Annotated in this window: 107 protein-coding genes, 2 tRNA genes and 4 pseudogenes (1 of these 113 only partly in view); 70 read left to right on the forward strand and 43 right to left on the reverse strand. The window is 71.2% G+C overall.

Features of this window, described 5'->3' with window-relative positions:
* Positions 1-320 (reverse strand): annotated as a pseudogene (locus ACFCZ1_RS16145) (ATP-dependent helicase); the annotation flags it as partial.
* Positions 321-625: 305 nt separating this feature from the next.
* Positions 626-829 (reverse strand): cold-shock protein, encoded by a 204-nt coding sequence (locus ACFCZ1_RS16150; protein WP_376678910.1) that lies wholly within the window; start codon positions 827-829, stop codon positions 626-628.
* A 763-nt stretch (positions 830-1,592) separates the two neighbouring features.
* Here ACFCZ1_RS16150 and ACFCZ1_RS16155 point away from each other — a divergent pair.
* Positions 1,593-2,093: a Scr1 family TA system antitoxin-like transcriptional regulator gene (locus tag ACFCZ1_RS16155; protein ID WP_376678911.1), complete on the forward strand. Its 501-nt coding sequence runs from the start codon at positions 1,593-1,595 to the stop codon at positions 2,091-2,093.
* A 102-nt stretch (positions 2,094-2,195) separates the two neighbouring features.
* Here the strand turns inward: ACFCZ1_RS16155 and ACFCZ1_RS16160 are convergent, their stop codons facing one another.
* Entirely contained in the window at positions 2,196-3,914 is a 1,719-nt protein-coding gene (locus ACFCZ1_RS16160; protein ID WP_376678912.1) for an ice-binding family protein, read from the reverse strand.
* Positions 3,915-4,267: 353 nt separating this feature from the next.
* Between ACFCZ1_RS16160 and ACFCZ1_RS16165 the strand changes: the two genes are divergently transcribed.
* Both ACFCZ1_RS16165 and ACFCZ1_RS16170 read left to right on the forward strand, forming a co-directional pair.
* Positions 4,268-4,516, forward strand: a complete 249-nt coding sequence (locus ACFCZ1_RS16165) for a hypothetical protein (RefSeq protein WP_376678913.1) — start codon at positions 4,268-4,270, stop codon at positions 4,514-4,516.
* Positions 4,513-4,689 carry a hypothetical protein gene (locus ACFCZ1_RS16170; protein WP_376678914.1) on the forward strand — a complete coding sequence of 59 codons (177 nt, stop codon included), beginning with the start codon at positions 4,513-4,515 and terminating at the stop codon, positions 4,687-4,689. Before ACFCZ1_RS16165 ends, ACFCZ1_RS16170 begins: the two co-directional genes overlap by 4 nt.
* A 194-nt stretch (positions 4,690-4,883) precedes the next feature.
* On the opposite strand, the gene ACFCZ1_RS16175 is transcribed toward ACFCZ1_RS16170, so the two are convergent.
* The 5 genes from ACFCZ1_RS16175 to ACFCZ1_RS16195 all read right to left on the reverse strand — a co-directional run bounded on the left by ACFCZ1_RS16175 (position 4,884) and on the right by ACFCZ1_RS16195 (position 7,091).
* Entirely contained in the window at positions 4,884-5,156 is a 273-nt protein-coding gene (locus ACFCZ1_RS16175) for a hypothetical protein (protein ID WP_376678915.1), read from the reverse strand.
* Between the two features lie 50 nt (positions 5,157-5,206).
* Complete coding sequence (locus ACFCZ1_RS16180; protein WP_376678916.1) at positions 5,207-5,473, reverse strand: hypothetical protein; 267 nt, start codon at positions 5,471-5,473, stop codon at positions 5,207-5,209.
* A 94-nt stretch (positions 5,474-5,567) separates the two neighbouring features.
* Complete coding sequence (locus ACFCZ1_RS16185) at positions 5,568-5,756, reverse strand: hypothetical protein (protein WP_376678917.1); 189 nt, start codon at positions 5,754-5,756, stop codon at positions 5,568-5,570.
* A 4-nt stretch (positions 5,757-5,760) separates the two neighbouring features.
* Positions 5,761-6,336 carry a DUF5994 family protein gene (locus ACFCZ1_RS16190; RefSeq protein ID WP_376678918.1) on the reverse strand — a complete coding sequence of 192 codons (576 nt, stop codon included), beginning with the start codon at positions 6,334-6,336 and terminating at the stop codon, positions 5,761-5,763.
* Between the two features lie 542 nt (positions 6,337-6,878).
* A complete protein-coding gene (locus tag ACFCZ1_RS16195) occupies positions 6,879-7,091 on the reverse strand; it encodes a hypothetical protein (RefSeq protein ID WP_376678919.1) in 213 nt (70 codons plus the stop codon).
* 314 nt (positions 7,092-7,405) lie between these two features.
* Between ACFCZ1_RS16195 and ACFCZ1_RS16200 the strand changes: the two genes are divergently transcribed.
* Positions 7,406-7,531 (forward strand): hypothetical protein, encoded by a 126-nt coding sequence (locus ACFCZ1_RS16200; RefSeq protein ID WP_376678920.1) that lies wholly within the window; start codon positions 7,406-7,408, stop codon positions 7,529-7,531.
* 1,012 nt (positions 7,532-8,543) lie between these two features.
* Entirely contained in the window at positions 8,544-10,547 is a 2,004-nt protein-coding gene (locus ACFCZ1_RS16205) for a multicopper oxidase family protein (RefSeq protein WP_376678921.1), read from the forward strand.
* A 301-nt stretch (positions 10,548-10,848) separates the two neighbouring features.
* Here the strand turns inward: ACFCZ1_RS16205 and ACFCZ1_RS16210 are convergent, their stop codons facing one another.
* Entirely contained in the window at positions 10,849-11,511 is a 663-nt protein-coding gene (locus ACFCZ1_RS16210; RefSeq protein ID WP_376678922.1) for a M15 family metallopeptidase, read from the reverse strand.
* Positions 11,508-12,071, reverse strand: a complete 564-nt coding sequence (locus ACFCZ1_RS16215) for a GNAT family N-acetyltransferase (protein WP_376678923.1) — start codon at positions 12,069-12,071, stop codon at positions 11,508-11,510. Before ACFCZ1_RS16215 ends, ACFCZ1_RS16210 begins: the two co-directional genes overlap by 4 nt.
* A gap of 248 nt (positions 12,072-12,319) precedes the next feature.
* Between ACFCZ1_RS16215 and ACFCZ1_RS16220 the strand changes: the two genes are divergently transcribed.
* Positions 12,320-12,988 (forward strand): maleylpyruvate isomerase family mycothiol-dependent enzyme, encoded by a 669-nt coding sequence (locus ACFCZ1_RS16220; protein WP_376678924.1) that lies wholly within the window; start codon positions 12,320-12,322, stop codon positions 12,986-12,988.
* Between the two features lie 418 nt (positions 12,989-13,406).
* Here ACFCZ1_RS16220 and ACFCZ1_RS16225 read toward each other — a convergent pair.
* Positions 13,407-13,552 (reverse strand): annotated as a pseudogene (locus ACFCZ1_RS16225) (alpha/beta hydrolase); the annotation flags it as partial.
* 31 nt (positions 13,553-13,583) lie between these two features.
* Here ACFCZ1_RS16225 and ACFCZ1_RS16230 point away from each other — a divergent pair.
* From ACFCZ1_RS16230 to ACFCZ1_RS16260, 7 genes are all read left to right on the forward strand, one after another.
* Positions 13,584-14,036, forward strand: a complete 453-nt coding sequence (locus ACFCZ1_RS16230) for a DUF6153 family protein (protein WP_376678925.1) — start codon at positions 13,584-13,586, stop codon at positions 14,034-14,036.
* An 87-nt stretch (positions 14,037-14,123) separates the two neighbouring features.
* A complete protein-coding gene (locus tag ACFCZ1_RS16235) occupies positions 14,124-14,765 on the forward strand; it encodes a DUF305 domain-containing protein (RefSeq protein ID WP_376678926.1) in 642 nt (213 codons plus the stop codon).
* A gap of 516 nt (positions 14,766-15,281) precedes the next feature.
* Positions 15,282-15,548 (forward strand): hypothetical protein, encoded by a 267-nt coding sequence (locus ACFCZ1_RS16240; protein ID WP_376678927.1) that lies wholly within the window; start codon positions 15,282-15,284, stop codon positions 15,546-15,548.
* Between the two features lie 187 nt (positions 15,549-15,735).
* Positions 15,736-15,909: a hypothetical protein gene (locus ACFCZ1_RS16245; protein ID WP_376678928.1), complete on the forward strand. Its 174-nt coding sequence runs from the start codon at positions 15,736-15,738 to the stop codon at positions 15,907-15,909.
* On the forward strand, positions 15,906-16,196 hold the full coding sequence (locus tag ACFCZ1_RS16250) for a hypothetical protein (RefSeq protein ID WP_376678929.1): 291 nt from the start codon (positions 15,906-15,908) through the stop codon (positions 16,194-16,196). Before ACFCZ1_RS16245 ends, ACFCZ1_RS16250 begins: the two co-directional genes overlap by 4 nt.
* A gap of 366 nt (positions 16,197-16,562) precedes the next feature.
* On the forward strand, positions 16,563-17,393 hold the full coding sequence (locus tag ACFCZ1_RS16255) for a hypothetical protein (RefSeq protein ID WP_376678930.1): 831 nt from the start codon (positions 16,563-16,565) through the stop codon (positions 17,391-17,393).
* On the forward strand, positions 17,390-17,917 hold the full coding sequence (locus tag ACFCZ1_RS16260; protein ID WP_376678931.1) for a histidine phosphatase family protein: 528 nt from the start codon (positions 17,390-17,392) through the stop codon (positions 17,915-17,917). Before ACFCZ1_RS16255 ends, ACFCZ1_RS16260 begins: the two co-directional genes overlap by 4 nt.
* Before the next feature lie 472 nt (positions 17,918-18,389).
* On the opposite strand, the gene ACFCZ1_RS16265 is transcribed toward ACFCZ1_RS16260, so the two are convergent.
* Entirely contained in the window at positions 18,390-19,376 is a 987-nt protein-coding gene (locus tag ACFCZ1_RS16265; protein ID WP_376678932.1) for a LuxR C-terminal-related transcriptional regulator, read from the reverse strand.
* 262 nt (positions 19,377-19,638) lie between these two features.
* Here ACFCZ1_RS16265 and ACFCZ1_RS16270 point away from each other — a divergent pair, with 262 nt between their 5' ends.
* The 9 genes from ACFCZ1_RS16270 to ACFCZ1_RS16310 all read left to right on the forward strand — a co-directional run bounded on the left by ACFCZ1_RS16270 (position 19,639) and on the right by ACFCZ1_RS16310 (position 30,176).
* Entirely contained in the window at positions 19,639-19,818 is a 180-nt protein-coding gene (locus ACFCZ1_RS16270; protein WP_376678933.1) for a hypothetical protein, read from the forward strand.
* Positions 19,819-19,823: 5 nt separating this feature from the next.
* Positions 19,824-20,099, forward strand: coding sequence for a hypothetical protein (locus tag ACFCZ1_RS16275; protein ID WP_376678934.1), 276 nt, complete (start codon positions 19,824-19,826; stop codon positions 20,097-20,099).
* Positions 20,100-20,173: 74 nt separating this feature from the next.
* Positions 20,174-21,046 (forward strand): hypothetical protein, encoded by an 873-nt coding sequence (locus ACFCZ1_RS16280; RefSeq protein ID WP_376678935.1) that lies wholly within the window; start codon positions 20,174-20,176, stop codon positions 21,044-21,046.
* Between the two features lie 81 nt (positions 21,047-21,127).
* Complete coding sequence (locus ACFCZ1_RS16285) at positions 21,128-22,345, forward strand: hypothetical protein (protein ID WP_376678936.1); 1,218 nt, start codon at positions 21,128-21,130, stop codon at positions 22,343-22,345.
* Positions 22,346-22,494: 149 nt separating this feature from the next.
* Positions 22,495-23,544, forward strand: coding sequence for a transglycosylase family protein (locus tag ACFCZ1_RS16290; RefSeq protein WP_376678937.1), 1,050 nt, complete (start codon positions 22,495-22,497; stop codon positions 23,542-23,544).
* Between the two features lie 771 nt (positions 23,545-24,315).
* Complete coding sequence (locus ACFCZ1_RS16295) at positions 24,316-24,666, forward strand: SseB family protein (RefSeq protein ID WP_376678938.1); 351 nt, start codon at positions 24,316-24,318, stop codon at positions 24,664-24,666.
* Positions 24,653-25,204, forward strand: a complete 552-nt coding sequence (locus tag ACFCZ1_RS16300; protein WP_376678939.1) for a hypothetical protein — start codon at positions 24,653-24,655, stop codon at positions 25,202-25,204. Before ACFCZ1_RS16295 ends, ACFCZ1_RS16300 begins: the two co-directional genes overlap by 14 nt.
* Positions 25,201-29,730, forward strand: coding sequence for an RHS repeat-associated core domain-containing protein (locus ACFCZ1_RS16305; protein ID WP_376678940.1), 4,530 nt, complete (start codon positions 25,201-25,203; stop codon positions 29,728-29,730). Before ACFCZ1_RS16300 ends, ACFCZ1_RS16305 begins: the two co-directional genes overlap by 4 nt.
* Complete coding sequence (locus ACFCZ1_RS16310; RefSeq protein ID WP_376678941.1) at positions 29,727-30,176, forward strand: hypothetical protein; 450 nt, start codon at positions 29,727-29,729, stop codon at positions 30,174-30,176. Before ACFCZ1_RS16305 ends, ACFCZ1_RS16310 begins: the two co-directional genes overlap by 4 nt.
* A 319-nt stretch (positions 30,177-30,495) precedes the next feature.
* On the opposite strand, the gene ACFCZ1_RS16315 is transcribed toward ACFCZ1_RS16310, so the two are convergent.
* Positions 30,496-30,566 (reverse strand) — tRNA-Gly (locus tag ACFCZ1_RS16315).
* 178 nt (positions 30,567-30,744) lie between these two features.
* Between ACFCZ1_RS16315 and ACFCZ1_RS16320 the strand changes: the two genes are divergently transcribed.
* The 3 genes from ACFCZ1_RS16320 to ACFCZ1_RS16330 all read left to right on the forward strand — a co-directional run bounded on the left by ACFCZ1_RS16320 (position 30,745) and on the right by ACFCZ1_RS16330 (position 32,108).
* On the forward strand, positions 30,745-30,957 hold the full coding sequence (locus tag ACFCZ1_RS16320; protein ID WP_328926770.1) for a hypothetical protein: 213 nt from the start codon (positions 30,745-30,747) through the stop codon (positions 30,955-30,957).
* 66 nt (positions 30,958-31,023) lie between these two features.
* Positions 31,024-31,611, forward strand: coding sequence for a dCTP deaminase (dcd, locus tag ACFCZ1_RS16325; protein WP_362389302.1), 588 nt, complete (start codon positions 31,024-31,026; stop codon positions 31,609-31,611).
* A complete protein-coding gene (locus ACFCZ1_RS16330) occupies positions 31,608-32,108 on the forward strand; it encodes a phosphoribosyltransferase (RefSeq protein ID WP_328926772.1) in 501 nt (166 codons plus the stop codon). Before dcd ends, ACFCZ1_RS16330 begins: the two co-directional genes overlap by 4 nt.
* Before the next feature lie 81 nt (positions 32,109-32,189).
* On the opposite strand, the gene ACFCZ1_RS16335 is transcribed toward ACFCZ1_RS16330, so the two are convergent.
* The 3 genes from ACFCZ1_RS16335 to ACFCZ1_RS16345 all read right to left on the reverse strand — a co-directional run bounded on the left by ACFCZ1_RS16335 (position 32,190) and on the right by ACFCZ1_RS16345 (position 36,617).
* Positions 32,190-33,113, reverse strand: a complete 924-nt coding sequence (locus tag ACFCZ1_RS16335) for a Yip1 family protein (protein ID WP_376678942.1) — start codon at positions 33,111-33,113, stop codon at positions 32,190-32,192.
* 388 nt (positions 33,114-33,501) lie between these two features.
* On the reverse strand, positions 33,502-35,970 hold the full coding sequence (locus ACFCZ1_RS16340) for a (Fe-S)-binding protein (RefSeq protein WP_376678943.1): 2,469 nt from the start codon (positions 35,968-35,970) through the stop codon (positions 33,502-33,504).
* Between the two features lie 110 nt (positions 35,971-36,080).
* Positions 36,081-36,617 (reverse strand): sugar transferase, encoded by a 537-nt coding sequence (locus ACFCZ1_RS16345; RefSeq protein WP_376678944.1) that lies wholly within the window; start codon positions 36,615-36,617, stop codon positions 36,081-36,083.
* A 241-nt stretch (positions 36,618-36,858) separates the two neighbouring features.
* Here ACFCZ1_RS16345 and dnaK point away from each other — a divergent pair, with 241 nt between their 5' ends.
* Genes dnaK through ACFCZ1_RS16365 form a run of 4 tightly spaced genes read left to right on the forward strand, consistent with a single transcriptional unit; the run spans position 36,859 to position 41,049 of the window.
* Positions 36,859-38,709, forward strand: a complete 1,851-nt coding sequence (gene dnaK, locus ACFCZ1_RS16350; protein ID WP_376678945.1) for a molecular chaperone DnaK — start codon at positions 36,859-36,861, stop codon at positions 38,707-38,709.
* On the forward strand, positions 38,709-39,356 hold the full coding sequence (gene grpE / locus ACFCZ1_RS16355) for a nucleotide exchange factor GrpE (RefSeq protein ID WP_376678946.1): 648 nt from the start codon (positions 38,709-38,711) through the stop codon (positions 39,354-39,356). The genes dnaK and grpE overlap by 1 nt, the downstream gene beginning before the upstream one ends.
* Before the next feature lie 39 nt (positions 39,357-39,395).
* Positions 39,396-40,583: a molecular chaperone DnaJ gene (gene dnaJ, locus ACFCZ1_RS16360; protein WP_376678947.1), complete on the forward strand. Its 1,188-nt coding sequence runs from the start codon at positions 39,396-39,398 to the stop codon at positions 40,581-40,583.
* Position 40,584: 1 nt separating this feature from the next.
* Entirely contained in the window at positions 40,585-41,049 is a 465-nt protein-coding gene (locus tag ACFCZ1_RS16365) for a heat shock protein transcriptional repressor HspR (RefSeq protein ID WP_376678948.1), read from the forward strand.
* A gap of 59 nt (positions 41,050-41,108) precedes the next feature.
* Here ACFCZ1_RS16365 and ACFCZ1_RS16370 read toward each other — a convergent pair whose 3' ends face one another.
* Positions 41,109-42,101 carry a helix-turn-helix transcriptional regulator gene (locus ACFCZ1_RS16370; RefSeq protein ID WP_376678949.1) on the reverse strand — a complete coding sequence of 331 codons (993 nt, stop codon included), beginning with the start codon at positions 42,099-42,101 and terminating at the stop codon, positions 41,109-41,111.
* A 371-nt stretch (positions 42,102-42,472) separates the two neighbouring features.
* On the opposite strand from ACFCZ1_RS16370, the gene ACFCZ1_RS16375 reads away from it, so the two are divergent.
* Entirely contained in the window at positions 42,473-42,787 is a 315-nt protein-coding gene (locus ACFCZ1_RS16375; RefSeq protein ID WP_073917230.1) for a (2Fe-2S)-binding protein, read from the forward strand.
* A 183-nt stretch (positions 42,788-42,970) separates the two neighbouring features.
* Here the strand turns inward: ACFCZ1_RS16375 and ACFCZ1_RS16380 are convergent, their stop codons facing one another.
* The gene (locus ACFCZ1_RS16380) at positions 42,971-43,384 is read right to left on the reverse strand and encodes a pyridoxamine 5'-phosphate oxidase family protein (RefSeq protein WP_376678950.1); all 414 of its coding nucleotides are present in this window, start codon (positions 43,382-43,384) and stop codon (positions 42,971-42,973) included.
* A gap of 128 nt (positions 43,385-43,512) precedes the next feature.
* On the opposite strand from ACFCZ1_RS16380, the gene clpB reads away from it, so the two are divergent.
* A complete protein-coding gene (gene clpB, locus ACFCZ1_RS16385) occupies positions 43,513-46,098 on the forward strand; it encodes an ATP-dependent chaperone ClpB (RefSeq protein ID WP_376678951.1) in 2,586 nt (861 codons plus the stop codon).
* A 43-nt stretch (positions 46,099-46,141) separates the two neighbouring features.
* On the opposite strand, the gene ACFCZ1_RS16390 is transcribed toward clpB, so the two are convergent.
* Positions 46,142-46,342 (reverse strand): hypothetical protein, encoded by a 201-nt coding sequence (locus ACFCZ1_RS16390; RefSeq protein WP_376678952.1) that lies wholly within the window; start codon positions 46,340-46,342, stop codon positions 46,142-46,144.
* Between the two features lie 116 nt (positions 46,343-46,458).
* Between ACFCZ1_RS16390 and ACFCZ1_RS16395 the strand changes: the two genes are divergently transcribed.
* On the forward strand, positions 46,459-47,004 hold the full coding sequence (locus ACFCZ1_RS16395) for a YbjN domain-containing protein (protein ID WP_376679057.1): 546 nt from the start codon (positions 46,459-46,461) through the stop codon (positions 47,002-47,004).
* Positions 47,005-47,017: 13 nt separating this feature from the next.
* On the opposite strand, the gene ACFCZ1_RS16400 is transcribed toward ACFCZ1_RS16395, so the two are convergent.
* Entirely contained in the window at positions 47,018-48,196 is a 1,179-nt protein-coding gene (locus tag ACFCZ1_RS16400; RefSeq protein WP_376678953.1) for a hypothetical protein, read from the reverse strand.
* Between the two features lie 43 nt (positions 48,197-48,239).
* Between ACFCZ1_RS16400 and ACFCZ1_RS16405 the strand changes: the two genes are divergently transcribed.
* The 3 genes from ACFCZ1_RS16405 (at position 48,240) to ACFCZ1_RS16415 (ending at position 49,651) form a co-directional block, all read left to right on the forward strand.
* Positions 48,240-48,662 (forward strand): DUF3224 domain-containing protein, encoded by a 423-nt coding sequence (locus tag ACFCZ1_RS16405; protein WP_376679058.1) that lies wholly within the window; start codon positions 48,240-48,242, stop codon positions 48,660-48,662.
* A gap of 155 nt (positions 48,663-48,817) precedes the next feature.
* The gene (locus ACFCZ1_RS16410) at positions 48,818-49,303 is read left to right on the forward strand and encodes a prevent-host-death family protein (protein WP_376678954.1); all 486 of its coding nucleotides are present in this window, start codon (positions 48,818-48,820) and stop codon (positions 49,301-49,303) included.
* A 159-nt stretch (positions 49,304-49,462) separates the two neighbouring features.
* Complete coding sequence (locus ACFCZ1_RS16415) at positions 49,463-49,651, forward strand: hypothetical protein (protein ID WP_376678955.1); 189 nt, start codon at positions 49,463-49,465, stop codon at positions 49,649-49,651.
* 76 nt (positions 49,652-49,727) lie between these two features.
* Here ACFCZ1_RS16415 and ACFCZ1_RS16420 read toward each other — a convergent pair whose 3' ends face one another.
* Positions 49,728-50,924 carry a pyridoxal phosphate-dependent aminotransferase gene (locus ACFCZ1_RS16420; RefSeq protein ID WP_376678956.1) on the reverse strand — a complete coding sequence of 399 codons (1,197 nt, stop codon included), beginning with the start codon at positions 50,922-50,924 and terminating at the stop codon, positions 49,728-49,730.
* A 793-nt stretch (positions 50,925-51,717) separates the two neighbouring features.
* Between ACFCZ1_RS16420 and ACFCZ1_RS16425 the strand changes: the two genes are divergently transcribed.
* The 10 genes from ACFCZ1_RS16425 to ACFCZ1_RS16470 all read left to right on the forward strand — a co-directional run bounded on the left by ACFCZ1_RS16425 (position 51,718) and on the right by ACFCZ1_RS16470 (position 62,269).
* Positions 51,718-52,266: a DUF2617 family protein gene (locus tag ACFCZ1_RS16425; RefSeq protein ID WP_376678957.1), complete on the forward strand. Its 549-nt coding sequence runs from the start codon at positions 51,718-51,720 to the stop codon at positions 52,264-52,266.
* Positions 52,267-52,420: 154 nt separating this feature from the next.
* The gene (locus tag ACFCZ1_RS16430) at positions 52,421-54,064 is read left to right on the forward strand and encodes a polyamine aminopropyltransferase (RefSeq protein ID WP_376678958.1); all 1,644 of its coding nucleotides are present in this window, start codon (positions 52,421-52,423) and stop codon (positions 54,062-54,064) included.
* A 33-nt stretch (positions 54,065-54,097) separates the two neighbouring features.
* Positions 54,098-55,027, forward strand: a complete 930-nt coding sequence (locus ACFCZ1_RS16435; protein ID WP_376678959.1) for an SRPBCC domain-containing protein — start codon at positions 54,098-54,100, stop codon at positions 55,025-55,027.
* 36 nt (positions 55,028-55,063) lie between these two features.
* Entirely contained in the window at positions 55,064-55,852 is a 789-nt protein-coding gene (locus ACFCZ1_RS16440; RefSeq protein ID WP_376678960.1) for an aldose 1-epimerase, read from the forward strand.
* Between the two features lie 21 nt (positions 55,853-55,873).
* Complete coding sequence (pyrE, locus tag ACFCZ1_RS16445; protein WP_376678961.1) at positions 55,874-56,437, forward strand: orotate phosphoribosyltransferase; 564 nt, start codon at positions 55,874-55,876, stop codon at positions 56,435-56,437.
* A gap of 341 nt (positions 56,438-56,778) precedes the next feature.
* Complete coding sequence (gene fbaA / locus ACFCZ1_RS16450; protein ID WP_376678962.1) at positions 56,779-57,801, forward strand: class II fructose-bisphosphate aldolase; 1,023 nt, start codon at positions 56,779-56,781, stop codon at positions 57,799-57,801.
* 203 nt (positions 57,802-58,004) lie between these two features.
* Complete coding sequence (locus ACFCZ1_RS16455) at positions 58,005-58,679, forward strand: ScbR family autoregulator-binding transcription factor (RefSeq protein WP_376678963.1); 675 nt, start codon at positions 58,005-58,007, stop codon at positions 58,677-58,679.
* A 159-nt stretch (positions 58,680-58,838) separates the two neighbouring features.
* Positions 58,839-59,576, forward strand: coding sequence for a BTAD domain-containing putative transcriptional regulator (locus ACFCZ1_RS16460; protein WP_376678964.1), 738 nt, complete (start codon positions 58,839-58,841; stop codon positions 59,574-59,576).
* Between the two features lie 33 nt (positions 59,577-59,609).
* Entirely contained in the window at positions 59,610-60,287 is a 678-nt protein-coding gene (locus ACFCZ1_RS16465) for a hypothetical protein (RefSeq protein ID WP_376678965.1), read from the forward strand.
* Positions 60,288-60,322: 35 nt separating this feature from the next.
* Positions 60,323-62,269 carry a GAF domain-containing protein gene (locus ACFCZ1_RS16470; protein WP_376678966.1) on the forward strand — a complete coding sequence of 649 codons (1,947 nt, stop codon included), beginning with the start codon at positions 60,323-60,325 and terminating at the stop codon, positions 62,267-62,269.
* A gap of 12 nt (positions 62,270-62,281) precedes the next feature.
* On the opposite strand, the gene ACFCZ1_RS16475 is transcribed toward ACFCZ1_RS16470, so the two are convergent.
* Positions 62,282-63,442 (reverse strand): IS701 family transposase, encoded by a 1,161-nt coding sequence (locus tag ACFCZ1_RS16475; RefSeq protein ID WP_376678967.1) that lies wholly within the window; start codon positions 63,440-63,442, stop codon positions 62,282-62,284.
* A 128-nt stretch (positions 63,443-63,570) separates the two neighbouring features.
* On the opposite strand from ACFCZ1_RS16475, the gene ACFCZ1_RS16480 reads away from it, so the two are divergent.
* From ACFCZ1_RS16480 to ACFCZ1_RS16500, 5 genes are all read left to right on the forward strand, one after another.
* Complete coding sequence (locus ACFCZ1_RS16480) at positions 63,571-63,984, forward strand: DUF3151 domain-containing protein (RefSeq protein ID WP_376678968.1); 414 nt, start codon at positions 63,571-63,573, stop codon at positions 63,982-63,984.
* A 247-nt stretch (positions 63,985-64,231) separates the two neighbouring features.
* Positions 64,232-65,077: a tryptophan 2,3-dioxygenase family protein gene (locus ACFCZ1_RS16485; protein ID WP_376678969.1), complete on the forward strand. Its 846-nt coding sequence runs from the start codon at positions 64,232-64,234 to the stop codon at positions 65,075-65,077.
* Complete coding sequence (gene kynU, locus ACFCZ1_RS16490; protein WP_376678970.1) at positions 65,070-66,296, forward strand: kynureninase; 1,227 nt, start codon at positions 65,070-65,072, stop codon at positions 66,294-66,296. The genes ACFCZ1_RS16485 and kynU overlap by 8 nt, the downstream gene beginning before the upstream one ends.
* A gap of 171 nt (positions 66,297-66,467) precedes the next feature.
* Entirely contained in the window at positions 66,468-67,346 is an 879-nt protein-coding gene (locus ACFCZ1_RS16495; RefSeq protein WP_376678971.1) for an alpha/beta hydrolase, read from the forward strand.
* A gap of 219 nt (positions 67,347-67,565) precedes the next feature.
* A complete protein-coding gene (locus tag ACFCZ1_RS16500; RefSeq protein ID WP_376678972.1) occupies positions 67,566-69,173 on the forward strand; it encodes a PKD domain-containing protein in 1,608 nt (535 codons plus the stop codon).
* 161 nt (positions 69,174-69,334) lie between these two features.
* Here the strand turns inward: ACFCZ1_RS16500 and ACFCZ1_RS16505 are convergent, their stop codons facing one another.
* On the reverse strand, positions 69,335-70,618 hold the full coding sequence (locus tag ACFCZ1_RS16505) for an adenylosuccinate synthase (RefSeq protein WP_376678973.1): 1,284 nt from the start codon (positions 70,616-70,618) through the stop codon (positions 69,335-69,337).
* Between the two features lie 184 nt (positions 70,619-70,802).
* On the opposite strand from ACFCZ1_RS16505, the gene ACFCZ1_RS16510 reads away from it, so the two are divergent.
* Positions 70,803-71,624: a diacylglycerol kinase gene (locus ACFCZ1_RS16510; RefSeq protein WP_376679059.1), complete on the forward strand. Its 822-nt coding sequence runs from the start codon at positions 70,803-70,805 to the stop codon at positions 71,622-71,624.
* Between the two features lie 59 nt (positions 71,625-71,683).
* Positions 71,684-71,953: a hypothetical protein gene (locus tag ACFCZ1_RS16515; RefSeq protein ID WP_376678974.1), complete on the forward strand. Its 270-nt coding sequence runs from the start codon at positions 71,684-71,686 to the stop codon at positions 71,951-71,953.
* Positions 71,954-72,194: 241 nt separating this feature from the next.
* Here ACFCZ1_RS16515 and ACFCZ1_RS16520 read toward each other — a convergent pair whose 3' ends face one another.
* The gene (locus tag ACFCZ1_RS16520) at positions 72,195-72,692 is read right to left on the reverse strand and encodes a GbsR/MarR family transcriptional regulator (RefSeq protein WP_376678975.1); all 498 of its coding nucleotides are present in this window, start codon (positions 72,690-72,692) and stop codon (positions 72,195-72,197) included.
* Positions 72,693-72,767: 75 nt separating this feature from the next.
* Here ACFCZ1_RS16520 and ACFCZ1_RS16525 point away from each other — a divergent pair, with 75 nt between their 5' ends.
* Both ACFCZ1_RS16525 and ACFCZ1_RS16530 read left to right on the forward strand, forming a co-directional pair.
* Positions 72,768-73,661, forward strand: a complete 894-nt coding sequence (locus ACFCZ1_RS16525; protein WP_376678976.1) for an ATP-binding cassette domain-containing protein — start codon at positions 72,768-72,770, stop codon at positions 73,659-73,661.
* Entirely contained in the window at positions 73,658-75,232 is a 1,575-nt protein-coding gene (locus tag ACFCZ1_RS16530) for an ABC transporter permease (RefSeq protein WP_376678977.1), read from the forward strand. The genes ACFCZ1_RS16525 and ACFCZ1_RS16530 overlap by 4 nt, the downstream gene beginning before the upstream one ends.
* Before the next feature lie 50 nt (positions 75,233-75,282).
* Here ACFCZ1_RS16530 and ACFCZ1_RS16535 read toward each other — a convergent pair whose 3' ends face one another.
* From ACFCZ1_RS16535 to ACFCZ1_RS16565, 7 genes are all read right to left on the reverse strand, one after another.
* On the reverse strand, positions 75,283-76,491 hold the full coding sequence (locus ACFCZ1_RS16535) for a cytochrome P450 (RefSeq protein ID WP_376678978.1): 1,209 nt from the start codon (positions 76,489-76,491) through the stop codon (positions 75,283-75,285).
* A gap of 9 nt (positions 76,492-76,500) precedes the next feature.
* Complete coding sequence (locus ACFCZ1_RS16540; protein WP_376678979.1) at positions 76,501-77,160, reverse strand: response regulator; 660 nt, start codon at positions 77,158-77,160, stop codon at positions 76,501-76,503.
* Positions 77,157-78,512, reverse strand: coding sequence for a sensor histidine kinase (locus tag ACFCZ1_RS16545; protein ID WP_376678980.1), 1,356 nt, complete (start codon positions 78,510-78,512; stop codon positions 77,157-77,159). The genes ACFCZ1_RS16540 and ACFCZ1_RS16545 overlap by 4 nt, the downstream gene beginning before the upstream one ends.
* 88 nt (positions 78,513-78,600) lie before the next feature.
* Positions 78,601-79,272: a response regulator gene (locus ACFCZ1_RS16550; protein WP_376678981.1), complete on the reverse strand. Its 672-nt coding sequence runs from the start codon at positions 79,270-79,272 to the stop codon at positions 78,601-78,603.
* A 6-nt stretch (positions 79,273-79,278) separates the two neighbouring features.
* On the reverse strand, positions 79,279-80,604 hold the full coding sequence (locus ACFCZ1_RS16555) for a sensor histidine kinase (protein WP_376678982.1): 1,326 nt from the start codon (positions 80,602-80,604) through the stop codon (positions 79,279-79,281).
* A 10-nt stretch (positions 80,605-80,614) separates the two neighbouring features.
* The gene (locus tag ACFCZ1_RS16560) at positions 80,615-81,817 is read right to left on the reverse strand and encodes an acyltransferase (protein ID WP_376678983.1); all 1,203 of its coding nucleotides are present in this window, start codon (positions 81,815-81,817) and stop codon (positions 80,615-80,617) included.
* Positions 81,810-82,901: an alpha/beta hydrolase gene (locus ACFCZ1_RS16565; RefSeq protein WP_376678984.1), complete on the reverse strand. Its 1,092-nt coding sequence runs from the start codon at positions 82,899-82,901 to the stop codon at positions 81,810-81,812. Before ACFCZ1_RS16565 ends, ACFCZ1_RS16560 begins: the two co-directional genes overlap by 8 nt.
* A 185-nt stretch (positions 82,902-83,086) precedes the next feature.
* On the opposite strand from ACFCZ1_RS16565, the gene ACFCZ1_RS16570 reads away from it, so the two are divergent.
* Positions 83,087-83,581 carry an HIT family protein gene (locus tag ACFCZ1_RS16570; protein ID WP_376678985.1) on the forward strand — a complete coding sequence of 165 codons (495 nt, stop codon included), beginning with the start codon at positions 83,087-83,089 and terminating at the stop codon, positions 83,579-83,581.
* 13 nt (positions 83,582-83,594) lie between these two features.
* Here ACFCZ1_RS16570 and ACFCZ1_RS16575 read toward each other — a convergent pair whose 3' ends face one another.
* The 4 genes and pseudogenes from ACFCZ1_RS16575 to ACFCZ1_RS16590 form a co-directional block, all read right to left on the reverse strand.
* On the reverse strand, positions 83,595-84,260 hold the full coding sequence (locus tag ACFCZ1_RS16575; RefSeq protein ID WP_376678986.1) for a LysE family translocator: 666 nt from the start codon (positions 84,258-84,260) through the stop codon (positions 83,595-83,597).
* Positions 84,261-84,265: 5 nt separating this feature from the next.
* On the reverse strand, positions 84,266-84,655 hold the full coding sequence (locus tag ACFCZ1_RS16580) for a nuclear transport factor 2 family protein (RefSeq protein WP_376678987.1): 390 nt from the start codon (positions 84,653-84,655) through the stop codon (positions 84,266-84,268).
* Between the two features lie 740 nt (positions 84,656-85,395).
* A pseudogene (locus tag ACFCZ1_RS16585) lies at positions 85,396-85,845 on the reverse strand (MarR family winged helix-turn-helix transcriptional regulator); the annotation flags it as partial.
* Positions 85,838-86,467 carry a DJ-1/PfpI family protein gene (locus ACFCZ1_RS16590; protein ID WP_376678988.1) on the reverse strand — a complete coding sequence of 210 codons (630 nt, stop codon included), beginning with the start codon at positions 86,465-86,467 and terminating at the stop codon, positions 85,838-85,840. The pseudogene ACFCZ1_RS16585 and the gene ACFCZ1_RS16590, both read right to left, overlap by 8 nt.
* A gap of 220 nt (positions 86,468-86,687) precedes the next feature.
* On the opposite strand from ACFCZ1_RS16590, the gene ACFCZ1_RS16595 reads away from it, so the two are divergent.
* From ACFCZ1_RS16595 to ACFCZ1_RS16605, 3 genes are all read left to right on the forward strand, one after another.
* Positions 86,688-88,055, forward strand: a complete 1,368-nt coding sequence (locus ACFCZ1_RS16595) for an aspartate aminotransferase family protein (protein WP_376678989.1) — start codon at positions 86,688-86,690, stop codon at positions 88,053-88,055.
* A gap of 146 nt (positions 88,056-88,201) precedes the next feature.
* Positions 88,202-88,870, forward strand: coding sequence for a GntR family transcriptional regulator (locus ACFCZ1_RS16600; protein ID WP_376678990.1), 669 nt, complete (start codon positions 88,202-88,204; stop codon positions 88,868-88,870).
* A gap of 144 nt (positions 88,871-89,014) precedes the next feature.
* Positions 89,015-89,665, forward strand: coding sequence for a hypothetical protein (locus tag ACFCZ1_RS16605; protein WP_376678991.1), 651 nt, complete (start codon positions 89,015-89,017; stop codon positions 89,663-89,665).
* A 101-nt stretch (positions 89,666-89,766) separates the two neighbouring features.
* Here ACFCZ1_RS16605 and ACFCZ1_RS16610 read toward each other — a convergent pair whose 3' ends face one another.
* Positions 89,767-90,513 (reverse strand): SLATT domain-containing protein, encoded by a 747-nt coding sequence (locus ACFCZ1_RS16610; protein ID WP_376678992.1) that lies wholly within the window; start codon positions 90,511-90,513, stop codon positions 89,767-89,769.
* A gap of 268 nt (positions 90,514-90,781) precedes the next feature.
* On the opposite strand from ACFCZ1_RS16610, the gene ACFCZ1_RS16615 reads away from it, so the two are divergent.
* The 7 genes from ACFCZ1_RS16615 to ACFCZ1_RS16645 all read left to right on the forward strand — a co-directional run bounded on the left by ACFCZ1_RS16615 (position 90,782) and on the right by ACFCZ1_RS16645 (position 96,918).
* Positions 90,782-91,126: a YbaB/EbfC family nucleoid-associated protein gene (locus ACFCZ1_RS16615; protein ID WP_078892798.1), complete on the forward strand. Its 345-nt coding sequence runs from the start codon at positions 90,782-90,784 to the stop codon at positions 91,124-91,126.
* Positions 91,127-91,169: 43 nt separating this feature from the next.
* Positions 91,170-91,769 (forward strand): recombination mediator RecR, encoded by a 600-nt coding sequence (gene recR, locus ACFCZ1_RS16620; RefSeq protein WP_030010802.1) that lies wholly within the window; start codon positions 91,170-91,172, stop codon positions 91,767-91,769.
* On the forward strand, positions 91,762-92,409 hold the full coding sequence (locus tag ACFCZ1_RS16625) for a DUF5063 domain-containing protein (protein ID WP_376678993.1): 648 nt from the start codon (positions 91,762-91,764) through the stop codon (positions 92,407-92,409). The genes recR and ACFCZ1_RS16625 overlap by 8 nt, the downstream gene beginning before the upstream one ends.
* 121 nt (positions 92,410-92,530) lie before the next feature.
* Positions 92,531-93,805, forward strand: coding sequence for an aspartate kinase (locus ACFCZ1_RS16630; RefSeq protein ID WP_376678994.1), 1,275 nt, complete (start codon positions 92,531-92,533; stop codon positions 93,803-93,805).
* Entirely contained in the window at positions 93,802-94,875 is a 1,074-nt protein-coding gene (locus ACFCZ1_RS16635; RefSeq protein WP_376678995.1) for an aspartate-semialdehyde dehydrogenase, read from the forward strand. The genes ACFCZ1_RS16630 and ACFCZ1_RS16635 overlap by 4 nt, the downstream gene beginning before the upstream one ends.
* 169 nt (positions 94,876-95,044) lie before the next feature.
* Positions 95,045-95,848: a SigE family RNA polymerase sigma factor gene (locus ACFCZ1_RS16640; protein ID WP_376678996.1), complete on the forward strand. Its 804-nt coding sequence runs from the start codon at positions 95,045-95,047 to the stop codon at positions 95,846-95,848.
* Complete coding sequence (locus ACFCZ1_RS16645) at positions 95,845-96,918, forward strand: hypothetical protein (protein WP_376678997.1); 1,074 nt, start codon at positions 95,845-95,847, stop codon at positions 96,916-96,918. The genes ACFCZ1_RS16640 and ACFCZ1_RS16645 overlap by 4 nt, the downstream gene beginning before the upstream one ends.
* Before the next feature lie 37 nt (positions 96,919-96,955).
* Here the strand turns inward: ACFCZ1_RS16645 and ACFCZ1_RS16650 are convergent, their stop codons facing one another.
* Complete coding sequence (locus ACFCZ1_RS16650) at positions 96,956-97,768, reverse strand: SURF1 family protein (protein WP_376678998.1); 813 nt, start codon at positions 97,766-97,768, stop codon at positions 96,956-96,958.
* Positions 97,769-97,810: 42 nt separating this feature from the next.
* The gene (locus ACFCZ1_RS16655; protein WP_376678999.1) at positions 97,811-99,616 is read right to left on the reverse strand and encodes a prolyl oligopeptidase family serine peptidase; all 1,806 of its coding nucleotides are present in this window, start codon (positions 99,614-99,616) and stop codon (positions 97,811-97,813) included.
* A gap of 86 nt (positions 99,617-99,702) precedes the next feature.
* Here ACFCZ1_RS16655 and ACFCZ1_RS16660 point away from each other — a divergent pair, with 86 nt between their 5' ends.
* From ACFCZ1_RS16660 to ACFCZ1_RS16675, 4 genes are all read left to right on the forward strand, one after another.
* Positions 99,703-99,879, forward strand: a complete 177-nt coding sequence (locus tag ACFCZ1_RS16660) for a hypothetical protein (RefSeq protein ID WP_376679000.1) — start codon at positions 99,703-99,705, stop codon at positions 99,877-99,879.
* 47 nt (positions 99,880-99,926) lie between these two features.
* Positions 99,927-101,408 (forward strand): cytosine deaminase, encoded by a 1,482-nt coding sequence (gene codA / locus ACFCZ1_RS16665; RefSeq protein WP_376679001.1) that lies wholly within the window; start codon positions 99,927-99,929, stop codon positions 101,406-101,408.
* The gene (locus ACFCZ1_RS16670; RefSeq protein WP_376679002.1) at positions 101,353-101,829 is read left to right on the forward strand and encodes a cyanamide hydratase; all 477 of its coding nucleotides are present in this window, start codon (positions 101,353-101,355) and stop codon (positions 101,827-101,829) included. The genes codA and ACFCZ1_RS16670 overlap by 56 nt, the downstream gene beginning before the upstream one ends.
* Positions 101,830-102,299: 470 nt before the next feature.
* Positions 102,300-102,845 carry a DUF5956 family protein gene (locus tag ACFCZ1_RS16675; protein ID WP_376679003.1) on the forward strand — a complete coding sequence of 182 codons (546 nt, stop codon included), beginning with the start codon at positions 102,300-102,302 and terminating at the stop codon, positions 102,843-102,845.
* On the opposite strand, the gene ACFCZ1_RS16680 is transcribed toward ACFCZ1_RS16675, so the two are convergent.
* The 4 genes from ACFCZ1_RS16680 to ACFCZ1_RS16695 form a co-directional block, all read right to left on the reverse strand.
* Positions 102,842-104,083, reverse strand: a complete 1,242-nt coding sequence (locus ACFCZ1_RS16680) for a cation:proton antiporter (protein WP_376679004.1) — start codon at positions 104,081-104,083, stop codon at positions 102,842-102,844. The genes ACFCZ1_RS16675 and ACFCZ1_RS16680 overlap by 4 nt on opposite strands.
* A 110-nt stretch (positions 104,084-104,193) precedes the next feature.
* Positions 104,194-105,702 carry a SulP family inorganic anion transporter gene (locus ACFCZ1_RS16685; RefSeq protein ID WP_376679005.1) on the reverse strand — a complete coding sequence of 503 codons (1,509 nt, stop codon included), beginning with the start codon at positions 105,700-105,702 and terminating at the stop codon, positions 104,194-104,196.
* Between the two features lie 190 nt (positions 105,703-105,892).
* Positions 105,893-105,966, reverse strand: a tRNA-Pro gene (locus ACFCZ1_RS16690).
* A gap of 424 nt (positions 105,967-106,390) precedes the next feature.
* Positions 106,391-107,335 carry a metallophosphoesterase gene (locus ACFCZ1_RS16695; RefSeq protein WP_376679006.1) on the reverse strand — a complete coding sequence of 315 codons (945 nt, stop codon included), beginning with the start codon at positions 107,333-107,335 and terminating at the stop codon, positions 106,391-106,393.
* Positions 107,336-107,403: 68 nt separating this feature from the next.
* Between ACFCZ1_RS16695 and ACFCZ1_RS16700 the strand changes: the two genes are divergently transcribed.
* Entirely contained in the window at positions 107,404-107,865 is a 462-nt protein-coding gene (locus ACFCZ1_RS16700) for a GatB/YqeY domain-containing protein (protein ID WP_376679060.1), read from the forward strand.
* 117 nt (positions 107,866-107,982) lie between these two features.
* Here the strand turns inward: ACFCZ1_RS16700 and ACFCZ1_RS16705 are convergent.
* Positions 107,983-110,199, reverse strand: a pseudogene (locus ACFCZ1_RS16705) (transglycosylase domain-containing protein); its annotated part runs 15 nt beyond the window's last position; the annotation flags it as partial.

A 110,199-nucleotide genomic window follows, 5' to 3' on the forward strand; every position in this document is an offset into this window, starting at 1 on the left:
GGGAAGGGCACGCTCACGCCCTCGGAGCCGAGCGCGGCCAGCAGTTCCGCAGGCATGTCGAGATCCGCGAAGGCATCGACGGCGGGCAGCCCGGGAGTGATCGTCTTCGGCAGGGCGAACTCACCCTGCAGCGCGGCGGGGCGCCGGCCGTAGCCGCCCGAACGGCTCGGAGCTGCCGAACGGCTCGGGGCTCCCGAACGGCTCGGGGTGGATGAACCGAAGCGGCTGGCTCGGCCCGCACCGGATCCGGAGCCGAAAGCGGGGCCGCCGGTGCGGCTGCGGGTACGCGAGGAGCGGTTGTTCGTACGTGTGGGGTTCATTCAGAACCTTCCTTGATACGGCGCGCATCAAGGAATTCCCGCAACAGAAGAACAGTGCGGGGAATCACAAGAACGGGCCGAATGAATTGCGCAAGCGGCCTTGGCGAACGAGAAATCGTGTCGGCGCAAGCGCTGAAATGGGTGATGTCGCACGGAGTGAATCCGGCACATCGACGGTTCCGGCTCCGAGGAGGCGGCACCTCTGAAGATCTTGTTCCCGAAGGTGAAATCACTGCGGGAAACGCGTGCAGCTGGGGCCCGCACCCCGAGGGATGCGGGCCCCAGCTACGGACTGTGCGTCAGCGTCAGGCGGGAAGGATGTTCTCGGCCGTCGGGCCCTTCTGGCCCTGCGCGATGTCGAAGGTGACCTTCTGGCCTTCCTGGAGCTCACGGAAGCCCTGGGCGGCGATGTTCGAGAAGTGGGCGAACACGTCAGCGCCGCCATCCTCCTGCTCGATGAAGCCGAAACCCTTCGCCGCGTTGAACCACTTCACGGTGCCAGCAGCCATGTCATATCTCCTTTGGGGCAGTACACCGGCATCCGTACTGTACGGACACCGTGTCGCCGCGATGATGCCCCGCCCGGAAAATGACCCGGAAATATTAAGCGCTCCCATGTGGTGGTGGAAAACCGACCGGAGGCGCCTGAAGTTTTTGGGTACCAAAACTGCAACCGGGATCGACAGTAGCACGGTGCAGTGGCTCGTGTGCGTTGAAAATTTCCACCCTGTGCGTTGCGGCGAAAACTCTCTATGCGGGGTCCATTAAACTCTCAGACCGCGGGCACAGATATTGATTCACCCCGAGTGCAGCGTTTCGGAAGCGAGGCTGTCCACCACCCGCGACGCGTGCGGCTCGCCGGAACGTCAGCCTGCGGGCCGGGTGAGGAGCGCCCGGCCGAACTGGTCGGCAGCGCGCCAGGACTCCGCGGTGGTCGCGTGGGTCCCCCGGCAAGGAGGCCGCGACAGCCCCGCGCGCGAACGGCACGACCATCCGTGTCGGGTGGGCGAGCCGACTCGTTCCAGCCGCACTCGTCGACGGCCGCGATCGATGTCTTAAGCGCGTATTCATTGAAACCGGAAAATGTGGTCAGCCGGGGATGTGTAATCAGGGAGTTCAGGCCGCCCCTGTGTCCGGCGCGAATCATCGTGCATGACGCGGGGCAGGGAATCGGGTCAGCAGGGCTGGTGGAACGCCTACGCCGACATCCCGTACGGCGCCTACATCGGTCTGGAGGCCGAGGCGGCAGCGATCCGGTGCTAAGAGCCCCTGGTGATTCCCGGTCTGCTGCAGACCCCCGCCTATGCCCGGGCGGTCATCGCAGGAACGATCCCTCACGCCACTGCCGAACAGGCCGCCACGCGCCTCGAGGTGCGGATGCGGCGCCAGGACCGGCTGCGCGCCCAGAGGAACCCGCTGCGCTTATGGGTCGTGCTGGACGAATCGGCGCTTTGGCGCGTCGTGGGCAGCCGCGAGGCCATGCGCGAGCAGCTGGACCATCTGACCCGCAGCAGCGAGAACTGCCCCGAGACACCCGGGTGCGCACCACGACACGTACGCGCACTTGCAGGCCCGGGCGCTGGAGCCGGACGATACCCGGAGTCTCATCGGGGGAGCCATCAAGGCGTACGGCGCCGGAACCGTGGCCGGATGCCCGCGCACTGTCCCTGCCGGGCCCGTGAGCGCCGTGCGATACGAGCCCGTCCGGGTGCCGAGCCGACTGCCCCGGTGCGAGCCGGGCCCGCCGGCGAGTGCGTATGTGACCACTGGTGAGCGCCACTGAGCCCCCGGACGATGTGTCCAGGGGCTCAGGCATCGAACGGCGGACCGGACGGCCTGTGTGGTTGCTCGAGCGGCAGTCCCGCCTGCGACGGGCTAGTCCTGTCGGGTTGCCGTACCTCGGCGCGTCCGCTTCATGGCGAAGAGGGCCGAGCCTCCGACGAATGCCAGCGCGGCTGCAGCGGCGGCCATGATGCCGGCCTCGCTGCTTGAGCCGGTCGTGGCGAGGTCTGGCGACGCCGCCTTCGCCTGGCGGCCGGTGGCGGCGCTCACGGGGGCGAAGTTGACGCTCTTGGCCGTGTGGCCAGGACCGATGTGGCCCAGAGCGTCGTCGAGGCCGCCCGGCAGGAAGTCGGCCCACGGGGGCTTGCCCTGGTCGGGGCCGTCGTGACCGTGACCGGGCCTGCCGTGGTCGTGGTCGTGGTGACCGTGGCCGGGCTTGCCGTGGTCGTCGTCTCGACCGTGCTCGCCCTCGTCGCCCTCGTCGCCCTCGTCGCCCTCGTCGCCCTCGTCGTCGTGACCGTGACCGTGGTCGTGGTCGTGATCGCCCGAGTCACCCTGTTCGCCCTTGTCGCCGGGAGGCCCCTTGGGCCCTGCGGGTCCGGCGGGCCCTGCGGGTCCGGCAGGTCCGGCGGGTCCGGCAGGTCCGGCGGGTCCGGCGGGTCCGGCGGGTCCTACGGGTCCTACGGGTCCGGCGGAACCGGTGGGGCCGGGGGCGCCGGGGCTACCGTCGGGGCCGGGGGCACCCGTCGGGCCGGGGGCGCCGGGGCTGCCGCTGGGGCCGGGAGCGCCGGTCGGGCCGGGGGCGCCGGGGCTACCGTCGGGGCCGGGGGCACCCGTCGGGCCGGGGGCGCCGGGGCTACCGTCGGGGCCGGGGGCACCCGTCGGGCCGGGGGCGCCGGGGCTACCGTCGGGGCCGGGGGCACCGGTCGGGCCGGGGGCGCCGGGGCTGCCGGTGGGGCCGGGGCTACCGTCGGGGCCGGGGGCACCCGTCGGGCCGGGGGGGCCGGTGGGGCCGGTGGGGCCGGGAGAGCCCGTCGGTCCGGGAGGTCCAGGCGGGCCAACGGCACAGGCCGCCCTCGTAATGGTGTTGTTGTCCATCGTCACCGCGCCGTTGCGCGCCAGGGCGCGGCCCTCGAGCACCGCGCTGTTGTTCAGCGTGATGGACGCCAGGGCCAGGATGTTGCCCTTGAACTGGGAGGTCGTGTCGATGGTGGCGGAGCTGCCCACCTGCCAGAACACGTTGCAGGCATTTGCTCCGTTGATGAAGGCCACGACGCTCCCCGGCGCCGTGATCAGGGTCTCGGGGATCTGGAAGATGAAGACGGCGTCGGGGTTGTTCTGGCCGTCGAGAGTCACCGTTCCGGTGAGGTTCAGTGTCGACGAGGCCGTGTAGACGCCGGGCGCCAGCGTTAGTCCGCCGATGTCGGGCGGAGTTGCGGTGCCGGGTCCCCGGCTTGCCGCGTCGTTGTAGGCGATGACGAGGTCGGACTTCGCCTGAGCGGCGGCGGCGTCGGTGATGTGCTGCGTTCCGTTGACGATGCCGGGCGGAAAGCCGGTCACCGATGTGCCCGGATGGAGTCCCAGGTCTCCGTTGATGACGGTGTTGTTCGTGTTGGTGATCGTTGAACCGGCCAGGACCGCGTAGTTGGTGGCGGTGCCCAGTCCCACGGGTGCTTCCAGGGCGTGGGCGAGGTTCGGGACCAGGGTTGCCGCCAGGACCGCTGCGGGGATCAGGGCGAGGGCTCCCCGTTTGAACAGACTGCGTCTATGCCTTCTGTCGGGTGGATCCGACCGGATGACATCCGATGCCATAGCAGGACCTTTCTTGTTGCTTCGGGCCTCAGTCCTCCCGAACGGAGATCCCAAGAGCCCGCGACGATGGCGGCTCGGGGCCGCAAACCCTCTACGTGCGCCGACGTACAAGTCCCCCTGAGAGGGGACCGAGAGCGATCCCCTCCCCGAGCTAGTGATACGCCGTCACACGGGAGTAGTCACTCATATTTCACAGAAATAGACCGTAAATCGGAAAAAATGGTCTATGCGAGTGACGTGACGTCAGGAGTCGGCTGTACGTCCGTGCGAAACCGTCGTGCCGTCACAGTGGGGGCGCCGGCGTCCCCCACCGCGGCTGCGGGCCCTTCGCTCCGGCTCCTGCTCCATGCCCGGTGCCACGCCGTCTCGGGCAGGCGGCCGGTGACGGTGTCGGCACGGATGGGGGTGCGGCCGAAGGCATCGCCGAGGCACTTCACGGCGAACTGGCACCGCTCGGCGTCCGCGTCACGATCGTGGAGCCGGGCGGGTTGCGCACCGACTTCCTCAGCGGCTCCAGCAGGCAGGTCGAACCGGCCGCCATCGCCGACTACGTCGCCGGCGCGGGACCGGTTCGCGAGGCGCTGGCCCGCAACGACGGGTGAAGGCGGCCAAGGCCATCGTCGACGTCACCGAGACCGCCGAGCCCCCGCTGCGCCTGCAGTTGGGCGAGGACGCGGTGGCACGCGTCGAGGCGAAACTGGAGCTCGTACGACGTGAACTCGACGCATGGCGGCACGTAGCGCTCTCCACCGCCGTCCGAGTCTCGACGAGGTGAAAGGGGTCGTCACCGGGGCTCGGAGTCCGCGGGTGCGGACGAGGGCCCGGTGCGTATGGCCAAGCCCCTGGTGCGGCACGCATCAACGGCCGACCGGGGCCGGATGCCGGCCAAGTACACATCGGAATGGCCAACTAACGGCCGACGTCACACCAGTCAGGCCCCTCGCAAGATCGCGAAGTCGTACTGGAGTACTAGGAGGTCCCTTCCTCCTCGGCCTCCATGCGCCGGATTCCCTCATGGGTGAGGGTGACCATCGCGGGGGTGTTGCCCGGTTCCCAGTCGACAGTGATCAGGCCCTCGCCCGCCAGGTAGGTGCAGGCCGCGGCCAGGTCCTGTTCCGGTATCCGGAGGTCGCGCCGCAGCTGTGTTCCGGTGATGCCGAGGAGGCGGTTGCCCTCGACGGCTTCGTACAGGACCTGGAGCACCTGATCGCGGTAGGTCTTGCGTTCGCGCAGTGTGGCCATGACCGCGTCCTTTCGGGTGAGGGGTGGGCTCCGGGGACCGTCGGGGCTTCTCAGACCTCGTCGGCATGGGCGCCGGTGCCGAGGGGGGCCAGGCTGGCGGCCAGCCACGAGCGGGCGGGGCCGGCGGGTGTTGCCGTGTCCACGGTGAGGTGGAGGCGGGTGTCCCCGTGGAGGCCGGGATAGCTGCGCTGTTCCGCTCCGGCGAAGCAATGGCGGAGCACCTCGGCGACCGCCCGGGCGGCTTCGGGCGTTTGCGCGATGATCCGCACCTCGGCGTGTCCGGGTGAGGGCGGTGTCCGGGTCTCTGTGGACTTCACGTGGGCGTGCTTCCCTTCGGGGTGGGCGAGAGGCCGGCAGGTCGGGGCGCCGTGGCGCCCCGACCGCTGCCCCCGGTCGGAGGAAGGTCCGTTCTCACCCGTCGGCGTCCGCCCGGTGGGCTCGACGACGGGTGTCGTCCGGCAGGCCCGGGGGCCTCGGCAGGGGGTCGCTGAAGTGGTGGGCCGCGATCCGCGCGTCGTGCTGCGCGTTCAGCAGGTGGATCCAGCGCATTGCGATGGCGATCGCGAGGACGATCACCGCGATGAGGACGATGGTCTCCACGAACTCACCTCCAGCCGTTTCCGGGCGGCGGGAGGGCGTTTCGTCCCATGGGGCTCCCGAACGGGGACATGCAGGCCCCGCCTTCGCTCTCCCAAGCGGCTTCCCGGCGGCGGGCGTCGTGAATGCCGCGCCCGATGGCGGTTTCGTTGGCCATGAGGACGCCCGCGGTGAGGATGCTGCCCGGAATCGAGGCGGCGGCCATCAGCCGGGCCGCGGCTGCTGGTGCGGTCTCGGGCGGGATGACGAGGAGGTCCCAGCGGCCGACGGTGTAGGAGAGCAGGATCAGCTTGTCGGGGTCCTGTTCGGTGAACCAGCCCACGTGCAGCGTCCGCCCGTCCACGGCAACCATGTGCGGTACGACGGGCCAGCGGGTGGGATTCACGGTGACGCGGGTGACGCGCCCCCAGGGTTCCTCCAGGGCGGCGGCGAGCGGTGGGAGCTCGGCCCGGAGGTCGCGGGAGTAGGGCCACCAGGCCCCGTCCAGCTGGCCTGCGAGAGTGGTCTTGGGGGTGAGGGACAAGCGGGCCGGGAACTCTGCGGCGAGGTCGCGGGGCGCGGTCCGGTGGAGGGTGGTGGTCATGATGGGGACCTGCCCCCGGGCTGCCCGTCGGCAGCCCGGTTTTTAGGCGATCGCCGGAAACGACACCCGCGTGAAAGCCGGTGTGCGAAGTACTCCCGGTGCATTCACTGTACGCCTGTTCCGCGGGCTCTGACGGGGTTGACCAGGTATTTTCCGGCGGGCGGTGGAGCGCGCTGCAGGGGTGTCGTGAAACGACGGCGGGCTCGCGCGTGTCGCCGCCGACCGGGCACCGGCGTCCGTATCGGTGCCGACCTGGGACGAGGCACTGCCGAACCCCGTAGACGGGCGGATCCGCACGGCCGACTGCCCCATTCCCCGCGATGCGATCCACCGGGCGGTCAGACCGTGTACGGCCGTCCTGAGGCTTGAGACCCCGCGCTCCCGGGAGGGGCTGTCGGACGGCGCGTGATGGCCGCGCACGCGTGACATCGGGACCGGGCGGGCCTCACGGCGCGGCGTCGGGCGGGACGTGACGGAACCCGGCCGGCCGGGGTGCCTGTGGACCGGCCGGGCTCCCGGTGGGCGGGCGGGTGATGCGCTGGTCAGAGGTTCTCGTCGTGCAGGTCCTCTTCGCGCATCAGGTCGTCCTCGAGGCGGCGCGGGGTCTCCTTCTGGCCCTGCTTCTCGCCCTGCTTCTGCCCCTGCTCGCGGGACGGCTTGCCCGGCTGGGGGTGCGCGGGGTCCCCGGGGCGATGGTGAGCCTGCGCCTCGCGGCTCTTGCCCGGCTCGTGGCGCTTGTCCTGCTTACCCTCCATGACGGCGACTCCTCTTCGTGCGTGGGGTACGGATTCCTCTCGGATCACGCTGACACGCACGGTGACCCTCTGCATCATGTCGCCTGCGAACTCGGGCGCACGGGTGACGCCCGGCGCCGATGGGGCGACGCCGGACTGCGGGCCGTCCCTTCGGTGCCGAGGACGGGCGCCGATCCCCACCCCCGCCTGCCGTCAGGAGCCAGCCCGTCTCTGCCGGAGCGCATGGAGGTCACCTGGACATCCGGTTCGACGGCGAGGGCGCCGGTGATCAGGGTGGCCACCACAGCCCTCTGCGCAGTGGTGGACCCACCGGCGTGACCGGGGTACCGGCCCTGGCGCGGCACGTCGGCGCCACCGTGACGGCGACCGGCGGCAACCACTCGACGTCGAGTGGCGCCCCGGGGCTCAACCTGCCGCTCCACGAGGGCACTTGTGGCTAGCGAAGGGCGCGCGAGTTCCCCTGCGCACCCCGCCGTCCGGCGGCAACGCCGGCGCCCTGTTGTGGTGAGCGGCGACCGGGCCCCGGTCCGACGCACCTCGAAGCACCTTGTGACCCTAGGAGCCGGTCGGCCGGTCACGTTGCTGTGAGGGGACGAGCATGACCTCACCCGGCTCCTGGCATCTGCGGCGCCACCAGGGCCAACTCCTCGGTGCTCGCGGGTTGGGCAAGGTGCGTGTCAGGAAGGCGCTGTCCGGGTCCTTGACGAGTGACGCGACCTCCCGGGCAGCTCGCCGGTCGAGAGCGCCGATGGCTCGCTCGATCAGGAGGCGGTCATCCCAGATGTCATGACCGGGCAGGTGAGGGCTGGGCAGGTAGAGCGGCTTACCGGGACGACGCGCGAAGGCCCGCCAACGGCGGATGGCGCCTTCGAGCTGTCGGCTGGGCAGGCCGCGCTCGGCCTCGAAGCGGGCGGCCTTGCGGCGCGTGTGCGGTGAAAGCGCAGAGGGCCGGCGCCGACAGTCCCGGAGATGGGAACGGCAGAGGGCGTCCAGACGCAGAGCAGCCGCCGTCTTGCGGGGCATGGCTCTTCTTCCGCAGGTGGTGCTTCTTCGTCGAGCACTTTACCTACGGGCCTCCGGGCGGCCTCCGGGCCTCCGGGTCTGCGGGGCCTGCGGGGCCTGCGGGGCCTGCGGGTCTGCGGAAGATCCCGCCCGCCGTGGACGGCTCCCGGGCCCACGTCCCCGTACCCCAGGCGCGGCCCTCGAACGGCTCGGATTCTCCAGAGGCGGCATGTCGCCGCCGGGCAACCTGCTGCACCGCTACCGGCCCGGTGTCGAGTCCCGGCGGCTGGTGGTGGATCTGTCGGCGCCCGACGAATTCGGCCCCCGCGCAGACCTCTCCCGACGGTCCGGCGACACACCGACCGGCCAGCAATTGATTACATATTGTACATGCGCCGTAACATTCAGTGAGCAGTGGTCGACGCCCTCGGGCTGCAGAAGGCGAGAGAAATGATCGCACGAAGAGACCTGCTCGTAGCCGGGGCCGTCGGTGGGGTGGCCCTGGCCCTTCCGGGGCCTGCCGGGGCGGTGGCACTCCCGAACGGGACCGCAGTGGCTCCGGGGGCCGGGGCCGCCCGTACCTTCCCGGTGCCCACCCTGGACCCCACGGCCATCCCGAAATACGTCACCGACCTGGTGATCCCGCCGGTGATGCCGCAGGTCCGGCACACGCAGCGACACGGCGTCGACACGTACGTCATCGGCGTCCGGCAATTCAGCCAGCAGGTATTGCCGTCCACACTGCCGTCCACCACCGTGTGGGGATACGGCTCGCTCGAGGACAGCAGCACGTTCAATTACCCGTCGTTCACCGTCGAGGCCAGGGCCGACCGGCCCGTCCGCGTCACCTGGGTGAACGATCTCGTCGACAGCCAGGGCCGTTTCCTCCCGCACTTGCTGACGGTCGACCCCACCCTGCACTGGGCGAACCCGCCGGGCGGAAAGGCCGGGCGCGACTCCCGGCCGACGTTCACATCGACGCCGGGTCCGTATACCGGACCCGTGCCGATCGTCACTCACCTGCACGGTGGGCATTCCACCGAGGAGAGCGACGGCTACACCGAAGCGTGGTACCTGCCATGCGCGAACAACATTCCGCCCGGATTCGCCGCCGTGGGCTCGTTCTACGACGAGTTCCAGGACAAGTTCGCCGATGCGCACGGCCTGAAGTGGGACCCGGGTACCGCGAGCTTCCAGTACGCCAACGACCAGCGGGCGTCGACCCTCTGGTTCCACGACCACACCCTGGGTCTGACCAGGCTCAACGTCTACGCCGGACCCGCCGGGTTCTATCTGCTGCGCGGCGGCCCCTCCGACCTGCCCGAGGGGGTTCTGCCCGGACCGGCGCCCGCCTTCGGGGATCCGCCGGGCACCCGGTACCACGAGATCCCCCTGGCCATCCAGGACCGCTCGTTCAACTCGGACGGTTCGCTGTTCTACCCCACGAGCCGGGAATTCTTCGACGGGTTCGCGGGTCCGTACGTTCCCACCACCGATGTACCCCCCTTCTGGAACCCGGAATTCTTCGCCAACACCATGGTGGTCAACGGCCGTACATGGCCGAAGCTCGAAGTCGAACCGCGGCGCTACAGGCTGCGCTTCCTCAACGGATGCAATGCCCGGTTCCTCATCCTGAAGATTGCGAGCGATCCGGCCGCCCGGCCGGCCCAGTCGGCCGTACCGTTCTGGCAGATCGGCAACGAAGGCGGATTCCTGCCCGCACCGGTGCAGTTGGAACGGTTGCTGTTGGCCAACGCGGAGCGGGCCGACGTCATCGTCGACTTCACCGGGATCCCGGACGGCACCGAGCTGTACCTCATCAACGAGGGCGCGGACGAACCCTTCGGCCGGGGCGAACCGGGCGTGGCCTTCCCCGTGGCGGATCCGGCCACCACCGGCCAGGTGATGAAATTCGTCGTCTGCCCGCTGGCGAGCAAGGACACCAGCGTCCCGCCGGACCGGCTCAGGCTGCCCGGGATCAGGCCACTCGGCTCGGCGAGCGTCACGCGTCGGCTCTCCCTCAACGAGGCGAACTCCAGCAACTCCCTGGTGCCACCGGGAACGCCGGTCCAGAACCTGCTCGGGACGGTCGACTCCGCCGGCCATCCGGTGTTGCTCGGCTGGGCCGACCCGGTCACGGAGAACCCGAGGCTGAACGCGACCGAAACATGGGAGCTGCACAACTTCACCGTGGACGCCCACCCGATCCACATCCACGAGGTGGCGTTCGAGGTGGTGAACCGGCAGCCGTTCAACGGGGCGCCCATTCCGCCGGAGAGCTGGGAGCTCGGCTTCAAGGACACCGTGATCGCCTATCCGGGAGAAATCACCCGGGTGAAGGCACGGTTCGACCACCCTGGCCGCTTCGTCTGGCACTGCCACATCGTCGAGCACGAGGACAACGAGATGATGCGGCCGCTCCACATCGGAGGCAGCCGCAGGAAGGACCACTGACAGGTCGGCGACCCGTCTGGCGGCCGCCCCGGCCCCGCACCGGCGACTGCGGACCGACCCCTCGGCCGGTCCGCGCCCGGCACCGCATTCCTCCCCGGTTGAACGGACGCCCCGTTACGGCACTCAGAGCACGTGAAGGGCAGCGCGAGCCCCGAGGGGTCTAGACAACAAACGAGCCCCAGGTCGCTGAACTGGAGCTTTGTCATGGAGCGGATGACGGGAACCGAACCCGCGTCTAAGGACCAGGGCGGACGCGCCGCCGTCAGTTCACTGGTCGGTCCGGATGGGAAGGGCTGGTCGGTCAACTGGGCGAGGGGCTCTTCTTCGGACCGTAGAGAGCGGCGGTCGCTCCTGTGAGCAAGGCCCAGTAGCGGTCCCCGAAGGACCAGTGCCACCACTCCGTGGGGTAGTTCACGAGCCCCGCAGCCGTGAGGGCCGTACCCAGCAGCTTGCGGTTGGCGCGGGCCTCCTCGCTGATGTCGGCGGCATGGGTGTAGCAGGCCCCCGCGCTTTCCTCCGGGTCGGCGTTCACGCGTGTGCCGAGGTCCAGTTCGTTCCCGTCGGCGTCGGCCAGGGTGAGGTCGACGGCCGCGCCGGCGCTGTGCGGAGCGATGTCGGGGGGTGACACGTACCGGCTCGCCGCCGAATGGAGCTGCTCGGCGGACCAGTCGGGGTGGGCGGTTCGCAGCTGACCGGCGTACTCCTCGAAGTACTCCCGCTGCAGGGAAGGAGGCCGGTACCCCTCGACGAACAGCAGCCGCAAGCCCGCCGGAAGCATCGCCTGGGCCGTGACCAGCCGTTCCAGCACGCCTTCGCGCAGGTACGCGTAGGCATCCGCCGGGTCCTGCTTGCGCGTGTCGACGAGCAGACAGTCGCCGTGGCGGACGTCCACAAGGCGCTCACCGGACTCGACGACAGGTATGGCAGCGACCTTCGGATCCGACATCAACACGATCTCGGTCATGACGCCGAGCCTCGATCGGACGGCGTGGGCGGGGAACACACGCCGAACCAGTGCTCGGCGCCCCACTCCTCGAACCGCTCCACCTCGGTGAACCCCAGCTTCGCCGCGAGGCGCATCGCGCGGTCGTTGGTGCTCTGGGTCGTGAGCACCACCGGCTCGCCGGGAAGCACGTCGGCGAACCAGTCGAGTGCCGCCGCGCACGCCTCGGCGGCGTACCCGCGTCCCCATGCCTCCGGTAGGAACAGGTAGCCGAGCTCGGCCTCCCCGCCCTCCGGACGGACGTGACCCCGACGCTCCGCGTCGCGCGGGTCGAGCGTGACCATGCCGATCATCGCCCCGTCGAGCTCGACCACGAAACAGCGAGGACGCCGACCGGGCACCTCGGGCACCGCGCGTTCGAGCTCGTCACGCGGTCGGGCACCACCGATGTAGGTGCCCACCTCCGGCGAGGCGAACAGCTCGATGAACGCCGAACGGTCCCGGGCCCCGGACTCGCGCAGGACGAGCCGTTCGGTCCGTAGCAGGGCAGGTGGCCAGGCGTCAGATCCGAGTTCGGTCATGACGGGCAACCTATCGCACGGCCGTGAGAGCGATCGGATGCGGATGGGCCGGTCCTGTCCAGACGGTCTCTTCCGGGCGAGTGCAACCGGGGCCGCTTCGGAATGCGTGTCGATGATCTGAGAAGCGAGAAGCGAGAAGCGAGAAGCCGTCGCCCGCCACGGGGTTCGACTGACTCGTTGAGCGCATCCGCACGGCCAACAGGGGCCCGACTGAGGATGGGTGGCAACGCAGCGTGAATCAAGGCCGGGTGCTCGAAGCGTTTCGTCGGGAATCTGAGGCTCTCACCGATGCCGTATCAGGACTCTCCGAGGCCGAGTGGAACCTCACGACACGCTGCACTCCCTGGAACGTTCTCGACCTGCTCGGGCATGTATGCGTGGTGATCGACTGGCTTCCGGCCATGCTGGACGCGCCGGCACCCGGTAAGGCGGAGATCTCCGCGGCGGAGTACTACCGCCCGGACGACCGCTTTTCACCACAGGCCAACGGGACGCGGATCGCACTGGCTCAGGACCGTGCAGCGCGGTCGGCTGACGGTGCCGCCTTCGCCGAGGATTTCGCCGCGACCTGGCGGCGAGTCGAGCGGTTGTGCCGGATCCAACCGGTCAGTCGGACCGTGCGGACGCGTCATGGTGATGCCATGCTCTTGTCGGACTTTCTCCTCACCCGAGTCGTGGAAGTCGCCGTCCACGGCCTTGACCTGGCTGATGCGCTCGGGCGCGAACCCTGGCTGACTTCGGTCGCCGGTGAAGCCGTGACGGAGTTGCTTCTCGGTGCAGAGCACGTCGCGGCCGCTGACACGCTGGGGTGGAGTCAGCCCCGTTTCCTGCGCAAAGCCAGCGGCCGGGAGCCGCTGGATGAAGAAGAGGCCACGCAGATCGAACAGCTCGGCATTCGCTGGCTCGCCCTGGGATGACAGCCGCCGACTCCGTGGCGAATCTGACCGGCTGAACTTCTGGGTCTGTCCCGGCCGTTCGTCGCCCGCTTGCTTGACGCCGACGACATCCCCTCGGCGTCCTATGGGCACCTTGGGATCAGCTGAGCACCTAGGGATCAGCGATAACTCGGCTGCGTGGAGCCGAGGGGCTTCCGACGTGCTGCCCGGGCCGGCTCCGGCCACCCGTGGACCGGCACGGGGGCCGGGTGACGGCCTCGGCGATGGCCGTCACCCGAGAGCGGCGTCCGATCTCAGTGCTGGGGCGGTCGTGGGCGCGCCCCGCACGGGCGCGTCGTTCCTCGTCCCACCACCCCGATCGGCTCACACCAGTCCGATCACGCCGGAGCGGACGGGTCCGGGCGTGGCGAGTTCGCCCGGGCTGCGGGGCTGCGGGGCTGCGGGCCGCCGGCGCCGGGTCGACGAGCCACTTCAGGTGGCTGCCCTCCAGCGTGCGGACGCGTACGGGTGCATGGCGAGAGGCAGACTCGTGTCGTCGGCCAGACGGATGCAGGTGTTGGGGATGCGGCCCCGGGCCGCGCTGCGTCGGGTACGGGTGCGTCATACGGTGGGAAATGTGACCGGCCACGAGCCCCGCAAGCAGCCGCAGCCGCAGCCGCAGCCGCAGCCCCGGCCGGTGCCGCGGCTCGTACTGCTGCTCGTTCTCGGACTCGTCATCGGGCTGCTCGGTATGCACGGCCTCGGCACTGCCGCTGCGCTGTCATCGACGGGCGCCACCGAGCAGCACCTGTCCCGCCACGCGGCGGCAGCGCAGGCCGACCCTCGTCATCAGTGCCCCGACGACGAGGACCAGGGCCCGGTCCGGGACGCCGGGCACGCGGACCAGATGTGCGCATCTGCGGCCCTGCCCGGATCCCCCGGCATCTCCGCGCCGGATACCGCGCCCCTCACCGGCGTGCCGAGCGCCAGTACTCACGCTCCGGCTGCGCTGTCGCTCGCGCTGGCTTACGAGCCCGCCGGAGGGCGGGCACCGCCCTTGCTCGCCGACCTCCAGATCCTGCGGATATAGGGGCTCCTCCTGTGGCACGCGCCCGAAGGTGCCGGCCACGGACGGACCAGCCCCCTTCTCCCGTATCGATCACTGGAGCTCAGCGAAATGAACACGAACCGATCCCTGCCGCGCCGCGCGGCCCTGGCGGCCACCGCGGTCGCCGCCGGCCTGGTCCTGGCCGCGTGCGGCAGCGACGACAGCACGAACACGGCGGGTACCGTTCCCGCCACCACGACCGCCCCGGCGTCGCCGGAGGCAGACCGGCACAACCAGGCGGACGTCACCTTCGCGCAGGGCATGATCCCCCACCACCGTCAGGCCATCCTGATGTCCGACATGGTCGCCGCCCACGGCGCCTCCGCCGACGTCAAGGCACTCGCAGAAAAGATCAAGAAGGCGCAGGCCCCGGAGATCGAGACCATGTCCGGCTGGCTCAAGGCGTGGGGCGAGAAGGTCCCCACCGGCCACAGCATGGACGGCATGGGCCACGGCGATGACGACTCCGGCATGCCCGGGATGATGGACGACCAGGACATGAACCGCCTCGGCAACACCCGGGGCAACGCCTTCGACACCATGTTCCTGACCATGATGATCGAGCACCACGAAGGCGCGATCGACATGGCCAAGACGGAGAAGCAACAGGGCGCCTACGGCCCGGCCAAGGCCCTGGCCGACGACATCATCACCTCCCAGACCGCCGAGATCGCCCAGATGCGGCAGATGCTCAACGCCGAACGATCGTAGGGAACCACGGCCGGGACCAGGCCACCGCGGCGCCCGAAGCCTGCAACGTGATGTCCTCTGCCCGCCTGTCGCCCCGCTACCCCGCCTCCGGAGGTACCTACGTCTACGGGCGTGAGCGCACGCGGAGGGCTCGGCAAGAGGCAAGAGGTCTAGACAATGGCGAAGGCCCAGGTCGCTGACCTGGGCCTTCTCTCAAGAGCGGATGACGAGAATCGAACCCGCGCTATAAGGTCGGGAATCACCCGGCACTCGGGGTGGGCGTGGCTGCTGACCTGCGGAAACAGCTGTGAAGGTCAATGGTCGGGCTGTCGCGTCTGATCCTCTACAGACCGCTGTTTACCGCCCCTACTGGCACGTTGTGGCACGGCCGCCGGTCCCACTCGGATCCTGTCTGGAGTGAGGGACCCCTGGTATCCGGTGCCCGCGTGCCTCACGGATGGCGCAGTGCTCCTCCGGCTTGAGCGCGGAGAGAGGAGTCCATAGCGTCAATGACGGGTGACGGTTTATGCTCGGACTGTGCGAGCCACGAGTGACCCTCTGACCGACGACGAGAAGACCGATCTGGATGACGCCCTCAAGGCCGTCCGCCGGGCGGAGCAGGCCCTTGCCCGGGCGCAGGCGCACCTGAATCGCGCGGTGGGCCGCATCGGCTCCGCTGACCTCTACGGGCAGAAGGCCGCGGTGGGCCGCCGCGTCGGCTGGTCCCGCCAGCACGTCACCACCCTCGCCAACGCCTACCGGGCGGGTGAACTGGACCAGGAGGAGAGGGCCGAAGCCGCATGAGTACCGCGCCCCAGCCGTCTGCAATCTCGCAGCCGCCCATCCAGCCCGAGGCGATTCGCGCCGCCCTCACTCAGGTCGCCCCGCACCTGGTTGCCGCCTTCGACCGCGACCGCGCGGCCAGCACCGCTCGCGCGCCGAGGTATCCGCCGTTCCTCTCCGCACCTTCACCGAGGCATGGGCCGTCGAGGTGGCCATCGCCCGGCACCCTGAGGTCGCCGCCCGGCTCCGCGCGCTCGAGGCCGGCGCCGGCGAAGTCACCGACCTCAGCGAGGCCAGAGGCATCGCCGCCGAGATCAGCCGCATCCGCAACGCCGCCGCCGCCGAGGCAGGTATCCGTACCGCCGGCGAGGCCGCCAAGTGATCGACGAACGATGGGCGTGGGAGTACGCCTTCCATGCCGAGGACGAGGTCAGCTACCCGAAGACCGTCCGCGACGAGGTGAAGGCCGTCGCCGACCAGATCGTCGAACTTGCCGACCTAGGCATCGACCCGGCCGAACTCGGCGAACCGACGCCCGGTACGGCTCGCCGCCACACGCTCCCGTCCGGCGGGTGGTTCGAGACCCAGGCGCTCCCCCGGATGAGGCCACGGCTCCTCGCCGTGGTCCTGGTCGTACCGCCGACCTGGGTCGTTGCCCGCACCCAGTGACGGCCGCTTGGCGATCTTCTCCCCATGGATCATGCCCTGCTCCCTGCGGCGCGACGAGGGTGCCACAACGGCCCCGGCACATTCACACGCCGGGGCCGCCCTTCCGGGCGCTGCACGTGAGAGTGCACCGACCCATTCATCATGGTATGCCCCTGGCGCTTCTCCGGCACCAGTGATGTTTCGCGGCGGTACAGGCCACCTATCGCCGTGAGAATCCTGGCAGCAGCGCGCCCGAGCGACGCTTCCGCCCAAGGGCGCGGATGGGGCCCGCGCCCTACGACCGTGCGACGCGCGTTATTCCACAACGTTGGCGTCCTGGTCAGGTCCTCCCCCGTACCGGAGGTTTCCACGACTAGCCTCCGCATCATGCTGCGTATCGCCGACACTCGCACCGGCCGCCTCGTGGAGATCCCCTCCGCACACCGCCACCTGCTGCGCATCTGCGTCCACCTGCCGGTCATCGACACCGGGATCGGCGCGGTGCACCTGCGGGCGCCCCTGGTCGGCGACGTACTGGCGCGCACCGCGGAGCTGCATGGGCTGCAGTCCGTCACGGTCCTCGCTACGCCGGACCTGCCGCCTGAGCCGGCCCAGACGCTCGAACGGGCCATGTCGGTTCTCGGCATCCACCCGCCCGCCACCGTCGGCGTTCACCATCTGACCGAGACGATGTGCGCCGCTGCCGACGTGCACGTGCTCGCGTACGGCACCTCCGTGCAGGACGCCGTCGGCGGGGTCCGGATCGACGTGGGCCAGGTCAGCCCGGCACCCCCGGACGGGGGCGTCCCAGGCCGTGGCCACCTCCTCGCCTCGGATCTCCCGGACGCATTCGCCCCGGAGGGGACCGACCCGCTGGCTGTGAGGATGCTGTTGCTCGGCCACGCCCACAGCACGCCGGTCACGGTCACCAGCGCCGCGCTCGACGAGGCTCGGCGGATGCTGAGGCACTGGCGGCAGCAGGTGGCCGACTGGGCACAGGAGCCGTCCAGGCCGATCCCCGCCGACGTGCTGCGACAGGCCCATGCCGCGCTCGCCGATGATCTCGGCGTCCCAGCTGTCCTGGACATGCTGGTCAGCGTGGCGAAGCGCGCCGATGTGCCGGCCGGTGCCAAGTTCGAGACGTTCGCCTTTCTCGACCGCGTACTCGGGCTGGACCTCGCGCGCCAGGTCGGCCACCAGCACCCGGCGACGCCATGACTTCGGGCACCTTGCGGCGGCTGGTCGTCCTGCGGCACGCCAAGTCGGCCTGGCCGCCGGACGTGGCCGACTCCGAGCGGCCACTCGCCCCGCGCGGCTGCCGTGACGCCCCGGCGGCCGGCCGCTGGCTGCGCGAAGCCGACTGTGTTCCCGACCTCGTCGTGTGTTCCCCTGCCCGTCGAACCCGCCAGACGTGGGACCTCGTCGCGGCCGAGTTCGACGCCGGCACTGCGGTGATCCACGAGGAACGCATCTACCGGGCGAGCGCCGGGGAGTTGCTCGACGTCGTACGAGAGATCCCCGCGCAAGTGCGGACGCTGATGCTGATCGGGCACAACCCCGGCGTGCAGGAGCTGGTCCTGCTGCTTGCCAGTGAGACGGACGGCTACGCGCTGGAGCAGACCCGTACGAAGTTCCCGACATCCGCGATCGCCGTGCTGCGCGTGCCGGGGCCCTGGTCGTCCCTTGAACCTGGTGCCGCCCGGCTGACCGACATGGTCGTGCCCCGCGGTGCGAACCCCTGACGGGGCGGTCCCGACCGGTGCCGAAGGAGAGGTGCCGCGGAACTCGCCGAGCGTCTCGCGGAGTTGGCGCAAACAGAGGGCAGGCATGCCCTGAGAGGTCTGAACAATTAAGAAGGCCCAGGTCGCTGACCTGGGCCTTCTCTCAAGAGCGGATGACGGGAATCGAACCCGCGCTATAAGCTTGGGAATCACTCGGCACTTGGCCATGTGCCCTGTGCCTGACCTGCGAGAACGGCCATCGAAGACTTCGTGTGGGCCGACTTCGCGAAGCCGCTGTTGACCGCCGTTTACCGCCCCTTCTGGCACGTTGTGGCACGGGCAGCGCCGCCCGGACGCCTGTGTGTGGCGATGCCCAGAAGCACGCAGCCGGTGACGGAGAGGACCCCGCCGACCGCCGTGCAGGCGAGCGTGGTGTCGGGGAGGGCGCCGGCCAGGCGGGGGATCGCGTTGGCGGGGGCGGTGGCTTAGCGGCTCAGAGCCAGCCCTGCCGGGCCGCCTTCAGGCCGGCCTCGAAGCGGCTGCTGGCGTGGAGGCGTTCCATCAGTGCGGACATCTGGCGGCGGACGGTCCGCAGGGACACCCCGAGGCGCTTGCCGGCCGCTTCGTCCGTGAGCCCCGAGGCCAGGAGCTTGAGGAGTTCGAGTTCGCCCGTGGTGGGCTTCGAGTCGGTGGGGCGCGGGCGATCGGCGCCGAGGGGGACGGCGGAGTCCCAGGTCTGGTCGAACAAGGTCTGGAGTGACGCCACGATGCCGGGCGCCCGGGTGCACAGGGCGCCCAGGCGGGAGTTGGCGGGATCGATCGGGACGACCGCCACCCTGCGGTCGAAGATCAGCAGGCGGGGCGGCAGCAGCGGACTGGTGCGTACCTGGCCGCCCTCCTCCGTGAGCCACCGGGCGTAGGCCAGCGTCGTTGGATCATTGCGGGCGCTGTCCTGGTACACCGAGCGGATGTCGATGCCGCGGCCCAGGGCGCGCCGGTCGAGCGGTCGCGAGGCGTCCAGGCTCGCCTCGGACAGGGCGCCGCCGGGCAGGATCGCCGCGCACTCGTGCGTCAACTCGTGGGCGAGTTTCTCCAGTCGGCTCTGGATGGCGTCCATGCCCACGAGTCGTTCCGCTCCGTCGACCTCGGTGTTCGGGTGGAGGCCCGCGAATTCGGAGACGACCCGCGCGGCGGCCGCCTTGCTGCGGGACAACTCCTCCTGGCGACGGGCGAGTTCCTCTTCCTGTCGGCGCAGCAGCAGCTCCAGGCCCAGATCGGGACTCACCGCGCGCAGTGCACCCGGACTGTCCCGTGACGGTCTCAGCAGGTCGAGATCCACGAGCTGGTCCAGACCGTCCCGTACCTGTGTCTCGGTGAGTCCGAGGCTCGCGGACAGCTCCGCCACGCCCCCCGACGGGTCGGCCAACATCCCCCGATACACGGCCTCGACGTTCGGTCCCAAACCCAAAGATTGCAGCATTCTCAGTCCCCCAACTGATCGTCAGCCGCTCACGCGGGCGGCCGGTTCCGTGATCGTAATCCACAGGTGGCACCAAGGGGACAGGCGTCTTGGTGCCACCCGAAACCCCTTTTCCGCAGGTCAGGCGGGCAGCAACATAGTGATCACCGGAACGGCGGGGGCGAAGTCCCCGACTCAAGGCCAGAGCCGCAAGGGCGGTCCGGAGCAGCGCGCAGCAGCAGTCACCGAATCCGCTTTACGACCTTCGATCCAGGGGGATCCCATGTCCCGCACCGCCCGCATCGCCGCTGCCGCCACCCTCTCCGCCCTGCTCTGCGCCGGAGCCGCCACGACCGCCTCTGCCGTCACCAACGGGAGTACCAAGATCAGCGCCGCCGGTCCGGGCAGCATCAACTGGGACACCGCCCCGACGGCCGGCACCAACAGCATCAACTGGGACTAAGCCCGATGCGCGTCATCCGTGCCTCGCTCGCCGGGACTCCCCAAGGTCCCACGCAGGACAGTGCGCTCGCCCTCGTCTCCGATCTGATCTGGGCGCACACCGCACCGTCCGACAGGCTGGAGCACCTGCGGGCCAAGGCGACCGACGCGGGCATGGACATCTACCTCTTCCTGCGTGCCGCATCCGAGGGCGCAGCCCTCGACCAGGCGGACGCCATCCTCGCCCGGGCCCACTCGCCTCTCGTCTCGCACGGCTACCGCGCCACCGTGACGTACTGCTGACGCCTTCTCTGCTCAGCGCCCCGACTTCCCTACATCGAGGCCCCTTCGGCCTGCCCCTTTCTAGGAGACCCGCCATGTCCCGCACCGCCGCGCCCCGTCGCGTCCGTACCGCCGTGCTCGCCAGTGCGGGCGTCCTCGCCGCAGCCACCGTCTACGGGTTGGTCCAGCACGCCGAGGCCTCGGACGCCCCGCCGAGCCCGACGGCGGGCGGCGCGGCCAGCGCCGAAGCCGCACCTGCCGCCACCCCCGCAGGACAGACGCCGTCGGAGCAGCCCGTCACCGGCGCAGCCGCCAGTCCGTCCGCCACGGCTGGAAAGGGCCCGGCCAAGAGCCCGGACAAGAGTCCGGACAGGAGCAAGGACAAGGGCTCGAAGGCGGCCAAGGGCGGCGGCGGTGTCGTCGTCGCGGCCCTGGAGGCCGAGCGGGTGGAGCCCGCCCAGCTCCCGGACAACGCCCAGCAGAAGTGGAAGGAGCTGGCGCCGGCCATCACCCAGCCACTGGCCCAGGACTTCCAGCTCAACGAGTGCGTATCGGTGCCGGGCGCCACCAACTGGCGGCAGCAGGGCTTCATCAGCTCGCACAAGACCCCGGCCATCCAGAACTCCCTGTCGTTCAAGGACGAGGCGGCGGCGAAGACCGCGTACCAGAGGGTCCTCGACGGCATGAACTCCTGCGCCCAGACCAGCCAGGCACTCCAGAAGCAGTACAAGCTGTCCCCCGACGCGGCGGTCCAGCAGACGGCCACCATCGACAACGGCCGTGGATGGTCCCGCCGTTGGAACGGTGTCCAAGGCATCTCGGCGCCCGGCGCCCAGACCAACCACATCTACGTAGTCCAGCGCGGCGCCGTACTGACGCTTCTCACCTTCGACGAGTGGGACTCCGCCGCGCCGTCGTCCTACGACCCCCGCTCGGACGCCTCCGTGCTGGCCATGCTCGCCGGCTGACGTCCGCCCACCGACTCAGCACCACCACCGCATCACCGCACCCCACCACTTACTTGCCGACGCACCTGCCAGGAGACACCCATGTCCCGCATCGCCCGCTCCACCGTTCTGCGCTGCACCTCCGCCCTGGTCTCCGCCGGCCTCGCCGCGACCGCGCTGACGGCCGTGGCCGCCGCTCCCGCCCAGGCCGCCTCTTCCAAGGGCGGAAAGATCACCCGCAGCGAGGTGATGGCCAGAGCCCAGTACTGGGTGGACCAGGGCGTCCCGTACAACCAGTCCGGCTACCACACCGACGGATCCGGGACCAACTACCGGGAGGACTGCTCGGGTTACGTGTCCATGGCCTGGCACGCCACCCAGTCGTACAACACCTGGACCCTGCCCAGCATCTCGTCCGAGGTCAGCAAGTCCTCGCTGCTTCCGGGTGACGCCCTGAACTACACCGAGGCCCACGTCATCCTCTTCGGCGGCTGGAAGGACAAGTCGGCGGGCACCTTCACGTACTACGCCGAGCAGAACAGCAGCGTCCTGACCAACAAGTACACGGCGAACATCAACAGCAGCTCGGTCGCGGGCTGGCCGACCAGCCTCTACAAGGGCCTGCGCTACGACAACATCGTCGACGACACGCGTCCGACCAACGCGGGTGTTTACCGTCCGTCGACGCAGACGTTCTTCGAGCGGGATGGTGCGGGCAACACGTTGGGTTCGGCGATGTTCGGGAACCCGGGATGGACTCCGCTGATCGGTGACTTCAACGGTGACGGTGTGGACTCGGTGGGTGTGTACGACCCGGAGACGGGTGACTTCCACCTGTCGAACGACAACGGCACGGCGGCGATCTCGGTCCGGTTCGGCAACCCGCACTGGATCCCGGTGATCGGTGACTGGAACGGGGACGGCAAGGACACGGTCGGTGTGTACGAGCCGGCGACGCAGCGGTTCTCGGTGTCGAACGACAACGCGACGGTGGCTGCGACCTTCGTCTACGGCAACCCGGGCGATGTTCCGCTGGCGGGTGACTGGGACGGGGACGGCAAGGACTCGGTGGCGGTCTACCGCCCCGGCAACGCGACCTTCTACCAGAGTGACCTGGCGGGCAACACGCTCGGCAACGCGATGTTCGGCAACCCGAACTGGACCCCGCTGATCGGTGACTGGAACGGCGACGGCGTGGACTCCATCGGTGTCTACGAGCCGGCCACGCAGAAGTTCTCCCTGTCGAACGACAACGGGTCAGTCGCTTCGAGCTTCGTCTACGGCAACCCGGGCGACATCCCGATCACCGGCGCCTGGTAGGTCGACCGGCCTGGGTGCGAGAGGTCAACGGGTGGGCGCCGCCGCGTAGTCGGCGCCCACCTGGCACCCCGCACCCGAGGTCGCAGCCTCGCCGCCATCCCCGCACGTCGCAGCCGCGCCCGCCCGTACCGCCCAAGGAGTCACACCCCATGCGTCACACCCTGTCGACCGCCATCCGCGCCGCCGGCTCGCTCGCCCTTGCCGCGGCCTGCCTCACGGCCGTCGCCGCCCAGCCCGCCCAGGCCGCCTCGGTGGCCACCTGGGACAAGGTCGCCCAGTGCGAGTCCACCGGGAACTGGAGCATCAACACCGGCAACGGCTACTACGGCGGGCTGCAGTTCAGCCTGAGCACGTGGAAGGCGTACGGCGGCACCCAGTACGCCGCGTACCCGCACCAGGCCACCAAGCAGCAGCAGATCCTGATAGGCGAGAAGGTCCTGGCCGGCCAGGGACAGGGCGCCTGGCCCAGCTGTGGCCCGGCGGCCGGTCTCGGGGCGGACCACGCCGACCCGTACCCGGCGCCCAGCCACCGGAAGAGCTACGCGGGTGTTTACCGTCCGTCGACGCAGACGTTCTTCGAGCGGGATGGTGCGGGCAGCACGTTGGGTTCGGCGATGTTCGGGAACCCGGGATGGACTCCGCTGATCGGTGACTTCAACGGTGACGGTGTGGACTCGGTGGGTGTGTACGACCCGGAGACGGGTGACTTCCACCTGTCGAACGACAACGGCACGGCGGCGATCTCGGTCCGGTTCGGCAACCCGCACTGGATCCCGGTGATCGGTGACTGGAACGGGGACGGCAAGGACACGGTCGGTGTGTACGAGCCGGCGACGCAGCGGTTCTCGGTGTCGAACGACAACGCGACGGTGGCTGCGACCTTCGTCTACGGCAACCCGGGCGATGTTCCGCTGGCGGGTGACTGGGACGGGGACGGCAAGGACTCGGTGGCGGTCTACCGCCCCGGCAACGCGACCTTCTACCAGAGTGACCTGGCGGGCAACACGCTCGGCAACGCGATGTTCGGCAACCCGAACTGGACCCCGCTGATCGGTGACTGGAACGGCGACGGCGTGGACTCCATCGGTGTCTACGAGCCGGCCACGCAGAAGTTCTCCCTGTCGAACGACAACGGGTCAGTCGCTTCGAGCTTCGTCTACGGCAACCCGGGCGACATCCCGATCACCGGCGCCTGGTAATGGCCCGCTGGTAGGGAACACAAAAGCCCCAGGTCGCTGACCTGGGGCTTTGTCATGGAGCGGATGACGGGAATCGAACCCGCGCTATAAGCTTGGGAATCACTCGGCGCTCGAAGCTGCGTGTGGTCGCTGACCTGCGAAAACGTGTCCCTTGGATCGGCCTGCGCGGGGCTTGGGTGCACCCGTGTTGACCGTTGATTACCGCCCTGACTGGCACGTAATGGCACGCCGGTCCGGGGTTCTGTCGGGGAATGTCCAGGGAGCCGAGCGGGCGGAGGAGGCGCGGGCTCCCTAGCGGTCATGATGTCCGGGTCGCGCAGGGCGTTGGCCGGCAGCGACATGCCCTGATGGTCGGAGACGAGGCTGACGGCGAGGTCGTCCGGATCGGGCAGGCCAAGGGCGCGGAATTGGTGTCCCGCCCAGTCCAGCAGTCGCCGGATCACCACTCCGGCCTCTGCCCCGGATTCCCTCATCGGCGAGGGCGACCAACGCCGGGGTGCTGCTCGGATCCCCGTCGACGGCGATCAGGCCTTCGCTCGCCAGAAAGGTGCAGGCGGTGGCTAGATCCTGTTCCGGCATGTGGAGGTCGCGGCCAGCTTCGCGCCGCCCGGCGGTCATGCCCGTACGGTCTCCCCCAACCCGTCCACACTCCCCCAGCGGCACCGACACGGTGTGCCAACCTCGAATAAAATCAATGGAGATGGCACACATGTACGATCATTTGTGGTGGGCTGTCATCCAGTGATGATGCGAGCGGACTGAGGGGGAGACGTGTCGCTGCGTGATCTGGCACGTGCCGAAATGGTCGCGTCGATGTCTCCTTCCGAGCGGCAGGCGGCGATGCGCTCTGCGCGCCTGTACTTCCAACGCCCTGACGAGCCCGGGTTCTTGGTCTGCGAGACGGAAGAAGGGCCGGTGGTGCCGGTCTTCACCTCCTGTGAAGCACTCGGGCTGTTCGCCGGGCCCTGCGGGTGGGCGTCCACGACCGTCGCGGACTTGGTGGAACTGCTGCCCGAGGGGGTGCGCGCGTTGGTGGATCCGCTGGGTCCACGGACGTTCGTGCTGGACGCGGAAGCACTAGAGACCACGGACACGCAGGGGGAGCGTAATGGCGGAGCCTGACACGGGAGAGCCGGGTTTGGCCCCGGGTGACGGCTACAAGATCGAGATCGCCTCGGTGCGCAAGGTGCTGACGCCGCTGGAGGAGTCCGTGGTGGCCGCGCACCAGATCAAGCGTGACTGGAGCGAGATGTCGGCGCAGATCGCGAACTCGGCCGATTTCGAAATCCGATCTGCGACCGAGAAGATGCTCTCGGCATGGGGCTTCGGCATGGGGCGAGTGGCTGAGCACACGGACACGGTGGTGGCGACGCTCCGGCAGGTCCTCGCCTCCTACGTGCTGGCCGATCTGCTGCGTATCAAGGACTTCTCGCCGACCGCGGCCAACATTGCCAAGCTGCCGTTCGGCGAACAAGGCATGAAGGCGTGGCAGGAAGGGTCCAGGCCGAAGTTCGATCCGCCGCCAGAGATCTATCAGGAGCCGTGGCTGGACGACGGCGACACCGGCAATTACCAGGACGTGCCCCAGCGCCCCCGCCTGCGGGTCGACGGCGGCTGGGAGGTCGACGGCGGGTCGAAGTCGAAGGGGCCGGTCATATGACGAGCCGCGATGCGATGGAGGGCGGCGGAGTCGAGCGCATACCTCCCCATGCCAAGCCCAGCGACGTCATTTACGGCAACTCGATGGACGTCGATGATCTCGCCCTCAAACTCCTGGCCTATGCAGGCGCGTTCCAGGACGGAATGGACAAGCTGGTCGACCTGTCCTTGATGGACTGGACCGGGGCCGGCGCGGAGGGGTTCAAGGACGCGACGAAGAAGCTTCCCCAGGAACTGGAGTCCGCGCAAAAGTACTTCGAGGCCTCCGGGAAGGCGCTGGACTCCTACGCCTACAAACTGCGCTCGGTTCACACGCGTCTCAGGCCGATCATCGACGACGCGGACGAGGCACGGGCGACCTCCAAGAACTACTGGAACCGTGTCACGGACTACAACGCCGCCTTGGATCGTAAAGATGATCCGCTGCCGGAGCGTCCGCCGGACGACGATCCCGGCCTCACTGCGTTGAAGGACTGCTACGACCGCTTGGACAAGCTGGAGAGCGAACTCCAGACCGTCATCGACTCGGCCAAGCGGCAACTTGACACAGCGGCGGAGAAAGCCCCCGACAAGCCCCCGCCCCGCAAGGGGTGGGACAAGTTCGAGAAGGGGCTCGGTGACTTCTTCGGCGGCGCGGGCGACACCATGCGCGGCTGGTACGAGGGTTTCGACGACCTCGTCAGAGACGGGCCTGATGGCGTCGGCCTGCACCTGGCGGGCATGGTGGACGGGGCCTCCTACGCTGTCCAGCACCCCCAGGAGTTCGCCAAAGCCGTCGTCAACTGGGACGAATGGCAGCGAAACCCTGTCCGCGCGGCTGGCCAGCTCACCCCCGAACTCCTCCTCGCCCTCGCCAGCGGCGGCGCCGGCGCGATGCGGCGCGGCGCCTCCGTGGCCAAGAACGCTGCGCAGCGTCTGAGTAGCCGTGTGGACGGCTTGCGCCGGGACGGCAGCGCCCGCGCGCGGACGGACAGTGATCCGGACAGGAACACCACGCCCAACGAGGAGCGTCCCACGGCCGGCGAGCCGATCGACGTGGCGACCGGCGAGATGGTCATGTCCGCCATCGACGTCACCCTGCCCGGCGCCCTGCCGGTGGTCCTGGAGCGGCACTACGTGTCGGGGCATCCGTGCGGGGGGTGGTTCGGCCCCACCTGGGCGGGCACGCTGGACCAGCGTCTGGAGATCGACGGGGCGGGCGTCGTCTACATCACGGACGGCGGCATGCTGCTGACGTATCCGGTGCCGAAGCCCGATGTGGCGACGTTGCCCACCTCCGGTCCCCGTTGGCCGCTGTACTGGGACGGCAAGCACGACAGTGCCATCCGCATCGTCATCCCGGAACGGAATCGCACACTCCACTTCACCCCGCTGCCCGTGGGCGGCCGCGAGCTGGCTCTGACGGCGATCACCGACCGGACAAGTGACGGCGACCGCATCGACATCACCTACGACGCCCAGGGCGCACCGAAGGAGATCACGCACTCCGGCGGCTACCGTATCGCCGTCGACACCGACCCCCAGCTGCTGCGGGTCACAGCCCTGCGTCTCCTGCACGGCGCACAGCGCGAGCACAGCACCACTCTCACCGCCTACGCCTACGACGCCGCGGGCAACCTGGCCGAGGTCTTCAACTCGACCGGCAAGTCGCTGCGTTATCGGTACGACGAGCAACATCGTGTGACGTCGTGGACGGACCGCAACGGCACGTCGTACGGCTATGTCTACGACCACCGGGGCCGCGTCCTGCGCGGCATCGGCCCAGACGGCATCCTGTCGGGCCGAATGCACTACGACACGGCCGCCCGCACCTCCCGCTACACCGACTCGCAGGGCAACACCAGCGTGTACGTCTGCAACGAGGCGTACAAGATCACCGCTTACACGGACCCGCTGGGGAACACGACCCGCACGGAATGGGACGAGTCCAACCGGCATCCCATCGCCGTCACCGACCCCCTGGGCCGCGCCACGCGCTACCGCTACGACGACCAGGGGCGGTTGATCGCTGTCGAGCGGCCCGACGGCACCGTGGCCGAGACCGTCTACGACGACTGCGGCCTGCCGTTGGAGACGTGCGAGCCGGGCGGCGCGGTGTGGCGCCACACTTATGACGCCCGTGGGTCCCACACGTCCACCACCGACCCTAGCGGCGCCGTCACGCACTACGGCTACAACAGTTCGGGCCACCTCACCTCCGTCACGGACGCTCTGGGCCACACCACCCGGATCACCACGGACGCGACGGGTCTCCCGGTAGAGACAACCGACCCTCTGGGCCGTACCAGTCGCATGCGCCGCGGCCCGCACGGCCAGGTCACCGCCGTCACCGACGCCCTGGGCCGGACCACGCGTCACGGCTGGACGATCGAGGGCATGCCCGCCTGGCGCGAGGGGCCGGACGGCGCCCGCGAGGTGTGGCAGTGGGATACCGAAGGAAATCTCGTCCTCCACACCGACGAGGCCGGGCACACCACCACGTACACCTACACCTACTTCGACCAGCCCGCCACGAGGACCGATCCCGACGGCGCGCACTATGCCTTCGCCTACGACACCGAGTTGCGCCTGACCGACGTAACCAACCCCCAGGGTAGGCAGTGGCATTACACATACGATGCGGCAGGTCGACTGGTCGCGGAAACCGACTTCAACGGCGCCACACGCACCTACGAACGGGATGCGGCGGGCCGCCTCACAGCCCAGACGAACGCGCTGGGCCAAACGCTGCGCTTCACACTCGACGCCGTCGGGCGCATGGTCACCCAGCACGACGAGACCACCGGTGACGTCACAACCTACGCATACGGCGCGAGCGGCGCCCTGCTCCACGCTGCGAACGCGGATACGGAACTGACCCGGGAACACGACGCGGTCGGTCGCGTCATCTCGGAAACAATCAACGGCCGCATCAGCGCCTACACGTACGACGCCATGGGCCGCCGCACCCAGCGCACCACTCCCTCCGGCCTGTGTTCGGAGTGGACCCACGACCCCGCCGGCCGCCCTACCCGGCTGAGCAGCGGCGACGAAACCATTGCTTTCGCCTACGACGCCGTCGGCCGCGAGACCGAACGACGCGTCGGTGACGACACCACCCTCACTCAGACCTGGGACAGGGGTGACCGCCTCACCACGCAAACCCTCGCCACCCGCCACCAGTCCGAAGCGGACCGCATCCTCCAGCACCGCACCTACGCTTACCGCCCCGACGGCTACCTCACCGAAATCCGGGAGCTGACGACCGGAACACGGCGCTTCACCCTGGATCCTGCGGGCCGGGTGACGGGCGTCCAGGCACACGGCTGGAGTGAGAAGTACGCCTATGACTCCACAGGCAACCAGACCCACGCCGCAGCACCGCACCACCCCACGACCGGAGACCGGGCCTACGAGGGCGCCCTCATCCGCCGGGCGGGTCGCACCACCTACGAACACGACGCCGCTGGCCGTCTGATCCGCAAGACCCGCAAGCTCCTCAACGGCCAGACCCGCACCTGGTCCTACACCTGGAACGCGGAGAACCGCCTCACCAAGGCCACCACCCCGGACGGCGAGGAATGGACCTACGCCTACGACCCCCTGGGCCGCCGCATATCCAAAACCAGCCCGGACGGCGCCCCCCTCACCTTCACCTGGGACAGCACCCAGCTGGCCGAGCAGTTCGCCTCGGACGGCACGGCGACGACGTGGGACTACGCGCCGGGTACCCACCGCCCGATATCCCAATCCACACGCCAGACGATCGAGGCTGGGCCCGAGACCTCCAATTCGATACTCGACCTCGCCGACACCACCCCCCAGTCCGGGTTCGACGCCCGCTTCCTCGCGATCGTCACGGACTTGGTCGGCACGCCCATCGAACTTGTCACTTCCGACGGCGCCCTCGCCTGGCAATCCCGCACCACCCTGTGGGGCACCCCCCTCCCCGATGCAGAGGGTGGGGTGGACTGCCCGCTCCGCTTCCCCGGTCAGTACGCGGACGAGGAAACCGGCCTCAACTACAATTACTTTCGGTACTACGACCCGGAAACCGCCCGTTACACCACACCGGACCCGCTCGGGTTGGTTCCAGCACCCAACGCGGTGGCGTATGTTCGTAATCCCCACAGCTGGACTGACCACCTAGGGCTGGCTGGGGAGCCGGAATGGGCCAATCCCGAGGATCTGAACTTCTCCCAACGCACCGTTTCCCCGAACGACTACGTGGAGAAGATGCGCTCCGGGGAGTGGGATTGGCAACGTCCTGGAACAGCCTTGAAGGTCATGGAAGTAGACGGCCAGCTGGTGTCATACGACAACCGAAGGCTTGATGCAGCCCGCGAAGTGGGGAGGCCGGTAGTGATCGAGCGAGTCGATCCGAACGCGGTTCACCCCGATTCGACAACCGGACGAACATGGGCGGAGCAATTCAGAAGGCGCATGAATTCCGGGCGGAACAGAAATGAACTAGGCGAGCCGGTCCCCCCGACTGGACTTCAGGAGAGGCCACAGCACGTGCGCAACGGGAAGTGCAAGCCAAAATGACCACGATCGAACGCCTATGGGAAGATTTTCAGCTTCCCATCAGAGATGCCCTGCACTTTGCAGACGGGAACTCCTGTGATGTTGACCTCGACTCCGACGTGCCGAGCGGTTTGAGGGTGCTCGCCCCGTTCGACCTGGATGAAATGCTGGAGAGCGATCCGTCTTGGGTCTCTTCGGTCGATGGGCTGGTCGCAGTAGACCTGGGGAGTAAGGGGCTGTTGTGGGGCGGCGAGGGTTCATACGGGTCGGAGGGGTTCATCGCACGGTTGACTGTTGACCGTGCGCTCATCTGGGCAATTTTCTTCACGGAATCCAATCCATTTGATCGGATCCAGCTGTCCGGAAACGTGGCCACTTTTAGCTCAACCTCGGGGTTCGAGATCACAGTTGACATCGACGATCCACGAACTCAGGTCTCTGGACAGCTTGGTTCCAGGAGCGGGTGACGAGGACGTCGACGAAGGGGTCGACCCACCGCGCGAGAGTGGCGTGCGGTGTCGGGCCGGCCACCGACAGAACCGGTCCGGCCTCGGAGCCCCCAACGCCCCTTCTCTGTGTGTGGGGGGAGAGAGGTGCCGCAGGCAGGCACCCGGCCGCGTGATCTTCCTCGTGAGAGGCGCGCCTGCGCTCGTGTGGTGCAAGTGGTGCGCGGAGAGCCCTCTTGCCGAGGCGTACCGCGAGTTAGGTACGCGGAGGGCACGGCATGGGCTGAGAGGTCTAGACAATGATGAAGGCCCAGGTCTGTGACCTGGGCCTTCTTTCAAGAGCGGATGACGGGAATCGAACCCGCGCTATAAGCTTGGGAAGCTCATGTTCTACCATTAAACTACATCCGCGCAGCGTTCCAGTTGCCTGGATCTGTATCTTCGCCCACTCTACCCCATGATCGACCCCCGGTGAATTGGCCGCGGGGTCGTTGTCGTGTGTGGTGTGCACGGAGACGTGTGGGTGCGGGAGTTGGGGCGTACCGTGTGCAGCGGAGCGGCAGCTGGAGCAGGTCCCGATCATCCCCTAATGTGGCGATTCATCGCAGTACGGCTCGTTGGGGAAAGGGACTCGATGGAGCACACCGTCGTCCGTTGTGCCGAAGGGCACGTTTTCAGTACCGCCTCCTTCCCGCTGCAGCACCTCGGTGCCGGCCGGATCGGGCCGGGGCGGCTGCTGCGGTGTCCGCGCTGCGCGCGGCTGAGGCAGGCCGTGCCCGTGGGGCCGGCGGTCAAGCGATAGCGGACGGGCGCGCGTGCCGCCCCTCTCGATTGGGGGTGGCCCGCGCGCTCTGCGTATCCTCGGGACGTGCTTCTCTCTGACAAAGACATCCGGGCCGAGATCGACAGCGGACGGGTTCGCATCGACCCGTTCGAGGAATCGATGGTGCAGCCCTCCAGCATCGATGTGCGTCTCGACCGGTTCTTCCGGGTGTTCGAGAATCACCGCTACGCGCACATCGATCCCGCCGTCGAGCAGACCGACCTGACCAGGATGGTCGAGCCGGAGGGCGACGAGGCGTTCATTCTGCATCCGGGTGAGTTCGTGCTCGCCTCGACGTACGAGGTCATCTCGCTGCCGGACGACATCGCCTCCAGGCTGGAGGGGAAGTCCAGCCTGGGCCGCCTCGGTCTGGTGACGCATTCGACCGCCGGGTTCATCGACCCCGGGTTCTCGGGCCACGTGACCCTGGAGCTGTCGAACCTCGCCACCCTGCCGATCAAGCTCTGGCCGGGCATGAAGATCGGGCAGCTGTGCATGTTCCGGCTGAGCTCGCCGGCCGAGTTCCCGTACGGCAGTGAGCGCTACGGATCCAGGTACCAGGGGCAGCGCGGGCCGACCGCCTCGCGCTCCTTCCAGAATTTCCACCGCACCCAGGTGAGGCACGAGGCATGAGTGACGGAGTACGCGAGAACCTCGACTACGAGGGATTCGGCCGGGCTGTGCGGGAGCTCGCGCAGACCATCGCAGACGACGGCTTCGAGCCCGACATCATCCTGAGCATCGCCCGGGGCGGGGTGTTCGTCGCGGGCGGCCTGGCGTACGCGCTCGACTGCAAGAACATCCACCTGGTGAACGTGGAGTTCTACACCGGTGTCGGGACCACGCTGGAGATGCCGGTCATGCTGGCGCCCGTGCCCGAGGCGATCGACTTCACCGACAAGAAGGTCCTCATCGCCGATGACGTGGCCGACACCGGCAAGACGCTCAAGCTCGTCCACGACTTCTGCCTCGGGCACGTCGCCGAGGTGCGGTCCGCGGTCATCTACGAGAAGTCGCACTCGCTCGTGAAGTGCGAGTACGTCTGGAAGAAGACCGACGAGTGGATCAACTTCCCCTGGTCGGTCGAGCCGCCCGTCGTGAAGCGTGAGGGCCAGGTCCTCGACGCGTAGCCGTACGCCTGGAAATACGCGGGCACACGTGAAGGGGCCCGCCGCGCAGACACTGCGCGGCGGGCCCCTTCGCCCGTTCCGTCAGATCGTGCCGAGCTTGATGATCGACAGCAGGGCGATCAGCTGGATCGCGGACGCGCCCAGCGCCTTCGGCCACGGCAGGTCGTGCGATTTGGCGACGAGGGACGTGAAGAGGAAGCCCGCCGCCACCCAGGTGGCCCAGCCCAGGACCTGGACCACACCGTTGTCACCGCCCAGGAACACGGCGAAGAGCAGGCGCGGGGCGTCCGTCAGCGACATGACCAGCATCGACAGGCCCACGGTGGGCTGCCAGGAGCCGTCGCCGCCCATCTGGCGGGCCAGCGTGTGCGTGACCGCGCCCAGGAGCAGTCCGCAGATGACGAAGGCCGCACCGGCGGAGAGGACGATCGGGACGGCCTTGGGGAGGGTCGCGTTGATCACGTCCTCGCGGGCGTCGTCGAGGCCGAAGACCGCGAGGAGCCCGTAGAGGAACGTCACGGTCAGCGCCGGCCCCCAGACCGCGTAGTCGCGCATCTGCAGGAAGGTCTGCCCCGGCCGCATCACGATGCCGCGGAGCAGTTCCTTCCACGGCAGCCGCGGACCCGCCGGAGCGGCCGCCGCCGCGCCCGCCTGGTACGTCGCGCCCTGGTTGTACGGGTCCTCGCCGACGGCGAAGACCTGGGTATGCCCGGGGTTGTCGTTCGTGTAGCCCCCGTGGCCCCCGTGGCCCCCGTGCCCTCCGTGGCCGTACGGGGGCTGCTGCGCCTGCGGCGGCTGCTGCTGTCCGTACGGGTCGAAGTACTCGGGCTCGCCGTGTCCCCCGGGACCCGGCTGCGGCCACTGCTGCTGCGGCGGCGCGCCTGCGGGAGGGTAGGGCTGCTGGCCGTACGGCGGCGGTTGCTGCTGTCCGTACGGCTGCTGCCGCGGGGGTTGTTGCGGGGTGCGGTTGTTGTCCCGGCCGCGTCCGATCCTGAATCCAGCCACGTGATCGAAAGTACCCGGTCCCGCGGCCCCCCGTGGACGGGCGGCCGGAACCCGTGGCCTTTGCGGCTGACCTGTGACATCCCCTAGGGGAACCCCGGGGGGTTGTCCTCACCCCGACGCGACGTCCGATGTGCGCACCTGTGTTGGCTTCTGTGGCTCTTCGTGGCCTTCCCTACGGATCGCCCACCCGAACGAAGGGCGGCGCGGAGGCCGACGCGGAGGCCGACGCGGAGGGGGTCAGCGCGTCGAACGGCCATCGCCCGAGCTCGTCCCCGCGGGCGGCAGGGTGAGGGCTGAGACGAGGGCGGGACGGGGGCCGAGGCGGGGGCTGACATGCCGGAACGGCCGGTCCCCGGGTGGGGGACCGGCCGTTCCGTGTTGCCAGGTATTACTTGGCGTCCTCGGCCTTCGCCGTGTCCTCGGTCTCCGCCTTCGGCTCGGCCGCCTCGGCCTTCGCCTCAGCGGCGGCCTCGGGCTTGGCCTTGGCCTTCGCCGTGTCCTCGGCCTCGGCCTCAGCCTTGGCCTCGACGACGGCCTCGGCCTTCGTCTCGACGACGGGCTCGGCCTTGGCCTCTGCGACGGGCTCCGCCGCGGCGACGGGCTCGGGCTCCGGCTCCGGCTCGGGCTCCGGCTCGACCACCGGCGGTTCCGGGGTCTTGACCGAGTCCAGCAGCAGCTGGGCCACGTCCACGACCTGCACGGACTCCTTGGCCTGTCCCTCGTTCTTCTTGCCGTTCACCGAGTCGGTCAGCATCACCAGGCAGAACGGGCACGCCGTCGACACGATGTCCGGGTTCAGGGACAGCGCCTCGTCGACACGCTCGTTGTTGATGCGCTTGCCGATCCGCTCCTCCATCCACATCCGCGCGCCACCGGCGCCACAGCAGAAGCCCCGCTCCTTGTGGCGGTGCATCTCCTGCTGCCGCAGGCCCGGCACGGCCGACATGATCTCGCGCGGCGGCGTGTAGACCTTGTTGTGCCGGCCCAGGTAGCACGGGTCGTGGTACGTGATCAGGCCGTCGACCGGCGTCACCGGCGTCAGCCGGCCCTCGTCGATCAGGTGCTGGAGCAGCTGCGTGTGGTGGATGACCTCGTACTCGCCGCCCAGCTGCGGGTACTCGTTCGCGATGGTGTTGAAGCAGTGCGGGCAGGTCGAGACGATCCGCTTCGCGGACTTCGGCTTCTTCGTCGCCGGGTCCTCGTCGTCCTCGCCGAAGGCCATGTTCAGCATGGCCACGTTCTCCTGGCCCAGCTGCTGGAACAGCGGCTCGTTGCCCAGGCGGCGCGGCGAGTCACCGGTGCACTTCTCGTCGCCGCCCATGATCGCGAACTTGACGCCCGCGATGTTCAGCAGCTCCGCGAAGGCCTTCGTCGTCTTCTTGGCCCGGTCCTCCAGGGCGCCCGCACAGCCGACCCAGTACAGGTAGTCGAACTCCGAGAGGTCCTCCGCGTCCTTCCCGATGATCGGGACCTCGAAGTCGACCTCCTTCGTCCACTCGACGCGCTGCTTCTTCGCCAGGCCCCAGGGGTTGCCCTTCTTCTCCAGGTTCTTGAGCATCGTGCCCGCCTCCGACGGGAACGCGCTCTCGATCATCACCTGGTAGCGGCGCATGTCGACGATGTGGTCGATGTGCTCGATGTCGACCGGGCACTGCTCGACGCACGCGCCGCAGGTCGTGCACGACCACAGCACGTCCGGGTCGATGACGCCGTTCTCCTCGGCCGTCCCGATCAGCGGGCGCTCGGCCTCCGCCAGAGCGGCCGCCGGGACGTCCTTGAGCTGCTCCGCCGTCGCCTTCTCGTTGCCCTCCATGTCCTTGCCGCCACCGGCGAGCAGGTACGGGGCCTTGGCGTGCGCGTGGTCGCGCAGCGACATGATCAGGAGCTTCGGGGACAGCGGCTTGCCGGTGTTCCAGGCCGGGCACTGCGACTGGCAGCGACCGCACTCCGTACACGTGGAGAAGTCGAGGATGCCCTTCCAGGAGAACTGCTCGACCTGGGAGACGCCGAAGACGTCGTCCTCGCCCGGCTCCTCGAAGTCGATCTCCTTGCCACCGCTGGCCATCGGCTGCAGCGCGCCCAGCGCGGTGGCGCCGTCCGCGTTCCGCTTGAACCAGATGTTCGGGAAGCCGAGGAAGCGGTGCCAGGCGACACCCATGTTGGTGTTGAGCGAGACCGTGATCATCCAGGTGAAGGACGTGACGATCTTGAGCGCCGCGAAGAAGTAGGTGAGGTACTGCAGCGTGCTCAGGCTCAGCCCGTCGAAGGCGGCGATCAGCGGGTACGAGGCGAAGAAGCCCGGCTCCCAGCCCTCGACCCCGTGCTGGGCCCCCTCCAGCGCGCGCAGCGTCATGATGCAGACGCCGACGATCAGGATGACGGCCTCGACGAAGTACGCCTGGCCCGTCTTGGAGCCCGCGAAGCGGGACTTGCGGCCCGCCCTGCCCGGTCGGCTCAGCTGCCGGATCACGATCAGGGTGACGATGCCGAGCACGGTCATCAGGCCGAGGAACTCGGTGAAGATCTCGTACGGCAGCCAGTCACCGATGATCGGGATCAGCCAGTCGGCCTGGAAGAGCTGGCCGAAGGCGTTGACGATCGTCAGCAGCAGCGAGAAGAAGCCCACCGCCACGAACCAGTGCGCGAACCCGACGATGCCCCAGCGGTTCATGCGGGTGTGGCCGAGGAATTCCTTGACCAGCGTGATGGTGCGCTGTGTGGGGTCGCCGGTGCGCGTGCCCGCGGGCACTGGCTGGCCGAGGCGCACGAAGCGGTAGATCTGCGCGATGGCACGGCCGAACAGCGCGACGGCTACCACCGTGATGACCAGCGACACGATGATCGCGGCGAGTTGCATGGGAGGGCTCCTCGGGCGGTACTTACTAAGCGGTAACTTATTGAGTCAAGGCATGAGGTTACCCACTCCCGACGCCGCAATGTAGCCGAGCGCGCGGTGATCTGTGTCGCTCAGGCATGCCTTTGCCGGTAGGCGGCCCGCGGGGTCTGCGCAAGGATCGCCAGGTCCATGCCCAGCCAGTGGTTCTCCACATAGTGCCGGTCGAGCAGGGCCATTTCTTCCCAGGGTAGGTCGGAGCGTGCGCTGACCTGCCACAGCCCGGTCATTCCGGGCCGTACGAAGAGCCGCTCGGGCCGGTCCGTACGGGGCTCCGGGCGCGGCCCGACCAGGGACATCTCACCGCGCAGCACGTTCAGGAGCTGGGGCGCCGAGTCGAGCGCGCAGCGCTCCAGGGCCGCACCGAGGCGGCCGGCGCCGTCGGTGCGCAGCCGCCAGGTGCGGAACGGCCGGCCGGCCAGGCCGACCGCCGGCTCCCGGACGAACGCCCGGCCGCCCTGGGTCGCGTAGAGCAGCCCCGCCGCCGCCGCGAGGGGGGCGGCGAGGGCGACGAGCAGGATCGCCGCTCCGGCGACGTCGAGCACCCGCTTGGCCGAAGGCCTGGCCGGCCGGAGCCCTGGCCGGGTGGGGAGGGGCAGCAGCAGAGGCATGCCAGCACCGTGCCGTAAGCCTGCGGCGGTCCTGGGGTGGCGCGCGGCCGGGTGCCCCGTTCGGGTGCGGCGCCCGCCGCCGGGATTTCGCCCCCGCACCCCGTGCCGACAGGGCCGATGGCACAGGTTGCGCGTAAGGGCGGCCTAAAGGTTGAGTCGTGTCGACTCAGTTCTGTTGACGTCCTCGCGGCGATGCGGCATGGTTGAGTCTGTTGCACTCAAGTCAGCTGGAGGAATCAAAATGGCACGTGCGGTCGGCATCGACCTGGGCACCACTAACTCCGTCGTCAGCGTTCTGGAAGGCGGCGAGCCCACCGTCATCACCAACGCCGAGGGCGCCAGGACCACGCCGTCCGTCGTCGCCTTCGCCAAGAACGGCGAGGTCCTCGTCGGCGAAGTGGCCAAGCGCCAGGCGGTCACGAACGTGGACCGGACCATCCGCTCCGTCAAGCGCCACATGGGCACTGACTGGAAGATCAACCTGGATGGCAAGGACTTCAACCCGCAGCAGATGAGCGCCTTCATCCTGCAGAAGCTGAAGCGCGACGCCGAGGCCTACCTGGGTGAGAAGGTCACGGACGCGGTCATCACCGTCCCGGCCTACTTCAACGACTCCGAGCGTCAGGCGACGAAGGAGGCCGGTGAGATCGCGGGTCTGAACGTCCTGCGCATCGTCAACGAGCCGACCGCGGCCGCCCTGGCCTACGGCCTCGACAAGGACGACCAGACCATTCTCGTCTTCGACCTCGGTGGCGGCACCTTCGACGTGTCGCTCCTGGAGATCGGCGACGGTGTCGTCGAGGTCAAGGCCACCAACGGTGACAACCACCTCGGTGGCGACGACTGGGACCAGCGCGTCGTCGACTACCTCGTGAAGCAGTTCCAGAACGGCCACGGCGTCGACCTGTCCAAGGACAAGATGGCGCTCCAGCGTCTGCGCGAGGCCGCCGAGAAGGCGAAGATCGAGCTGTCCTCCTCCACGGAGACCTCGATCAACCTGCCGTACATCACGGCGTCCGCCGAGGGCCCGCTGCACCTGGACGAGAAGCTCACGCGCTCGCAGTTCCAGCAGCTGACCGCGGACCTGCTCGACCGCTGCAAGACCCCGTTCCACAACGTCATCAAGGACGCGGGCATCAACCTGTCCGAGATCGACCACGTGGTCCTGGTCGGCGGCTCCACCCGCATGCCGGCCGTCGCCGAGCTCGTCAAGGAGCTCACCGGCGGTCAGGACGCCAACAAGGGCGTCAACCCGGACGAGGTCGTCGCCATCGGCGCCACCCTCCAGGCCGGTGTGCTCAAGGGTGAGGTCAAGGACGTCCTGCTCCTCGACGTGACCCCGCTGTCCCTGGGCATCGAGACCAAGGGCGGCATCATGACCAAGCTGATCGAGCGCAACACGACCATCCCGACCAAGCGCTCCGAGATCTTCACGACGGCCGAGGACAACCAGCCGTCCGTGCAGATCCAGGTCTACCAGGGCGAGCGCGAGATCGCGGCGTACAACAAGAAGCTCGGCATGTTCGAGCTGACCGGCCTGCCCCCGGCCCCGCGTGGCGTCCCGCAGATCGAGGTCTCCTTCGACATCGACGCGAACGGCATCATGCACGTCACGGCCAAGGACCTCGGCACGGGCAAGGAGCAGAAGATGACCGTCACCGGCGGCTCTTCGCTCGGCAAGGACGAGGTCGACCGCATGCGCCAGGAGGCGGAGCAGTACGCGGACGAGGACCTGCGCCGCAAGGAGGCGGCCGAGTCCCGCAACCAGGGCGAGCAGCTCGTCTACCAGACGGAGAAGTTCGTCAAGGACAACGAGGACAAGGTCCCGGCCGAGGTCAAGACCGAGGTCGAGGCCGCCGTCGCCGAGCTGAAGGAGAAGCTCAAGGGCGAGGACACCGCCGAGATCCGCACCGCGACCGAGAAGCTCGCCGCGGTCAGCCAGAAGCTCGGCCAGGCGATCTACGCCGACGCGCAGGCCGCGCAGGGCGCCGCCGGCGCCGCTGCCGGTGACGCGGGCCAGGCGAAGGCCGACGACGACGTCGTCGACGCCGAGATCGTCGACGACGAGAAGCCGAAGGGCGGCGCTGCCTGATGTCGGAGGAGACCCCGGGCTTCGAGGAGAAGCCCGACGTCCCCGTCGACGGCACGCCCGACGAGCCGAAGGCCGCCGACTCCGCCAAGGAGGCGGCGGCCCCGGCCGGGGACTCTGCAGCGGATGTGGCCCTGCTGGCGCAGCTGGACCAGGCCCGTACGGCGCTCGGTGAGCGCACCACGGACCTCCAGCGGCTCCAGGCGGAGTACCAGAACTACCGCCGCCGGGTGGAGCGGGACCGGATCACCGTCAAGGAGATCGCGGTCGCGTCCCTCCTGACGGAACTCCTCCCGACCCTGGACGACATCGGCCGGGCGCGGGAGCATGGCGAGCTGGTCGGCGGTTTCAAGTCGGTGGCCGAATCGCTAGAGACGGTCGCCGCCAAGATGGGTCTGCAGCAGTTCGGCAAGGAGGGCGAGCCCTTCGACCCGACGATCCACGAGGCCCTGATGCACTCGTACGCGCCGGACGTCACCGAGACGACCTGCGTGGCGATCCTGCAGCCGGGGTACCGAATCGGCGAGCGTACGATCCGTCCCGCGCGGGTCGCGGTGGCCGAGCCCCAGCCGGGCGCGGCCCCCAAGTCCGAGTCGGCCGAGGCCGACGCGCCGTCGGACAAGGACACGGATGCCCCCGACAAGGGCTGATGTTGAACCTGTAGGAGCACGAGAGGAGGGACACCGGGGATGAGCACGAAGGACTTCGTCGAGAAGGACTACTACAAGGTCCTCGGTGTCCCGAAGGACGCCACCGAGGCCGAGATCAAGAAGGCGTACCGGAAGCTCGCACGCGAGTTCCACCCGGACGCCAACAAGGGCGACGCCTCCGCCGAGGAGCGCTTCAAGGAGATCTCCGAGGCGAACGACATCCTCGGCGACGCCAAGAAGCGCAAGGAGTACGACGAGGCGCGCGCCCTGTTCGGCAACGGTGGCTTCCGCCCCGGGCCGGGCGGGGCCGGCGGGTCGTTCAACTTCGACCTCGGCGACCTGTTCGGCGGCGCCCAGCCGGGTCCCGGCGGCGCGGGCGGCGGCTTCGGCGGCGGCCTGGGCGATGTCTTCGGCGGCCTGTTCAACCGCGGCGCCGGGCCGGGTGCGGGAACCCGCACCCAGCCGCGCCGCGGCCAGGACATCGAGTCGGAGGTCACCCTCTCCTTCACGGAGGCGGTGGACGGGGCCACGGTCCCGCTCCGGATGTCCTCGCAGGCCCCGTGCAAGGCGTGTTCGGGCACCGGCGACAAGAACGGCACCCCCCGGGTGTGCCCGACCTGTGTCGGCACCGGCCAGGTCTCGCGGGGCAGCGGCGGCGGCTTCTCGCTGACCGACCCCTGCGCGGACTGCAAGGGCCGCGGCCTGATCGCCGAAACCCCCTGTGACGTCTGCAAGGGCAGCGGGCGCGCCCGCAGCTCGCGCACCATGCAGGTCCGGATCCCGGCGGGCGTCTCCGACGGCCAGCGGATCCGGCTGCGCGGCAAGGGCGCGCCGGGCGAGCGCGGCGGTCCGGGCGGTGACCTCTACGTCGTCGTGCACGTCGACTCCCACCCGGTGTTCGGCCGCAAGGACGACAACCTGACGGTGACCGTCCCGGTGACGTTCGCGGAGGCGGCGCTGGGCGCCGACATCAAGGTGCCGACCCTGAACGGCCCCGCGGTGACGCTCAAGCTGCCGCCGGGCACCCCGAACGGCCGTACGATGCGGGCCCGCGGCAAGGGAGCGGTCCGCAAGGACGGCACCCGCGGAGACCTGCTGGTGACGGTGGAGGTCGCGGTCCCGGCCGAGCTGTCGGACAAGGCGCGCGAGGCGCTGGAGATGTACCGCGAGGCGACGGAGTCGCAGGACCCCCGCTCCGCGCTGTTCGAGTCCGCGAAGGGAGCATGACATGGACGGCCGCCGACGACAGTCCTCCCGCTTGGGCGGGGGCTACCAGCTCACCGACGAGACCCCGGTCTACGTGATCTCGGTGGCCGCCCAGCTCTCGGGCCTGCATCCGCAGACCCTGCGCCAGTACGACCGTCTCGGCCTGGTCTCCCCGGACCGTACGGCCGGGCGCGGCCGGCGCTACTCGGCCCGTGACATCGAGCTGCTGCGCACGGTGCAGGCGCTGTCCCAGGACGAGGGCATCAACCTGGCGGGCATCAAGCGGATCATCGAACTGGAGAACCAGGTCGCGGCGCTCCAGCAGCGCGTGGCCGAGCTCTCCGCCGCGGTGGACGGCGCGGCGGCCACGCTCCAGGCCCGCGAGGCCCAGGTGCACGCCTCCTACCGGCGCGACCTGGTCCCGTACCAGCCGCCGGTGCCGGGCAGCGCCCTGGTCGTCTGGCGGCCCAAGCGCCCGACGGACTGACAGCGCGTGCGAAGGCCCCTCCCGGACGGGAGGGGCCTTCGGCGTCTCCCCGGGGCCGGTCAGAGCCGCGGACCGCGCGTGGGCCCCGAGACCTGGCCCAGGATCCCCGACTGGGCGATGAGGAAGCCGAGCTGGGCCCGGCTGCCGCTGCCCAGGGCGGAGGCCAGCTTGGCGATGTGCGCGCGGCAGGTCCGTACGTTCATGCCCAGGCGGCGAGCGATGGCCTCGTCCACGTGCCCCTCGACGAGGAGCTGGGCGATGGAGCGCTGCACGCCCGAGATCCCCGAGGGTGTCGGATCGTAGGGGATCTGCTCGTTGAGCGGCGTGGCCCGGCGCCACAGCTGCTCGAAGACCCGGGCCAGGTAGCGGACGAGCGCCGGGTGCCGCAGTTCCAGGGCGATCTGCTGGTCGTCGCTGGCGGGGATGAAGGCGACCGACTCGTCGCAGATGATGAGCCGTTCGACCAGCTCTTCCAACGTCCGGATCTCGACCTTTCCGCTGGCCATCCGGTCGACGTAGGCCATCGTCCCGCGGCTGTGGCGCACGGTGTGCTGGTAGAGGGTGCGCATGCTCACGCCCCGCCGGATGAGCGGCTGGTCCCGTTCTATCGCCTGGTTCAGAATGTTCTCGGAACGCCCGCCTCCCGGCTGGATGGTGAGCATTTCCGCCTGGCACTCGGCGGTGGCGACATTGAGGGCCGCGTTGATCCTGTTGAATCCCTCCAGCACGGTGATCGCGTGCGTGGGTGCGGGAGTCAGGGCGCTGATGGCCATGAATGGCTCAAACGCTTCGGTGAGCTCGATGGAGGAGCGCCGGCGTTGCAGGATCTCCCGTTCCAGCGGGTGCAGCCGCTGCGCGAGGGCCACCGAAGGCGGAACCGGACGGAGCCAGTTGTCGTCGTCCGGGTCAGGGTGCAGCAGGGCGAATTCCAGCAGGCAGGGCGTCTGCTCGACCTCTTCGCGGGCTATGCGGCCGGAGCTGAGCGCGCTCGCGTACAACTCGGCCCCCAGGTCGCACAGGTCCGTCACCGCATGGGGATGTGTCTGGTTCATCCGCATAATCGGCAAATCTCCCACCCCCAGGGTCCTGCATGTACAGGAACATGATGCATCGCCACGGTGGCAATGGCGTGGCTCGATAAGTCATCGTCTGAGATGCGGGGGAGAGGAATCCATCAAGTGAGGACAACGTCGACCATGTACAAGAAATTGCTTCGCTCGGTGGCTGCCATTGCTCTCTCTACGGCCGCTGCTGTCGGTGGAATCTCGCTCGCGCAGACCAGCTGGGGCGGCGCGCCCGCCGACAGCGGTTGGGGGGCCGGTGCCACCACCGGTGAGAGCGACAGTGGTTGGGGCAAGGTCTTGGCCGACAGCGGCTGGGGCCCCGCACCCAAGCCGGTTATGGGTGGGAAGTCTTCGGACGCATGACCCCCGACGACCGCGGCTTCCGCCGCGAAATGGCCTCCGCTTACCGGTCGGGATGGCAGTTCATCGACCTGGCCACGGCGATCCCGTACCCCGGGGACTCGCTGATGGTCACCCTGTTCGGTCAACCGATCGTCGTCGTGCGCGAGGAGGACGAGGACGTACGTGCCTACCGGTGCCTGCGCCGCCCGCGGGGCGCGCCGCAGCCCGTCCGCTGCGAGGTGCGCTACGGAATGGTCTTCGTCAATCTTGATCAGCGCGATCACCAGCTCTTCGAACCCGATATCACCACCGCCACCCCCCGCAGTGCCTGAAGCGATTCCCCCTTCGTTCCAGATCGCTCAGGCGCTACCCCCACACAACGGCGCCATCGTGGACCTGACCACGATGGCGCCGTTGTGATGTCCGCGTCCAGTCGCTGACCGGACAAGATGCGGGCGGATGAGCGGATGAGCGGATCGGCGGACGACCGGATGAGCGGATAGGGAGTCAGCGGTTCACGCGCGGCCCATGGCCCGGTCCAGCGTGATCTCCATGACGACCCGGTCGGGATTGGGCGAGGGCGTCCGCCCGTAGCGCTCCGCGTAGCGCGCCACCGCCTCGGCGACCGAGGCCTCGTCCGTGCGGATCACCGCGCGGCCCTCCAGGGTGGCCCAGCGGCGCCCTTCCATCTGGCACACCGCGACCCGCGCCCCGCCCGGCTGCCCGGCCTGGGCCGCCAGGATGTTGCGGACCTTCTTGCTGTGCTTGTTGCTGATCACCCGGGCCAGGCCGGCCTCCGGGTCGTAGGTCACCCCCACCGGCACCACGTGGGGCGTGCCGTCGGGGCGCGGCGTGGTCAGCGTGCAGACGTGCCGTTCCCGCCAGAAGGCGAGGTACTCGGGCGTCGGGTGGAGTACGTCATGGGACATGGCCCGAAGAGTACGACTCTCTGCCTTGAGTGGAATAGACTCAACTTTGCATAGGTTGTTTATGTCAGAGTTAGGCAGAGTGAGTCGTCGGGGTGTCGTCACCCCTTCCGGAGAGGAGAAGCCGCCCCGTGGACGCCGAGCTGACCAACAAGAGCCGAGCCGCGCTGAACGCGGCCACCAGCAGGGCCGTCAAGGACGGCCACGCCGATCTGACCCCCGCCCACCTGTTGCTGGCGCTCCTCGCCGGCGAGGACAACGAGAACATCACCGACCTGCTCGCCGCCTCGGATGCCGACCAGGCCGCCGTGCGCGGCGGCGCCGAGCGGCTGCTGGCTGCCCTGCCCAGCGTCACCGGCTCCACGGTCGCGCCCCCGCAGCCCACCCGCGAGCTGCTCGCCGTACTCGCCGAGGCCGACGCCCGGGCGGGCGGGCTGGGCGACGACTACCTGTCCACCGAGCACCTGCTCATCGCCCTCGCCGCCAAGGGCGGCGCGGTCGGCGAGATCCTGTCCACCCAGGGGGCGAGCGCGAAGAAGCTGCTGGACGCCTTCGAGAACGCGAGAGGAGGGCGGCGGGTGACCACCCCCGACCCCGAGGGCCAGTACAAGGCGCTGGAGAAGTTCGGCACCGACTTCACGGCGGCCGCCCGCGACGGCAAGCTCGACCCGGTCATCGGCCGCGACCACGAGATCCGCCGCGTCGTGCAGGTGCTCTCGCGCCGCACGAAGAACAACCCGGTGCTCATCGGCGAGCCCGGCGTCGGCAAGACGGCCGTCGTCGAGGGCCTGGCCCAGCGCATCGTCAAGGGCGACGTCCCCGAGTCCCTGAAGAACAAGCGGCTCGTGGCCCTGGACCTCGGAGCCATGGTCGCGGGCGCCAAGTACCGCGGTGAGTTCGAGGAACGGCTCAAGACCGTCCTCGCCGAGATCAAGTCCAGCGACGGCCAGATCATCACCTTCATCGACGAGCTGCACACGGTCGTCGGCGCCGGCGCCGGCGGCGATTCCGCCATGGACGCCGGCAACATGCTCAAGCCCATGCTGGCCCGCGGCGAGCTGCGCATGGTCGGCGCGACCACCCTCGACGAGTACCGCGAGCGCATCGAGAAGGACCCGGCGCTGGAGCGGCGCTTCCAGCAGGTGCTGGTCGCCGAACCGTCCGTCGAGGACACCATCGCGATCCTGCGCGGGCTCAAGGGCCGCTACGAGGCCCACCACAAGGTCGTCATCAACGACAGCGCGCTCGTTGCCGCCGCGACCCTCTCCGACCGGTACATCACCTCCCGCTTCCTCCCCGACAAGGCCATCGACCTCGTCGACGAGGCCGCGTCCCGGCTGCGCATGGAGATCGACTCCTCCCCCCTGGAGATCGACGAGCTCCAGCGCGCGGTGGACCGGCTGCGGATGGAGGAGCTGGCGCTGAAGAACGAGTCCGACCCGGCCTCGCTGGAGCGCCTCGACAAGCTCCGCAAGGACCTCGCGGACAAGGAGGAGGAGCTGCGCGGCCTGACCGCCCGCTGGGAGAAGGAGAAGCAGTCCCTCAACCGCGTCGGCGAGCTCAAGGAGCGCCTGGACGACCTGCGCGGCCAGGCCGAGCGTGCCCAGCGCGACGGGGACTTCGACACCGCCTCCAAGCTGCTCTACGGGGAGATCCCGACCCTGGAGCGCGAGCTGGCGGAGGCCACCGAGGCCGAGGCCGAGGTGTCCAGGGACACCATGGTCAAGGACGAGGTCGGCCCGGACGACATCGCGGACGTGGTGGGCGCCTGGACCGGCATCCCGGCGGGCCGGCTGCTGGAGGGCGAGACCCAGAAGCTGCTCCGCATGGAGGACGAACTGGGCCGCCGCCTGATCGGCCAGAAGGAGGCCGTCCGGGCGGTGTCCGACGCCGTACGCCGCACCCGCGCCGGGATCGCCGACCCCGACCGCCCGACCGGCTCCTTCCTCTTCCTGGGGCCGACGGGCGTCGGCAAGACGGAGCTGGCCAAGGCGCTCGCGGACTTCCTGTTCGACGACGAGCGGGCCATGGTCCGCATCGACATGTCCGAGTACGGCGAGAAGCACAGCGTGGCCCGCCTCGTCGGCGCCCCGCCCGGCTACGTCGGCTACGAGGAGGGCGGGCAGCTCACCGAGGCCGTGCGCCGCCGCCCGTACAGCGTGGTGCTCCTGGACGAGGTCGAGAAGGCCCATCCCGAGGTCTTCGACATCCTGCTCCAGGTCCTGGACGACGGCCGCCTCACGGACGGCCAGGGCCGCACCGTGGACTTCCGCAACACGATCCTGATCCTCACGTCGAACCTGGGAAGCCAGTTCCTGATGAATCCGTCCACACCTGTGGACGAGAAGAAGAAGCAGGTCCTGGACGTGGTCAGGGCGAGCTTCAAGCCGGAGTTCCTCAACCGGCTGGATGACACGGTGGTCTTCTCCGCACTGGGCGAGGACGAGCTGGCACACATCGCGCAGCTCCAGATCGGCCGCCTGGCGGGGCGCCTGGCCGAGCGGCGCCTGACCCTGGACGTCACGCCCGAGGCCCTGGCCTGGCTGGCGGACAAGGGCAACGACCCCGCGTACGGGGCCCGGCCGCTGCGCCGCCTGATCCAGACGGCGATCGGCGACCGCCTCGCGAAGGAGATCCTCTCCGGCGAGGTCAGGGACGGCGACACCGTACGGGTCGACGTGGCGGGCGAGGACCTGCTGGTCGGCAAGGCGCTGTAGCCCTCCGGGCCGGGTCGGCGGGGCAGCGGGCCTTCGGCGTGGCTCACACGCCGAAGGCCCCGACGGCCACGAGGACGCTCCCGTCGTCCCCGGGACCGGACCCGAGGCCGACCCGCACCGGGACGGCGGTGCCCGCCGGCGGGTGGGAGGTGCCGGCGCTCACGCACCCGCTGACGGCGCCCACCGGGCAGGCCGAACCTGCGGACACCGTGATAACGGCCTTCACCAGGCGCGATCCGGACATGTTCCCCCTCGGCCGGGCGACTCGTGTCCGCCCGGAGCGGATCGGAGCCGTCAGGGTGGACACGAGGCGGGCGGGATGGGGGAGGATGCATGTATCCGCACGAAGGGAAGTACACGGTGAGCATCGACCCGGCCTCGATTCCGAACTTCGGAGGGCAGCAGCCCGATCCGCAGGCCACAGGACCGGCGGGCCCCGTCGTCCCCGACCAGGATCTGGTCAAGCAGCTGCTGGAGCAGATGGAACTCAAGTACGTCGTCGACGACGAGGGCGACCTCGCGGCGCCGTGGGAAGAGTTCCGCACGTACTTCATGTTCCGCGGCGAGGACGAGCAGCAGGTTTTCTCGGTGCGGACCTTCTATGACCGTCCGCACAAGATCGAGGAGAAGCCGCAGCTTCTCGAATCGATCGATGACTGGAACCGCCGCACCCTGTGGCCGAAGGTCTACAGCCACACCCACGACGACGGCTCGGTCCGGCTGATCGGCGAGGCGCAGATGCTGATCGGCACCGGCGTCAGCCTGGAGCACTTCGTGTCCTCCACGGTCAGCTGGGTCCGCGCCTCCATCGAATTCGACAAGTGGCTCGTCGAGCAGTTCGGCCTGGAGAAGGAGATCGACTCCGCCGACGGCGACGACGAGAAGAACGGCGACGACAGCCAGTAGACGGCGGTCTCGCTCACAGCGGTACGCGCGCCACGAGCAGCAGGTAGAGCCCGTAGCCGTAACCGAGCCCGGCCAGCACCGCGGTCACCGCGACCGCGGTGCGGGGCCGGGCCCTGGCCATGACGGCCGCCACCGGCAGCAGCAGCGGGAAGGCCGGGAGCAGGAACCGCGGCTTCGACTCGAAGAAGCCGGCCCCGCCGTAGGTGATCACCAGCAGGACCGCGGTGTACACGAGCAGCGGCAGCGGTGTCCGGTCCAGCACCAGCAGCACCGTCAGCAGCCCGGCCGCGGCCAGCAGCACCACGGTGACGGTGGTGGCGAGCGGCACGTGCCCGCCGGTCAGCACCCGCTCCGCCGAACGCAGCGCGCCGTGCCCGAAGTCGAAGCGCGAGCCCCAGTGCCGCTGCACGGTGAAGTAACCGCCGACGGGATCGCCCGTCCGCGCCCCGACGGCCAGCACGTACGCCGCCCAGCCCGCCGGGGCCAGCAGCCCGGCCACCCACACCCCGGGCGCGCGGGATCCGCGTACGAGGACGGCGTGCAGGGCCATGGCGGAGACGGCGGCGGCGACGGCGAGGCCGGTGGGCCGGGTCAGCCCGGCGAGCACGGCCAGACCTGCCGCCCACAGCCAGCGGCCCCGCAGCAGGGCGTAGAGCGTCCAGGCGGCGAGGGCGGACAGCAGCGCCTCGGTGTACGCGAGGGTCAGCACCACGGAGTGCGGCAGCGCCGCCCACAGCCCCACGAGCAGCAGCCCGGCGCGCGGGCCGATCACCCGTTCGCCGATCCGGTAGAGCCCGGCGGCGGCCGCGGCCGCGCAGACCCAGGCGACGAGGATCCCGGCGGGGACGAGCCCGCCGGGCAGGACGGGGGAGACGAGCCGTATCAGCGCCGGGTAGAGCGGGAAGAAGGCGTAGTCGCTCTGGATGGAGCCGGTCTCGGGCCACATGAGGGTGCGGCCGTAGCCGTGGGCGGCGATCGCCAGGTACCAGCCGGAGTCCCACGACCGGCCGAGGACCCCGATCGGGTCCCGTCCGGCCCACCAGGATCCGAGGGTGAGGACCAGTACCCCGGCGCCGCGTACGGCGGTGAACACTCCGAGCGCGAGGACCGTCGTCGGCGCGGCCGACCGGACCGCCTTCACCGCGCGGATCTCCAGGGGTGACGCGGACACGGAGGCTCTGCCCGTTGCCATGTATCCCGACTTTCCTGCTCTTCGTGAGTACGCTCATCCGATGATGAGAGCTTCGGGCACCTTCAAGGTCGTCAGCTTCACACCGGCCTCGCTCACCCCGCAACCGGCCGTGGAGACCGGTCTTCCGGTGGGCGTCGCCACGATGGAGAAGCGGTACGAGGGCGACACCCTGAGCGGCCGCTCGTCCACGCTCTTCACGGCCGCGTTCGACCAGGAGGCGGGGGTCGGCAGCTACGTCGCGATGGAGTCCTTCGAGGGCGCCCTCGACGGCCGCCGGGGCGCCTTCAACTTCGTCCACTCGGCCGCCACCGACGGCGGGCCGTCCCGTGCCGCGGAACACTTCGCGATCGTCCCGGGCAGCGGCACGGCCGCGCTGACCGGTATCACCGGCGCGGGCGGCCTGCGCGTGGACGAGGACGGCACGCACCGCATCTGGTTCGACTACGAGCTCCCGCCGGCCCGGTAGCCCTAGGCCTGGAGGCCGCCCAGGCGGGCCGCGGCCTCGCGGAGGACCTCGGTCTTCTTGCAGAAGGGGAAGGCACGCGGACCAAGGGATGCCTCGCCGCCACTACGAACTTCCCACCCCTGGAAATCAGATCGTGATCTGAGTACAGTCTGAGTATGAGCGGTGCATACCTGGGAGCCGAGCCGGAATCCGTCTCGTTCACTGATCTGTCCCGAAACCCGAAAGCCGTGGCTGCGCGGGCCGCCGCCCTGGGCTGTCTGCGTGTCACGCATCGGGACGCTCCGGACATGGTGCTGACGACCGCCGTGCACGCGGAGCGCACCGAGGAGAACCTGACGACGGCATCACGGCTCTTCCTCGCGTTGATGAAGCACGACGTCGGAGCCCGGTCGCTGCTGCTGGCGCTACCGGAGGTCTTTCCGTGGGTGCGGCATCTGGATGACGAGGAGATGCGCGCGTTCACCGTAGAACTGCTCGAAGCGCTTTCCGATGCGGCTGAGCTGGGAGCCAGGGAAGCCGTGCACCGCGCGCTCGTCTCCTGGAGGGCGACGGCGCGTATCAATGCGGATCCGGAGCGGCTCAAGGAAGCGCTGCGCCCCCTGGACGGTGACGACCTGGGACCGGTCGAGGTGCGAGAGTGAGCCCGAAGAAGGGCGATCGCGTCAGTGTTCCACCCCTGAGCGGGTGGAACGTGGTCTTCGGGACCACGGAGGCGGTGACGGGCTGGGAGGAGCTGTGCCGACTGGCGCTTGCGAGCGCCCACCGCTGCTTGGAGGCGCTGCGCACCGACCCGCTGTCGCGTGACCAACTGGAACCGTCAGCACCAACTTCGGGGGAGGCTTGCGACCAAGGAGTGGAAGGGCTCCGCGCTGGAGCAGTGGGAGTACGAGGTTACGAGTGGAGGCCGGGTGCGCTACCTCGTCAGCCCGGAGACCTCTACCGTCATCCTGGTCTACGCGTCCACTCGGCACCCCAAGGACACCGAGTAGCTCGTCGCTGTGCAGAACAGGGGCCGGCCCAACCTGAGGCCGACCCCCTGTGTCCGTATTTCCCATCGGCTCGCTGTCAGCGAGTCAGTCGACCGAGGCGGGCCACCGCCTCGTCCAAAACCGCCTGCCGCTTGCAGAAGGCCCACCGGACCTGGGTGGCTCCGGCGGACTTGTCGTCGTAGAAGACCTGGTTCGGGATGGCGACCACCCCGCAGCGCTCGGGCAGGGCGCGGCAGAAGGCGAGGCCGTCCTTCTCGCCGAGCGGGGTGATGTCCGTGGTGATGAAGTACGTGCCCTGCGGGCGGAAGACCTCGAAACCGGCGGCCGTGAGGCCGTCGGCGAGGATGTCGCGCTTGGCGGCCAGGTCGGCGCGGAAGGCCTCGTAGTACGCGTCGGGAAGGGCGAGGGCCTCGGCGATCGCGTACTGGAAGGGGCCGGAGGAGACGTAGGTCAGGAACTGCTTCGCCGAGCGGACGGCCGTGACCAGTTCCGGGGGCGCCGTGACCCAGCCGACCTTCCAGCCCGTGAAGGAGAAGGTCTTCCCGGCCGAGGAGATGCTGACCGTGCGCTCGCGCATGCCGGGGAAGCCCGCCAGGGGGATGTGGGCGCCCTCGAAGACCAGGTGCTCGTACACCTCGTCCGTGACCACGAGGAGGTCGCGCTCCACGGCGAGGGCGGCGACGGCGGACAGTTCCTCGCGGGTCAGGACCGTGCCCGTCGGGTTGTGCGGGGTGTTCAGCAGGATCAGCCGGGTGCGCGGGGTGACCGCGGCGCGCAGTTCGTCCAGATCGAGGGCGAAGGCCCCGGCGTGCGGACGCAGGGTGACCGGGACGCGTACCGCTCCGGCCATCGCGATGCACGCCGCGTACGAGTCGTAGTACGGCTCCAGGGCGATGACCTCGTCGCCCGGTTCGAGGAGGGCGAGCAGGGCGGCGGCGATGGCCTCCGTGGCGCCCGCCGTGACCAGGACCTCGGTGTCGGGGTCGTAGGCGAGGCCGTAGAAGCGCTGCTGGTGCGCGGCGATCGCGGCGCGCAGTTCCGGGATGCCGGGGCCGGGCGGGTACTGGTTGCCCCGGCCCGTGAGGACCGCGCGGGAGGCTGCCTCGGCGATCTCGGCGGGGCCGTCGGTGTCGGGGAACCCCTGGCCCAGGTTGATCGATCCGGTGCGGGCGGCCAGCGCCGACATCTCCGCGAAGATCGTGGTGCCGAAGGCCGCCAGACGGCGGTTCAGGAAGGGGCGGTCGCTGCTCACGGGTGCGCTCATGGGCGCCATCCTGGGGGGAACCTCTGGACTTGCTCAAGTGTGCTTTGGGCCGCGTGGCCTGCGGGCATCCCCCCTTCACGCGGGACGCGGGGATCCCGCCCCCCGGGGAGACCGGGGTGTGAGAGAGGGGGCGGGCATCGTGTTCGTCTTCATTGTGATCGTGCTTCTGGTCGTCGCAGTCCTCGTGACCGTGGCGGTGCGTTCGGCCAAGAGCGGTTTTTCGTCCGGCAGCGGCTCCAGCGGCTCCAGCGGTTCCGGCGGCAGCAACAACAGCTGGTGGGCGGGTGGGAGCGGCTCGTCGAGTTCGTGTTCGAGCTCGTCTTCCTGTGGCTCCTCCTCGTCCTGCGGCGGATCGTCGTCCTGCGGCGGCGGGGGGTGCGGTTCCAGCTGACACGGGGCAGCCGGCACCGCGCGGACGAGGTGCCCGGCGGTCTGATGTCCGCCGGGCCTTCTCCTGCCCGCCTCTGTCCTTCTTCCGGGCTCCGGGTCCGCTCCGGGTCCGCTCCGGGTCCGCTCCGGGGCTGCCCCCGGGTCCGCTTCGCGTCTGCCGCGCCCGTGCATCACGACGCGCGGGACGCAACATGTTGAACACGTGAACTGCGAAGCCCCCGGGGGGATGTAAACGCCGTCAACTTGGGTAAAACGGCTGTGAGTGCCGTGCCTTTCATGATTCCCTCGGTTGAGTAGACCAGTCCCCGGACCTCCCGGGACTTCCTGTGGACCCGTGCCGGTGTCCCCCCACCCGTTGACTACCGCTGGCGGGCCCCGGCCCATCTCCCTCGCGCGTTTGCGGAGCCGACTCATGCTCACGACCCTCCAGACCACCTATACCGACACGCGTGCCGCCGATCTCGCCTGGGCCCTGGGTCGGGACCGGCTGCCCGCCCTGGCCGTACTGAACCTCGAACTGTCCGGCGCAAAGGTCGAGTTGCGTCTGCTCGGGGCCTCCCACCAGGTGCTCCTGGAGGAGGGGAAGGTGCTCTGCTCGGAGACGGTCGCCTGCATGCCCGGCAGCAGTACGCCGCTGCCGCTCGGCGTGGCCAAGCGGGTGGGCGACTGGGAGTACGAGTTCGCCGCGCGGGTCGAGACGCTGTCCCGCGGGTCGTTCGCGGGACGGGCCCAGGAACTGCTCGCGCTGGTCGCCGACCACCCGAACGGACTAGCGGGCACCTTCCCGGGCAGTCCGCACGCCTTCACCGCCCTCCTCGCGCAGCGCTACGAGGACCAGGTGCGCTGGCGGACCTGGCACGCGTACCCGCAGGAGGGCCAGCTGGTGGCCACCAGGACCCGCGTCGCAGTACGGATCGGCGCCCCGGACGCGGCCACCGCGGAGACGCCCGCGATGGGCTAGGGGCGGCCCGGAGCGGCCCGGAGCGTGTCGGCGCCGGACGGCGCTCCCGAGCGTCGGCGTTGCCGCACGGTTACGCCAACTGGCCGGACCGGCAGCCTACTTGCACTCATGTGGGTGACCGGGTGCGAGTGGGCGGTGACGTACGGTTCGGGGCATGATCGACCGTTCCGTCCCGCGTCGGGTCCTCCCGTCTCCGGAGCCGCGGGGCGTGGCGACCGTCCCGGCCGCCCTGCCCGTACGACCCCGGACCGGCCGACTCCTCGTCCTGGCCACCGTGTTCGTCTGCGCCGCCTGCGGCCTCGTATACGAACTGGAGCTGCTCGCCCTCGGCTCCTACCTCATCGGCGATTCCGTCACCCAGGCGTCGGTCGTGCTGTCCGTGATGGTCTTCGCCATGGGGGTCGGGTCCCTGCTCGCCAAACGGCTGCGCCACCGGCCCGCGTTCGGCTTCGCCGCCATCGAGGCGGGGCTGGCCCTGTTCGGCGGCCTCTCGGCCGTGGCGCTGTACGCGACCTTCGCCTGGCTGGGGGAGTCCCGGCCCGCGCTCGTCGCCTTCTCCTTCGTCATCGGCGTCCTCATCGGCGCCGAGATCCCGCTGCTGATGGTCCTCATCCAGCGCATCCGCCGGCAGGACGCCGCCGGGGCCGTCGCCGACCTGTTCGCCGCCGACTACGTGGGCGCCCTCGTCGGCGGCCTCGCCTTCCCGTTCCTGCTGCTGCCGATGCTCGGCCAGCTCACCGGCGCCATGCTCACCGGCACCGTCAACGCGGTCGCCGGCGGCGGACTCGTGCTGTGGCTGTTCCGCCGCGACCTGAGCCGGCGCGCCCGCTGGACGCTGATCGTCGCGAACGTGACCGTGCTGTCCGTGCTCGCCTGCGCGACCGTCCTCGCCGAGGACTTCGAGCGGGTCGCCCGCCGCGCGGTCTACGGCGGGGAGGTGCGGGTCGCCGTCCAGACCGGCGTGCAGGAGCTGGTGCTCACCGGACCGCGGACCGGTTCCCCGCGCTCCCTCGACCTGTACCTCGACGGGCGGCTGCGGGTCAGCGGCTATGACGAGTACCGCTACCACGAGGCCCTCGTCCACCCCGCCATGACCGGCCCGCACGCCCGGGTACTCGTCCTCGGCGGCGGCGACGGGCTCACCGCCCGCGAGGTGCTGCGCTACCGGGACGTCGCCTCGGTCACCGTCGTCGAGCTCGATCCCGGGGTGGTGCGGCTCGCCCGCACCGACCCGATGCTCTCCGCGCTCAACGCAGGGGCGTACCGGGACCCGCGCCTCGCCGTCGTCACGCAGGACGCGTTCCGCTGGCTGCGCGGGCCGGCCGCCCGGGACCGGTTCGACGTCATCGTCTCCGACCTCCCCGACCCGGGCATCACCCCGAGCACGAAGCTGTACTCGCAGGAGTTCTACGGGCTGGCCGCGCGGGCCCTGCGGCCCGGGGGCCGGATCGCCGTACACGCCGGGCCGCTGGCCACGCGCCCGCGTACGTACTGGACCGTCGAGTCCACCCTGCGCGCGGCGGGTCTGCGGACCTCGCCCTATAGCGCGGGCGGCCGCCTCTCGGGCTTCGCCGCCGGACCCGACCGCACGCCGCTGGGCGCCAGCGACGCGCCACCGCAGGACTGGGGCTTCGTACTGGCCTCCCGCGAGCAGGTGCCGCCGCTGCGCGTGGACCGCGACACGCCGGGGCTGCGCTCGCTGTCGACCCGCTCGCTGCAGGATGCCGCGCGCGACGCGGAGCGGACCCGGGTGGAGGGGTTGCCGCCGTCCACCCTGTCGCACCCGCGGTATTCGTGACCGGGCGCGGGTCTCGTCGGTAGGCTCGACCGCATGGAGCATCAGGTGTTCGTTCCGGTACCGGCAGACAGCCTCCGCGCCGTGCTGCGCGACCCCGTCCGGGTGGCCCGGTGCGTGCCGGGATTCCAGCAGGACGCCGACGCGGGGTCCGGACCGCTGTCGGGCAGGCTGAGGATCCGGGTCGGCGGGCACACCGTGACCTATCGGGGCGCCCTGTCCGTCACCGAGCGCGACACCGGCCTCTTCGCCGTCGACGGCGAGGGCACGGAGGTCCGGGGCAGCGGGGCCGTCAAGCTGACCCTCGTGCTGCGGGTGACCCCGCAGGGGGAGGGGACCCTGCTGGACTTCACCGCGGGGGGCACCGCCGACGGGCGCGCCGCGGGCTTCACCACCGAGGCCACGGCCGCCGCCGTGCAGCGGCTGCTGGAGCGGACCGCCGAGCAGCTGGTGGCGGTGGCGCAGGCGGGTGCGGGAGCGGGCGGAGCGGGCCCGGCAGCCGGGGCCGCCGCCCACGACACGGAGGTGGACGCCGACACCCAGGCGGACGCCGACGCCGTGGCCGGCGTCGACGACGCCGACCCCGTGGCCGAGGCCGAGGCCGAGGGCATCGAGGGCGCCGGGGACGGCGGGGGCGCGGCGGGCGGCGACGACGTCACCGAGGTCTCCGCCTCCGTGTTCGAGACCGAGGTGCCGCCGCCGTCCCTCGACCCCTTCCTCGCCGGCGGGCCGGGCGAACAGGGCGACCCGCCTCGGCCGCCGGCCGAGGCCGCCCACGCCCGGCGCACCATGATCGGCCGCAGTGCGGAGGAGGTGGACCACGCGCCCCCGCGCGGCCGGTACGCCCCGGTGCCGCCGCCCGCCGCCACCACGGCCGGTGACAACCTGCGCTGGCTCGCCCCGGCAGCCGCCCTCGCCCTGGCGTCGGCGGTCGTCCTCGGCCGGGCCCTGCGCCGCCGACGCTGAGCTCGTACGGGCGACACCCCCATTAGGGTCGACCGTATGAGTACGCAACTGAGCGCCGGCGGCGCCGAGGTGACTGTCGACCAGGAGAACGGCTGCCGGATCAGCAGTCTGCGCATCGACGGGACGGAGCTGCTGCTCCAGGGCCCGCACTACGGGTCCTTCCCGATGGTGCCCTGGTGCGGCCGGACCGGGTACGGGCAGTTCCGCGACGGGGCGACCGTCCGCCAGCTCCCGCTCAACCACCCGCCGCACGCCCTGCACGGCTTCGGCCGGGACGCGGCCTGGCGCCGGGCCCGCGTCACCGGAACCGACGCGGTGTTCACGTACGACCTCGCCGACCCGTGGCCCTACCCCGGCCGCGTCACCCAGATCTTCGAGCTGTCGCCGGACGCGCTGACCCTCACCATGGGCGTGGAGACGTACGGGGACTCCTTCCCGGCCCAGGCCGGCTGGCACCCCTGGTTCCGGCGCAACCTGGGGCTCGGCGGCGGGGACGTGAGCATCGGCTTCGACCCCGCGTGGCAGGAGGAGCGCGGTGAGGACCACCTCCCCACCGGCAACCGGATCGACCCGAAGCCCGGCCCGTGGGACGACTGCTTCGGCATGCCGGACGGGGTCGACGTCACCCTGACCTGGCCCGGAGCCCTGGAGCTGAGGCTCACCAGCCGGTCCGAATGGGTGGTCGTGTACGACGAGCAGCCGGAGGCGGTCTGCGTCGAACCGCAGTCGGGGCCGCCGAACGGGCTGAACACCCTGCCGCGCCTGATCACTCCCGTGGACCCGCTGGAGATCTCCACGACCTGGACGTGGCGCCGGCTCGGTTAGCGCCCAATTAAGCTCGGGGGCATGAGTGACGTCAACGAAGTAACGCCGTCCGGCACCCGCGATGCGCTTCTGCAGCAGATCAAGGACAAGGCCGTCGTGCACGGCAAGGTGATCCTCTCCTCCGGCCGGGAAGCCGACTACTACATCGACCTCCGCCGGATCACCCTCGACGGCGAGGCGGCTCCGCTGGTCGGTCAGGTCATGCTCGACCTGACCGCCGAGCTCGACTTCGACTGCGTCGGCGGTCTGACGCTGGGCGCCGACCCGGTCGCGACCTCGATGCTGCACGCCTCCGCGGCGCGCGGCGGCCGGCTGGACGCCTTCGTCGTCCGCAAGGCGCAGAAGGCCCACGGGATGCAGCGGCGCATCGAGGGCACCGACGTCAAGGGCAAGCGCTGCCTGGTGGTCGAGGACACCTCCACCACGGGCGGATCCCCGCTGACCGCCGTCGAGGCGGTCCGCGAGGCCGGCGGCGAGGTCGTCGCCGTCGCCACGATCGTGGACCGCGGTGCGGCCGACGCCATCGCCGAGGCGGGGCTCCCGTACCTCACCGGTTACCTCCTGGAGGACCTCGGTCTCTCCTAGGCCCTGTCGTCACAGTGGCGCCTGGCCCGCGACGTCCAGGCCTCGGGGACAGGGGTCACAGGCACGCCTCACGGGCAGGTCTCACGGTCCGGACGCCCTCGTTCCGGCCTCGCCGGAACTGGTGACGAGGGTCTTTCGGGGGCGCTGTGCAGGGCCTGACCTGGTCTTTTTCGGCGGGCCGGGATGTTTCACGTGAAACATCCCGGCCCGTTCGGCTCGTACCTGGCGACGGGCGGGGTGGAGTGTCGCGCGGAGTCTGGAAAGATAGGCGCGACGATGACGTCGCCCCCAGGTCAGGGCCCGCAATAAGCACACTCCCCGCACATCCAAGGAGCGGACAGATGCCCATCGCAACCCCCGAGGTCTACAACGAGATGCTCGACCGGGCGAAGGCAGGCAAGTTCGCCTACCCGGCCATCAACGTGACCTCTTCCCAGACCCTGCACGCTGCGCTGCGCGGCTTCGCGGAGGCCGAGAGCGACGGCATCATCCAGATCTCCACCGGTGGTGCGGAGTTCCTGGGTGGCCAGTACAACAAGGACATGGTCACCGGCGCGGTCGCCCTGGCCGAGTTCGCGCACATCGTCGCGGCGAAGTACGACATCACGGTCGCGCTGCACACGGACCACTGCCCCAAGGACAAGCTGGACGGCTACGTACGTCCGCTCCTGGAGGTCTCCGCCGAGCGCGTGGCCCGTGGTCTGAACCCGCTCTTCCAGTCGCACATGTGGGACGGCTCCGCCGAGACCCTGGCCGACAACCTGGCCATCGGCCAGGAGCTGCTCGCCAAGGCCGCCGCCGCGAAGATCATCCTTGAGGTCGAGATCACCCCGACCGGCGGCGAGGAGGACGGCGTCAGCCACGAGATCAACGACGAGCTGTACACCACCGTCGAGGACGCGATCCGCACCGCCGAGGCCCTGGGCCTGGGCGAGAAGGGCCGTTACCTGCTGGCCGCCTCCTTCGGCAACGTCCACGGCGTCTACAAGCCGGGCAACGTGGTCCTGCGTCCCGAGCTCCTCAAGGACCTCCAGGCGGGCGTCGCCGAGAAGTACGGCAAGGCTTCGCCGTTCGACTTCGTCTTCCACGGCGGCTCGGGCTCCACGGCCGAGGAGATCGCCACCGCGCTGGAGAACGGCGTCGTGAAGATGAACCTCGACACCGACACCCAGTACGCCTTCACCCGGCCGGTCGTGGACCACATGTTCACCAACTACGCCGGTGTCCTGAAGGTCGACGGCGAGGTCGGCACGAAGTCCAAGTACGACCCCCGCACCTGGGGCAAGGCCGCCGAGGCCGGCATGGCCGCGCGCGTCACCGAGGCGTGCGCGAACCTGCGCTCCACGGGCACGAAGCTGAAGTAGTCCCGCGGCACGACGTACCGAAGGGCCCGGCCCCGTCCCACGCGACGGCGGCCGGGCCCTTCGGCGTTCCCGTCTCCCGCCGGTGGACGGAGGCTTCGCGAGAGTGTGAAACTTCTGCTCACGATTACGTACCCGGGGGCATGTTTGCCCGTCGACCGGGTCATGGAGCGGGACGGATGCGCATGAGGGCCGAACGACCACAGGTGAAGCAGGATCGTGCGGTCCGCACCCGTCAGGCGATCCTGGAGGCCGCCGGCGTGGTGTTCGAGGATCGCGGGTACGACGCGGCCAAGCTGTCGGACATCGTCAGGATCGCCAACGTCACGAAAGGCGCGCTCTACTTCCACTTCGACTCGAAGGAAGACCTGGCACAGGCCGTGATCGATGCCCAGATGGGCGAGGAACCGGCCTTCACCCCACAGGAGTTCAGGGCGCAGCAGTTCGTCGACATCGGCATGATCTTCTCGCACCGTCTCCGGCACGACGTGCTGATGCGCGCCAGCACGCGGCTCACCCTGGAGCGGAACGGCCGGGACCTGGACCGGGCCGCGCCCTACCAGGGGTGGATCGACATGCACACCGCCCTGATGGTGGAGGCGAAGGAGCGCGGGGAGCTGCTCGCGCACGTGGATCCGGTGGGGCCCGCGCGGCTGGTCGTCGGGTCCTTCGCGGGGCTCAACGTCATGTCGCAGACGTTGGGGCTCGACCTGGACCGGGAGGTCTCGGCGCTCTACACGAGCGTGATGCCCAGCCTGGTGGCCTCCGCGGTGGCGATCCGGCTCGACACCGCGCCCGGCCGCGGGGGCAGGGCGCTGCACGGGCCCGACGGGGCCCACCTGTGCGACTGTTCGGCCTCGCGGCTGACTGCCGACCACTGATCGCCAGCCACTGGCCGCCGGCCATGACCGCTGGTTGCCGGCCGCTGATCCGCAGGGAGCAGTGGCATGAAACAAAATCCCAAGTATGCTTTTTCGCGGTGGAGTTCGCGGGAGTTCGCGCCGACCGGGCTCCGCGACGCGCTGCCCGGGGGGAAGACTGTGGACATCGACGTACTCGGCGGCCTGCACGTCCTGGAGAACGGCGTGCCCATCGCGCCCTCCGAACCGTCCGCGCGGCAGGTCCTGGCCGTGCTCGCCGCGCACGCCGACCAGGTGGTCCCCGTCGCCGTACTCGCCGCTGAGCTCGTGGCGCACGTACCGCCGGAGCACGCGCGGTCGGAGCTGTACGCCTGTGTCCGCCGGCTGCGCGAGCGGCTGGCCGACGCCGTGGCCCCGGGCGGGCACCGTACGGCGGAGACCGTCCTGGTCCAGACTCCCGGCGGTTACCTCCTCGACACCGGCGGCGGCCGCTGTGACCTGCACGAATTCGCCCGCGAGGCGGGGGCTGGATACCGCGCGATGGCCCGCGCGGACTACGAGACGGCAGCCCGCCGACTGCGTGGAGCGCTCCGGCTCTGGAAAGGTCCGGCCTTCGGCGGCGTGAGCCCCGGGCCGCGGCTCAGCGAGCGGATCGCCGGCCTGGAGGCCACCCGGGCAGCGGTCGCCGAGCAGTGGGCGGAGGCCGAACTGGCCCTGGGCCGACGCCGCGAACCGCACTCCGGGCCGGCCGGGCCCTCCGCCACCGGGCCCGGGCCCCGCGGGCTCCCCTGGACCGTCGCCCGGGCCAAAACATACCGAGCGTACGGAGAACCGGCCGATGCGGGCCGGTCCACGGCCGTACCGGCGGTACCGGCGGTACCGACGGACGAGTTGACACACTGCTCGTCCCTTTCGTGATGGCCACGCCGGGGCGCGGCACACTCCCGGGGTATGAGCGCGACCGACCTCCTGTTCTCCGAGGGAGTGGAGCCCTGGCTCGAAGCCCCGGCCGCACCGGCCCCGGGTGTACGGGGCCTGCTGCTGGCCTCCTGCGACCCGGCCCTGGCGGCCCGTGCCTGCGACGCACTCCTGCCCCTCGGCGGCCTGGTGGCCATGCCGCCGCCGGATCCCGGCTACGGCGCCGCCGCCTGGCTCCTCGCCCGGCTGGCCCGGACCAACCTGCTGCTCGTCCTGCCCCCCACCCCGGCCGGACTGGACACCGGCGCCCGGCTGCTGGGGGAGGGAACCGGTGTGCACACGGGGCCCGTGCGCGGACTGCCCGCGTACGAGGCGGTCCTGGAGGCCTGGCTGAGCGGACTCGAACGCGCCCAGGACCGCGGCCTCGACCTGGCGGCGATCCCCGCCTACGCGGGAGTGCCGGTCGGTGAGCTCGGCGACGGCGCGACCGGTACGGCCCGCCTGCTGTACGCCCGCCAGGACCGGACCCTGGCCACCGGGCGCTGGCGCGCCCTGGCCGCCGCGGGAGCCAGGCCCCAGCGCCTCATGTGGACCTCCTTCGGGCCCCGCTGCGCCGAGCTCCCCTCCCTCGTCGGCTGGGGCACCGCCGTGGCGCTGCCCGCCCTCGCCCCGCTCCCGCGCCTGTACGGCGACACCCTCAGCCACACTTGATCCCCGGTGACCAAGAACCGAGGGGGACAAGGGTGATGACCTGGGACAACGGGAGCGGCCCGCTCGCCGTGCTGGAACTCCTCGCCCAGGAGGCCCCGGCCGCCCGCATCGACGGCCTGCTGCACGAGGCCCACCGGGCCGGCGCCGACGAGGCCGAGCTCGCCCAGCTCGCCAAGGCCGTCGAACTCGCCCGGTCCGTGCAGGCCGCCGCGGTCCGCGGCCGCACGCGGGAGGCGGCCCTCGCCGCGCTCGTGGACACCGCCCACGACCTGACCTCGCCGTACGACCTCGACAGCCTGCTGCGGGTGATCGCCCGCCGTGCCCGCCGGCTGCTGTCCTTCGACACGGCCTACGTGAGTCTGCGGCGCGCGGACGGCACCTCGTACGTCCGTACCGCCGAGGGCGAGACCACCGCCCTCACCTCCGGCCTCGAACTCGGCACCGGCCAGGGCCTGGGCCGTCTGGCCCAGGAGCGCCGCGCCCCCATGTGGAGCGCCGACTACCTCGACGACGACTCCTTCCCGCACGGCCCCGCCATCGACGCCATGGTCCGCGCCGAGGGCCTGCGCGCGGTCATCGCGGTCCCGCTGCGGCACGGGGACTCCATCCTGGGCGCCCTGTACGGCGCGGACCGCAAGGTCCGGCACTTCACCCCCGACGAGATCGGGGTGCTGCTCTCCCTCGCGGACCTCGCGGCGCTGGGCATCCAGCAGGCCGGCCTGCTGGAGCGGACCCGCGACGAGGTCACCGAGCTGGAGCGGTTCGGCTCCGCCACGAACACCGCCCTGACCCGCGTCCGGCACCTGTGGGACTGCCACGCCCGGCTGATCCGGCTGGTGCTGGACGGGGCCCGGCTGTCCACGGTCGCGCGGGCCGCCGCCGACGCGCTGGACGGCGTACTCCAGGTACGGGACCCGGGCGGGCGGCCGCTGACCGGTGCCGAGGCGGCCGAGACCCTGGACGAGGAGGCCGAAGAGGCCGTCACCCGGGCCGCGCTGCTGGCGCACACCGGTGGCGTGCCGGTCCCGCTGCCGGGCGACGTCTGGGTGGCGCCGGTGACGGCCGGGGCCGAGAACCTCGGGGTGCTGGTGCTGCGTGCCTCCGCGCCGCTCACGGACGAGGACGTACGCCTGCTGGAACTGGCGGCCCAGTCGGTGGCCGCGCTGCTGCTGATCCAGCGGGGCACCGCGGCCGCCGAGGGACCGGTCCACGACGAGCTGCTCCAAGACCTGCTGGACCGGCCGCACCGCTCCGACCTGCACCTGCGTGAGCGGTCCCGGCGGCTCGGCATGGACCTCGACGTGCCGCACGTGGTGGTCGTGGCCCGGCCGGAGGGCGGGGAGCTGGGCAAGGCGGTGGCGTGGGCGGGTTCGTACGCGTACCGGTGCGGCGGCCTCAAGGGCGTACGGCGCGGCTGTGTCGTGTTGCTGCTGCCGGGCTCGGACGCCTCGGCCGTGGCCCGGGAGGTCTCGGCGAAGCTCTCGCCGCTGCTCGGCCACCCGGTGTCCACCGGTGCGGCGGGCCCCGCCGAACGCGCGTCGGCGGTGGCGGGCGTCTACGAGGAGGCCGCGCGCTGCCTTGACGCGCTGACGGCGCTGGGCGGGGTGGGCGGAACGGCGTCGCTGCGCGAACTGGGTTTCCTCGGGCTGCTGTTGTCGGCGGACCACGACGTGGACGCGTTCGTCGCCTCGACGATCGGCCCGGTCGTGGAGTACGACGCGACGCGCCTCACGGACCTCGTGCGCACCCTGGAGGCGTACTACGCATCGGGCGCCAGCCCCACCCACGCCGCCGAGGCGCTGCACGTGCACCCCAACACCGTGTCGCGGCGCCTGGAGCGGATAGCGGAGCTGCTGGGCGAGGGCTGGCAGAAGCCGGAACGGGCCCTGGAGATCCAGATGGCCCTGCGCCTGCGCAAGGCCCGCGCGGTCCTCGCCCGCCGTGCGGCGGACGTCACCGACCTGCCCGGACACCACACCTAGACGTAGCTAGACCTAGACCAGCCCGCCGGTCCCGCCGGTCCCGCCGGTCCCGCCGAGGCAGCGGGCCGCGTGGGCCACCGAGGCCATCGTGACGTGCCGGTGCCAGCCGGGCAGCGAGCGCCCGCCGAAGTCCCGCAGGCCGACCTCCGGCACGCTCGCCGCGGCCGCCGCCGACACCCGCCGTGCCTGCTTCGTCAGCCGCAGCACCGCGGCCGGTGACGGCCGGGCCACGTCGGTCAGCCACAGCCGTGCCGGGGGCCGCCGGGGATCGGTCCACTCGCCGAACAGCAGCACCTCCCGCCGCCGCGCGGGCGAGGGGTCCGGCATCATCACGCGGACCGTGGCCACCAGCGAGGTGCGCCGGGTGCCGGGGTGCGAGGGATCCGGCCACTCCACCGGCACCCGCAGCCCCCTGACGCCCTGCAGGATGTCGCGCGCGGCCGCCGTCCCCGCCCCGAACCCCGGCAGGGCCGGGTCGGTGACCAGCAGCCGGGCGGCCGCGCCGATCCGGGCCAGCACGGGTAACCCGGCCTCGCGGAAACGGTTCATCGTGGAGCGGGTGCCGATGCCGCGGATGTCGAGGACGACCGGCCGCGCGGGCAGCCGGCGCTGGCGCACGGTGTCCAGGACGCCGGTGACCGCGCACTCCTCGTACGACTCGTGCGCACCGCCCCCCTCCCCGCCCGTGCCCCCGCCGTTCCCGTCCACCCCCGGCGGCAGGAACAGCCGCCATCCCACCGGGGTGTTCACCCCCGCCGACGTGAACCAGACCCCGAAGGCCTGCTGGCCGCGGAACATCTGACCCCGGTGCGGGTCGAAGCGGTGCCCGGCACCCACCGTGTGCGCGCCGCCCTTGGGGAACGCCATGGGCTGCGCGACCCACGCCGTCAGCGGCGTGGACTGCGCCAGGTGGTGCGACAGCGCGGTCCGGACGGGCTGCCAGTCCCAGGTGGAGCCGGTGATGAAGTGGTGCAGGCTCTGCTCGGCCGCGGGGCCGCCGAGCTGCTGCGCGATGTTGCGGATCGACTTGCGGCCCTCGGTCGCGAGCAGCCCGCGCACGTACTGGCGCCCCCTCGCCCGCTGATCGCTGCGCCGCAGCGAGCCGAGGACCGCCTCGCACAGCTCCTCGGCCGCCTCGTCGACCGGATCGCGCCGGCGGGTGCTGGTGTTCACGACTCGCCCCCTTCGTCGATTGCACCCCACGGTCCGCCCCGGGCCCGCGCCCCGGGGAGGTGCGCCCGTCACACGCCTGGGCCGCCGGGTGGTGGGGCGCCCACCACCGGGCCCGGCAGACTGGGGGCATGTCCATTCACCAGAACCTCCTCGGGGGCCCCGCCCCCACCCACCTCCCCGACGAGCCGGGCCGCGAGGCCCTGGCCGCGGGCACCCCCGCCGTCGAGGTGGCCGCCGCGCACCCCACCTCGTCCCTGGCCTGGGCGACCCTCGCCGACGAGGCCTTCGCGGCCGGCCGCACGATCGAGTCGTACGCGTACGCCCGTACCGGCTACCACCGCGGCCTCGACGCCCTGCGCCGCGCCGGCTGGAAGGGCCACGGCCCGGTGCCGTGGGAGCACGAGCCGAACCGCGGCTTCCTCCGCGCCCTGCACGCCCTGGCCCGCGCCGCCGGGGCGATCGGCGAGAAGGAGGAGTACGAGCGCTGCTCGACCTTCCTGCGCGACTCGTCCGAGACGGCGGCGGACGTCCTCGGCGCCTGAGCCGGACGAACGCGCGGACGCGCTCACGCGTTCACGCAGGTGGCCGGGGCCTCGCAGCAGGGGCCCCGGCAGGCCATCACAGGGGCCCCGGCAGGCCATAGTGTCCTAAAAGTGACAGTGACCCCGGTCACACCTCGCTGGAGCGGGCCCGGCAACCGGTCCTATGATGCGGGCAGGGGACCGGGGCTCCACTCACCCATCGGAAGGAGCGGACCGCTACCCGGAAGCACGTGTCGAGGAGACAGCGATGTCGAACACCCTTGATGCCTCCGGAGCCGGTTCGGACACCCCGAACCTCGACTTCGACGGCACGACCCCCTACGAGGACTACGTCCAGGCGGACGTCCTCACCCACCTCCAGCACCTCCGCTCGGACGACCCGGGCGAGATGGTCTTCCTGGTCACGACCCAGGTCATGGAGCTGTGGTTCACGGTCATCGTCCACGAGTGGGAAACCGCGGCGAAGGCCCTGCGCGAGGACCGCGTTCCGGTCGCGATGGATGCGCTGAAACGATCCCTCCGTGAGCTGGAGGCCCTCAACTCCTCCTGGCGCCCGCTCGCCCAGCTCACCCCGGGGCAGTTCAACGCCTACCGCGCCGCCCTCGGCGAGGGCTCCGGCTTCCAGTCGGCGATGTACCGCCGGATGGAGTTCCTGCTCGGCGAGAAGTCCTCCTCCATGCTGGTCCCGCACCGTGGCGCCCCGCGCGTCCACGCGGAGCTGGAGAAGGCCCTGCACGAGCCCAGCCTCTACGACGAGGTCCTGCGCCTCCTGGCCCGCCGCGGCTTCCCGGTCCCGGACGCGGTCCTCGGCCGCGACCTCTCACAGCGCTACGAGCCCTCGGCCGAGGTCGAGGCCGTCTGGACGGGCCTGTACGCCGCTCCGGACGAGCACCTGGACCTCCACCGCCTGGGCGAGGTCCTCACGGACGTCGCCGAGCTCGTCTGGCGCTGGCGCAACGACCACCTGGTGGCCACCCGCCGCGCGATGGGCGCGAAGACCGGCACGGGCGGCTCGGCCGGTGTGGCCTGGCTGGAGAAGCGCGCCACGAAGAACGTCTTCCCGGAGCTCTGGACGGCGCGCAGCCATGTCTGAGCCCACGTCCGCACCGATGCGCCGGATGCCGGTACCGGACCTCGGGTCCCGCGCCGCGGCCCTGGACGCCGCCGACGAGCTCGGCAAGCTCCGCGACCGCTTCACCCTCCCCGAGGGAGTCGTCTACCTGGACGGCAACTCCCTCGGCGCCCTCCCGGCCACCGTCGCGCAGACCACTGCCGACGTCGTCTCGCGGCAGTGGGGCGAGCTCCTCATCCGGTCGTGGGACGAGAGCGACTGGTGGACCGCCCCCGAGCGGATCGGCGACAAGCTCGCCCCGCTCATCGGCGCGGCCCCCGGCCAGGTCGTCGTCGGCGACTCCACCAGCGTCAACCTCTTCAAGGCCCTGGTCGGCGCCGCCCGCCTGGCGGCACCCGGCCGGACGAAGATGCTGGTCGATGCCGCCACCTTCCCCACCGACGGCTACATAGCCGCCTCGGCGGCCCGGATGACCGGCCTGACCGTCACCCCGGTGGACCCCGCGCACGCGGCGGAGGCGATGGACGCGGACACCGCCGTCGTCCTCCTCAACCACGTCGACTACCGCAGCGGCCGGCTCCACGACCTGCCCGCCCTCACCGGGGCCGCGCACGCCGCCGGGGCGATCGCGGTCTGGGACCTGTGCCACTCGGCGGGCGCCCTGCCCGTCGGCCTCGACGCGCACGCCGTCGACCTCGCGGTCGGCTGCACGTACAAGTACCTCAACGGAGGCCCCGGCGCCCCCGCGTACCTCTACATCGCCGAGCGCCACCAGGCCGCCTTCGACTCCCCGCTGCCCGGCTGGAACGGCCATGCCGATCCCTTCGCCATGACCCCGGAGTTCACGCCGGCGGACGGGGCACGGCGCGGCCGCGTCGGGACCCCGGACATCCTGTCCATGCTCGCCCTGGAGGCGTCGCTCGACGCCTGGGACGGGGTGTCCGTCGAAGCCGTACGGGCCAAGTCCCTCGCCCTGACCGACTTCTTCCTCGAATGCGTGGCCGCGTACGTCCCCGAGGGCCGGGTCGAGCCGGTCACCCCGGCCGAGCACGACCGGCGCGGGAGCCAGGTCTCGCTGCGCACCGAGAACGCCCGCGAGGTCATGCGGGAACTCATCGGCCGGGGCGTCGTCGGCGACTTCCGCGCCCCCGACGTCTTGCGCTTCGGGTTCACCCCGCTCTACGTCGGTTTCGCCGACGCCGAGCGCGCGGCGCGCACGCTGGGTCACATTTTCGGGTGACCCCGTAGCGAAACGTCACATCACCGGGCGGGCGGGGCTACGGCTCCGCCCGCTCCGGCATATCCCGGGCCCCGCACGGAACGCCGCGTTCCAGACTGATACGGTCCCGCTCTGCCGGACCCCCGGAACATCTGTCCCCGCTGTCCCACGCGTTACCGAGAGGTTGAGCCGATGACGGACCCCGCCGCAGTGGAACGGGACGCCGCCGAGGCCGCCGCGGCCTTCTCCCATCCGGTCGTCGCGCCGGACGCGAGTGCCGCGTACGGGGAACACCCCGACCAGGTCGTCGACTTCTACGCCCCGCGCGGCGAGGCGCGGGGCCCGGTCCCCCTCGTCGTCGTGCTGCACGGCGGCGCGTGGCGGGCTCCGTACGACCGGCAGCACGTCACCCCCTTCGCCGACTTCCTGGCCCGGAGGGGTTTCGCCGTCGCGAACGTCGAGTACCGGCGCGGCCGTTCCCTTCCGAACCAGGGCGCCGAGGGTCCGGTCGCCGGGCGCTGGCCCGAGACCTTCGACGACGTCGCCGCGGCGCTGGACGCCCTCCCGGGGCTCGCCGCCGCCGCGCTGCCGCAGGCCGATCTCCGCCGCGTCGTCGTCACCGGCCATTCGGCCGGCGGCCACCTCGCGCTGTGGGCCGCGGCACGGCACGTCCTCCCGGACGGCTCCCCGTGGCGGCTGCCCGCCCCGCCGCCGCTGCGCGGCGTGGTGGCGCTGGCCCCGATCGCCGACTTCGCGGTGGCGCAGGAGCTGGGCGTCTGCGGCGGCGCGAGCGGCCAGCTGCTCGGCGGTCCGGAGCACTTCGACGCCCGCCTGCCCTTCGCCGACCCGGCGGCCCTGCTCCCGACGGGCATCGCCACCGCGGTGGTCCAGGGCCGCGGCGACATCGTGGTCCCGCAGCAGGTGGCGGAGGCGTACGTGGCCGCCGCCGCGCGGGCGGGGGAGACGGTCGGGCTGACGCTGCTGGACGCGGTCGGCCACTTCCCGCTCATCGACCCGTCGGCGGACGCGTGCGCGGTGGTCGCGGAAGAGATTTCGCAACTGGCCTGGTAGAGCCCGGCCGGCCGGAACGGGTCAGTCCCGGGCAGAAACGGGCCAACTGCCCCTGCCCCGGACGGTACCCGCATGAGAACCGCCAAAAAGGCTATGTACCCTGATCGGGAATCACCCTGAGCGCGTTCAAAAACGAAAATGGGGGGGCCGGTGCGTAGTCGCCGTCTCGTAATTTCCGCTGCCGCCATCGTTGCGGCCAGCGTTGGTCTCATCCCGGGAATGGCCCACGCGGCCGACCCGGTCAAGCCGGGCGCGCACGGCGTGTCCGCGCCCGCCGGCGACCTGAAGAAGGCCGCGGCGGAGAAGGCGAAGAGCTTCACGAGTCCTGCCGACCGTACGGTCCGGCAGATCGTCCCGGCGGCCGGCAACAAGGCCGCCACCACGCAGTCGCTGGCTGCCGAGGGCAACCCGACCCTCGCGGTCGGTCTTGGGGCCGTGGGCCCGACCGCGCACGCGGTGCGCCTGACGTCCACCGTCACGAGCGCGAGCGCCTCGCTCGCGGTCACCATCACGTGGGGCGACGGGACGACCGACACGACCACCGCCCAGGGCGCCGGTGTGCTCGTCAACGAGCACACCTACGCCGAGGTCGGCTCGTACAAGGTCACCGTCACCGTGGTCGACGCGGCGAACAACATCCAGGCCGTCAACCAGCTCGACTTCGTCACCGAAGGGTCCGACTTCACCCCGTACGGGCCGACCCGCCTCCTGGACACCCGTAGCGGTATCGGTGCCCCGAAGGCCAAGGTCGCCGCGTACGGCAAGGCCCGCGTGAAGGTCGGCGGCAACGGCGGCATCCCCGCCGGGGTCACCGCGGTCGTCCTCAACGTCACCGTCACCAACGCCACCAGCGCCGGGCACGTCACCGCGTACCCGTCGGGCGGCGTGCGGCCGATCAGCTCGAACGTCAACTTCGTCGCCGGTCAGACCGTGCCGAACCTGGTGATCGTGCCGGTCGGCCAGGACGGCTACGTGGAGCTGTACAACGGCGGCTGGGAGTCGCTCGACCTGATCGCGGACGTCACCGGCTACTTCAGCTACAAGGCGGCCAGCGGCTACAACCCGATGTCCCCGGTGCGCGCCGTGGACACCCGCAACGGCACCGGGACGGCCCAGGGCCAGCTCGCCGGCCAGGGTACGTTCAGCGTGCAGATGGCCGGCCGCAACGGTGTCTGGAAGGGCATCAGCGCGGTGGCACTGAACGTGACGGTCACCAACCCGAGGGAAGCCGGTCACCTGACCGTCTTCCCGAGCGGGCAGGCGGCCCCGTCGACCTCCAGCGTGAACTTCACGGCCGGCCAGACGGTCGCCAACTCGGTGATCGTGCCCGTCGGCGCCGACGGCCAGATCAGCGTCCGCAACGGTGCGTGGGCCGGGACCGACGTGATCGTCGACGTCGTCGGCTTCTACACCAACGAGAGCTCGGGCGCCTTCGTGCCGCTGGACCCGGCCCGCATGCTCGACACCCGGGACCCCGTGGACTGGGGCAACGGCCCGCTGGAGGGCCAGGGCTACATCTACATGCGGCCGTTCGGCAAGCCGGACGGTGTCACCGGCTTCGTGTTCAACACCACGGTCACCAACACCCGCGGCGACGGCTTCCTGTCGGTCACCCCGGACCCCAACACGTGGGACTCCTACGGCAACGGCACCGCCCTCTGGCCGGAGCAGCCCACATCCTCCGCCCTGAACTGGACGGCGGGCAAGACCGTCCCGAACCTGGTCCAGGCGAGCGCCGGCGACCACGGCATCGTCGACTTCTGGAACATGGGCTGGGACGACGCCGACCTGATCGTCGACATCTTCGGCTTCTACGACACCAAGTAGTCGGCCCTCCAGCGCTCCGGGCCCGGCCGTCAGGGCCGGCCCCGGGGCGCTGTTCGTCCGGCACGCGTGCGCCCTCACCCGGGCGGGCGCGGCGGACACGCCGAAGGGGCGGTGTGCCGTACGGCGCACCGCCCCTTCGGGCGTTCAGGAACCGCTGCCGCCTAGAGGAACGAGTTGATCTCGATCGTCTCGGTGCGTCCGGGGCCCACGCCGATCGCGGAGATCGGGGCGCCCGACATCTCCTCCAGGGCCTTGACGTACGCCTGGGCGTTCGCCGGAAGGTCCTCGAAGGTCTTCGCCTTGGTGATGTCCTCGGACCAGCCGGGGAGGTATTCGTAGATGGGCTTCGCGTGGTGGAAGTCCGTCTGCGAGTACGGGAGCTCCTCGACGCGCTTGCCGTCGATCTCGTACGCGACGCAGACCGGGATCTGCTCCCAGCCGGTCAGTACGTCCAGCTTGGTGAGGAAGAAGTCGGTCAGGCCGTTCACGCGGGTGGCGTAGCGTGCGATCGGCGCGTCGAACCAGCCGCAGCGACGGTCGCGGCCGGTGGTCACGCCGCGCTCGCCGCCGATGCGGCGCAGGTCCTCGCCGTCCTTGTCGAACAGCTCGGTCGGGAACGGACCCGCACCCACACGCGTGGTGTAGGCCTTCAGGATGCCGATCACGCGGCTGATCTTCGTCGGGCCGACACCCGTACCGGTGCAGGCGCCGCCCGCGGTCGGGTTCGAGGAGGTGACGAAGGGGTAGGTGCCGTGGTCGACGTCGAGCAGGGTGCCCTGGCCGCCCTCGAAGAGCACGACCTTGTCCTCGTCCAGCGCGTTGTTGAGGATCAGGGTGGTGTCGGCGACGTACGGCTTGATCTGCTCCGCGTACTGGAGCATCTCCTCGACGATCGCGGCGGCGTCGATCGCGCGGCGGTTGTACAGCTTCGCGAGGAGCTGGTTCTTGCCTTCGAGCGCCGCTTCGACCTTCTGGGTGAGGATCGACTCGTCGTAGAGGTCCTGGACCCGGATGCCGACGCGGTTGATCTTGTCCGCGTAGGTCGGGCCGATGCCGCGGCCGGTGGTACCGATCTTGCGCTTGCCGAGGAAGCGCTCGCCGACCTTGTCGAGGGTGACGTTGTACGGAGTGATCAGGTGCGCGTTGCCGCTCAGGAGCAGCTTGGAGGTGTCGATGCCGCGCTCGTTCAGGCCGCGCAGCTCGGAGAGCAGGACGGCCGGGTCGACGACGACGCCGTTACCGATGACCGGGGTGCATCCGGGGGAGAGGATGCCGGAAGGGAGAAGGTGCAGCGCGTACTTCTGGTCGCCGACGACGACCGTGTGGCCGGCGTTGTTGCCACCCTGGTAGCGCACTACATAGTCAACGGATCCACCGAGCAGGTCGGTGGCCTTTCCCTTGCCCTCGTCACCCCACTGAGCTCCGAGCAGCACAAGAGCGGGCACAGGCGTACACCTCTTCCGGATGGGGCATGTCCAAGGTCAGGGGGCGTACGACGATGTACACCGCAGGCTGAGCCGTCGGACCGGTACCCCGGAATAGACGAAGGCCCTGGCGCAATAGCGCAAGGGCCTCTTGCACAAAGATGCTACCCGAGGAAGGACCGAGGTGTCGGCTCCAGAGCCCACCATGAGCCACGCGGGCGCGCCGGTAGGCGGCCTGCTCGTGCTCGTCGACCCGGTCGCCCGCCGTCTTGACGGCGAGTCCGTGCGGATCGCGAAGGATGTGTTGTCAGCGGGAGCTGCGGCGAAAATCTGCCTCCCGGACTCGCAGGAGGAATTCGCGCGGGCTCTTGCCCGCCGGGGCCAACGGCGGCTGGTGATCGTGGGCGACGACCGGGCCCTGGCCCGCACCGTGGGGCTGCTGCACCGGGAGCGGGGGCTGGCCGAAGGTGCCCTTTCGCTGGTGCCGGTGGGGCCCGCGGGGTCCCTGGTGCTGGCCGGGTCGCTCGGCGTGCCGCTGTCCGCGGTCACCGCGGCGCGGGCGGTCCTGGAGGGGGCGCAGCGGTTGTGCGACCTGCTGGTGGACGACAGTGACGGGGTGGTCCTGGGCGGTCTGCGGATCCCGCCGCTGCGGGGGGCCGGACCCCCGGCCGGGCCGTCCGTGTGGACCGCGTACCGCTCGCTGGTACGGACGCTGGTCCGTCCGGCGGGGCCGAGCACGGCGGGCCGGCTGCGGCTGCGGGTCGAGGCGGACGGGGTGGTCCTGGCGGATGTGGACCGGCCCGTGGAGGAGGTCGCGGTGGCGGTGGGGAGCGACGGCGGCCTGGCGGAGGTCGTGGTCCGCACGGGCGGCGGCGGCGCGGCCTCGGAGGTGACGGCCCGGGCGAAGACGGTCACCGTGTCGGGCGCGGACTTCCGCTACCGGGCCGACGGGGCGGTGACCGGCCCGGTGCGCCGCCGGACGTGGAACCTGCACCCGGGGGCGTGGACCCTCACGCTGCCCCGGTGACGCGTGGGGCGGTGCCGGGTGCCGCGGTGACGCGTGATGCGGTGCCTGGTGACGCGGGGATGCCTGACGCGGTGCCTGGTGACGCGGGGATGCGTGGCGTGCTCGCCGACCGGCGGCGGGACGGGATGCCGCTGTGCCTGCTGCCGGTGTTCCGCCGGCCGACGGCGGTCGCGGCGGTCCTCACCCGGCCGGCGGCGCTGGTGGTGCCGCTGAGCCCGGTGGTGCTCGGGGTGCGGGAGTTCCGGGCCGCGCGGCGCGCGGGCCGGGACCTGCGGGACCCGGCCGCGCGCTGCACCTCATACGGGGCCGTCGTGATCAGGGCCGCGTGACGGCTACCGGTGGTGGTCCTGGACGCCGGCCCGGTGCTGGCCCTGGCCCTGGGCCTGGCCCTGGGCCTGGGCCTGCCGGGCCGACGGGTCCTGTCGCCGCGCCCGTGGACGCGTACGGTCCGGGCGCCGGACACCGTCGAGGTGTGGCCGGCCGGGGATCCCTCGGTCGGCGGCGTGCCGTGGGCCCCGGTGGCCCGCCGGCCGGGGCGCGCCCGCGAGGCGCACCTTGCCGGTCACAGCACTAGCCCGTCCGGTCGAGGTGCAGGGTCGCCTTGTGGGCCCGCCAGCGGTCCATCATGCCCAGCAGCTCACCCTGCATGAACTCGAAGAACGCGGCCGTCTCGGCGATGCGCGTACCGGCCGCCGAGTCGGAGCCGAGGCTCGCGGCGCCCTCGCGCAGGGTCTTCTCCCACAGGGTCAGCACCTGGTCCCGCCGGGTGAAGGTTTCGTACCAGAGCTCGTTGTGCAGCACGTAGCGGTCCCGCCGGGAGCCCGGTTCCCGTTCCCGGCTGACCATGTTGACCTGGGTCAGGTAGGACACGGCTCCGGACACCGCCGCCGGGCTGATCTGCAGTGCCTCGCCCAGTTCCGCCGAGGTCATCGCGCCCTCGTCGCTCGCCAGCAGCTGCGCGAAGACCCGTGCGGCCATCCGCTGCATCCCCGCCTCGGTCAGCTGCGCGGCGAACCGCTCCACGAAGCGCGAGACCGCTTCCTCGTTCCGCGCCGCCGGCACTGCCATGTCTTCCGCCACCTTCCCGACTTTACGCGATTTCCGAGCTTCACAAATTTGTGAAAGTAGCGTACGTTCAGAATCATGACGATGGCCATCAGCGTCGCCGGACTCCACAAGACGTTCGGCCGCACCCACGCACTGGACGGACTCGACCTCTCGGTCGCCACCGGCGAGGTCCACGGCTTCCTCGGCCCCAACGGCTCCGGCAAGTCCACGACCATCCGGGTCCTGCTGGGCCTGCTGCGCGCCGACTCCGGCGCCGCCGAACTCCTCGGCGGCGACCCCTGGGCCGACGCCGTGGCCCTCCACCGCCGCGTCGCCTACGTACCCGGCGATGTCACGCTGTGGCGCAACCTCTCCGGCGGCGAGGTCATCGACCTCCACGGACGGCTGCGCGGAGGTCTCGACCGGGCCCGCCGCGCCGAGCTGATCGAGCGGTTCGAACTCGACCCGACCAAGAAGGGGCGTACGTACTCCAAGGGCAACCGGCAGAAGGTCGCCCTCGTCGCCGCCTTCGCCTCCGACGCCGAACTGCTCATCCTCGACGAGCCCACATCCGGCCTCGACCCGCTGATGGAGGAGGTCTTCCAGGACTGCGTCGTCCAGGCCCGCGCCGCCGGGCGCACCATCCTGCTCAGCTCGCACATCCTGAGCGAGGTCGAGACCCTCTGCGACCGGGTCAGCATCATCCGCAAGGGCCGCACCGTGGAGACCGGCACGCTCGCCGACATGCGCCACCTCACCCGTACGTCGATCAGCGCCGAACTCGCCGGCCCGCCGAACGGCATCTCGCACCTGCCGGGCGTGTACGACGTGCAGGTCCAGGGGCTGAAGATCCGCCTCCAGGCCGATACCGACAAACTGGACGCCGTCCTGCGCTCCCTCACCGCGTCGGGTGTGCGGTCGCTGACCTCGACCCCGCCCACCCTCGAAGAGCTGTTCCTGCGCCACTACACCGAAGAGGCGTCGCGATGAAGGACCAACTGGCGGGCACCGGCGTGCTGCTCCGGCTCGCCCTGCGCCGCGACCGCGTGATGATGCCGGTCTGGGTCCTGGTCACGGCCCTGCTGGTGGTGAGCATGCCCGGCTCGCTGGGCAGCGTGTACGAGAGCGCCGCCGAACGCGCGGAGATCGCCGCCTTGATGAACGCCAACAGCTCGATGCGCGCCATGTACGGGCCGGTCTTCGGCGACTCGCTGGGTGCTCTGACCGCCTGGCGGATCGGCGTCTACGGCGCCGTCCTCGCTGCCGTGATGAGCCTGGCCATCGTCATCCGGCACACCAGGGAAGAGGAGGAGACGGGCCGTCAGGAGCTGCTCTCCGCAGCGATGGTGGGCCGGCGGGCCCCGATGAGCGCGGCCCTGCTGGCCGCCCTCGTGGCCAACGCGTGCGTCGCGCTGCTCGTCACGGGCGGCCTCGCGGGACAGGGCGCGCCGGGTGCGCTCGCCCTCGGGCTGGCCATGGCGGGCGCCGGGATGCTCTTCGCGGGCACGGCGGCCATCGCCGCCCAGCTGACCGAGAGCGCCCGGGCCGCCAAGGGGATCACGGCCGCCGTGCTCGGCGCCGCCTTCGTGCTGAAAGCGGCCGGCGACGCCGGTACGGCCGGCGGCGAGTCGCTGCTGACCTGGCTCTCGCCGCTCGGCTGGGTGGAGAACGTACGGGCCTTCGCCTCGATGCGCTGGTGGGTGCTCGCGCTGCTCGCCGTGGCCGTCGTGGTGCAGGCGGGCGCCGCGTACGTGCTGGCCGGGCGCCGTGACCTGGGCATGAGCTTCCTGCCGACCCGGCCGGGGCCGGCCGAGGGACGCCTGGGGACGGCGGGCGCGCTGGCCTGGCGGCTGCAGCGCGGCAGCGTGTTCGGCTGGAGCGCGGGCTTCCTGGTCGCCGGTGTCGTCTTCGGCGGGATGGCGCAGGGCGCGGCCGACGTGGTCGGCGGCAATGAGAAGACCCGTCAGATCATCGAGCGGATGGGCGGGCAGAGCGGACTCACCGACGCCTTCCTCGCAGCGATGGCCGGGCTGCTGGGCCTGGTCGCCGCGCTCTACATCGTCTCCTCCGTGCTGCGGCTGCAGGGTGAGGAGAGTTCGGCGCGCGCCGAACCGGTGCTCGCGAACGCCGTCGGCCGGCTGCGCTGGGCAGGAGTCCACCTCGCCGTCGCGTTCGGCGGCTCGGCGCTGATCTTGCTGCTGGGCGGTCTCGGGCTGGGCCTCGGGCACGGCGAGGAGGTGGGCGCGGTGGTGGGCGCCACCCTCGCGCAGCTCCCGGCGGTGTGGGTGATCGGAGCGGTGGCAGCTCTCCTGTACGGCGCCTTGCCCAAGTACGCGGCGGCCGCCTGGGCGGTGGCCGGGATCGTGCTGGCCCTGGGCTGGGTCGGCCCGGCGCTGAACCTCCCGGAGGCGGTCCTGGACCTCTCGCCCTTCGCCCACCTGCCCAAGCTCCCGGGCGCGCAGGCCGTGGCCTGGACCCCGCTGCTGATCCTGACGGCCCTCGCGGTGGCCCTCACGGGGGCCGGGCTGGCCGCCCTGCGCCGCCGGGACCTGGTCGCCTGACGCCCGCCCCGGCAGACGCCGCGCCCCGGCAGACCCTTCCGGCCACAGCACTAGAACTGCACGAGCAGTTCGCGCAGGCCCCGGATGACGTAACCGTCCTGCCACTGCGGCTCCTTGACGAGCCGCAGGGGCGGGACCCCGTCTGCCAGCAGTGCTCCGAAGGAGGCCTCCAGCTCCCGGCGCGCCAGCGGCGCCCCCAGGCAGTAGTGGATTCCGGCGCCGAAGCTGAGGTGCGGATTGTCGGCCCGTACGAGGTTCAGGACGTCGGGATCGTCGAACCGCGCGGGATCGCGGTTCGCGGACCCGAAGAGCAGCGCGACCTCGGCTCCGCGGGGGATGTCGGTGTCCCCGATCCGGATGTCGTCGAGGACCCAGCGCTCGAACATCTGCAGAGGTGTGTCGTAGCGCATGAGTTCATCCACAGCTGTGGACAACTTTTCGGGATCGTGCCCCTCGCGGAGGGCGGCCAGCTCGCCGGGGTTGCGGAACAGCGCCCACCAGCCGTTGGCGGTGGTGTTGACCGTGGCTTCGTGCCCGGCGTTCAGGAGGAGCACGCAGGTGGAGATCATCTCCTGCTCGCTGAGCCGGCCCTCCTCATCGTGGGCGGCGATCAGCCCGGAGATCAAATCCTCGCCGGGGCGTGCGCGCCGCTCCCTGATCAGCTCCCGCAGGTACGCGCTGAACTCGACGCTCGCCCGCACCGCCCGTCGCGCGGTCTCCTCGTCCGGCCGGAGCTCGAACATCCCGCAGATGTCCGCCGACCAGGGCCGCAGCAGCCCCCGGTCCGCCTCCGGGACGCCCAGCAGCTCCGCGATCACCGCCACCGGCAGCGGCTCGGCGACGGCCGTGAGCAGATCCCCGCCCCCGTCCGCCAGCAGCCGCCCCACCAGTTCCCCGGCCATCCGCCGTACGGCGGGCACGAGCCGCTCCACCGTGCGCGGGGTGAAGGCCTTCGCCACCAGCCTGCGCACCCGTGCGTGCGCGGGATCCTCCAGGTCCAACAGCCCGTTGCTGTTGAGCACGTGGAAGGCCTCGTGTTCCGCCGGCGGGGGAGTGCGCCCGAACTCCTCGTGCGAGAACCGGTGCAGATAGGTCCTCCCCAGCCGCCGGTCCCGCAGCAGCGCACTCACGTCGGCGTAGTGCGGCACCAGCCACTGCCCGGTGGCCTCGCACCACACGGCCCGACCCTGCTCGCGCAACTCCCGGTACGCCGGATACGGATCGGCGACGAACTCGGCATCCCACGGATCAAAGCCCATACCCGCACCCTATGCCGGGGTCACCAGCCGGGTCTCGTAGGCGAACACCGCCGCCTGGGTGCGATCCCGCAGGCCCAGCTTCACCAGGATCCGGCTCACATGGGTCTTGATCGTGGACTCGGCGACGATCAGCCGGGCCGCGATCTCCCCGTTGGACAGCCCCTGCGCGATCAGTACCAGCACCTCCTTCTCCCGCTCCGTCAACTCGCCGATGCCTCCCGGGTCCGCGAGCTTCGGCGTCTCGGCGAGCTTCGAGAATTCCAGGATCAGCCGCTTGGTCACCGACGGCGCCAGCAGCGCCTCCCCGGCCGCCACCACCCGGACCCCGTCGGCGAGCTGACGGGCCGACGCGTCCTTGAGGAGGAACCCGGAGGCCCCGGCCCGCAGAGCCTGGTACACGTACTCGTCGAGGTCGAAGGTCGTCAGGACCAGCACCTTCGCGTCCGTGTCGGCCGCCACGATCTCCCGTGTCGCCTCCAGCCCGTTCATCAACGGCATCCGGATGTCCATCAGCACCACGTCCGGCCGCAGCGCCGCCACCTGCGCGATGGCCTCACGGCCGTCGACCGCCTCGCCCACCACCTCGATGCCGTCCATGGCGTTCAGCAGGACGGAGAACCCCTCGCGCACCATCATCTGGTCGTCGACGATCAACACCCTGATCGTCACGGCGTGCCCGCCTCGGGCCCGGCCCCGGAAGGCGCCACCGGCTCCGGACGGTGGCGCACCGGTATGAACACCGCCACCTCGTACCCTCCCGTCCCGGTGTCACCGGCCGTCATCTCGCCCTCCAGCATGGCCACCCGCTCCCGCATTCCGGTGATCCCGTGCCCGGCACCCGGCGACGGCTGCACATTCCCGGTCGGCGCCCCGTTCACGACGCGTATCCCCAGGCCGCCCAGCACATACGACACCTCCACGGAGGCCGCCGCCCCCGGCGCGTGCCGCAGCGTGTTGCTGAGAGCCTCCTGGATGATCCGGTACGCCGACAGCTCCACCCCCTGCGGCAGCTCCCGCACCGCACCCGTGACCGTCTTCTCCACGCTCAGCCCGGCCTCCCGCACGTTGGCCAACAGCCCTTCGAGCGAGGCCAGCGTCGGCTGCGGCGCGTCCGGAGCCTCGTAGTCGGCGGAGCGCACCACGCCCAGCACCCGCCGCAGCTCCGTCAGCGCCGCCACCGCGTTCTCCCGGATGGTGACGAACGCGGCCTCCAGCTCCGGCGGCGGGTTCTTCACCCGGTACGGCGCGGCCTCCGCCTGGATCGCCACCACCGACATGTGGTGGGCGACCACGTCGTGCAGTTCCCGCGCGATCGTGGTCCGCTCCTCCAGCAGCGTCCGCTTGTCCCGCTCGACGGCCGTGACCTCCTGCTGCGCGCTCACCTCGGCCTTGGCACTGCGGCGTATCTGGATGCTGCTCGCGATCGTCAGCGCGATGGCCGAGGTCACGGCCATCTCGGGCAGGTTCGTCCCGTACCGGTTGTTGAGCAGGACCGACATCGCGAGGCCGAGGACCAGGGTGAGGGTCCACATCCACCCGGCCACCCGGGGTCCGGTCCGCAGGGTGACGAGGACCATGACCGCGATGTAGGAGACGAAGGCGCCCGGGCTCCAGGGCCAGTTGCCCCCGCCCAGTCCGGGGATCGCGCCGAGCACCAGCGTCATCGCGACCGCGGCCCACCAGGCGGCGACCGGCCGCACCAGCGTCATCAGGACCGGCGCGGCGGCGACCACTCCGGTGAACAGGACTCCAGCATCGCCGAGATACCCCGAGCCGGAAGTCCCGGTGAACAGGACGAGGAAGAAGGCCAGCGCGATCACCGCCGCGTACCGGCTCCACGGCGCGTACCGGCGTATCGGAGCGGGCATCCGTCTCATGAAGCGCCCCGGGGTCTCCACCAGCGGCAGCGGCCGGTAGGCCATCGCCTCGGTGAGGAGGTCCTGGCGCAGGGTCGCGATCACCTCCGATGCCACTCGGAACTCAGGCGTCCGGGTTGTCCCCCCGGTGGTCGTCTCGGTCATAACAGAACCGTAGGTCCGCACGGCCGTAGTCCGCGTCGCCGCTGATGGGGATTTCCCGGGCTCCCTCTCAAGTACTACGCGGGGCAGATCAGTAGCCCGTCGGACGGACCAGGCCCGTCTCGTACGCGAACACCGCGGCCTGCGTACGGTCCCGCAGGCCCAGCTTCACGAGGATCCGGCCCACATGGGTCTTCACCGTCTGCTCCGCCACGGTCAGGTGCGCCGCGATCTCGGCGTTCGACAGGCCCTGGGCCACGAGCGACAGGACCTCGGTCTCCCGCTCGGTCAGCTCGTCGATACGCGCCCGCGACGGCGCGCGCGGCGCCCCCAGCCGGGAGAACTCCGTGATCAGCCGCTTCGTGATGTTCGGCGAGAGCAGCGCCTCCCCGGCCGCCACCACCCGCACCGCCTCCGCGAGCTGATCGGCCGAGGCGTCCTTGAGCAGGAACCCGGAGGCTCCGGCCCGCAGCGCCTCGTACACGTACTCGTCGAGGTCGAAGGTGGTCAGCACCAGCACCTTGACGGTGGCGCCGGAGGCGCCCGTGATGACGGAGGTCGCTTCGATACCGCCCATCCCCGGCATGCGGATGTCCATCAGGACGACGTCCGGACCCAGCTCGCCGACCTTGGCCACGGCGTCCGCCCCGTCCACGGCCTGGCCGACCACCTCGATGTCCGGCTGGGCGTTGAGAAGCACGGTGAAGCCCTGCCGGACCATCATCTGGTCGTCGGCGATCATCACCTTGATCGGGGTGCTCATGAATCCCTACTTCGTCTCGGGTGCGGAGCCGCCGGGCTGGTGCTGCGGGTCCATCGGGAGTACGGCGGTCACCTCGTACCCGCCGTCGGGGCGCGGTCCGGCGGCCAGCTCGCCCCCCAGCATGCCTGCCCGCTCCCGCATCCCCAGCAGCCCGTGCCCCGCGCCCGGCGAGGGCGGGGCCGGCCGCGTCGGCGCGGTGTTGGCGACACACAGGTGCAGGTCGCGTGGCCCGTAGGCGATGCCGACCTCCACTTGCGAACCCGGCGCGTGGCGCAGGCAGTTGCTGAGCGCCTCCTGCACGATGCGGTACGCGGTGAGCTCGACGCCGGGTGTCAGTGGCCGCCGTATCCCCGCGAACTCGGTGGTGACATCGAGCCCCGCTCCCCGCACGTTGTCCACGAGGCCGTCCAACTCGGCGAGGGTGGGCTGCGGATGGTGGGGGTTCGCCGGATCGTCCGGCTGCTCGGAGCGCAGCACGCCCAGCACCCGGCGCAGTTCCGTGAGGGCCTCCAGCGCGTTCTCCCGGATGCCCGCGAGGTTCTCCTTGAGCTCCTGGGACGGGTTCTCCACGAGATGCGGGGCTACCTGGGCCTGGATGGAGATCACCGACATGTGGTGCGCGACGACGTCGTGCAGCTCACGGGCGATTCGGCTGCGTTCCTCCAGCAGCGTGCGCCGGGCACGCTCCTCCGCGGTGAGGGACTCCTGCTCGACGAGCTTGCCGCGGGCCAGACGCGTCGCGCGGAGCGCGTAGCCGAGGACGCCGACGAAGCCGAAGAGGAGCGTCACTCCCGCGAGCACCGTCTGGCTGTTCTCCGGCCTGAACACCGCCTCGACCAGAACGGAGTAGAGGATCGAGACGCTGACGACCCCGATCGTCACCCGGGGCGGCACCCGCAGGGCCACCAGGAGGATCAGCGGTGCGAACGTGAAGGCCCCGGCGGGTGTCCACGGCCAGGACTGGCCCTGACCGACGTCGTCGTAGATCGTCCACGCGACCAGGGCCGCGGAGACGAGGCCGAGCCACCAGCCGGCGAGGGGCCGGAACATCCCGAGCACGATGGAGGCAGCGGTCAGGAGGCCCATCTGGACGACCGGGCCACCCGTGACGTGGTAGTGGTCCTCCAGCTGCGCCACCGTGAGTGCGCACGACGCCACGGCCGCGTAGACGACGCCCACATGCGGAAGCCAGGCCAGCCAGCGCGGCCGCGACATGCGGGGCAGTGGGTCCCACTTCAGGGTGAGCAGCTCCAGGGCCAGGCCGCGCAGCGCGAGACGGACGCTGCGGCCCTTACGGGCGTCGGCTACCTGGAATTCGCTCGGCTCGGTCACGGGCTCCAGCCTAGGCATGGGTGATTTCCTTACTGGCGGCCGTCGCCCGGTCGTGGGAGCGGGCGACGATGCGGCTGGGGCCCTCCGGCACGGGGCGGCCGCCCCCCTCGTAGGTGCGGAACGCGACCCAACACACCGTCAGCGCGAGCGCGAACACCGGCAGCCACAACAGCCTGGCCGCCAGCCACTCCACCGACCCGGGCACGGTGTGCAGCCCGGGCAGGTCGGCAGGAGCCAGCAGCCCCAGGGCGGTGACGGCCATCATGGCGGTCTGGTGCCAGAGGAAGATCGTCATGGCGGAGAGGTTCACCAGGGCCACCTTCGCCCAGGCCGCCGGGCACCGCATGGCGCGCGCCAGAGGCTCGCGGAGCAGCAGGGCCAGCCCGCACTGGGTCAGTCCGAACGCGACCGCCGCGAGCGTCGGCGGGTTCAGGTTCGACACGGCGGCTCCGGGGACACCCACCATGGACGCCGGGTAGCCGCCCCACAGGATCAGCGCCGCGGTGGCGAAGGCACCCGCGGTGAGCAGGAGGAGCGCGGGACCGCGCCGGGCGAACGCCCCGTGGGACCATGCGGCGCCCAGCGTGTAGGGGACCATCCAGCCCGCGGCCACATTGACCCAGCCGGTCCACTCGGGCCCTGCGAGTCCGAAGCGGCACAGGTCGACACCCGCCACCACGGCCAGCGGCCACACGGGGTTGAGCCGTGACACCAGCGGGGTCGCGGCGGTCAGCGCGGCGAAGACGAGGAGGAACCAGAGAGGGGAAAGGACGAGCTTGACCAGCGTCTGGACGGTGTTCAGCTCGACTCCGCCGATGAGCATCCCGCCCGCGACGACGGTCCACAGGGTGAGTACGGCGGCGACCGGACGGAACAGCCGGCCCAGCCGCTGCCCGACCCAGGCGCGGTACGAATCCCCGCGCTCCCGCGCCGAGGCGTAGCCGCGGGCGGCGACACGGCCGCCGACGAGGAAGAAGACGGCGAGGGTCTGGAACACCCAGGACACCGGGGCGAGCCAGGACATGTGCGCGAGCGGGCTGGTGTTGCTCAGGCCGCCATCGGCGGTGGTCAGAGCCGTGACCAGCCAGTGGCCGAGCACCACGCCGAGGATCGCGAAGGTCCGCAGCGCGTCCACGGCGCGGTCCCGGTCGGCCGGGGTGGCCGCGTCGATGCCCTCCGCCAGCCCGGACCAGCGGGCGCGGAGCTTACGCATGAGGGACCTCCGGGGCGGTGGTGGCGGGGGCGGTGGCGGCGGTGCCGAGGACGATGGCCGCCAGGCTGTCGAGGGACCGGGTGCCGGGCTTGAGGTAGTCGCTGTGCCCGGCCGGGCCGGCGGCGAAGGACCGTGCTCCGAATGCGGGGTCGACGGGGTCGGTACCGAAGCCGATCCGGCCGAGCCGGACGTGCGGGACGTCGCCTATCCAGTCGCCGCCGCCCCGCCCGGCCCAGACGCGGGCATCCGTCGGCAGGTCGCCGGCGGAGCCGGCCCCGGTCCCGGGGCTGCCGAAGAGGACCACGTCGGTGACCTCGGGCCCGGTCGTGGTCCGGGCGCAGACCACGGAGCCGTACGAGTGGCACAGGAGGGAGATCTGGGCGCCGGACCCCGCCATGTCCCGCAACCGGGGCAGGAAGGGCCCCAGTTCGGCGGCGGCCTCGTCGGCGCGATCGGCGGTCAGGACGGTCGTGCTGGCCGTGCCGGGGGTGTCGTACCCGAGCCAGGCGACCACGGCCGAGTGCGGATGCTCGGCCTGGAGGCGCCGGCTAAGGGAGACGGCCCCGGCGCGGAACCTCTGGTAGGTGTCGAGCGTCGTGTCGGACCCGGGCACCAGAACGGTGACCCGGTCGGCGGTCTCCAGGTCGCCGAACACCTCGACGGCCCGGCCCCGTCCGCGGCCGTCGAAGGTGAGGAACCGCGCCTCACCGGCCGCGTCCATGGCGCGCAGCTTGGCGGCCCGGCCGGTGCGTCCCGCGGCCCCGGCCATACGGGCCGCCTCGGCGAGGTTGGCGCGGTTGTCGGCGTACCGGTCGTGCGGTGCGGTGTCGTCCGCGAACACGACGGGCGCCGGCGCGGGGACGCCGGGGGAGGCGGCGGCGGACACGGGGACCACGACCGCCGCCGCGACCAGCGCGGCCAGCAGCGTGCGCCGCAGCCGCCCTCTCGAACCGTTGCCCCGCCCCGCCCCGGACCCCGACTCCGCCCCGGACCGCGCCCCGGACCCCGACTGTGACCGCGGCCCCGACCCCGTAGGCCCACTGGTGCCCGCCGTCGTGCCCACGGTCGTCGTCCCCGCCGCCATCGTCTCTTCCTTCGGTCAGGAAGAGCCGTCACCGCCCTTCTCTGCTACAGAAGTTAGAAATCCGGACCCCTCGTCGGCGTCACGCTCCAGAGCCGTGTTCGCGCGTAGCTCTCAGGTATGACGGGGGCTACTTGAGAGCCACGAAGCCCAAGTCGGCTCAACCACTCACCGGTTAGGGTCCAGGCATGACCGAGACCGACTGGCGTCGCGACCGTATCGGCAGCGCGCACCGCGGGGAGAACCCCACCGTCCTGCGCCGCCTCGACTCCGGTTTCGCCGTGATCGGGGACCGGCAGTTCCTACCGGGATACTCCGTGCTGCTGACCGACGACCCCGCCGTGACCCGCCTCTCCGACCTCCCCCGGGCGCGCAGGACCGCGTACCTCAGCGACCTGGAGCGCCTCGCCGAGGCCGTCGAGCGGGCCTGCCGACGGCTCGACCCCGCCTTTCGCCGCGTGAACATCGAGATCCTGGGCAACACCGACCCGTACCTGCACACCCACATCTGGCCCCGCTACGACTGGGAGTCCGCCGACCGCGTGCGGCTGCCCGTGTGGTTGTACGAGGAGGAGTGCTGGCGTGACGGGCAGTACGCGCTGAGCCACCGGCACGACGGCCTCCGGGCCGCCATCGGGAAGGAACTGGACTCCCTCACCGACCAGTCCGGACAACACACTTAGGCCGTCGCAACGCCTAGGACGTCGTCGCCACCCGCATGCCGAAGCCGATCAGGACCACGCCCGTCACGCGGTCCAGTGCGCGCCGGACGCGCGGTCGCGCGAAGAAGAGCCGGGCGCGCGAGAGGACGTACACGTACGTGCCCAGCCAGACCACGGTCAGCAGCACGTGGACCAGGACCAGCAGCGTCATGCCCGCCGCCGGGCGAAGGCCGGGCGGGGCGAGGGTGGGCAGCAGTCCCGTGTAGAAGACGGCGATCTTGGGGTTGAGGGCGTTGGCGACCAGGCCGGTGCGCCAGGCGCCTCTGTGAGTCCCGCCTGCTCCGCCTACTCCGCCTGCTCCACCCGTCCCGCCCGGCTCCGCGAGGTCACCGGCCGGTTCCGCGCCCGGCTCCCCGCGCAGCGACTGGACGCCCAGCCAGCACAGGTACGCGGCGCCCGCGAGCTTCACCGCCAGGTACACCTCCGCCGACGCGGCGAGCAGCGCGGCCAGGCCCGCCACGGTGAGGGCGCCCCACAGCAGCAGTCCGACCGCGATCCCGGCGACGGTGCGCAATCCGTCGGCGCGCCCCCGGGTCACCGCCCGCTTCGTCACGACCGCCATGTCGGGACCGGGAACGAGGGTCAGGAGCGCCAGGACGCCGGTCGCGCCGAGCAGCGGGGTGAGGTGGTGGCCGAGCACGCGGCTCAGTCTGCCACCAGGGGTTCCACGTAGCCCGCCCGCCACCGCGGTGCCGGGTCCTGGCCGGGGCTGGTCCAGTACTCCCGCGCCCCGACGATCTCCCCGTCCCGCACCGTCCACAGGGAGACGGCCCGGTAGACCACGTGGTCCTGAGGTATCTCCACCTCGGTGACGACGAGGTCGCCGTCCGCCAGGATCCGCAGTAGTTCCACGGATCTCTCGTCGGCGTACCCGTCGTCGCTGTTGACGGCTATGAAGTTGGCCCGCCCCACGATGCGCTCGCCGCTCACGGGCCACTCGATGACCGCGTCCTCGGCGATGAGCTTGGCCACGCCGTCCCAGTCGCGTGCCCCGATCCGCTCCCACAGTTGTGCCACTACGTTCAACGGCTCCATCCCGGCAGTTTCCGACGGTGCTTCGACGCGTAACAAGCCCTGTTCGCAGGCTTATTGACTTCGACACAATCGCTGCGGCCGGGCGCCGGTCACAGGGGCGCCGTCCAGGCGCAGGCGAAGCCGGGGTCCTGGACGGCGAGGGACATCACGGGGTCGCCGGCCCCGCCGCGGGTGAGGGTGAGCCGCCAGGTCCGGGTGCCGGCGGTGGCCTGCCAGTTGCTGAGCTACGCCTCGGGGAGACGGGCCGCCCCGGTGGCCGTCGTGGCCGATGCGGCTGCCGTGGTGGGCGTACGGGGGCTGCCGACGGGCGGGCGCGGGTCGTCGGGACCGCTCATCACCGCGTACGTCGTGCCCGCGGACAGGGCGGCGACGGCCGCGGCTACCGCGAGGAAGAGGGCGGTGGAGGTGGTACGGGGGCGCGACGGAGGCCCTGCTTCCGCCTGCGGGTCCGGCGGGTACGACGGGTACGCGGGCGTCGGCCGCGCCGGGCGCCCCCCGCCTCGAACGCCGCGGGGCCGGACGGGCGTGCCTCAGCCCCCGGCGGGGCCGGACGGCCGGACAGGGTCCGGGGACGACGCCGGGACCGGGACCGGGTCCGGGGCCAGGTCCGGGGCCGCGTCCAAGTCCAGGCCCGCGTGGTCCGGGGCGGAGTCCGAGCCCGGCGCCACGCCGGGGACCGGGTCCGGGACCGGCGCCAAGGCCGTGTCCGTGTCCGCGTCCGTATCCGCGTCCGGGAGGGTGGACATGGCGTCCAGGGCCGTCGAGAGGCGTTCCAGGACGCGGACCGTCTCGGCGAAGGCGGCGTCGCCCAGTTCCTCCGCGAGCCTGGTGGCCAAGGACGCGTGGCCCGGCCCGATGCGGGCCACCGCCGCCCGGCCGGCCTCCGTCGGCCGCAGCAGCTTCGCCCTGCGGTGCGCCGGGTTCGGGACGTACTCCGCGAGTTCCTTCGCGGCGAGCAGGTCCGCGATGCGCTGCACGCTCTGCCGGGTGATCCCCATGGCCCTGGCGATGCCCGCGACCGGCAGCGGTTCGTGCAGCACCGCGCCCAGTACCTGCCACCACGCGGCCGTCAGCCCGGCCGGCCGGGCCAGTTCCTCGGAGACCGAGAGGAACTGGCCGTTCAGCCGGAACACCCCGAGCGCGGTCCGGCTCAGCAGGTCCTGCCGGGCGCGGTCCGAGGGCTCACGCATCGCCCGCCTCCGCCGCCGCCGCCAGCACCGGGTACGCGCTCGCGTCCGAGTCGTGGAACAGCCGGTACCACGCGTCCAGGACGTCCGGCTTGTACACGTCCAGGCGCGCGAAGACCTCGCGGGCGAAGGCCACCGGTTCCGTCGGCCCCGCCGTGATCAGGTCGCCGTCCGTCACCGCGTCGGCCTCGACGTACCGCCCGGCGCCGCCGTAGCCCGGCTGCTCCGCCAGGTAGAAGGAGGCCGCGCCGGTGTGGGCGCGGTCGTCCAGCAGACCCTCCCGGGCGAGGCCGGCCGTGGCCCCGCAGATCGCCGCGACCGGCACCCCGGCGGCCAGGAACTCCCTCGCCTTCGCCGCGAACGGCGCCAGGTCCCCGCTCGTGTCCCACAGCGAGGCGCCGGTGAGGATCAGCAGCGAGGAGTCCTGCGGCCGCAGTCCGGACAGGGGCAGGTCGGGCTGGATGCGGACGCCGCCCATGGTGGTGACCGGCCGATCGGCGGTCAGGGCGACGGTGCGGATCCGATGGCCGCGCTGGGTCAGGTGCGCGGTGGTGTGGCCGGTCTCCCAGTCCGCGTACGTGTCGTAGACCGCGAGGTGGACGGGCTTGCGCGGGGTCTCGCTCATGGTGATCGCCTCCGGGTGGGATCCGACGTCCAGGCCAAGCTCTATGACAACAAGCTGTCATGTCGGCAGCATGCTGTCAATCACCGAGGGTCCCGGACGTCCGGGACGCCCCGGACGTCCCGGACGGCCCCCGCGCAACGACAGACTGCCGAGACCGGCCCCCCACCCCCATACAGTCCGCCGATATCCCTTCCCACCTGCGCACTTCTAGCGTGAGGCCATGACCCCTCATGTCGCCTCGCACACCCTCGCCGCGGTGAAGGACGCCGACCGCAAGCACGTCTTCCACTCCTGGTCCGCCCAGGCCCTGATCGACCCCCTCGCCGTCGCCGGGGCCGAGGGGTCGTACTTCTGGGACTACGACGGCAAGCGCTACCTCGACTTCTCCTCCCAGCTGGTCAACACCAACATCGGCCACCAGCACCCCAAGGTCGTCGCCGCGATCCAGGAGCAGGCGGCCCGGCTCTGCACCCTCGCGCCCGGCTTCGCCGTCGACGTCCGCTCGGAGGCCGCACGCCTCATCGCCGAGCGGACCCCCGGCGACCTGGACAAGATCTTCTTCACCAACGGCGGCGCCGAGGCCGTCGAGAACGCCGTCCGCATGGCCCGTCTGCACACCGGTCGGCAGAAGGTGCTGTCCACCTACCGCTCGTACCACGGCGCCACCGCCGCCGCGATCAACCTCACCGGCGACCCGCGCCGCTGGCCCTCCGACACGGCCGCCGCCGGCGTCGTGCACTTCTGGGGCCCGTACCTCTACCGCTCCGCCTTCCACGCCACCACCGAGGCCGAGGAGTGCGCCCGCGCCCTCGCCCACCTCGCCGACACCATCGCCTTCGAGGGGCCGCAGACCATCGCGGCGATCATCCTGGAGAGCGTGCCCGGCACCGCGGGCATCATGACTCCGCCGCCCGGCTACCTCGCGGGCGTGCGCGAACTCTGCGACCGCCACGGCATCGTCTTCATCCTGGACGAGGTCATGTCCGGCTTCGGCCGCACCGGCCGGTGGTTCGCCGCCGACCACTGGGACGTCACCCCCGACCTGATCACCTTCGCCAAGGGCGTGAACAGCGGGTACGTGCCGCTCGGCGGTGTCGCCATCTCCGCCGCGATCGCCGAGACCTTCGCCACACGCCCCTACCCGGGCGGACTCACGTACTCCGGTCACCCCCTGGCCTGCGCCGCCGCCGTCGCGACGATCAACACGATGGAGGAGGAGGGCGTCGTCGAGAACGCCGCCCGCCTCGGCGAGGACGTGATCGGCCCGGGGCTCGCCGAGATCGCCGAGCGCCACCCCTCCGTCGGCGAGGTCCGGGGGCTCGGCACCTTCTGGGCGCTGGAGCTCGTACGGGACAAGGAGACGCGGGAGCCCCTCGTCCCCTACAACGCGGCGGGAGCGGCCAACACGCCGATGGCCGAGTTCGCGGCGGCCTGCAAGGCGTCCGGCCTGTGGCCCTTCGTCAACATGAACCGCACCCACGTCGTCCCGCCGTGCACCATCACGGAGGCGGAGGCGAAGGAGGGTCTGGCTCTGCTCGACGAGGCGCTGACGGTCGCCGACCGGCACACCACCGCCGCGGCCGGATAAGGGCCCGGCCTCCCCGCATTGCCGCAGGTGGCCGGTTTCCGTCCGTATAACGGGCACTGAATCCGCATATCGATCTTCAACCGCTCTATTTCGGCCGCGCTGCCTGGCCTATGGTGTCCGGAGTTCTACAGAGGAGACGGACCCCTATGTCAGGCAGCGGAGCTGTCACCCGCAACACACTTCGCCAGCAGATAGCGGACGCGCTGCGTGACGAGGTGCTCGCGGGGCGCCTGCCGCCGGGAACCGAGTTCACCGTCAAGCAGATCGCCGAGCAGTACGAGGTCTCCGCGACCCCGGTCCGCGAGGCGCTCGTCGACCTCTCGGCCCAGGGGCTGCTCGAACTGGTCCAGCACCGGGGCTTCCGCGTGCGGATCTTCTCCGTGGACGACTTCCGCGGAATGATCGAGGCCCGCGCGCTGGTCGTGGACGGGATCTTCCGCCGGCTCGCCGAGCGCGGCACCGACGTCGGCTCCGGCGAGACGCTGGTGTCGGTGCGCCGCCGCGCCGAGGAGGCGCGGCGGGCCGCGCAGAGCGGATCGCTCGAAGTGCTGATCGGCTACGACCTCCGCTTCTGGCGGGAGCTGAGCGGGCTGGTCGGCAACACCTACATCTCCGAGTTCCTGCACCGCATCCGCGTGCAGTGCTGGGTCTTCGCCGTACCCCACCTCCAGCGCGATCCGCAGCAGCTGCGTGCGGCGCTGTGGGACGGGCACAGCGACCTGGTGGACGCGGTGACCCTCGCGGACGGGGACGCCGTGCGGAGCATCGTGCGGGGCTACAACCAGCACGCCCTGGCCTGGGCCGCCGGACTGTAGCGACCGCCCCTGACCGGGGCGGAGCGGCCCCCTGTCGTGCCCATGGCGTCACCCGCTGTGGACCGGGTTCTGCGCATCCCTTCGCGGAGGGTGTTCGGCCCACTACTCTGGCCGGATCGGCGACAACGACTGATCGGAGCCCGCGTGGCCTGTGACCTGTGGCTGGTCCCCCTTGTCGACGTGCTGTGCCACAGCCCCGACAATCCGTTCGCGGAAGAGATCGCCTCGTACGACAAGGCGCTGGGCGAGGCCGGACTGCCGTCCGTGCCCGTGTTCGCCTACATGCCGGGCCTGAGCGGGGACGTCGCCCCCGTCGCGGGCTTCGACTACGACGCCCTGCACTTCCTCCGCCGGGCGTACCTGCTCCAGATCTGCGGGCTGCCGGTGACGCCGGTGGACGAGCTGGGCGGGGACTACGAGCAGCTGCTGGAGATGTTCGAGCCCACGGCGCAGCAGTCGCACCTGGTGTGGCACTACGACCACGCCGGGGCGTACGTTCCCGTGGACTTCGCGGCGCCGCTGGCGAACGAGGAGCTGCTGGCCGGCGGGGGTCCGCTGGGGTCCGCGCAGGGGCTGCTGCGGGAGCTGTCCTTCGTGGCCCCGGCGATCGGGATAGACCCGGCGAACCCGCCCGCGGCGCCGGCTCCGCCGGGGCGGCCGACGTCGCTGGAGGAGCCCGCGGGGCCGATCCCGTACGACGACAGCCCCTTCGCGCGCGAGCGGCACGTCTGGCTGGGGCTGCACGCGGCCGCGACCCGGAGCCTCGGCCAGGGCTCGATGATCATCTTCAGCTGAGCCGGTCCCCGGGGGCGGGGCGCCGGGGCCGCTGCGCGCAGCCGCTCCCCGCCCCGCCCCTTCTCCGTGTCCCGGGGCGGGTCCGAACGCCCGGCCCCAGGTCAGCGGGGCTGTTCCGGCGGGCGCTGGCGGGGCATGTTCGGGCGGGTGCCCGGGGGGAGGGGGAAGCGGGCCGGAGGGACGTACGCGTCCGAGCGGGCGCCGGCGGCCCCCAGGGACTGCATCACCAGCGGCGCGGGGCCGGAGCTGAACTCCACCATCCACTCCGCCGTCTCGGAGCGGACCAGCTCGGTCACGTCCTCCGAGAAGCGCCGCAGCACCGTGAGGCAGCGCTCGGCGGCCTCGCTCGCCGTGCCCTCCGTCGGGCCGAGCACCTCCCGCACGTTCTCCGAGGCCCAGTCGAACTGGAGCGTCTGGAGCCGGCGCTGGACCGCCTGCGCGGTGGCGACGTCCCGCATCCAGCCGGAGGTCAGGCCGAAGAATCGGTCGCAGCCCAGGCAGGCCGCGCCCAGCAGCAGCGCGAGGAACCCGTACGCCGTCGCGCCCGGCGCCGAGCCCGTCAGCTCCAGCAGCGGCATGGCAGCGCCCGTGACGGCGCCGAATGCCGCTCCGGCGCGTAGGACCCGCGCGCCCCGGCGCTTCCACGCCCGGTCGGACAGATACCACTCGGCCGTGCGCAGCGCGTCGTCCTCGACCCGGCGGTAGAGCTCGTCGAGGCGCTCGGCGGGCTCGCCCCAGTCCCCGAGGGGGAACGGCCGGCCGGTCAGATCGCCGGCCGCCATCGGCCCGCCGCCTTCCTCCCGGGGATCCCGGGGTGGCCCCTCGGGCTGCATCTCCGGCTGGCTCACCCGGCACTCCCTCTGCCTGCGCTGACGTGTGGTGGTGCGCGTGTGCGCAATGGTGCGCATGCTCTTCCTACCTTCGAATGACACGCGATGGACAACGAATCCCCGGATTTCCGCTCGCACGGAGGGCTCCAGCAGGTACGCGCACGCCCCTGGTCTCACTCGAAAGAGTTGGTCCTCACGGCGTAGGGCGCAGCGCCCGGGGAGCACGTAGGCTCGGATTGACCAAGCGTCCCGACCCAGCGTCCCGACTGTACGGAGTGAGTGACCTGTGATTCCCGGTGGTGGCCAGCCCAACATGCAGCAGCTGCTCCAGCAGGCCCAGAAGATGCAGCAGGACCTCGCCGCGGCCCAGGAGGAGCTCGCCCAGGCCGAGGTCGAGGGCCAGGCCGGCGGCGGTCTGGTCAAGGCCACCGTCACCGGTTCCGGTGAGCTGCGCGCCCTGGTGATCGACCCGAAGGCCGTCGACCCCGAGGACACGGAGACGCTCGCCGACCTGGTGGTCGCGGCGGTCCAGGCGGCCAACGAGAACGCCCAGGCGCTCCAGCAGCAGAAGCTGGGCCCGCTCGCCCAGGGCCTGGGCGGCGGCAGCGGCATCCCCGGCCTCCCGTTCTAGCCCCCTCCCGCATCCGCACCGAAAACCGAAAGAAGGCAGTCCGTTGTACGAAGGCGTGGTCCAGGACCTGATCGACGAACTGGGCAGGCTGCCCGGCGTCGGGCCCAAGAGCGCGCAGCGGATCGCCTTCCACATCCTGCAGGCCGAGCCCACCGACGTCCGCCGCCTCGCGCACGCGCTGCTCGAGGTGAAGGACAAGGTCCGGTTCTGCGCGGTGTGCGGGAACGTGGCGCAGGAGGAGCGGTGCGGCATCTGCCGTGACCCGCGCCGCGACACGACGGTCATCTGTGTCGTGGAGGAGCCGAAGGACGTCGTCGCGATCGAGCGCACCCGCGAGTTCCGGGGCAAGTACCACGTCCTCGGCGGCGCGATCAGCCCGATCGAGGGCGTCGGCCCCGACGACCTGCGCATCCGCGAGCTGCTGGCGCGTCTGGCGGACGGCGAGGTGACCGAGCTGATCCTGGCCACCGACCCGAACCTGGAGGGCGAGGCGACCGCCACGTACCTCGCCCGCATGATCAAGCCCATGGGCCTGAAGGTCACCCGCCTGGCCAGCGGGCTCCCCGTCGGGGGAGATCTGGAGTACGCGGACGAGGTCACGCTCGGGCGGGCCTTTGAAGGAAGGCGACTTCTCGATGTCTGACGCAACGCTGCACGCCCTGGGACAGGACCCGGACGACTTCGCCGTCCAGATCGCGGACCAGATCGAGTCCTTCATCGTCGCGGTCACCGAGGTGGCCAAGGGCGAGGACCCGGACAGCGCGGTGCCCTTCCTCCTCCTGGAGGTCTCCCAGCTGCTGCTGGCGGGCGGCCGGCTGGGCGCGTACCAGGACGTGCTGCCCGACGAGCGCTACGAGCCCGACCTGGGCCCCGAGCCGGACGTCGACGAGCTGCGCGAGCGGTTCGCGTACATGCTGGAGCCGGTCGACGTGTACTCCGAGGTCTTCGACCCGTACGAGCCGCGCAAGGCCCCGGTCGCGCACCGGATCTCCGACGACGTGGCCGACGTGGTGGCGGACCTTCGGCACGGCCTGGCCCACTACCGGGCGGGCCGGACCACCGAGGCGCTGTGGTGGTGGCAGTTCTCGTACTTCACCAACTGGGGCCCGACGGCCTCCGCCACCCTGCGCGCCCTGCAGTCGCTGGTGGCCCACGTACGCATGGACCAGCCGCTGGCGGCCCTGGACGGCCTGGACACGGACGAGGACCTGGCCGAGGACGACCTCGCGGAGCAGGCCGGACAGGTCATGGCCGAGGAGCTCGGCGGACTCGGCCGCGCCTGAGGGCCCCGGCGGGGGAACGTATGCTGTGATCTTTTCGTCTCATGATGTGGTACGAAGCGGTCGGATCGCGGCCGCTCGTTAGACTGCACCAGCAATGAGACGGACCGAGCGAGGAGCGCACGTGGGCCTTGTCGTGCAGAAGTACGGAGGCTCCTCCGTAGCCGATGCCGAGGGCATCAAGCGCGTCGCCAAGCGGATCGTGGACGCCAAGAAGAACGGCCACCAGGTGGTCGTCGTGGTTTCCGCGATGGGCGACACGACGGACGAGCTGATCGATCTCGCCGAGCAGGTATCCCCGATGCCTGCCGGGCGTGAGTTCGACATGCTGCTGACCGCCGGAGAGCGGATCTCCATGGCCCTGCTGGCCATGGCGATCAAAAACCTGGGCCACGAGGCCCAGTCGTTCACCGGCAGCCAGGCAGGCGTGATCACCGACTCGGTCCACAACAAAGCGCGCATCATCGATGTCACGCCGGGCCGTATCCGCACCGCGCTGGACGAGGGCAACATCGCCATCGTCGCCGGCTTCCAGGGCGTGTCCGCGGACTCCAAGGACATCACCACCCTCGGCCGCGGCGGCTCGGACACCACCGCCGTCGCGCTGGCCGCGGCGCTGGACGCCGAGGTCTGCGAGATCTACACCGACGTCGACGGCGTCTTCACCGCGGACCCCCGCGTCGTGAAGAAGGCGAAGAAGATCGACTGGATCTCCTCCGAGGACATGCTGGAGCTCGCCGCCTCCGGTTCCAAGGTGCTGCTGCACCGCTGTGTCGAGTACGCACGCCGATACAACATCCCGATCCACGTCCGCTCGTCCTTCTCGGGACTGCGCGGAACCTGGGTCAGCAACGAACAGCCTCAAGGGGACGAGCAGGTGGAGCACGCCATCATCTCCGGAGTCGCTCACGACGTCTCCGAAGCCAAGATCACGGTCGTCGGCGTCCCGGACAAGCCGGGTGAGGCCGCGGCGATCTTCCGCGCCATCGCGGACGCCGAGATCAACATCGACATGATCGTGCAGAACGTCTCTGCGGCCTCTACGGGCCTCACCGACATCTCCTTCACGCTCCCCAAGACCGAGGGCCACAAGGCCATCGACGCCCTGGAGAAGGCGAAGGGTGCGATCGGCTTCGAGTCCCTGCGCTACGACGACCAGATCGGCAAGATCTCCCTGGTCGGCGCCGGCATGAAGACGAACCCGGGCGTCACCGCCTCCTTCTTCCAGGCGCTGTCCGACGCGGGCGTCAACATCGAGCTGATCTCCACCTCGGAGATCCGCATCTCGGTCGTGACCCGCCAGGACGACGTCAACGAGGCCGTCCGCGCCGTGCACACGGCCTTCGGCCTCGACTCCGACAGCGACGAGGCCGTCGTCTACGGAGGCACCGGACGATGACCCGTGCCCGGTCCTCCGGCCCGGCGCTCGCCGTGGTCGGGGCGACCGGAGCCGTCGGCTCCGTCCTGCTCCAGATCCTGTCCCAGCGGGCGGACGTCTGGGGCGACATACGCCTGATCGCCTCCGCGCGCTCGGCCGGCCGGGTGCTGGCCGTCCGCGCGGAGGAGAGCGAGGTGATCGCCCTCACCGAGGACGCCTTCCACGGCTTCGGGCCGGGCGACGTCGCGATCTTCCTCACCCCGGCCGAGGTGTCGGCCCGCTGGGCCCCCGTCGTCACCACGCGCGGGGCCGTCGTCGTGGACCAGTCCGCGGCCTTCCGGGAAGACCCCGAGGTGCCGCTGGTGGTGCCCGAGGTCAACGGGCACGCCGTACGGACGCGCCCGCGCGGCATCGTCGCCGGCCCCGACTGCGTGACCGCCGCGATGATCGCGGCCCTCGGCGCGCTGCACGCCGAGTACTCCCTGGCCGAGCTGGCCGTCTCCTCGTACCAGGCCGCGGGCGCCGCGGGCCGGGCCGGCTCCGAGGTGCTGCGCCGCCAGCTGTCGCTGGTCGCCGGGACCTCCCTCGGGGAGCAGCCCGGGGACGTCCGCCGCGCGGTGGGCGAGGACACCGGGCCCTTCGCGGCTCCGCTGGCGCTCAACGTCGTGCCGTGGTCCGGTGAGCTGCGCGAGGACGGCTGGTCCTCGCACGAGCTGGCCGTACGGGCGGAGACCCGCCGGATCCTGGACCTGGCCGGGCTGCCGGTCTCCGTGACCTGCGTACAGGTGCCGGTGGTGACCGGGCATTCCCTGACCGTGCGGGCCCGGTTCGAGCGCGAGGTGGACGCCCCGCACACCCGGGAGATCCTGGAGGCCGCGCCCGGCGTGGTCCTCGTGGACGACCCGGCGGCGGGGGAGTTCCCGACGCCGGCGGACGCCGCCGGCACGGATCCGGCCTGGGTGGGACGGGTGCGGGCCTCGCTCGACGACCGGCGCTCCCTGGAGTTCTTCGTGTGCGCCGACAATCTCCGCAAGGGAGCGGCCCTGAATGCCACGCAGATCGCGGAACTGATCGCGGGTGAATTTGCGTAATTCGCTTTGTAGGATCGGTGCTGGTCCCTAGATCAAGGTGATGGCCCGCCTGCCGTCTCGAAAGACGGGGCAATCAGGAAGAGCGGGTACGCATGAGGGCAATGGGGATATGGCTGGTGAGGCTGCCTCGCGCGTACAACCCTGACGGGGGGACGCGTGTCCTACAGGCGTGGCAGAGGCACTGCTCGAACTGGCCGTCGTACCGGCACGCATCGGGATCGTCCCGCCGCGCCGGAGTTGCCGTGCGCCCGGCGGCGGTCTTCCCGTGATCGTTCCCGGCCAGCCGACGGGGTCGTCCGAGGCGCCCGTGCGGGCCGCCGTACCGACCCCGGGCGGCCGCGTGCCCGCGCCGCGTGACAGCGCCGACGAGGCCGTGAGCGGCAGGAGCGAGACGTCCCAGGCTCCGGCGGCCGAGACCGAGGCCGAGACCGAGGCCACGGCCGAGGCGGTGACGGAGCCGGCGGCCGAGGTCGTGGCCGGCACCACCGTCGACCACCTCACGGAGACCTACCAGGCGCACTACCGCTCGCTCCTGGGCCTCGCCGCACTGCTCCTCGACGACACCGCCTCCTGCGAGGACGTGGTCCAGGAGGCGTTCATCCGCGTGCACTCGGCCCGGAACCGGGTGCGCGACCGCGACAAGACGCTGGCGTACCTGCGCCAGACCGTCGTGAACCTCTCCCGGTCCGCCCTGCGCCGGCGCATCCTCGGCCTCAAGCTGCTCTCCAAGCCGATGCCGGACATGGCGAGCGCCGAGGAAGGCGCGTACGACCAGCTGGAGCGGGACGATCTGATCAAGGCGATGCGCGCACTCCAGCGCCGCCAGCGAGAGGTGCTCGTGCTGCGTTACTTCGCGGACATGACGGAAGCCCAGGTCGCCGAGACGCTCGGGGTGTCGCTCGGCTCGGTGAAGGCGTACGGATCGCGGGGCATTGCCGCGCTGCGGGTGGCGATGGAGGCTGCGCAGTCATGATGGACGACCACACTCCGCCGGCCGGGGCGAGCGAGGAGCAGGCGCTGCGGGGCCTGCTGCGCGGGGCCGTCGAGGGCCTGGAGCCCTCCGAGGGCGCGCTGGAGCGGCTGCGGTGCGCCGTCCCCGCGCGCCGGACCCTCAAGCGGCAGGTCTGCCTCGGCGCCGCGGCCGTGGCCCTGCTCGCCGGTACGGCGATCCCCGCCGCACTGCACATGACAGCCGCCGAAGGCGCCGCCGGCGACCACTCGGCCATGGCCGGGCACGGGGAGCCCGGCGGGAAACCGGCCGCCGTGCCGTCCGACCCGCACCAGAACGGCGCCGGGGCGCATCCCAGGGCCACCCGCTCCACCCCGGGCACCCACGACGCGAGCGGCGCCACCGGGCAGCCGGACCCGACGGCGGGCGGCGTCCCGGACGGTGGGGTGACGGCCGGCCCGACCGGCGCCGGCCCGGCTCCCGTGGCGGGTACGGGCCCGCAGCCGCCCGCTTCCGCACCGGCGGCGCCCGGATGCGGCGCCGAGCAGCTGGGGGTGGTGGGTTCGGCCCGCGCCCCGCGGGCCGACGGCAAGGTGTACGGCAGTTTCAAGGTCACGAACGTCTCGGCGCAGGGCTGCACCGTCACCGGCCCGGACAGCATGACGGCGGCCGCCGCGCCCGGTACGGCGGCCGGAGCGGGCGCCCGGGTCAGCGTGGTCGGCCACACGGCGGGTGACCCGGCGAGCGGGCTGCTGGCCGATCCGTCGGCGGAGGCGCCGGTGCTCGTGCTCCAGCCGAACACGGCGTACGAGGTCCAGTTCGCGTTCGTGCCGTCGGGCGAGCCGTGCACCGCGTCCAGCCAGGGGACGGACACGAAGCCGCCGGGCCAGTCCGGCGACGCGGTGGGGGTCTCCGGGACCTCGGCGGATGCGCCCGAACCGCGGACGGACGCCACGGCTCCCGCAGCCGCGGGCGTGGCGGTGTCCCACACCCCGCAGGCGGGGTCCCCGACGACGCAGACGACGATCCCCGAGGCGTGCACGGGGACGGTGTACCGCACGGGGCCGATCCCGGTGGACGCGCCCAAGCCGTAGCCGGGCGGGCGGCGGGCGGCGGGCCGCGACGGCTGGGCTAGGCCGTCTTCGGTGCCGTCTCCGCCGTCTCCGCCGTCTCCGCCGTCTCTGCCGTCTCTGCCGGGAGGAGACCCGCCTCCGTGTCGCGGAGCGTCTCGATCTCGCGGCGGTAGAGGCGGAGCCACATGAAGAGCACGAAGGCGACGAAGACGAACCACTCGCCGGTGTAGCCGAGGTTCTGGAAGGCCTTCAGGTCGAGCCCGGTGCCGTTCGGGGCCTGCGCGGGGACCGGGGTCAGCCCGTCGGAGGGGGCCTGCACGGTCAGCCAGGCGTCGTACACGTCGTACGGGACGAGGTTGACCAGCGAGGCGGCCCCGATCACCCCGAGCTGCCCCGCCGGGAGACCGCCCTGGGCGTGGACGCCCTTCGTGCCGGAGTTCTCCGAGGCCTGGAGCGCGCCGGTGACCTCGACCCGGCCGGCCGGCGCGGCCGGGGCCTTCGCCGGGTCGGCCGCCCCCGGCAGCCAGCCCCGAACCACCGGAACGGCCTTGCCGGAGTCGGTCTTCAGCAGGGTCAGCACGTAGAAGCCGGTCGCTCCGTCCAGGCGCCGCTCGGGGACCAGCAGCTGTTCGCCGTACTCACCGGAGGCGGAGGCGAGCCTTCCGGAGGTCCTCTTGTCCACCGGGAGGAGCGATTCCAGCGGCTCGGGCCCCTGGTCGGCGGGCCGCTCGGCCGTCGCCTCCCGGTGGCTGTCGACGCGGTCCTCGAACCGGCCGAGCTGCCAGGACCCCATGAACAGGCAGAAGGGGACGGCGAGCGCGACGAAGACGTTGATCCCCCACCAGCGCGGGGTCAGGAGAAACCGGTGCACCCCACCACCGTACGGGGGTGCACCGGCCATCCCGCCGGTGGGTCAGTGCGGCAGGTGCTTGAGTGCGAACTCCAGCTCCATCCGGACCTGCTTGATCCGCTCCTCCACGACCAGTGAGCCGTGCCCGGCGTCGTACCGGTAGACCTCGTGCACCGCGCCGCGTGCCGCCAGCCGGTCCACGTAGTTGTCGATCTGCCGGATGGGGCAGCGGGGGTCGTTGACGCCCGCCGCGATGTGCACGGGGGCCTTCACCGCGTCCACGTACGTCAGCGGCGAGGACGCGGTGAAGCGGTCCGGGACCTCCTCCGGCGTGCCGCCGAAGAGGGTGCGGTCCAGGGACTTCAGCGCCTCCATCTCGTCGTGGTAGGCCGTCACGTAGTCCGCGACCGGTACGGCGGCCAGCCCCACCGCCCAGGCGTCCGGCTGCGTGCCCAGCCCCAGCAGCGTCAGGTAGCCGCCCCAGGAGCCGCCCGACAGCACCAGGCGGGCCGGGTCCGCCAGGCCGGAGGCCACCGCCCACGCGCGGACCGCCGCGATGTCCTCCAGCTCGATCAGGCCGACGCGGTGCTTGAGGGCGTCCGTCCATTCGCGGCCGTAGCCGGTCGAGCCCCGGTAGTTGACCCGCACGACCGCGAAGCCGTGGTCCAGCCACGCCGCCGGGGCCGCCGCGAAGGCGTCGCTGTCGTGCCAGGTGGGCCCGCCGTGGATCTCGAAGACCGTCGGGAAGGGGCCGTCGCCGTGGCCCGTCGGCCGCTGCGCGAGGGCGTGGATCCGCCCGCCGGGGCCCTCCACCCACACGTCCTCGACCGGTACCGAGCCGGGCGGCCGGAAACCGGGAGGGTCCAGGACGATCCCGCCCGCGGTGGACCGCACGGCCGTGGGCTCGGCCGCCGAGGACCACTGGTACTCGACCGTCCCGTCGGGGCGCGCCGTCGCACCCGCCACCGTCCCCGGCGGGGTGTCCACGCGTACGAGCTCCCGCGCGGCCAGGTCGTAGCGCCAGAGCTCGCTGCGCGCCTCGAAGCTGTGCGCGATCAGCAGGGCGGAGCCGTCCGGGTACCACTCGGCGCTGACGTCGCCCGGCAGGCCGATCGCGAGTTCCTCCTCGGCGCCGGTGGCCACGTCCCAGACCATCGGCTCCCAGCGGCCGCGCCGCTGGTGGCCTACCAGCAGCCGGGTGTCGCCCGCGACCGGCGCGAAGCCCAGTACCTCCAGGCCCAGCTCCTCGGTCCCGCCCACGGAGTCGTCCAGCTCCGCGACGGTCGTCCCGTCGAGGGTGAGCACGCGCAGGGCGGAGTGCATCGCGTCGCCGTGCTCGGTGTGCTCGACGGCGATCAGCGTCCCGTCGCGCGACAGGTCACCGACCCCGGCGGACTCGCGGTGCCGGTAGATCACGGTGGGCGCCGAGCCGTCGGGGCGTACGACGTGGATCGTGGAGCCGTCCTCGTCGGTGGAGCGCCCGACGACAGCCGTGCCGTCCCGCCCGATGGCGAGCCCGGCGGGGTAGGAGGGCTCCAGGCCCGGGGTGGCCGGCTCGTCGGGGCCGCCCGCGAAGGGCTGGCGCACCCAGGTGCCGAACTCGTCGCCGTCGGTGTCGGAGAACCACCAGATCCACTCGCCGTCGGGGGAGAGGGTGCCGTCGGTGGTCCCGTTGGGGCGGTCGGTGGCCTGGCGCTGGACGCCGGTGGCGCGGTCCCAGGCGTAGAGCTCGAAGGTCCCGGTCGCGTTGGAGACGAAGAGCGAACGGTCAGGGGCGTCCTGCGCCCAGTCGGGCAGCCCGACGCGCGGGGCCCGGAACCGCTTCTCCCAGTCGGGCATCTCGGGGGTGATCTCGCTGTCGCTGGTCATGCGCCCATTGTGGCCGCAGTGCCCGCCGGGATGCCGACTGCTCCGTACGGGCGCACAGTGGACCCGTAGCCCGAGGAGGAACGATCATGGCGAAGAAGGCCCGGACCGCGCACCACGGCCACCACGCCCACCAGGACTCCGAGCGCGCGATGGCGAAGAACACGGCTGCCGAGGCGCGCGCCAAGGCCGCGGTCAGGGACGCGCAGTCGCTGTCCGCGAAGACGCGCGGCATGCAGCAGAAGGCCCAGGCGAAGCGCGGCTGAGTCCGCGGGTCCTCGCAGACCGACCGGACACGGCCTACGGTGGCGGCATGCGGATGATCGTCCGGGGCGCCCGGCTGCTCCACACCGATGGCCTGTCCGACGTGGAGGTCGCCGAGGACGGCCGGATCGCGCGGGTGGTCCCGTACGACGACCAGAAGGAGCCACCGGCCACGGGCACCCTCATCGAGGCCCACGGCTGCCTCCTCACCGCCCCCTTCGTCGAGCCGCACATCCACCTCGACACGGCCCTGACGGCGGGGGAACCCGGCCCCAACGCCTCGGGCACCCTCTGGGAGGGCATCGCCCGCTGGAGCGAGCGCAAGCAGACCCTGACCCGCGAGGACGTGCTCGCGCGGGCCACCGAGGTGCTGCGCTGGCAGGCGGCGCAGGGGGTGCTGCACGTGCGCACCCACTGCGACATCACCGACCCGGCCCTCACCGCGCTCGACGCGCTGCTCGAAGTGCGCGACCGGCTCCGGGACGTCATGACCCTGCAGATCGTGGCCTTCCCGCAGGAGGGCATCGTGTCCTTCCCCGGCGGCGAGGCGCTGCTGCGGGAGGCGCTCGCGCGCGGCGCGGACGTCGTCGGCGCCATCCCGCACTTCGAGGACACCCGCGAGGACGGCGTGGCGTCGCTGCGGACGGCGTTCGCGCTGGCCGAGGAGAACGGCCTGCGGGTGGACGCCCACTGCGACGAGATCGACGACGAGCAGTCCCGCTTCGTGGAGGTACTGGCCGCCCTCGCGCTGCGCACGGGCCTGCGCGAGCGCGCCACGGCCTCCCACACGACGGCGATGGGCTCCTACAACGGCGCGTACAGCTTCAAACTCCAGCACCTGCTCGCGCGTTCCGGCATCAACCTGGTCTCCAACCCCTTCGCCAACCTGGGCCTCCAGGGCCGCTTCGACGCCTACCCCAAGCGGCGGGGCCTGACCCAGGTCAAGGAGATGCTCGCGGCGGGGGTCAACGTGGCCTTCGGACACGACGACGTGATGGACCCGTGGAACGCGCTCGGCACCGGCAACCCGCTCCAGACCGCCCTGGTCGGGCTGTACGCCGCGCAGCTCACCGGCGCGGACGAGATCCCGCTGGCCTTCTCGATGGTGACGGAGCGCGCCGCGCGGGTCCTGGGTCTGTCGGACGCGGAGTACGGCATCACGGAGGGCGCCCCCGCCTCGTTCGTCCTGCTCCCGGCCCCGACACCCGCGGAGGCGCTGCGCCGCCAGGTCCGCCCCCGCTACGTCGCGCGGAACCGTCCTCGCCGAAACCCCGCCCGCCCCCGCCCGGCTGCACTGGCCGGGGGAGCCCCCGTCGGACGTCGACTTCAGCCGGCGCCTACGCTGACGCCGCATGACGTCGATGCTCGACACCACATCAGCCCGCGCCGCGCTCCAGATCGCGTCGGAGTACGCGGACGCGGACCTCCTCAACCACTCGATCCGCTCCTACGCCTTCGGCGCACGGTACGCGGACGTGCACGACCTGGAGTACGACGCGGAACTCCTCTACGTGTCGGCCCTCCTCCATGACCTGGGCCTGACCGCGCCGTTCGACAGTCACACCCTCCCCTTCGAAGAGGCGGGCGGCCACGTGGCGCGCGTCCTGACGGCGGGTCTGGGCTGGCCGGCGGCCCGCCGTGCCCGCGCCCAGGAGGTGATCGTCCTGCACATGCGGGACGACGTGAGTGCGGCCGAGGACGTGGAGAGCCACCTGCTGCAGGTCGGCACGAGCGCCGACGTATCGGGCCTGCGCGTCACCGAGTTCGATCCGTCGTTCATTGCCGGACTGCTCGCCGCCCACCCGCGCGGCGGCTTCGGAGCCTCCTTCCTCGCACTGGTCGAGGACCAGGCGAAGCGCAAACCCGAGTGCGCGGCGGCCGCCTACGTCGCGGGCGGTGCGGCCACCCGCATCGCGGCGAACCCGCTGGACCGGTTCGGCCGGCAGGGCTGAGAGCCGAGAGGGGGGCGGTCCCGGGCCGCGCCCGGTCACCCCGGTCACCCCGATCAGGTCGTGGCCGGCGCCGTGGGCCGTGGCCTCGCCTCCGCCGCGGAGCGGGCCGCCGATCATCCCCGCCGCCGGTCCGTGCACCTCCGGCCAGGCGGGGAACTCCGCGCCAGGACGGGGACCGGCGGGCAGCACGCCCGTCTCCGCGAGGCCGTCCGGGGCGGCGCCCAGCAGCTCGAAGGGGGACGTCCGGCCCGCCTGCCCCCGGCCCCGGACCTCCCCGGGCCCGGACCTCCCCGGCCCGGGTCCTCCCCGGCCCGGGTCCTCCCCGCCCCGATCCTCCCCGCCCCGGTCCTTCCCGGCTCGGGCACCCGCCTCGCCGACGGCGTCGACCCCGCCGTCCGGCTCACCCTGACCGTACGGTCGCCGTGCCGCAGGTCACCCACATCCGCTACCGGGTCCGATAGCGTGCCCGCATGTCGTGGGACGAGATGTCGTGGGACGAGGACGGAACACCGCACCCGCTCGCACTGCGCCGCTCCGGCCGCAGCGAACTGGAGCCGGACCGGCTGCCCGAGGTCCGGGAGCTGGAGGCCCTCGGCTGGGAGCCGGCGCCCGAGGCACTGCTCTGGGCGTTCCTCCCGTACGTATGGCCCGCGGCGGCCCGCACCTGGATCCCGGACCGCTCCACCCACTGGGCGGTGGAGACCTCGCTGGACGGCCACGGCCACATCACCGGCGTGGAATGCGCCCCGCTCCCCGAGGCCGACCTCCACGGCCTGGACGGGGAGACCGACACGGCCCTCGCCGCCCTCGGCCTCCCGCCCCGCCCCCGAGGCCGCCTCTGGCTGCTCCGCCCGGTCGGCCCCTTCGCCACGGTCGACGAGGTCCTCGGCCACCTCGACGCGACGGCCGCCCGCCGCGGCACGGAACCGGGCCTCACCCCGGAGTTCCTCGCCCTGGCCCGTGCCGAACTCGCCGAACTCGCCGCGCTCACCGAGCCCCCGCCGGACAGCCCTTAGGCGGAGCCCGCAGGGGCGGCGATGCGGTCCCGGGGCGCGGGCGGCCCGGGCTGGAAACGGGACAGGAGCGGGCCGGTCATCATCGTGGTGACCACCGCCATGACCACCATCATCGAATACAGGGACCCGTCCAGCAGGCCCAGCTCCAGTCCGACCCCGAGGATCACCAGCTCGGTGAGCCCTCGGGTGTTCATCAGGGACGCCAGGGCCGCGGCGGAGCGGTGCGGGAGCTTCTGGGAGCGGACGGCGAGATAGGTGCCGCCGAACTTGCCCCCGACGGCCACCAGCATGATCAGTGCGAGCTCCCCGAGGCCGGGCAGGCCGATGTCCCCCAGGTCCACCCGGAAGCCGGCGACCACGAAGTAGACGGGCAGCAGCAGCCCGGTGAGACGGCCCGCGCGTTCGTGGAGGTCCTCGCGCAGCGCCCGCGTCCCCTGCCGGGGCAGGACCAGGCCGAAGAGGAACGCGCCGAAGACGTGGTGGACGCCCATGGCCTCGGAGGCGGCGGCCGACAGCAGCGCCCCCGTCAGGACGACCGCGAAGCGCAGCGGGGTGACGGGTTTCGCTTCGCCGCCGGGCGCCAGGTACCGGCGCAGCAGGGGCCGCACCGCGAACAGCATGACCAGCAGGTACGGGAGCACGAGAAGGACCGGCCAGTGGCCGTTCCCGGCGCCGACGGAGGCGTTGACCCCGGCGAGCGCCACCCATACGGCCACGTCGACGGCGGCCGCCGTGGCCAGTGCGATCCCGCCCACCACGGTCCGGCTCAGCCCCCGGTCGGTGAGGATGCGGGCCAGTACCGGAAACGCGGTGACCGAGACGGACAGTCCGATGAAGACGGTGAACGCCGCGGGGGCGGCGCTCTCGTGGCCGCGCAGGAGGACGAGGGCCAGTCCGATGCCGAGGAGGAACGGCACGGCCGACGAGCCGACGGCCGCGGCGGCGGTCACCCGGCCGTTGCCCCGCAGCGTGGCGCCGTCGATCTCCAGGCCGACCGCGAACATGAACAGCGCGACGCCGAGACCGGCCAGCCCGGCGAGCACCGGACGGACCTCGACGGGCAGCAGCGCTTCGCTCAGCGGGCCGCCGAGCAGCGTCGGACCCAGCAGCACGCCGCCGATGATCTCCCCGATGACGGCGGGCTGCCCGATCCTGGCAGCCAGGTGTCCGAGCCCCCGCGCCACGGCGAGGACGAGCGCGATGTCGATGAAGAGGAACTGCAACTGATGACTGGTCATGTCCCCCGGCCCCGTCGGTCGGTGCGTGTGCCGTGCTCGCGCCGGCTTCCGCGGTGACGATGCCCCTCACTGCGCCGGGGTAGCCGAAGGCGGAGATGAGGATCTTGACCTCAGTGTTCGGGGGAGAGTTCGCCGCTCAGCGTCCGGTGGATGCGGGCGCTCTGCTCGTTCAGACCGGTGATCTCGACGCTCTTGCCGCGCTGTGCGTACTTCGTCTCCACGGCGTCCAGGGCTGCGACGGTCGAGGCGTCCCAGATGTGGGCCGAGGACAGGTCGATGACGACCTTGTCCGGATCTCCCGCGTAGTCGAAGCGCGTCACCAGCTCGTTGGAGGAGGCGAAGAACAGCTCTCCGGTGACCGAGTAGACGACGTGGGTCCCGTCGGGGTCGGTGACCGAGGTGACGTCCGCCAGGTGCGCGACGCGCTTGGCGAATATGACCACCGCGGTCACCGATCCGGCGATCACGCCGACAGCCAGGTTGTGGGTCGCCACCACGCACGCCACGGTGATCACCATGACGGTGATCTCCCCGGCCGGCATCCGCTTCAAGGTCTTCGGCGCGATCGAGTGCCAGTCGAAGGTCGCGCAGCAGACCATCACCATGACGGCGACCAGCGCGGCCATCGGGATCTCGGAGACGACCGGTCCGAAGACGATGCACAGCACCATGAGGAAGACGCCCGAGAGGAAGGTCGACAGCCGGGTCCGGGCGCCCGACACCTTCACGTTGACCATCGTCTGGCCGATCATCGCGCAGCCGCCCATGCCGCCGAAGAACCCGGTGACGATGTTCGCGACGCCCTGCCCGACGGACTCGCGCGTCTTGGAGGACCGGGTGTCGGTGATCTCGTCGACGAGCTTCGCCGTCATCAGCGACTCCATCAGCCCGACCAGCGCCATGGCGAAGGCGTACGGGGCGATCGTCGTCAGCGTGTCCAGGGTGAACGGCACGTCCGGCAGCCCCGGCACCGGCAGCGCCGACGGCAGCGCCCCCTTGTCACCGACCGTCGGCACGGCGATCCCGGCGGCGACGGTGATCGTGGTGAGGACGGCGATGGACACCAGCGGCGCGGGGACCACGGTGGTGACCTTCGGGAAGAACACCATCAGCGTCAGCCCGGCCGCGACGAGCGGGTACACGGCCCACGGCACGTCCATCAGCTCGGGCACCTGCGCCATGAAGACCAGGATGGACAGCGCGTTGACGAAGCCGACCATCACCGAGCGCGGCACGAAGCGCAGCAGCCGGGCCACGCCGAGAGCGCCGAGCACGATCTGGAAGACACCCGCGAGGATGACGGCGGCCACCAGGTAGCCGAATCCGTGCTGCCGGTTCAGCGGGGCGATGACCAGCGCGACCGCGCCGGTCGCGGCGGAGATCATCGCCGGCCGCCCCCCGGTGAACGCGATCGTCACGGCCATGGTGAACGAGGCGAACAGACCGATCGCCGGATCCACCCCGGCGATGATCGAGAAGGAGATGGCCTCGGGTATCAGCGCGAGCGCGACCACGAGCCCGCCGAGCACCTCCGTCCGCAGCACCTTCGGCGAGAGCCAGGACGGACGACGGCGCGGGACGCGCGGCCACCGCGACGGGGAGAGGGCGTGGGCGAACATGGCGGAGCGGACCTGTCCTGTCGTGAGTGCGGAGAGACCAACGGTCTGCGTGAGCCGGGCAATTGCCGACGGGAGGCAGCCCGGACGAGCCGGCCGAGATCGACTCCCGGAATTCACCCGAACGATCACCGATACGCAGGAAGGGCCTGACCCGCGATGCGGATCAAGCCCTTGACCTGGTTTTACGAAGTCGGGGTGGCGGGATTTGAACCCACGACCTCTTCGTCCCGAACGAAGCGCGCTGCCAAGCTGCGCTACACCCCGATCGTCGCCCTAGCGGCGTTTGCTGCCCTGGCGACATCGATTACTTTAGCGGACCCTTGGCCGGAGACGAAATCCGGTTTGCGCGCCGGGGGCGCCGGGGCACGGGGCGAGGCCCGGATGCCGGGCGGCTGCGGTCCGCCGCGACCGGCGCGCGCAGGGCGCCCGGGGGCGCGGGGCCGTCAGGAGGAGGAAGTCCGCGGCGACGCCGGGACCCCGCCCCGGTGGAGCCGGGCGGCCGCGGGGCGCCTCGGCCGGGCGCGCGCGGCGGCGAGGCCGAAGACGACCGCGACCAGGGTGTTCGTCCAGACGGTGAAGGGGCTCAGGGCGACGGGCGCGCCGCCCTACGCGCACTCGATGGCGGGTCCCGCCGCGGCCGCGGCGCAGACCGGGGCGCCGGAGACCGCCGGGTCGGTCCCGCCCTCGCTCACCCCTGCGTCTTCGGTGTCAGCGTCAGGAGTGTCGCCTCCGGCGGGCACGCGAAGCGGACCGGGGTGAACCGGTTGGTGCCGCAGCCGGCCGAGACGTGAAGGTACGCGCGGTGGCCGCCCGCCTCGTGCGTGGAGAGGCCCTTCACCCGCTTCGTGTCCAGGTCGCAGTTGGTGACGAGCGCCCCGTAGAAGGGGATGCACAACTGCCCGCCGTGCGTGTGCCCCGCCAGGATCAGCGGGTAGCCGTCCGCCGTGAAGGACTCCAGCGTCCGCAGGTACGGGGCGTGCACCACGGCCAGCGAGAAGTCCGCGTCCGCCTCCGGGCCGCCCGCCACCCGCTCGTAGCGGTCGCGCTTGATGTGCGGGTCGTCCAGCCCGGTGAAGGCCAGCTCCAGGCCGTCGAGCTTCAGCCGCGCCCGGGCGTTGGTGAGGTTCAGCCAGCCCGCCGTGTCGAATGCGTCCCGCAGCTCCTCCCACGGGTTGTGCACGGCGCCGACGACCGGCTTGTTGCCGTTCAGCCCGTGCCGCCCCTGGACCTTCTCGATCAGGTAGCGCCCGGGGTTGCGCAGCCTCGGCCCGTAGTAGTCGTTCGACCCGAAGACGTACACGCCGGGGAAGTCCATCAGGGGCCCCAGGGCGTCGAGCACCTCCGGCACCCCCTCGGTGTCGGAGAGGTTGTCACCGGTGTTCACGACGAAGTCGGGGCGCAGGCCTGCCAGTGACTGCAGCCAGGCGCGCTTCTTGCGCTGCCCGCCGACCATGTGGATGTCCGAGACCTGGAGCACGCGCAGCGGGCGCATCCCCCGGGGCAGGACGGGCACGGTGACGCGGCGCAGCCGGAAGGACCGCGCCTCGAAGCCGGCGGAATAGGCCACACCCGCGGCCCCCACCGCGGCGATTCCGGCAGCTGCCTTCAGGGGGACTCCGTAACGCGCACGCATGGCCCCATCGTCGCAGACCCGGAAAACCAACGGGCGCCACCGCCCCCGCACCTGGCAGACTCAGGTCCATGACCACGCTCAAGGCCAAGCTTCAGGACGACCTCACGACCGCCATCAGGGAGCGGAACGAGCTGCACTCGTCCACCCTGCGACTGACCCTCTCCGCCATCACCAACCAGGAGGTCGCGGGCAAGGAAGCACGCGTGCTCTCCGACGAGGAAGTCCTCAAGGTGATCGCCAAGGAGGCGAAGAAGCGCCGCGAGGCCGCCGAGGCCTTCGCCCAGGGCGGCCGTCCCGAGCAGGCCGCACGGGAGACCGCGGAGGGCGAGTTCCTCGACGCGTACCTGCCCAAGCAGCTCACCGACGACGAGCTCGTCGCGATCGTGGCGCAGGCCGTCGAGGAGGCCAGGGCCGCGGGCGCCGAGGGGCCGCGGGCCATGGGCGCCGTCATGAAGATCGTGAACCCGAAGATCGCCGGGCTGGCCGAGGGCGGGCGCGTCGCCGCCGTCGTCAAGCAGCAGCTTTCCTGATCCCACACGTGCGAGGGGCCCCAGCCGGATCCGGCGGGGGCCCCAGCGCGGATACCCGGGGGGGGGCGACAGGGTGTGGGGGCCCCCCCTAAGGCCCCGCGGGGGCGGGGTACCCGGGGACCGGGTGTGCGGGGTGGCCCCCCCCCCCCGGCCGCCGGTCGTGGTCCCGCCGGGCCGGCCGCCGGGCTTGTTGTCACCCGGCTTGCCGGGCTTGTTCGGGTTCGTCGGGGAAGTGGGCGGCTTGTTGCCGCGCGGGCCGCCGGACGGGAGCATCGGTTCCGGGATGCTGACCGTGATGAAGGAAAGGGCCTCGCGCCCGGACAGCGCGCCGGTGATCGCGTCCTTCCAGATCGGGCCGGGCAGGCCGCCGCCGAAGACCTTGTCGTACGGCTTGCCGCCGATCACGATGTCCTCCATCGTGATCTTCTTCGCGCCGCCCGAGCCGACCCACACCGCGCCCGAGATGTTCGGGGTGTAGCCGACGAACCAGGCGTTGTAGCGGGAGTCCGTCGTACCGGTCTTGCCGGCGCTGTCGCGGTCGGTCAGACCTGCCCGCTCACCCGTACCGGAGTCGACCACGCCACGCAGCAGGGTGTTGATGGTGTCGGCGGTCTCCGTCGACATCGCCCGGTCGCACTTGCTCTTCGGCACGGCGAGCGCCTTGCCGTGCGCGTCGGTGATCGACTCGATGGCGACCGGGGTGCAGTAGACGCCCCGGTTGGCGAAGGTCGCGTACGCGTTGGCCATCGTCAGCGGGGAGAGTTCGGCCGAACCGAGCGCGATCGACGGGGCCTCGGGGAGCTTCGAGCCGTCGGCCGGGATCACACCGAGCTTCTGTGTCATCTCCGTGACCGGGCAGAGGCCGATCTCCCCGATCATCTCGACGAAGTACGTGTTGATGGACTTCTCCATCGCCGTCTTCAGCGCGTACGGGCCGATCTCGTCCTCGGTCTCGTTCTTGGCCGTCTGGATCTTGCCTTCGACCGGCAGGTTCAGCCACTGCGAGCCGTCGCACTTCGGGATCGGCGTCGGGTAGTCGATCTTGTTCGGCGCCTGGTACACCTTCGTCGGCGGCAGGCCCCGCTCCAGGGCGGCGGCGGCGATGAACGGCTTGAAGGTGGAGCCCACCTGGAAGCCGAAGTTCGAGCCGCCCATCCGCTTGTCCACGGCGAAGTTGATCTGCGTCTCGTTTTTCCCGAAGCCGTACGGCTTGGACTGCCCCATCGCCAGCACCCGGCCGGTGCCCGGCTGGACCATGGTCACAGCCGTCGCGATCGAGTCCTCCTGGTAGACGTGGTCCTTGATCGACTCGTTGGCCGCGTCCTGCGACTGCGGGTCGAGCGTCGTGCGTACCGTCAGGCCGCCCTGGTTCCAGACCTTGGCCCGCTCCTCGCGCGTCTTGCCGAAGACCGCGTCGGTCAGGAAGGTGTTGCGCACGTAGTCGCAGAAGAAGCCCGCGCCCTTGACCGCGGTGATGCAGCCGTTCTTCGGCCGGGTCACCTTCAGCGCGACCGGCTTCGCCTTCGCCGCGTCGGCCTCCGCCTGGGAGACGTCCTTGATGTCGGCCATCCGCTGGAGGACGACGTTGCGGCGCTTGAGCGCCTCCTGGGCGTCGTTCGCCGGGTCGTACCGGCTCGGCGACTGGACGACGCCCGCGAGCAGCGCGGACTCTTCCAGGGTCAGGTCCTTGGCCGGCTTGCTGAAGTAGCGCTGGGCGGCGGATTCGATTCCGTAGGCCTGCTGGCCGAAGTACGTGATGTTGAGGTAGTTCTCGAGGATCTTCTTCTTCCCGAGCTCCTCCTCGACCTGGATCGCGTACTTCAGCTCGCGGATCTTGCGGCCGAGGCTCTTCTCCTGGGCCTCGCGCACCTTGGTCTCGTCGTCGCCGGCCTCTTCGACGAACACGTTCTTCACGTACTGCTGGGTGAGCGTGGAGGCGCCCTGAGCGGCGCCGCCCTCCTGTGCGTTGCGGTTGACCGCGCGCAGGATGCCCTTCAGGTCGACCGCGCCGTGCTCGTAGAAACGCGAGTCCTCGATGGCGACGATCGCCTTCTGCATGTACGGGGAGATCGCCGTGAGCGGGACCACCTGCCGGTCGCGCGAATAGACAGTGGCGATCAAGCCACCCTCCGCGTCCAGAATCGTGGTCCGCTGGCTCAGTGGCGGAGTCTTCAGATTGGCCGGGATCTCGTCGAATCCCTCGACCGTGCCCTTGGCCGCGAGCCCCAGGGCGCCTGCCGCCGGGATCGCCATGCCGGCCAGCACGACTCCGGAGAGAACGGACACCCCGAGGAACTTGACGGCCTGCTGGCTGCCCGTGAGCCCGCCGCCCGA

Origin of the sequence: Streptomyces sp. NPDC056224 (assembly GCF_042267665.1) — a bacterium.
Classification (GTDB): Bacteria; Actinomycetota; Actinomycetes; order Streptomycetales; family Streptomycetaceae; genus Streptomyces.

Coding starts and splice junctions, on each gene's coding strand:
- ACFCZ1_RS16550 (WP_376678981.1), bottom strand. CDS start 79,272: ATGAGCACCCCGATCAAGGTGATGATCGCCGACGACCAGATGATGGTC.
- ACFCZ1_RS16625 (WP_376678993.1), top strand. CDS start 91,762: ATGTCTGACGCAACGCTGCACGCCCTGGGACAGGACCCGGACGACTTC.
- ACFCZ1_RS16405 (WP_376679058.1), top strand. CDS start 48,240: ATGAGAGCTTCGGGCACCTTCAAGGTCGTCAGCTTCACACCGGCCTCG.
- ACFCZ1_RS16150 (WP_376678910.1), bottom strand. CDS start 829: ATGGCTGCTGGCACCGTGAAGTGGTTCAACGCGGCGAAGGGTTTCGGC.
- ACFCZ1_RS16300 (WP_376678939.1), top strand. CDS start 24,653: ATGGCGGAGCCTGACACGGGAGAGCCGGGTTTGGCCCCGGGTGACGGC.
- ACFCZ1_RS16520 (WP_376678975.1), bottom strand. CDS start 72,692: ATGGCAGTGCCGGCGGCGCGGAACGAGGAAGCGGTCTCGCGCTTCGTG.
- ACFCZ1_RS16275 (WP_376678934.1), top strand. CDS start 19,824: ATGCGCGTCATCCGTGCCTCGCTCGCCGGGACTCCCCAAGGTCCCACG.
- dnaJ (WP_376678947.1), top strand. CDS start 39,396: ATGAGCACGAAGGACTTCGTCGAGAAGGACTACTACAAGGTCCTCGGT.
- ACFCZ1_RS16635 (WP_376678995.1), top strand. CDS start 93,802: ATGACCCGTGCCCGGTCCTCCGGCCCGGCGCTCGCCGTGGTCGGGGCG.
- ACFCZ1_RS16365 (WP_376678948.1), top strand. CDS start 40,585: ATGGACGGCCGCCGACGACAGTCCTCCCGCTTGGGCGGGGGCTACCAG.
- ACFCZ1_RS16485 (WP_376678969.1), top strand. CDS start 64,232: ATGTCGAACACCCTTGATGCCTCCGGAGCCGGTTCGGACACCCCGAAC.
- ACFCZ1_RS16675 (WP_376679003.1), top strand. CDS start 102,300: ATGTCGTGGGACGAGATGTCGTGGGACGAGGACGGAACACCGCACCCG.
- ACFCZ1_RS16210 (WP_376678922.1), bottom strand. CDS start 11,511: ATGACCGAGATCGTGTTGATGTCGGATCCGAAGGTCGCTGCCATACCT.
- ACFCZ1_RS16535 (WP_376678978.1), bottom strand. CDS start 76,491: ATGGGCTTTGATCCGTGGGATGCCGAGTTCGTCGCCGATCCGTATCCG.
- ACFCZ1_RS16580 (WP_376678987.1), bottom strand. CDS start 84,655: ATGGAGCCGTTGAACGTAGTGGCACAACTGTGGGAGCGGATCGGGGCA.
- ACFCZ1_RS16525 (WP_376678976.1), top strand. CDS start 72,768: ATGACGATGGCCATCAGCGTCGCCGGACTCCACAAGACGTTCGGCCGC.
- ACFCZ1_RS16645 (WP_376678997.1), top strand. CDS start 95,845: ATGATGGACGACCACACTCCGCCGGCCGGGGCGAGCGAGGAGCAGGCG.
- ACFCZ1_RS16160 (WP_376678912.1), bottom strand. CDS start 3,914: ATGGCATCGGATGTCATCCGGTCGGATCCACCCGACAGAAGGCATAGA.
- ACFCZ1_RS16290 (WP_376678937.1), top strand. CDS start 22,495: ATGCGTCACACCCTGTCGACCGCCATCCGCGCCGCCGGCTCGCTCGCC.
- ACFCZ1_RS16420 (WP_376678956.1), bottom strand. CDS start 50,924: ATGGCGCCCATGAGCGCACCCGTGAGCAGCGACCGCCCCTTCCTGAAC.
- kynU (WP_376678970.1), top strand. CDS start 65,070: ATGTCTGAGCCCACGTCCGCACCGATGCGCCGGATGCCGGTACCGGAC.
- ACFCZ1_RS16435 (WP_376678959.1), top strand. CDS start 54,098: ATGGAGCATCAGGTGTTCGTTCCGGTACCGGCAGACAGCCTCCGCGCC.
- ACFCZ1_RS16310 (WP_376678941.1), top strand. CDS start 29,727: ATGACCACGATCGAACGCCTATGGGAAGATTTTCAGCTTCCCATCAGA.
- ACFCZ1_RS16425 (WP_376678957.1), top strand. CDS start 51,718: ATGCTCACGACCCTCCAGACCACCTATACCGACACGCGTGCCGCCGAT.
- ACFCZ1_RS16500 (WP_376678972.1), top strand. CDS start 67,566: ATGGCCCACGCGGCCGACCCGGTCAAGCCGGGCGCGCACGGCGTGTCC.
- ACFCZ1_RS16515 (WP_376678974.1), top strand. CDS start 71,684: ATGCCTGACGCGGTGCCTGGTGACGCGGGGATGCGTGGCGTGCTCGCC.
- pyrE (WP_376678961.1), top strand. CDS start 55,874: ATGAGTGACGTCAACGAAGTAACGCCGTCCGGCACCCGCGATGCGCTT.
- ACFCZ1_RS16430 (WP_376678958.1), top strand. CDS start 52,421: ATGATCGACCGTTCCGTCCCGCGTCGGGTCCTCCCGTCTCCGGAGCCG.
- ACFCZ1_RS16510 (WP_376679059.1), top strand. CDS start 70,803: ATGAGCCACGCGGGCGCGCCGGTAGGCGGCCTGCTCGTGCTCGTCGAC.
- ACFCZ1_RS16270 (WP_376678933.1), top strand. CDS start 19,639: ATGTCCCGCACCGCCCGCATCGCCGCTGCCGCCACCCTCTCCGCCCTG.
- ACFCZ1_RS16345 (WP_376678944.1), bottom strand. CDS start 36,617: ATGCCTCTGCTGCTGCCCCTCCCCACCCGGCCAGGGCTCCGGCCGGCC.
- ACFCZ1_RS16565 (WP_376678984.1), bottom strand. CDS start 82,901: ATGGCGGCGGGGACGACGACCGTGGGCACGACGGCGGGCACCAGTGGG.
- ACFCZ1_RS16370 (WP_376678949.1), bottom strand. CDS start 42,101: ATGAACCAGACACATCCCCATGCGGTGACGGACCTGTGCGACCTGGGG.
- ACFCZ1_RS16700 (WP_376679060.1), top strand. CDS start 107,404: ATGACCACGCTCAAGGCCAAGCTTCAGGACGACCTCACGACCGCCATC.
- ACFCZ1_RS16340 (WP_376678943.1), bottom strand. CDS start 35,970: ATGCAACTCGCCGCGATCATCGTGTCGCTGGTCATCACGGTGGTAGCC.
- dnaK (WP_376678945.1), top strand. CDS start 36,859: ATGGCACGTGCGGTCGGCATCGACCTGGGCACCACTAACTCCGTCGTC.
- ACFCZ1_RS16495 (WP_376678971.1), top strand. CDS start 66,468: ATGACGGACCCCGCCGCAGTGGAACGGGACGCCGCCGAGGCCGCCGCG.
- fbaA (WP_376678962.1), top strand. CDS start 56,779: ATGCCCATCGCAACCCCCGAGGTCTACAACGAGATGCTCGACCGGGCG.
- ACFCZ1_RS16680 (WP_376679004.1), bottom strand. CDS start 104,083: ATGACCAGTCATCAGTTGCAGTTCCTCTTCATCGACATCGCGCTCGTC.
- ACFCZ1_RS16265 (WP_376678932.1), bottom strand. CDS start 19,376: ATGCTGCAATCTTTGGGTTTGGGACCGAACGTCGAGGCCGTGTATCGG.
- ACFCZ1_RS16285 (WP_376678936.1), top strand. CDS start 21,128: ATGTCCCGCATCGCCCGCTCCACCGTTCTGCGCTGCACCTCCGCCCTG.
- ACFCZ1_RS16215 (WP_376678923.1), bottom strand. CDS start 12,071: ATGACCGAACTCGGATCTGACGCCTGGCCACCTGCCCTGCTACGGACC.
- ACFCZ1_RS16410 (WP_376678954.1), top strand. CDS start 48,818: ATGAGCGGTGCATACCTGGGAGCCGAGCCGGAATCCGTCTCGTTCACT.
- ACFCZ1_RS16655 (WP_376678999.1), bottom strand. CDS start 99,616: ATGACCAGCGACAGCGAGATCACCCCCGAGATGCCCGACTGGGAGAAG.
- ACFCZ1_RS16440 (WP_376678960.1), top strand. CDS start 55,064: ATGAGTACGCAACTGAGCGCCGGCGGCGCCGAGGTGACTGTCGACCAG.
- ACFCZ1_RS16480 (WP_376678968.1), top strand. CDS start 63,571: ATGTCCATTCACCAGAACCTCCTCGGGGGCCCCGCCCCCACCCACCTC.
- ACFCZ1_RS16570 (WP_376678985.1), top strand. CDS start 83,087: ATGACCGAGACCGACTGGCGTCGCGACCGTATCGGCAGCGCGCACCGC.
- grpE (WP_376678946.1), top strand. CDS start 38,709: ATGTCGGAGGAGACCCCGGGCTTCGAGGAGAAGCCCGACGTCCCCGTC.
- ACFCZ1_RS16380 (WP_376678950.1), bottom strand. CDS start 43,384: ATGTCCCATGACGTACTCCACCCGACGCCCGAGTACCTCGCCTTCTGG.
- ACFCZ1_RS16390 (WP_376678952.1), bottom strand. CDS start 46,342: ATGTCCGGATCGCGCCTGGTGAAGGCCGTTATCACGGTGTCCGCAGGT.
- ACFCZ1_RS16695 (WP_376679006.1), bottom strand. CDS start 107,335: ATGCGTGCGCGTTACGGAGTCCCCCTGAAGGCAGCTGCCGGAATCGCC.
- ACFCZ1_RS16600 (WP_376678990.1), top strand. CDS start 88,202: ATGTCAGGCAGCGGAGCTGTCACCCGCAACACACTTCGCCAGCAGATA.
- ACFCZ1_RS16590 (WP_376678988.1), bottom strand. CDS start 86,467: ATGAGCGAGACCCCGCGCAAGCCCGTCCACCTCGCGGTCTACGACACG.
- ACFCZ1_RS16320 (WP_328926770.1), top strand. CDS start 30,745: ATGTGGCGATTCATCGCAGTACGGCTCGTTGGGGAAAGGGACTCGATG.
- ACFCZ1_RS16465 (WP_376678965.1), top strand. CDS start 59,610: ATGAGCGCGACCGACCTCCTGTTCTCCGAGGGAGTGGAGCCCTGGCTC.
- ACFCZ1_RS16205 (WP_376678921.1), top strand. CDS start 8,544: ATGATCGCACGAAGAGACCTGCTCGTAGCCGGGGCCGTCGGTGGGGTG.
- ACFCZ1_RS16530 (WP_376678977.1), top strand. CDS start 73,658: ATGAAGGACCAACTGGCGGGCACCGGCGTGCTGCTCCGGCTCGCCCTG.
- ACFCZ1_RS16660 (WP_376679000.1), top strand. CDS start 99,703: ATGGCGAAGAAGGCCCGGACCGCGCACCACGGCCACCACGCCCACCAG.
- ACFCZ1_RS16375 (WP_073917230.1), top strand. CDS start 42,473: ATGACCCCCGACGACCGCGGCTTCCGCCGCGAAATGGCCTCCGCTTAC.
- ACFCZ1_RS16560 (WP_376678983.1), bottom strand. CDS start 81,817: ATGCGTAAGCTCCGCGCCCGCTGGTCCGGGCTGGCGGAGGGCATCGAC.
- ACFCZ1_RS16255 (WP_376678930.1), top strand. CDS start 16,563: ATGCTGCGTATCGCCGACACTCGCACCGGCCGCCTCGTGGAGATCCCC.
- ACFCZ1_RS16260 (WP_376678931.1), top strand. CDS start 17,390: ATGACTTCGGGCACCTTGCGGCGGCTGGTCGTCCTGCGGCACGCCAAG.
- ACFCZ1_RS16400 (WP_376678953.1), bottom strand. CDS start 48,196: ATGGCAACGGGCAGAGCCTCCGTGTCCGCGTCACCCCTGGAGATCCGC.
- ACFCZ1_RS16235 (WP_376678926.1), top strand. CDS start 14,124: ATGAACACGAACCGATCCCTGCCGCGCCGCGCGGCCCTGGCGGCCACC.
- ACFCZ1_RS16545 (WP_376678980.1), bottom strand. CDS start 78,512: ATGACCGAGACGACCACCGGGGGGACAACCCGGACGCCTGAGTTCCGA.
- ACFCZ1_RS16305 (WP_376678940.1), top strand. CDS start 25,201: ATGACGAGCCGCGATGCGATGGAGGGCGGCGGAGTCGAGCGCATACCT.
- ACFCZ1_RS16190 (WP_376678918.1), bottom strand. CDS start 6,336: ATGACCACCACCCTCCACCGGACCGCGCCCCGCGACCTCGCCGCAGAG.
- ACFCZ1_RS16280 (WP_376678935.1), top strand. CDS start 20,174: ATGTCCCGCACCGCCGCGCCCCGTCGCGTCCGTACCGCCGTGCTCGCC.
- ACFCZ1_RS16595 (WP_376678989.1), top strand. CDS start 86,688: ATGACCCCTCATGTCGCCTCGCACACCCTCGCCGCGGTGAAGGACGCC.
- ACFCZ1_RS16685 (WP_376679005.1), bottom strand. CDS start 105,702: ATGTTCGCCCACGCCCTCTCCCCGTCGCGGTGGCCGCGCGTCCCGCGC.
- ACFCZ1_RS16175 (WP_376678915.1), bottom strand. CDS start 5,156: ATGGCCACACTGCGCGAACGCAAGACCTACCGCGATCAGGTGCTCCAG.
- codA (WP_376679001.1), top strand. CDS start 99,927: ATGCGGATGATCGTCCGGGGCGCCCGGCTGCTCCACACCGATGGCCTG.
- ACFCZ1_RS16195 (WP_376678919.1), bottom strand. CDS start 7,091: ATGGAGGGTAAGCAGGACAAGCGCCACGAGCCGGGCAAGAGCCGCGAG.
- ACFCZ1_RS16330 (WP_328926772.1), top strand. CDS start 31,608: ATGAGTGACGGAGTACGCGAGAACCTCGACTACGAGGGATTCGGCCGG.
- ACFCZ1_RS16470 (WP_376678966.1), top strand. CDS start 60,323: ATGACCTGGGACAACGGGAGCGGCCCGCTCGCCGTGCTGGAACTCCTC.